Source organism: Meridianimarinicoccus roseus (assembly GCF_003172915.1).
Lineage (GTDB): Bacteria > Pseudomonadota > Alphaproteobacteria > Rhodobacterales > Rhodobacteraceae > Meridianimarinicoccus > Meridianimarinicoccus roseus.
This window is the reverse complement of the sequence record NZ_QGKU01000026.1, coordinates 53,498-165,905: the sequence shown is the minus strand read 5'-3', so window position 1 is coordinate 165,905 and position 112,408 is coordinate 53,498. Positions and strand designations below refer to the sequence as shown.

Annotated in this window: 111 protein-coding genes and 2 tRNA genes (2 of these 113 cut by a window edge); 39 read left to right on the top strand and 74 right to left on the bottom strand. The window is 65.9% G+C overall.

The genetic code is table 11. The features are described 5' to 3' along the window. From DKT77_RS06685 to DKT77_RS06675, 3 genes are all read left to right on the top strand, one after another. Positions 1 to 429 carry the 3' portion of a pyrimidine 5'-nucleotidase gene (locus DKT77_RS06685; protein ID WP_109810936.1) on the top strand. It extends 228 nt beyond the left edge of the window, so 429 of the gene's 657 nt are visible here — the last part of the coding sequence; its start codon lies off the left edge, out of view; it ends in the stop codon at positions 427 to 429. A gap of 56 nt (positions 430 to 485) precedes the next feature. Further along, positions 486 to 707 carry a hypothetical protein gene (locus DKT77_RS06680; protein ID WP_109810935.1) on the top strand — a complete coding sequence of 74 codons (222 nt, stop codon included), beginning with the start codon at positions 486 to 488 and terminating at the stop codon, positions 705 to 707. A gap of 78 nt (positions 708 to 785) precedes the next feature. Then, complete coding sequence (locus tag DKT77_RS06675) at positions 786 to 1,985, top strand: UbiH/UbiF family hydroxylase (RefSeq protein ID WP_109810934.1); 1,200 nt, start codon at positions 786 to 788, stop codon at positions 1,983 to 1,985. Positions 1,986 to 2,000: 15 nt separating this feature from the next. On the opposite strand, the gene DKT77_RS06670 is transcribed toward DKT77_RS06675, so the two are convergent. Next, entirely contained in the window at positions 2,001 to 2,459 is a 459-nt protein-coding gene (locus DKT77_RS06670; protein ID WP_109810933.1) for an Lrp/AsnC family transcriptional regulator, read from the bottom strand. Continuing rightward, entirely contained in the window at positions 2,456 to 2,914 is a 459-nt protein-coding gene (locus DKT77_RS06665; protein WP_109810966.1) for an Lrp/AsnC family transcriptional regulator, read from the bottom strand. Before DKT77_RS06665 ends, DKT77_RS06670 begins: the two co-directional genes overlap by 4 nt. 135 nt (positions 2,915 to 3,049) lie before the next feature. On the opposite strand from DKT77_RS06665, the gene ilvC reads away from it, so the two are divergent. Beyond that, positions 3,050 to 4,072 (top strand): ketol-acid reductoisomerase, encoded by a 1,023-nt coding sequence (gene ilvC / locus DKT77_RS06660; RefSeq protein ID WP_109810932.1) that lies wholly within the window; start codon positions 3,050 to 3,052, stop codon positions 4,070 to 4,072. A gap of 101 nt (positions 4,073 to 4,173) precedes the next feature. On the opposite strand, the gene glmM is transcribed toward ilvC, so the two are convergent. The 9 genes from glmM to DKT77_RS06615 all read right to left on the bottom strand — a co-directional run bounded on the left by glmM (position 4,174) and on the right by DKT77_RS06615 (position 16,406). Next, entirely contained in the window at positions 4,174 to 5,535 is a 1,362-nt protein-coding gene (glmM, locus tag DKT77_RS06655; RefSeq protein WP_109810931.1) for a phosphoglucosamine mutase, read from the bottom strand. Between the two features lie 91 nt (positions 5,536 to 5,626). Then, positions 5,627 to 6,664, bottom strand: a complete 1,038-nt coding sequence (gene folP / locus DKT77_RS06650; RefSeq protein ID WP_109810930.1) for a dihydropteroate synthase — start codon at positions 6,662 to 6,664, stop codon at positions 5,627 to 5,629. Then, on the bottom strand, positions 6,657 to 7,577 hold the full coding sequence (locus tag DKT77_RS06645; RefSeq protein WP_109810929.1) for a dihydroneopterin aldolase: 921 nt from the start codon (positions 7,575 to 7,577) through the stop codon (positions 6,657 to 6,659). Before DKT77_RS06645 ends, folP begins: the two co-directional genes overlap by 8 nt. A 57-nt stretch (positions 7,578 to 7,634) precedes the next feature. Then, a complete protein-coding gene (locus DKT77_RS06640; protein WP_109810928.1) occupies positions 7,635 to 8,312 on the bottom strand; it encodes a cell wall hydrolase in 678 nt (225 codons plus the stop codon). A 177-nt stretch (positions 8,313 to 8,489) separates the two neighbouring features. Next, positions 8,490 to 11,042, bottom strand: a complete 2,553-nt coding sequence (locus DKT77_RS06635) for a putative PEP-binding protein (RefSeq protein WP_109810927.1) — start codon at positions 11,040 to 11,042, stop codon at positions 8,490 to 8,492. A gap of 52 nt (positions 11,043 to 11,094) precedes the next feature. After that, positions 11,095 to 13,365: a glycine--tRNA ligase subunit beta gene (glyS, locus tag DKT77_RS06630; RefSeq protein WP_109810926.1), complete on the bottom strand. Its 2,271-nt coding sequence runs from the start codon at positions 13,363 to 13,365 to the stop codon at positions 11,095 to 11,097. 4 nt (positions 13,366 to 13,369) lie between these two features. Next, positions 13,370 to 13,891, bottom strand: coding sequence for a DUF6446 family protein (locus tag DKT77_RS06625; RefSeq protein WP_109810925.1), 522 nt, complete (start codon positions 13,889 to 13,891; stop codon positions 13,370 to 13,372). After that, complete coding sequence (locus tag DKT77_RS06620; RefSeq protein ID WP_109810924.1) at positions 13,891 to 14,817, bottom strand: glycine--tRNA ligase subunit alpha; 927 nt, start codon at positions 14,815 to 14,817, stop codon at positions 13,891 to 13,893. Before DKT77_RS06620 ends, DKT77_RS06625 begins: the two co-directional genes overlap by 1 nt. Before the next feature lie 143 nt (positions 14,818 to 14,960). Continuing rightward, positions 14,961 to 16,406: a TrkH family potassium uptake protein gene (locus DKT77_RS06615; RefSeq protein ID WP_109810923.1), complete on the bottom strand. Its 1,446-nt coding sequence runs from the start codon at positions 16,404 to 16,406 to the stop codon at positions 14,961 to 14,963. A 112-nt stretch (positions 16,407 to 16,518) separates the two neighbouring features. Between DKT77_RS06615 and DKT77_RS06610 the strand changes: the two genes are divergently transcribed. After that, the gene (locus DKT77_RS06610; protein ID WP_109810922.1) at positions 16,519 to 17,529 is read left to right on the top strand and encodes a zinc-binding metallopeptidase family protein; all 1,011 of its coding nucleotides are present in this window, start codon (positions 16,519 to 16,521) and stop codon (positions 17,527 to 17,529) included. 11 nt (positions 17,530 to 17,540) lie between these two features. Here the strand turns inward: DKT77_RS06610 and DKT77_RS06605 are convergent, their stop codons facing one another. The 3 genes from DKT77_RS06605 to metZ form a co-directional block, all read right to left on the bottom strand. Beyond that, positions 17,541 to 18,098: a putative quinol monooxygenase gene (locus DKT77_RS06605; RefSeq protein WP_338016071.1), complete on the bottom strand. Its 558-nt coding sequence runs from the start codon at positions 18,096 to 18,098 to the stop codon at positions 17,541 to 17,543. Between the two features lie 253 nt (positions 18,099 to 18,351). Then, on the bottom strand, positions 18,352 to 19,455 hold the full coding sequence (gene folE2 / locus DKT77_RS06600; RefSeq protein WP_109810920.1) for a GTP cyclohydrolase FolE2: 1,104 nt from the start codon (positions 19,453 to 19,455) through the stop codon (positions 18,352 to 18,354). 89 nt (positions 19,456 to 19,544) lie between these two features. Further along, entirely contained in the window at positions 19,545 to 20,753 is a 1,209-nt protein-coding gene (gene metZ, locus DKT77_RS06595; RefSeq protein WP_109810919.1) for an O-succinylhomoserine sulfhydrylase, read from the bottom strand. Positions 20,754 to 20,916: 163 nt separating this feature from the next. Between metZ and DKT77_RS06590 the strand changes: the two genes are divergently transcribed. Continuing rightward, entirely contained in the window at positions 20,917 to 21,618 is a 702-nt protein-coding gene (locus DKT77_RS06590; protein ID WP_109810918.1) for a glutathione S-transferase N-terminal domain-containing protein, read from the top strand. Between the two features lie 14 nt (positions 21,619 to 21,632). Here DKT77_RS06590 and DKT77_RS06585 read toward each other — a convergent pair whose 3' ends face one another. The 8 genes from DKT77_RS06585 to DKT77_RS06550 form a co-directional block, all read right to left on the bottom strand. Continuing rightward, the gene (locus tag DKT77_RS06585; protein ID WP_109810965.1) at positions 21,633 to 22,241 is read right to left on the bottom strand and encodes an inner membrane-spanning protein YciB; all 609 of its coding nucleotides are present in this window, start codon (positions 22,239 to 22,241) and stop codon (positions 21,633 to 21,635) included. A gap of 397 nt (positions 22,242 to 22,638) precedes the next feature. Further along, entirely contained in the window at positions 22,639 to 23,199 is a 561-nt protein-coding gene (locus tag DKT77_RS06580) for a peptidoglycan-binding domain-containing protein (protein ID WP_238547724.1), read from the bottom strand. Positions 23,200 to 23,303: 104 nt separating this feature from the next. Further along, positions 23,304 to 24,536, bottom strand: a complete 1,233-nt coding sequence (locus tag DKT77_RS06575; RefSeq protein ID WP_238547723.1) for a VPLPA-CTERM sorting domain-containing protein — start codon at positions 24,534 to 24,536, stop codon at positions 23,304 to 23,306. Positions 24,537 to 24,806: 270 nt separating this feature from the next. Then, positions 24,807 to 25,709: an EamA family transporter gene (locus tag DKT77_RS06570; RefSeq protein WP_109810915.1), complete on the bottom strand. Its 903-nt coding sequence runs from the start codon at positions 25,707 to 25,709 to the stop codon at positions 24,807 to 24,809. A gap of 278 nt (positions 25,710 to 25,987) precedes the next feature. Next, entirely contained in the window at positions 25,988 to 27,184 is a 1,197-nt protein-coding gene (gene ftsY / locus DKT77_RS06565) for a signal recognition particle-docking protein FtsY (protein ID WP_109810914.1), read from the bottom strand. Positions 27,185 to 27,378: 194 nt separating this feature from the next. Beyond that, positions 27,379 to 29,742: a Tex family protein gene (locus tag DKT77_RS06560; RefSeq protein ID WP_109810913.1), complete on the bottom strand. Its 2,364-nt coding sequence runs from the start codon at positions 29,740 to 29,742 to the stop codon at positions 27,379 to 27,381. Positions 29,743 to 29,805: 63 nt separating this feature from the next. Beyond that, positions 29,806 to 30,540, bottom strand: coding sequence for an FG-GAP repeat domain-containing protein (locus tag DKT77_RS06555; RefSeq protein ID WP_109810912.1), 735 nt, complete (start codon positions 30,538 to 30,540; stop codon positions 29,806 to 29,808). Positions 30,541 to 30,605: 65 nt separating this feature from the next. Next, positions 30,606 to 30,929 carry a 2Fe-2S iron-sulfur cluster-binding protein gene (locus DKT77_RS06550; RefSeq protein WP_109810911.1) on the bottom strand — a complete coding sequence of 108 codons (324 nt, stop codon included), beginning with the start codon at positions 30,927 to 30,929 and terminating at the stop codon, positions 30,606 to 30,608. Positions 30,930 to 31,054: 125 nt separating this feature from the next. Between DKT77_RS06550 and DKT77_RS06545 the strand changes: the two genes are divergently transcribed. Next, complete coding sequence (locus DKT77_RS06545) at positions 31,055 to 31,540, top strand: OB-fold nucleic acid binding domain-containing protein (protein WP_109810910.1); 486 nt, start codon at positions 31,055 to 31,057, stop codon at positions 31,538 to 31,540. Positions 31,541 to 31,679: 139 nt separating this feature from the next. Here DKT77_RS06545 and DKT77_RS06540 read toward each other — a convergent pair whose 3' ends face one another. The 13 genes from DKT77_RS06540 to DKT77_RS06480 form a co-directional block, all read right to left on the bottom strand. Further along, a complete protein-coding gene (locus DKT77_RS06540) occupies positions 31,680 to 33,152 on the bottom strand; it encodes a DegQ family serine endoprotease (RefSeq protein ID WP_420798297.1) in 1,473 nt (490 codons plus the stop codon). Positions 33,153 to 33,295: 143 nt separating this feature from the next. After that, positions 33,296 to 34,231 (bottom strand): hypothetical protein, encoded by a 936-nt coding sequence (locus tag DKT77_RS06535; RefSeq protein ID WP_109810909.1) that lies wholly within the window; start codon positions 34,229 to 34,231, stop codon positions 33,296 to 33,298. A gap of 10 nt (positions 34,232 to 34,241) precedes the next feature. Beyond that, entirely contained in the window at positions 34,242 to 34,436 is a 195-nt protein-coding gene (locus DKT77_RS06530) for a DUF2065 family protein (RefSeq protein WP_109810908.1), read from the bottom strand. Next, positions 34,433 to 35,311, bottom strand: coding sequence for a protease modulator HflC (gene hflC / locus DKT77_RS06525; protein ID WP_109810907.1), 879 nt, complete (start codon positions 35,309 to 35,311; stop codon positions 34,433 to 34,435). The genes DKT77_RS06530 and hflC overlap by 4 nt, the downstream gene beginning before the upstream one ends. Positions 35,312 to 35,314: 3 nt before the next feature. Further along, on the bottom strand, positions 35,315 to 36,475 hold the full coding sequence (gene hflK / locus DKT77_RS06520) for an FtsH protease activity modulator HflK (RefSeq protein WP_109810906.1): 1,161 nt from the start codon (positions 36,473 to 36,475) through the stop codon (positions 35,315 to 35,317). A 67-nt stretch (positions 36,476 to 36,542) separates the two neighbouring features. Then, positions 36,543 to 37,901 (bottom strand): glutathione-disulfide reductase, encoded by a 1,359-nt coding sequence (gene gor / locus DKT77_RS06515; protein ID WP_109810905.1) that lies wholly within the window; start codon positions 37,899 to 37,901, stop codon positions 36,543 to 36,545. A gap of 48 nt (positions 37,902 to 37,949) precedes the next feature. Then, entirely contained in the window at positions 37,950 to 38,723 is a 774-nt protein-coding gene (gene rpiA, locus DKT77_RS06510) for a ribose-5-phosphate isomerase RpiA (RefSeq protein WP_109810904.1), read from the bottom strand. A 137-nt stretch (positions 38,724 to 38,860) separates the two neighbouring features. Next, on the bottom strand, positions 38,861 to 39,532 hold the full coding sequence (locus tag DKT77_RS06505; protein WP_109810903.1) for a thiamine diphosphokinase: 672 nt from the start codon (positions 39,530 to 39,532) through the stop codon (positions 38,861 to 38,863). Then, positions 39,529 to 39,753, bottom strand: coding sequence for a DUF2842 domain-containing protein (locus DKT77_RS06500; RefSeq protein WP_109810902.1), 225 nt, complete (start codon positions 39,751 to 39,753; stop codon positions 39,529 to 39,531). Before DKT77_RS06500 ends, DKT77_RS06505 begins: the two co-directional genes overlap by 4 nt. An 82-nt stretch (positions 39,754 to 39,835) precedes the next feature. Beyond that, positions 39,836 to 41,128: an adenylosuccinate synthase gene (locus tag DKT77_RS06495; RefSeq protein ID WP_109810901.1), complete on the bottom strand. Its 1,293-nt coding sequence runs from the start codon at positions 41,126 to 41,128 to the stop codon at positions 39,836 to 39,838. Between the two features lie 173 nt (positions 41,129 to 41,301). Next, the gene (locus DKT77_RS06490; RefSeq protein WP_109810900.1) at positions 41,302 to 42,606 is read right to left on the bottom strand and encodes a methyl-accepting chemotaxis protein; all 1,305 of its coding nucleotides are present in this window, start codon (positions 42,604 to 42,606) and stop codon (positions 41,302 to 41,304) included. Next, entirely contained in the window at positions 42,603 to 42,908 is a 306-nt protein-coding gene (locus DKT77_RS06485; RefSeq protein ID WP_146204970.1) for a hypothetical protein, read from the bottom strand. The genes DKT77_RS06490 and DKT77_RS06485 overlap by 4 nt, the downstream gene beginning before the upstream one ends. Before the next feature lie 235 nt (positions 42,909 to 43,143). Next, positions 43,144 to 43,217: transfer RNA gene (locus DKT77_RS06480), tRNA-Gly, on the bottom strand. A 475-nt stretch (positions 43,218 to 43,692) separates the two neighbouring features. Here DKT77_RS06480 and DKT77_RS06475 point away from each other — a divergent pair. The 7 genes from DKT77_RS06475 (at position 43,693) to urtE (ending at position 52,117) form a co-directional block, all read left to right on the top strand. Next, the gene (locus DKT77_RS06475; RefSeq protein ID WP_109810898.1) at positions 43,693 to 44,106 is read left to right on the top strand and encodes a universal stress protein; all 414 of its coding nucleotides are present in this window, start codon (positions 43,693 to 43,695) and stop codon (positions 44,104 to 44,106) included. Positions 44,107 to 44,128: 22 nt separating this feature from the next. Next, entirely contained in the window at positions 44,129 to 45,778 is a 1,650-nt protein-coding gene (locus tag DKT77_RS06470) for a BCCT family transporter (protein WP_109810897.1), read from the top strand. A 456-nt stretch (positions 45,779 to 46,234) separates the two neighbouring features. Then, a complete protein-coding gene (gene urtA / locus DKT77_RS06465) occupies positions 46,235 to 47,524 on the top strand; it encodes an urea ABC transporter substrate-binding protein (protein WP_109810896.1) in 1,290 nt (429 codons plus the stop codon). A 71-nt stretch (positions 47,525 to 47,595) separates the two neighbouring features. Continuing rightward, positions 47,596 to 49,257 carry an urea ABC transporter permease subunit UrtB gene (urtB, locus tag DKT77_RS06460; protein WP_238547722.1) on the top strand — a complete coding sequence of 554 codons (1,662 nt, stop codon included), beginning with the start codon at positions 47,596 to 47,598 and terminating at the stop codon, positions 49,255 to 49,257. 258 nt (positions 49,258 to 49,515) lie between these two features. Further along, complete coding sequence (gene urtC / locus DKT77_RS06455; protein ID WP_109810895.1) at positions 49,516 to 50,625, top strand: urea ABC transporter permease subunit UrtC; 1,110 nt, start codon at positions 49,516 to 49,518, stop codon at positions 50,623 to 50,625. Next, the gene (gene urtD, locus DKT77_RS06450) at positions 50,622 to 51,359 is read left to right on the top strand and encodes an urea ABC transporter ATP-binding protein UrtD (protein WP_109810894.1); all 738 of its coding nucleotides are present in this window, start codon (positions 50,622 to 50,624) and stop codon (positions 51,357 to 51,359) included. Before urtC ends, urtD begins: the two co-directional genes overlap by 4 nt. Before the next feature lie 62 nt (positions 51,360 to 51,421). Beyond that, a complete protein-coding gene (urtE, locus tag DKT77_RS06445; RefSeq protein WP_109810893.1) occupies positions 51,422 to 52,117 on the top strand; it encodes an urea ABC transporter ATP-binding subunit UrtE in 696 nt (231 codons plus the stop codon). Between the two features lie 93 nt (positions 52,118 to 52,210). Here urtE and ppk2 read toward each other — a convergent pair whose 3' ends face one another. Both ppk2 and hemC read right to left on the bottom strand, forming a co-directional pair. Beyond that, a complete protein-coding gene (ppk2, locus tag DKT77_RS06440; protein ID WP_109810892.1) occupies positions 52,211 to 53,134 on the bottom strand; it encodes a polyphosphate kinase 2 in 924 nt (307 codons plus the stop codon). A 115-nt stretch (positions 53,135 to 53,249) separates the two neighbouring features. Then, positions 53,250 to 54,200 carry a hydroxymethylbilane synthase gene (gene hemC, locus DKT77_RS06435; RefSeq protein WP_109810891.1) on the bottom strand — a complete coding sequence of 317 codons (951 nt, stop codon included), beginning with the start codon at positions 54,198 to 54,200 and terminating at the stop codon, positions 53,250 to 53,252. Positions 54,201 to 54,310: 110 nt separating this feature from the next. Here hemC and hemE point away from each other — a divergent pair, with 110 nt between their 5' ends. Beyond that, positions 54,311 to 55,354 carry a uroporphyrinogen decarboxylase gene (gene hemE / locus DKT77_RS06430; protein WP_109810890.1) on the top strand — a complete coding sequence of 348 codons (1,044 nt, stop codon included), beginning with the start codon at positions 54,311 to 54,313 and terminating at the stop codon, positions 55,352 to 55,354. Positions 55,355 to 55,382: 28 nt separating this feature from the next. Beyond that, complete coding sequence (locus DKT77_RS06425) at positions 55,383 to 56,222, top strand: YdcF family protein (RefSeq protein ID WP_109810889.1); 840 nt, start codon at positions 55,383 to 55,385, stop codon at positions 56,220 to 56,222. A gap of 44 nt (positions 56,223 to 56,266) precedes the next feature. On the opposite strand, the gene DKT77_RS06420 is transcribed toward DKT77_RS06425, so the two are convergent. The 11 genes from DKT77_RS06420 to iscR all read right to left on the bottom strand — a co-directional run bounded on the left by DKT77_RS06420 (position 56,267) and on the right by iscR (position 64,570). After that, positions 56,267 to 56,343: transfer RNA gene (locus tag DKT77_RS06420), tRNA-Arg, on the bottom strand. Between the two features lie 108 nt (positions 56,344 to 56,451). Then, positions 56,452 to 57,672, bottom strand: a complete 1,221-nt coding sequence (locus DKT77_RS06415) for a cysteine desulfurase (RefSeq protein WP_109810888.1) — start codon at positions 57,670 to 57,672, stop codon at positions 56,452 to 56,454. Continuing rightward, positions 57,665 to 58,279 carry a Yip1 family protein gene (locus DKT77_RS06410; RefSeq protein ID WP_238547721.1) on the bottom strand — a complete coding sequence of 205 codons (615 nt, stop codon included), beginning with the start codon at positions 58,277 to 58,279 and terminating at the stop codon, positions 57,665 to 57,667. Before DKT77_RS06410 ends, DKT77_RS06415 begins: the two co-directional genes overlap by 8 nt. Before the next feature lie 8 nt (positions 58,280 to 58,287). Next, positions 58,288 to 58,800 (bottom strand): YIP1 family protein, encoded by a 513-nt coding sequence (locus DKT77_RS06405; protein WP_109810962.1) that lies wholly within the window; start codon positions 58,798 to 58,800, stop codon positions 58,288 to 58,290. Beyond that, positions 58,800 to 60,089 (bottom strand): SufB/SufD family protein, encoded by a 1,290-nt coding sequence (locus tag DKT77_RS06400; RefSeq protein ID WP_109810886.1) that lies wholly within the window; start codon positions 60,087 to 60,089, stop codon positions 58,800 to 58,802. Before DKT77_RS06400 ends, DKT77_RS06405 begins: the two co-directional genes overlap by 1 nt. Further along, positions 60,089 to 60,844 carry a Fe-S cluster assembly ATPase SufC gene (gene sufC, locus DKT77_RS06395; RefSeq protein WP_109810885.1) on the bottom strand — a complete coding sequence of 252 codons (756 nt, stop codon included), beginning with the start codon at positions 60,842 to 60,844 and terminating at the stop codon, positions 60,089 to 60,091. Before sufC ends, DKT77_RS06400 begins: the two co-directional genes overlap by 1 nt. Positions 60,845 to 60,886: 42 nt before the next feature. Next, a complete protein-coding gene (locus DKT77_RS06390) occupies positions 60,887 to 61,198 on the bottom strand; it encodes a heavy metal-binding domain-containing protein (protein ID WP_109810884.1) in 312 nt (103 codons plus the stop codon). Then, entirely contained in the window at positions 61,195 to 61,422 is a 228-nt protein-coding gene (locus tag DKT77_RS06385) for a hypothetical protein (RefSeq protein WP_109810883.1), read from the bottom strand. Before DKT77_RS06385 ends, DKT77_RS06390 begins: the two co-directional genes overlap by 4 nt. 7 nt (positions 61,423 to 61,429) lie before the next feature. After that, entirely contained in the window at positions 61,430 to 62,953 is a 1,524-nt protein-coding gene (gene sufB / locus DKT77_RS06380; RefSeq protein ID WP_109810882.1) for a Fe-S cluster assembly protein SufB, read from the bottom strand. A gap of 109 nt (positions 62,954 to 63,062) precedes the next feature. Beyond that, positions 63,063 to 64,112 carry a cysteine desulfurase family protein gene (locus tag DKT77_RS06375; RefSeq protein WP_109810881.1) on the bottom strand — a complete coding sequence of 350 codons (1,050 nt, stop codon included), beginning with the start codon at positions 64,110 to 64,112 and terminating at the stop codon, positions 63,063 to 63,065. Next, positions 64,112 to 64,570 carry a Fe-S cluster assembly transcriptional regulator IscR gene (gene iscR / locus DKT77_RS06370; RefSeq protein WP_109810880.1) on the bottom strand — a complete coding sequence of 153 codons (459 nt, stop codon included), beginning with the start codon at positions 64,568 to 64,570 and terminating at the stop codon, positions 64,112 to 64,114. The genes DKT77_RS06375 and iscR overlap by 1 nt, the downstream gene beginning before the upstream one ends. 159 nt (positions 64,571 to 64,729) lie before the next feature. On the opposite strand from iscR, the gene DKT77_RS06365 reads away from it, so the two are divergent. The 7 genes from DKT77_RS06365 (at position 64,730) to typA (ending at position 71,787) form a co-directional block, all read left to right on the top strand. Next, on the top strand, positions 64,730 to 65,383 hold the full coding sequence (locus DKT77_RS06365) for an alpha/beta hydrolase (RefSeq protein ID WP_109810879.1): 654 nt from the start codon (positions 64,730 to 64,732) through the stop codon (positions 65,381 to 65,383). Continuing rightward, a complete protein-coding gene (locus DKT77_RS06360; protein WP_109810878.1) occupies positions 65,383 to 65,973 on the top strand; it encodes an HD domain-containing protein in 591 nt (196 codons plus the stop codon). Before DKT77_RS06365 ends, DKT77_RS06360 begins: the two co-directional genes overlap by 1 nt. A 251-nt stretch (positions 65,974 to 66,224) precedes the next feature. Then, positions 66,225 to 66,926, top strand: a complete 702-nt coding sequence (locus DKT77_RS06355) for an outer membrane protein (protein WP_109810877.1) — start codon at positions 66,225 to 66,227, stop codon at positions 66,924 to 66,926. A 246-nt stretch (positions 66,927 to 67,172) separates the two neighbouring features. Further along, the gene (locus DKT77_RS06350; protein ID WP_109810876.1) at positions 67,173 to 68,387 is read left to right on the top strand and encodes an NADP-dependent isocitrate dehydrogenase; all 1,215 of its coding nucleotides are present in this window, start codon (positions 67,173 to 67,175) and stop codon (positions 68,385 to 68,387) included. A gap of 416 nt (positions 68,388 to 68,803) precedes the next feature. Further along, entirely contained in the window at positions 68,804 to 69,430 is a 627-nt protein-coding gene (locus DKT77_RS06345; protein ID WP_238547720.1) for a YitT family protein, read from the top strand. Between the two features lie 86 nt (positions 69,431 to 69,516). Next, complete coding sequence (locus DKT77_RS06340; protein WP_146204972.1) at positions 69,517 to 69,846, top strand: DMT family transporter; 330 nt, start codon at positions 69,517 to 69,519, stop codon at positions 69,844 to 69,846. A gap of 120 nt (positions 69,847 to 69,966) precedes the next feature. Continuing rightward, positions 69,967 to 71,787, top strand: coding sequence for a translational GTPase TypA (typA, locus tag DKT77_RS06335; RefSeq protein WP_109810874.1), 1,821 nt, complete (start codon positions 69,967 to 69,969; stop codon positions 71,785 to 71,787). Positions 71,788 to 71,964: 177 nt separating this feature from the next. On the opposite strand, the gene DKT77_RS06330 is transcribed toward typA, so the two are convergent. Then, positions 71,965 to 72,231, bottom strand: coding sequence for a DUF2312 domain-containing protein (locus DKT77_RS06330; RefSeq protein WP_109810873.1), 267 nt, complete (start codon positions 72,229 to 72,231; stop codon positions 71,965 to 71,967). Between the two features lie 119 nt (positions 72,232 to 72,350). On the opposite strand from DKT77_RS06330, the gene DKT77_RS06325 reads away from it, so the two are divergent. Beyond that, positions 72,351 to 72,566, top strand: coding sequence for a hypothetical protein (locus tag DKT77_RS06325; protein ID WP_109810872.1), 216 nt, complete (start codon positions 72,351 to 72,353; stop codon positions 72,564 to 72,566). A 55-nt stretch (positions 72,567 to 72,621) separates the two neighbouring features. On the opposite strand, the gene DKT77_RS06320 is transcribed toward DKT77_RS06325, so the two are convergent. Continuing rightward, positions 72,622 to 72,834 (bottom strand): hypothetical protein, encoded by a 213-nt coding sequence (locus DKT77_RS06320; RefSeq protein WP_146204969.1) that lies wholly within the window; start codon positions 72,832 to 72,834, stop codon positions 72,622 to 72,624. Between the two features lie 274 nt (positions 72,835 to 73,108). Between DKT77_RS06320 and DKT77_RS06315 the strand changes: the two genes are divergently transcribed. From DKT77_RS06315 to DKT77_RS06305, 3 genes are read left to right on the top strand one after another with little or no spacing between them, the layout of a single operon-like run. Next, positions 73,109 to 73,537 (top strand): YeeE/YedE family protein, encoded by a 429-nt coding sequence (locus DKT77_RS06315; RefSeq protein ID WP_109810870.1) that lies wholly within the window; start codon positions 73,109 to 73,111, stop codon positions 73,535 to 73,537. Continuing rightward, on the top strand, positions 73,537 to 73,968 hold the full coding sequence (locus DKT77_RS06310) for a DUF6691 family protein (protein ID WP_109810869.1): 432 nt from the start codon (positions 73,537 to 73,539) through the stop codon (positions 73,966 to 73,968). Before DKT77_RS06315 ends, DKT77_RS06310 begins: the two co-directional genes overlap by 1 nt. A gap of 10 nt (positions 73,969 to 73,978) precedes the next feature. Then, positions 73,979 to 74,404: a protein tyrosine phosphatase family protein gene (locus DKT77_RS06305; RefSeq protein ID WP_109810868.1), complete on the top strand. Its 426-nt coding sequence runs from the start codon at positions 73,979 to 73,981 to the stop codon at positions 74,402 to 74,404. Between the two features lie 405 nt (positions 74,405 to 74,809). Here the strand turns inward: DKT77_RS06305 and DKT77_RS06300 are convergent, their stop codons facing one another. From DKT77_RS06300 to DKT77_RS06280, 5 genes are all read right to left on the bottom strand, one after another. Then, a complete protein-coding gene (locus DKT77_RS06300; protein WP_109810867.1) occupies positions 74,810 to 75,820 on the bottom strand; it encodes a FliM/FliN family flagellar motor switch protein in 1,011 nt (336 codons plus the stop codon). Positions 75,821 to 75,914: 94 nt separating this feature from the next. Further along, complete coding sequence (locus DKT77_RS06295; protein WP_109810866.1) at positions 75,915 to 78,608, bottom strand: sensor histidine kinase; 2,694 nt, start codon at positions 78,606 to 78,608, stop codon at positions 75,915 to 75,917. Between the two features lie 2 nt (positions 78,609 to 78,610). After that, complete coding sequence (locus DKT77_RS21425; RefSeq protein WP_338016070.1) at positions 78,611 to 79,054, bottom strand: hypothetical protein; 444 nt, start codon at positions 79,052 to 79,054, stop codon at positions 78,611 to 78,613. A 13-nt stretch (positions 79,055 to 79,067) separates the two neighbouring features. After that, entirely contained in the window at positions 79,068 to 79,439 is a 372-nt protein-coding gene (locus DKT77_RS06285) for a response regulator transcription factor (protein ID WP_109810865.1), read from the bottom strand. A gap of 71 nt (positions 79,440 to 79,510) precedes the next feature. Then, the gene (locus DKT77_RS06280) at positions 79,511 to 80,842 is read right to left on the bottom strand and encodes a helix-turn-helix transcriptional regulator (protein WP_109810864.1); all 1,332 of its coding nucleotides are present in this window, start codon (positions 80,840 to 80,842) and stop codon (positions 79,511 to 79,513) included. A 434-nt stretch (positions 80,843 to 81,276) separates the two neighbouring features. On the opposite strand from DKT77_RS06280, the gene DKT77_RS06275 reads away from it, so the two are divergent. The 6 genes from DKT77_RS06275 to DKT77_RS06250 all read left to right on the top strand — a co-directional run bounded on the left by DKT77_RS06275 (position 81,277) and on the right by DKT77_RS06250 (position 86,943). Continuing rightward, positions 81,277 to 82,623, top strand: a complete 1,347-nt coding sequence (locus DKT77_RS06275) for a substrate-binding protein (RefSeq protein WP_109810863.1) — start codon at positions 81,277 to 81,279, stop codon at positions 82,621 to 82,623. A gap of 142 nt (positions 82,624 to 82,765) precedes the next feature. Next, positions 82,766 to 83,797, top strand: a complete 1,032-nt coding sequence (locus tag DKT77_RS06270) for a branched-chain amino acid ABC transporter permease (protein WP_109810862.1) — start codon at positions 82,766 to 82,768, stop codon at positions 83,795 to 83,797. Positions 83,798 to 83,800: 3 nt separating this feature from the next. After that, positions 83,801 to 85,003: a branched-chain amino acid ABC transporter permease gene (locus DKT77_RS06265; protein ID WP_109810861.1), complete on the top strand. Its 1,203-nt coding sequence runs from the start codon at positions 83,801 to 83,803 to the stop codon at positions 85,001 to 85,003. 14 nt (positions 85,004 to 85,017) lie between these two features. Beyond that, entirely contained in the window at positions 85,018 to 85,776 is a 759-nt protein-coding gene (locus tag DKT77_RS06260) for an ABC transporter ATP-binding protein (RefSeq protein ID WP_109810860.1), read from the top strand. Between the two features lie 121 nt (positions 85,777 to 85,897). Further along, positions 85,898 to 86,653: an ABC transporter ATP-binding protein gene (locus DKT77_RS06255; RefSeq protein ID WP_109810859.1), complete on the top strand. Its 756-nt coding sequence runs from the start codon at positions 85,898 to 85,900 to the stop codon at positions 86,651 to 86,653. 14 nt (positions 86,654 to 86,667) lie between these two features. Beyond that, a complete protein-coding gene (locus DKT77_RS06250; protein WP_109810858.1) occupies positions 86,668 to 86,943 on the top strand; it encodes a glucose-6-phosphate isomerase in 276 nt (91 codons plus the stop codon). Positions 86,944 to 87,153: 210 nt separating this feature from the next. Here DKT77_RS06250 and DKT77_RS06245 read toward each other — a convergent pair whose 3' ends face one another. From DKT77_RS06245 to DKT77_RS06210, 8 genes are all read right to left on the bottom strand, one after another. Then, positions 87,154 to 88,140: an ABC transporter substrate-binding protein gene (locus DKT77_RS06245; protein WP_109810857.1), complete on the bottom strand. Its 987-nt coding sequence runs from the start codon at positions 88,138 to 88,140 to the stop codon at positions 87,154 to 87,156. A 79-nt stretch (positions 88,141 to 88,219) separates the two neighbouring features. Next, positions 88,220 to 89,071, bottom strand: a complete 852-nt coding sequence (locus tag DKT77_RS06240) for an ABC transporter permease (protein ID WP_109810856.1) — start codon at positions 89,069 to 89,071, stop codon at positions 88,220 to 88,222. Then, positions 89,068 to 89,934, bottom strand: coding sequence for an ABC transporter permease (locus DKT77_RS06235; RefSeq protein ID WP_109810855.1), 867 nt, complete (start codon positions 89,932 to 89,934; stop codon positions 89,068 to 89,070). Before DKT77_RS06235 ends, DKT77_RS06240 begins: the two co-directional genes overlap by 4 nt. Next, entirely contained in the window at positions 89,931 to 90,152 is a 222-nt protein-coding gene (locus tag DKT77_RS06230; RefSeq protein ID WP_109810854.1) for a hypothetical protein, read from the bottom strand. The genes DKT77_RS06235 and DKT77_RS06230 overlap by 4 nt, the downstream gene beginning before the upstream one ends. Positions 90,153 to 90,220: 68 nt before the next feature. After that, on the bottom strand, positions 90,221 to 91,060 hold the full coding sequence (locus tag DKT77_RS06225; RefSeq protein ID WP_109810853.1) for an ABC transporter ATP-binding protein: 840 nt from the start codon (positions 91,058 to 91,060) through the stop codon (positions 90,221 to 90,223). Positions 91,061 to 91,115: 55 nt separating this feature from the next. After that, a complete protein-coding gene (gene hydA, locus DKT77_RS06220) occupies positions 91,116 to 92,576 on the bottom strand; it encodes a dihydropyrimidinase (protein WP_109810852.1) in 1,461 nt (486 codons plus the stop codon). Positions 92,577 to 92,677: 101 nt separating this feature from the next. Continuing rightward, positions 92,678 to 93,538, bottom strand: coding sequence for an endo alpha-1,4 polygalactosaminidase (locus tag DKT77_RS06215; protein ID WP_238547719.1), 861 nt, complete (start codon positions 93,536 to 93,538; stop codon positions 92,678 to 92,680). 305 nt (positions 93,539 to 93,843) lie between these two features. Then, entirely contained in the window at positions 93,844 to 95,094 is a 1,251-nt protein-coding gene (locus DKT77_RS06210) for a Zn-dependent hydrolase (protein WP_109810850.1), read from the bottom strand. 230 nt (positions 95,095 to 95,324) lie between these two features. On the opposite strand from DKT77_RS06210, the gene DKT77_RS20665 reads away from it, so the two are divergent. Beyond that, on the top strand, positions 95,325 to 96,287 hold the full coding sequence (locus DKT77_RS20665) for a hypothetical protein (RefSeq protein WP_146204968.1): 963 nt from the start codon (positions 95,325 to 95,327) through the stop codon (positions 96,285 to 96,287). A 90-nt stretch (positions 96,288 to 96,377) separates the two neighbouring features. Here the strand turns inward: DKT77_RS20665 and aptA are convergent, their stop codons facing one another. Continuing rightward, positions 96,378 to 97,703, bottom strand: coding sequence for an omega-aminotransferase AptA (gene aptA / locus DKT77_RS06200; protein ID WP_109810848.1), 1,326 nt, complete (start codon positions 97,701 to 97,703; stop codon positions 96,378 to 96,380). Between the two features lie 218 nt (positions 97,704 to 97,921). On the opposite strand from aptA, the gene DKT77_RS06195 reads away from it, so the two are divergent. Continuing rightward, positions 97,922 to 98,293 (top strand): hypothetical protein, encoded by a 372-nt coding sequence (locus tag DKT77_RS06195; RefSeq protein ID WP_109810847.1) that lies wholly within the window; start codon positions 97,922 to 97,924, stop codon positions 98,291 to 98,293. Positions 98,294 to 98,351: 58 nt separating this feature from the next. On the opposite strand, the gene preA is transcribed toward DKT77_RS06195, so the two are convergent. Continuing rightward, positions 98,352 to 99,656 carry an NAD-dependent dihydropyrimidine dehydrogenase subunit PreA gene (gene preA / locus DKT77_RS06190; RefSeq protein WP_109810846.1) on the bottom strand — a complete coding sequence of 435 codons (1,305 nt, stop codon included), beginning with the start codon at positions 99,654 to 99,656 and terminating at the stop codon, positions 98,352 to 98,354. 34 nt (positions 99,657 to 99,690) lie between these two features. Beyond that, positions 99,691 to 101,046 carry an NAD(P)-dependent oxidoreductase gene (locus tag DKT77_RS06185; RefSeq protein WP_109810845.1) on the bottom strand — a complete coding sequence of 452 codons (1,356 nt, stop codon included), beginning with the start codon at positions 101,044 to 101,046 and terminating at the stop codon, positions 99,691 to 99,693. A 240-nt stretch (positions 101,047 to 101,286) separates the two neighbouring features. On the opposite strand from DKT77_RS06185, the gene accB reads away from it, so the two are divergent. The 3 genes from accB to aat are packed head-to-tail and all read left to right on the top strand — an operon-like array spanning position 101,287 to position 103,804. Then, positions 101,287 to 101,793: an acetyl-CoA carboxylase biotin carboxyl carrier protein gene (accB, locus tag DKT77_RS06180; protein WP_109810844.1), complete on the top strand. Its 507-nt coding sequence runs from the start codon at positions 101,287 to 101,289 to the stop codon at positions 101,791 to 101,793. Between the two features lie 8 nt (positions 101,794 to 101,801). Next, complete coding sequence (gene accC, locus DKT77_RS06175) at positions 101,802 to 103,148, top strand: acetyl-CoA carboxylase biotin carboxylase subunit (protein WP_109810843.1); 1,347 nt, start codon at positions 101,802 to 101,804, stop codon at positions 103,146 to 103,148. A gap of 14 nt (positions 103,149 to 103,162) precedes the next feature. Next, positions 103,163 to 103,804, top strand: a complete 642-nt coding sequence (gene aat / locus DKT77_RS06170; protein WP_109810842.1) for a leucyl/phenylalanyl-tRNA--protein transferase — start codon at positions 103,163 to 103,165, stop codon at positions 103,802 to 103,804. On the opposite strand, the gene DKT77_RS06165 is transcribed toward aat, so the two are convergent. The 6 genes from DKT77_RS06165 to DKT77_RS06140 form a co-directional block, all read right to left on the bottom strand. After that, positions 103,768 to 104,151: a DUF2155 domain-containing protein gene (locus DKT77_RS06165; protein WP_238547718.1), complete on the bottom strand. Its 384-nt coding sequence runs from the start codon at positions 104,149 to 104,151 to the stop codon at positions 103,768 to 103,770. The genes aat and DKT77_RS06165 overlap by 37 nt on opposite strands. Then, positions 104,148 to 104,594 (bottom strand): outer membrane lipid asymmetry maintenance protein MlaD, encoded by a 447-nt coding sequence (gene mlaD, locus DKT77_RS06160; protein WP_109810841.1) that lies wholly within the window; start codon positions 104,592 to 104,594, stop codon positions 104,148 to 104,150. The genes DKT77_RS06165 and mlaD overlap by 4 nt, the downstream gene beginning before the upstream one ends. A 46-nt stretch (positions 104,595 to 104,640) precedes the next feature. Beyond that, positions 104,641 to 105,015, bottom strand: coding sequence for an NADH:ubiquinone oxidoreductase subunit NDUFA12 (locus DKT77_RS06155; protein ID WP_109810840.1), 375 nt, complete (start codon positions 105,013 to 105,015; stop codon positions 104,641 to 104,643). A 91-nt stretch (positions 105,016 to 105,106) separates the two neighbouring features. Further along, a complete protein-coding gene (locus tag DKT77_RS06150; RefSeq protein WP_109810839.1) occupies positions 105,107 to 105,703 on the bottom strand; it encodes a GNAT family N-acetyltransferase in 597 nt (198 codons plus the stop codon). Positions 105,704 to 105,776: 73 nt separating this feature from the next. Then, a complete protein-coding gene (clpX, locus tag DKT77_RS06145) occupies positions 105,777 to 107,039 on the bottom strand; it encodes an ATP-dependent Clp protease ATP-binding subunit ClpX (protein WP_109810838.1) in 1,263 nt (420 codons plus the stop codon). A gap of 133 nt (positions 107,040 to 107,172) precedes the next feature. Beyond that, positions 107,173 to 107,805, bottom strand: coding sequence for an ATP-dependent Clp protease proteolytic subunit (locus DKT77_RS06140; protein WP_109810837.1), 633 nt, complete (start codon positions 107,803 to 107,805; stop codon positions 107,173 to 107,175). A 195-nt stretch (positions 107,806 to 108,000) separates the two neighbouring features. Here DKT77_RS06140 and DKT77_RS06135 point away from each other — a divergent pair, with 195 nt between their 5' ends. Then, a complete protein-coding gene (locus tag DKT77_RS06135) occupies positions 108,001 to 109,248 on the top strand; it encodes an FAD-binding domain-containing protein (RefSeq protein ID WP_109810836.1) in 1,248 nt (415 codons plus the stop codon). A 248-nt stretch (positions 109,249 to 109,496) separates the two neighbouring features. On the opposite strand, the gene DKT77_RS06130 is transcribed toward DKT77_RS06135, so the two are convergent. Beyond that, complete coding sequence (locus DKT77_RS06130; RefSeq protein WP_109810835.1) at positions 109,497 to 111,128, bottom strand: alpha-D-glucose phosphate-specific phosphoglucomutase; 1,632 nt, start codon at positions 111,126 to 111,128, stop codon at positions 109,497 to 109,499. Positions 111,129 to 111,147: 19 nt separating this feature from the next. Then, positions 111,148 to 112,408 carry the 3' portion of an aspartate aminotransferase family protein gene (locus DKT77_RS06125; protein WP_109810834.1) on the bottom strand. Its footprint extends 110 nt past the window's final position, so the window shows 1,261 of its 1,371 coding nt (coding positions 111-1,371); the start codon falls outside the window, past its right edge; the stop codon is at positions 111,148 to 111,150.

Here is a 112,408-nt window from a genome sequence, read left to right as displayed (position 1 = left end):
CCGTACATGGTCGAGGTACATGACATCAGTTTCGACCGACTGGAGCCCGACCCGGCACTACGCGATGCCATCGCGTCGCTGCCCGGGCGCAAGATCGTCCATACGAACGGGTCCGCCCCCTATGCCGAGCGGGTGCTGGACGCGCGCGGGTTGAGCGGCGTGTTCGATGCCATCTACGGGGTCGAACACGCCGACTATCATCCCAAGCCACGCGCCGAAGCGTTTCACCGGATACTCGACCGGGATGGGACGCAGCCCGCTGGCGCGGTCATGTTCGAAGACGACACCCGCAACCTCGTCGTTCCGCATGAACTGGGGATGGGCACGGTGCATGTCGCGCCCGAACCCGATCCGCAGGACCATATCCATCACTACACCGACGATCTGCACGGGTTCCTGCGCACCGTTCTCGACGGCGACACCGACTGACCCGCCGCCCAGTCCCATATTTTCCGCACTCCAGAGCAACCCTGAAAGGAGCCCCGATGGCCCCCTCCGACCAGAACCATGACCATGAAGACCCCAGCGACGCCCCCGTTCTTTTCGGCTGGAATAGGTCCGAACTGTTGGCGCTCGCGCTCGCGCTCGGTGCGCTGGTGCTTTGGGGCCTGAGCATCGTGGTCTTTGGCTTCGCCGGGCTGATCGTGCCTGGTCTGATCCTGGTCCTGGGCGCCTTCGTGGCGCTGATATTCATCTCCCGCGGCTAGGCGGCGGGGCAGTTTGCCACCTCGCCCGGAGCGCGCCGCACGCTAGGTTGCTCGGCGTGAGACTGTTGAGGGAATGGTATGACTGACACGGATTACGACGTCGTCGTCGCCGGTGGTGGGCTGTCCGGCATGGCCGCCGCCGCTGCTTTCGGCCATGCCGGGATGCGCACGCTTTGCGTCGATCCGGTGCCGCCGGTAACTGATGACGCCGACCCGGATGCGGACCTGCGAACCACCGCGCTGCTACAACCCTCGCGCAGCTTTCTCGACAGGATCGGGCTGTGGGATCGCCTGGCGCCCCATGCCACCGGACTGGACACGATGCGCATTGTCGATGCGGGCGGGCCCACTCCCGCGCCGCGCCTGTCTCGCGATTTCAAATCCGACGACATTGGCACGCTGCCTTTCGGCTGGAACCTGCCTAACTGGCTTTTGCGCCGCGAATTCTCGGCCGACCTTGCTGGCCGGGAGCGGGTGACACACTCGGTCGGTGTGGGCATCGGCGACATGTTCACCCGCCAGTCCGAAGCCTGCCTGCGACTGACCGACGGCACCCGCATCCGCACGCGCCTTGTCGTGGCGGCGGACGGGCGCAATTCCACAGTGCGTCGGCTGGCACGCATCGGCGTGCGAACCACGCGCTATGCCCAGAAGGCGCTGGCCTTCGCGGTGACGCATGAAGCCCCGCACGGCAACATCTCGACCGAGATCCACCGCACCGGTGGCCCGTTCACGCTGGTTCCGCTGCCTGACAGGGACGGCCAGCCATGTTCCGCCGTCGTTTGGATGGAACGCGGACCCGAGGCGCAGCGCCTGATGAAGCTCGATCCGGCCGCCTTCAGCGCCGCCGCGACGGCGCGGTCGGGTGCGATCTATGGTCCTTTGACGCTGACCGGCCACCGCACGATCTGGCCGATCATCAGTCAGCTCGCTGACAGATTCCACGGTGAACGGGTGGCGCTGGTGGCGGAGGCCGCTCATGTCGTCCCGCCCATCGGGGCGCAGGGCCTGAACATGTCGCTGGCCGACATCGCGGCGCTGTCGCGGATGGCCGCCGATGCGGGCGATCCTGGCGACCGGGCGATGCTTGCGGCCTATGGCCGGGCACGGCGCCCGGATGTCGCGCTGCGCGTGGCCGGGATCGACCTGCTGAACCGCACCTCCATGCTTGTGCCGCGTCCTTTGCGCGACGCAAGACGGGGCGGGATCGCGGCGTTGCACGGGCTGGCCCCGCTGCGCCGCAGCCTGATGCAACTGGGTCTTGGCGCCGGGTCCTGAGCCCGCACCGGCGCGTCAGCCGATCGGGCCTGGCAGCCGTTCTTCGCTGAGAAGCACGTTCGCCTCCACCTCGCCGACAGCGGGCAGCGTCATGATCCGGCGCCGCAGCACCCGTTCGAAATCGGGCAGGTCGCGCGCCACAACGCGCAGCCGGTAGTCATAGCGCCCCAGCACGTGATGCACCTGCTGCACTTCGGGGATCGCGGTGATCGCGCGCTCGAAATCCTCAAGGCTGACGCGGCCACGCGCGGCCAGCTTGATCCCGAGGAACACGGTGACCCCGAAACCAAGCCGCGCCGCGTCCAGTTCCAGCTGCCGCCCGGCCAGCACGCCCGCGGCTTCGAGCCGCCTGATGCGCCGCCAGGCGGTCGGCTGGCTCAGGCCCAACCGTCGTGCCAGCGCACCGGCGCTTTGCCCGGCGTCCTGTGCCAGCGCCCGCAGCAGCGCACGGTCGGTGTCGTCGAGATCGATCAAAGCGGCAGGCTTTCGTCCTGCTTGATCGTGGCGACCTGCATCAGCGCCTCGATCTCGGCGATGTGCGGCAGAGTCAGGATCCGTGTCTTGTAGAGTTCCTGGTAGTGGTGCATGTCCCGCGCAATCACCGACAAACGCAGATCGACCCTGCCCAGAAACGTCTGAATCTCGATCACTTCGGGAATGTCGCGGGCCCGCGCGATCACCGTGTCGAAGGCGCTGGCCTGCGACTTGTCCAACGTAAGGCGCAGGGACACCTCCACACCGTAACCAAGCGCGCGCCAGTCGATCACTCCGCGCAGGCCCGTGATGATGCCCGCCGCCTGCATCCGCTCGAGCCTGCGCCATGCGCTTGCCCGCGTCATGCCTGCCCGTTCGGCCAGCGCCGCCGCCGACAGCGATGGATCAGCCTGATACTGTCGCAGCAGGCGCCTATCCTGATCGTCTACTTGCATGATTGTTCCTGATTTCAGCATCTACCGAATGATTATCTCATTTAATCGCAAGAAGACAGGCGTTTTCTTCACACATCCGCGCCGACCGCCCGTTATGCTGCGCCAACCATAACAATACCACCGGAAGGAAGACCGATGCGCGTTTATTACGACCGCGATTGCGACATCAACCTGATCAAGGACAAGAAAGTTGCCATCCTCGGCTACGGCAGCCAGGGTCATGCCCACGCGCTGAACCTGCGCGACAGCGGCGCCAAGAACCTTGTTGTCGCCCTGCGCGAAGGTTCCCCGTCAGCGAAAAAGGCCGAGGGCGAAGGTCTCAAGGTCATGGGAATCGCCGAAGCCGCTGCATGGTGCGACCTGATCATGTTCACGATGCCCGACGAACTTCAGGCCGAGACCTACCGCAAATACGTGCATGACAACCTGAAGGAAGGCTCCGCCATCGCCTTCGCCCACGGATTGAACGTGCATTTCGGCCTGATCGAGCCGAAGCCCGGCGTCGACGTGATCATGATGGCGCCGAAAGGCCCCGGCCACACCGTGCGCGGCGAATACACCAAGGGCGGCGGCGTGCCCTGCCTCGTCGCGGTAGAGAACGACGCGACCGGCAAGGCACTGGAGATCGGCCTGTCCTACTGCTCGGCCATCGGCGGTGGACGTTCGGGCATCATCGAAACAAACTTCCGCCAAGAATGCGAAACCGACCTCTTCGGCGAACAGGCCGTGCTGTGCGGCGGTCTGGTGGAGTTGATCCGCATGGGCTTCGAGACGCTGGTCGAGGCGGGCTACGAGCCCGAGATGGCCTATTTCGAATGTCTGCACGAAGTGAAGCTGATCGTGGACCTGATCTACGAGGGCGGCATCGCGAACATGAACTACTCGATCTCGAACACGGCAGAGTATGGCGAATACGTCAGCGGCCCGCGCATCCTGCCCTATGACGAGACCAAGAAGCGTATGAAAGACGTTCTGACCGACATCCAGACCGGCAAGTTCGTGCGTGACTTCATGCAGGAAAACGCCGTCGGTCAGCCGATGTTCAAGGCGACGCGTCGTCTGAATGACGAACACCAGATCGAACAGGTCGGCGAAAAGCTGCGCGGCATGATGCCATGGATTTCGGCCGGCAAGATGGTCGACAAGGCGAAGAACTGAGCAGAGGGTCGCCCTCATATACGTCGTGCCCCCGAAAAGCGGGGGCATAGAAACAGGAGGCCGGGTGCAGCGATGCGCCCGGCCTTGCCATTGCGGGACCGTTATTCGGCCGACTGAGGAACCGACGCCTCGACAGCGCGCACCACGTCCTGCACGACACGGTCCATCAGGCCCTCGTCCTCGGCTTCGGCCATCACACGGATCAGCGGTTCGGTGCCGGACTTGCGGATCAGAAGGCGCCCCTGCCCTTGCAACGCCGCTTCCGCTTCGGCGATGGCGGCCATGACGGCGGGCGCGGCAAGCGGGTTGGACCCGGCCGCATAGCGCACGTTGCGCAGAAGCTGCGGGCACGGATCAAAAACCTGAAGCAGGCTCGAGGCGGGCTGGTCCACCGTCACCATGGCAGCGAGGAACTGCAACGCCGCCATGATCCCGTCGCCGGTGGTGGCGTAGTCGGTCATCACGATGTGGCCGGACTGTTCGCCGCCAAGGTTGAACCCGCCCCGGCGCATGTCCTCCACCACGTAACGGTCACCCACCTTGCTGCGCAGAAGCACAAGCCCCTGTCCTTCAAGGAACCGCTCCAGCCCCAGATTGGACATGACCGTCGCAACCAGCGTGCCACCGACCAGACGGCCCTGTGCGGCCCATCGGGCGGCCAGAAGGCCCATCAGTTGGTCACCGTCGGTGATGCGCCCCTTTTCGTCGATCAGGATCACCCGGTCCGCATCGCCATCAAGGCAGATCCCCAGATCGGCGCCCTGCGCCACGACCGCCGCGGCAGCGGCCTGCGGTGCGGTCGATCCGACCCCGTCGTTGATGTTGCGCCCGTTCGGATCGACGCCCAGCGGGATGACCTCAGCCCCAAGTTCCCACAGGATCTCCGGCGCCGCCCGATAGGCCGCACCGTGGGCGCAGTCCACCACGATCTTAAGGCCCGACAGGCGAACGGATCGGGGAAAGGTCGTCTTGGCGTATTCGACATATCGCATCCGCCCCTCGTCCACGCGGCGGGCCCGACCGATATTCTCGGGACGAGTCGCTTCCACACCGCCAAGAGCGAGCGCTTCGATCTCTGTCTCGGCATCATCGGACAGCTTGAACCCGTCAGGGCCGAAGAACTTGATCCCGTTGTCGGTGCTTGGATTGTGGCTGGCCGAAATCATGATCCCCAGATCGGCACGCATGGAGGTCGTCAGGAAACCGACCGCCGGTGTCGGAACCGGCCCCAGAAGAAGCACGTTCATGCCGGTGCTGGTCAGCCCCGCGGTCAGCGCGTTCTCGATCATGTAGCCGGACTGGCGGGTGTCCTTGCCGATCACCACCCGGTGCCCGTTGGCCCCGTCACGCCGGAAATACCGCCCCGCCGCCGCACCGAGCTTCAGCGCCATCTCGGCGGTCATCGGGTAGCTGTTTGCCTGGCCGCGCACGCCGTCGGTGCCGAAAAGGGTTCGCTTGGTCATGTCATTTCGCCCCAATGCCTGTCTGTTCCGCCCACGCAGTTGCCCGTGCACCGGGCCCGACCACGCTTGCGGAGAAACGCGCCCGCGCCAATCACGGGGCCGCGCCTGGCGCGGCCAAAGCCATCTGCAGGCCAAGCGCCTGTCTTGTTTCGGCCACGTCATGCACACGCAGCACTTGTACCCCTTGTGCCACAGCATGCAGGCCCACGGCAATCGACCCCGGCATCCGCTCGGGCGGGGTTTCGCCGCCGCCGATCACGCCAATGAAACGTTTGCGCGACACGCCAAGCAGGATCTGGCAACCAAGCGCATGAAACACGGCAATGTCGCGCAACAACTGCAAGTTGTGGCCCACCGTCTTGCCGAAACCGATACCGGGGTCGAGGACGATCCTGTCGCGCGCGATGCCCTGCGCCTCGGCCGCCGCGACCCGCCCGGACAGCCAGTCAAACACGTCCAGCGTCACGTCGTCATAGCGCGGCGCGTCCTGCATGGTCTTGGGATCGCCCTGAGCATGCATCAAGCAGACCGGCGCGCCGGAGGCTGCCACCAGCAAGGCAAGCTGCGGATCGTACCCCAGCGCGGCCACGTCGTTGACCATCGCCGCCCCGGCGGCCAAAGCCGCTTGCGCCACATCCGCCTTGCGCGTGTCGATCGACACCGGGCCGATGCCCGCCGCATGCAAGGCCGCGATGACGGGAACGGTGCGATTGATTTCTTCCGCGGCGGGCACCGCGTCCGAACCGGGGCGCGTCGACTCGCCCCCTATGTCAAGAATGTCAGCCCCAGCCAGATGCAGCGCGCGGGCATGGGCGCAGGCTGTCGCCGGATCGAAAAACTGCCCGCCATCGGAAAAGCTGTCCGGCGTGACATTGACGATGCCCATCAAGGCGGGCCGGTCGCCGGGCAGACCCGGCAGCGGCGCGCGCGGCCGACACAACGCGTCCCGTTCCGCCGGGCTGAGCGAATCCGGCGATAGGGTTTCCGGAGCGGCACCGCGGCGCAGCAGATCGACTCTGCGGAACCATGCCCAGCCGCCCGCAAGCGGCAGGGCATCTGCCGGGCGCGGCCCGGTACGCACCTGCGGACGCAGCGGGCGCACCGGCGCGGCGATGCGATCCTCAGTCATGGGCGCGCAGGCTCAGATCGGTGCTGTCTGCGGGCGTGACGGCGCCCAGTGTGTCGATGCGCCTGATGCCAAGTCTGCGCGCCAGCCACGGCACCAGCGACGTCATGCAGACTGGTCCGGTCGGCGCTTCGTCGCGTGCATCGACGACCATCTTGCACGGCGCCCAGACTGACACCTGACCATTACGCAGCCCCCAATCCAGTTCGGTCCGGCTGTCCACCACCACGAAGCGCGGATCGCGCGCTGCAAGCCGCCACGCCGCCTGTTCGAAGGCAAGAAGGTCCACCCGGCGCTGCACCGGCGCGGGAAGATCCACCCCCGCCCGCGCACCCGGCGCATCGACGCACAGGATAAGCGGCCCGTCCGCAGCAAGCGCCAGCACCCAGTCCGCGAGATCGGACGCGGCAAGCCTGTCCCGTGCGATCAGTGCGATGCGCGCGGTGTCCGGAAGCGCGGCGGGCGCAGGATCGATCACCGCAGCGCGCGGGCGTTCGCGGGTGATGTCCACCCCCAGCGCTCCCGGCACCCGGTCAAGCTTCTCGATCACGATACGCAGCCGCGTCACGCCGACATGGGCCAACACCCGCGCGGCGATGCCTTCAGCCAAGGTTTCAAGCAGATTAATACGGCGATCCCCGATTTCCTCCCGAATCGAGTCGAGAAGGACGTCGTAGCTCAGGATCGTATCCACGTCGTCGCGCGGCCCGTGAGGCGACACTGGCTGGCGCTGTGCAGGCAACAGATCAGCCACAAGCGTGAAGGCAATGCGCTGCGTGATGCCGCGTTCGGCCTGGAAGGCGCCGATTTCAGCTTCGACCACGTGGTCGCGCAGAAAGATCCGGTCGGGGGTGACCTGCCGGTCGTCGGTGTCAGGCAGGGCGTGCTGCGCCGTCAGGGCGGTCGGTCTGGTCAAGGCAGGTCAGCTCCGGTGTCACGGGTCGGGACGTTTCGGGCAGACCTAAACCAGTTTTCAGCGCTGCACCACCTGCGTGGGCTGGCGATAGAACCGATGTACGCCGATCGTGGCCGTGCGCGGGAACTTGCGGGCCCAGGACGGACTGACATTGGTCGTATGATAATGCGTCGCACCATCGGTCAGCGGCTCCGCGACGCCCTGCAGGCTGACATAGGCCACCTTGCGAACCTGTTCGAACGCCGCTGCCTCGCGGATCGTTTCGGGATGCCCGTCGCAAGTATATGTGAACTGGCACTGGTACTTGCGCCCTGTTCCCTGGTTGATCACGTCGCAGACCGTGTCGGGATAGGACGACGACGCCACCCGGTTCAGAATCACTTCGGCCACGGCGAACTGGCCTTTCACGCTTTCACCGCGCGCTTCGAAATACAGAGCCTCGGCCAGGCACTGAAGGCTCTCGTCCTTGATCTTGCCGGGCAGGTTCAACCCGGCGAGCCACTGGCGCGAGAAGGTGACCTGGGCGATTTCGCCGGGTGCGACCGACGGCGCAACGAAGCTGCGAAGCTGGTCCCGGTCGATACCCGAGATCGCCGTCTTTTCCTGACCGAACAGCGCGCTCAACTGGCTGCCAAGCCCGGCGCTGGGGTCGTTCGAGGAGCTGACCGTCGCGCCCGCCGTCGCGGCTCCGGCAGACAGCGCGACCGCACATATGCAAAAGTATGCCACTCGCATGACAGAATGTAGGGACACGTCGTTCACCAAAGTAGCTCTTGTTCCGTTCGGGTCTTACCCGTGTGCAAAGCCACTTGGCAAATTCACGCCTGCCGCAGGGTCGCCTGAGCGTTAACCTGACGCGAAATCATGGTGAAGATTTGAACCAAATCCTTTTCGCAACAGGGGCTTGGTCGATCAAGTTGGATCGGCGGAATTCAGCGCAATCTGCGCCGCCGCAAGCCGCGCCAGTGGCACGCGGTAGGGCGAGCACGACACGTAGTCGAAGCCGGCATCGCGGCAGAAGGCGATGGATTCGCTGTTGCCGCCATGTTCACCGCAGATCGACAGCACCACGTCCGGCCGCACCTTGCGGCCACGCTCGGCGCCCAGCACCAGAAGTTCACCCACGCCCTCGCGGTCGAGCGTGTGGAACGGATCCTCGGGGAACACGCCCTGACGCACGTAGCTGGCCATGAACCGGCCCGCGTCGTCGCGCGACAGGCCATAGGTCATCTGCGTCAGATCATTGGTTCCGAAGCTCAGGAAGTGACAGAAACGCACGATGTCGGCGGCGCGCAGCGCGGCGCGCGGTGTTTCCACCATCACGCCGATCCGGTAGGTAAGCGTCTCGCCCCGCTCGGCCTGCACGGCATGGGCCACCGCCTCGATCCGGGTGGTCACGATCTCGACCTCGCGGCAGGCGGATACCAGCGGGATCATGATTTCCGGCACAACGGGCTTGTCGCCCCCGGCAGACGCATCCAGCGCCGCCTCGAAGATCGCGCGCGCCTGCATGTCGTAGATCTCGGGCACCGTCAGGCCAAGCCGGACCCCGCGCATGCCCAGCATCGGATTGTATTCGCGAAGGCTGTCGATGCGTCGCTGCACGTCGCTGAACGGCCGGTTCAGCGCCTCGGCAAGGTCGAGCGTGCCCTGCCTGTCATGGGGTAGGAACTCGTGCAGCGGCGGATCGAAAAGGCGGATGCAGACCGGCTTGCCGGCCATGATGCGGAAGATCTGCGTGAAATCTGCGCGCTGCATCGGAAGAAGCTGCGCCAGCGCATCGGCGCGATCCTCGGGCAGGTCAGCGAAGATCAGCTCGCGCATGGCGGTCAGACGGTCCTCGGCGAAGAACATGTGCTCTGTCCGGCAAAGGCCGATCCCCTCGGCGGCAAACCGGCTGGCAAGCTGCGCGTCCTCTGGCGTGTCAGCGTTGACGCGAATGCCGATGTCGCGCACCTCGTCCGCCCAGCCAAGGAACGTCTCGAACGCCTCGTCCAGCGCGGGTTCCAGCATCGGCACCACCCCCGCCAGGATCTCTCCAGACGTGCCGTCGATCGTCACGAGATCGCCCTCGCGCAGAACCTGGCCAGACGCCGTGCGCATCACGCGGGCTTTCTTGTCGATGGACAACTCGGAAGCACCGACCACGCAGGGCACGCCAAGACCGCGCGCGATCACCGCGGCATGGCTCGTGATCCCCCCGCGTTCGGTCAGCACTCCACGGGCGGCATGCATCCCGCGCACGTCCTCGGGGCTGGTTTCGCGTTTCACGAGGATGCAGGGTTCGTCCTGCGCGGCCATCGCCTGCGCCACGGTGGACGAAAATACCAGCTTGCCCGCCGCCGCACCGGGGCTGGCCGCGATGCCGCGTACAATGCGGGTGCGCGGGGTGGCCGGGTCGATCTGCGGGTGCAGCACCTCGTTCAGCGCACGCGGAGGCACACGCAACAGCGCTTCGGACCGGGTGATCACGTCGTCCTGTGCCAGCGCCACCACCACCTGAACCGACGCGCGCGCACTGCGCGGCACGATCACGGCATCAATGATGGCAAGGCGTCCCGCCGCAATGGTGAATTCCAGCTGCATCTCGTCGCGCAGACGGCTGCGGCACGCCTCGCCATGCGCGATCAACTCATCGAACAGGTCCGGGCACAACTCCTCCAGCGATGCGCCACGGCTGTCGCGCGTCAGAAAGAGCGCGCGCTCGCGCTGGGTGACCGCGTCGCGCCCCTGGCTCTGGCTCATGTAACGCCCGGTGATCTGCGGCTTGCCGCTCACCGGGTCGATGAACTGGATGATGCCCGCTCCACTTTCGACCGCGCCAACGCCAAGGGCCATTTCCTGCACCACAAGCCCAAGCCCCGCATCGGCGGGCGCGCCGCGGGCCTGGCGCAGAAGGCGAGTGGACGTGCTTTGCCAGGCGCGCGCCATCGACCGCAAAACGCCTGCAAGCTGCTCTTCCGGGTCTTGCGGAAAATGGCTCTCTGTCTCGGCCTCGTAGGCGCGCAGCGCGGCGGCGACGGCGGCATGGCCCTCCTCCTCACCGGGATCGAACAGCGCCGCATCAAGGTGAGCCGCGCGCACCGCGTAGGTCTGGATGAACCTGAGGTAAAGCGCGCTCGCCGCCGTCTCGCCGAGCGTCTCGCAGAACTCCGCATAGCGCGCATCGTTCATGCCGATGTTCAGTACCGCATTCGGCCCGCCCCAGGCCGGGTCCTGGCTGCTGGAACGCACCGAAACCAGCGGGGCGGCGCCGAAGCCAGCCAGAAGGCGCGCAACATCGGGCATCCGCCCGCCCGCGATCGCCTGCACCGTCTCGAAGGACAGTGCGACGGTGCGCGGCACCGGAAGGCCCATTCGGATCAGCCGTTGCAGGCACTTGGCCCGGAACCCGTGCTGGTTCCGGCTGATCGGCGCGGTGGGCGTGACCGCCGTGTATTCCTTGAAGGTGACGAGCTTCTGCATGGCGCGACGTTAACCGGCCAGGGGCAAGCTGAAAAGGGCGCTTCGCGTCCGTTCAGCCCGCTAGCCGGGTCAGGTCGGCGACCTGCAGACAGGTGGCGCGGATCAGGTGCAGCAGGTTCAGCCGGTTGCGCCGCACGATCTGGCTCTGCGCGTTGACCTGCACCGCCTCGAAGAACCCGTCTATGGGCTGGCGGAGGGAGGCCATGCCCCGCATGGCCGACGCGAAATCCTCGGCCTCGATGGCCGAGGAGATCGCGGCGCCCTCGCGCTCGAGCGCGGCGAAGAGCGCGCGTTCCTCGTCGGTTTCCGCAAGCTTGGCGTCGGGACCGAAGGAATACTCCACCCCGTCCGCCTCTTCGGCCTGCGTCAGGATGTTGTTGGCACGCTTGAACCCCTGGATCAGGTTTTCACCGGCCTCGGTCTTCAGGAATGCCGCCAGCGCCTCGGCCCGCTTGACCAGCAGCGTGAGGTCGTCGGCGCCCGGCATGGCAAGGCAGGCGTCAATCACGTCATGGGGAACGCCCTTGTCGCGCAAGAAAATCTTTAAACGGTCATGGAGAAACGAGATGAGTTCGACCGGAAGAGTCTTAAGGTTCTGAAGAGCGCTGGTTACTTCATTAACAGTATTGCGGGCGTCTATTTCTAGCTCTCTTACTGCGCTCTCGGCGGCCGAAATAGCAGTCATATTTCGGTTTGTGGTAGCGCGTGCCTTGGCAAGGTATTTTCGCGCCGCGTTCAAAGCATCAGCTTGCTCATCTGCTTTGTGCTTGTTCGAAACAATATCTAGGACAACGAAATCAGATTGCTTTCCTGTCACATCCTTGAGGCTAATTCGCACTCCATTATCCAGCACCAGCCGGATCACCCCCAGCGCGGCGCGGCGGAGGGCGAAGGGGTCCTTGCTCCCGGTCGGCTTCTCGTCGATCGCCCAGAACCCGGTCAGCATGTCGATCTTGTCGGCCAGCGCCACGGCGACCGACACAGGCGCGGTCGGCACCGCATCGGACGGGCCCAGCGGCGCGTAATGCTCCTGCGCCGCCGCCGCCACATCCTCGGCCGACGCGCCAGCCATCGCAGCGTAATACCGACCCATCACGCCCTGAAGTTCAGGGAACTCATAGACCATCTCGGACGCCAGATCAGCCTTGGCCAGCTTCGCCGCCTGCTCGGCCGCGTCCGCATCGGCACCGACCACCGGCGCAAGCTCCCGCGCCAATGCCGCGATGCGTGCGATCCGGTCCGCCTGCGATCCCAGCTTGGCGTGGAACGTCACGTTCTCGAGCGTCTCCAGCCACGCGCCCATCCCGGACTCCGCGATGCGGCGGTCGTTCTCCCAGAAGAACCGCGCATCCGACAGCCGCGCCGACAGGACCTTGCGGTTGCCCGCAAGGATCGTCGCGCCGTCATCCGCCGTCTCGCGGTTCGCGACGGTCACGAAATGCGTGATCTGCCCACCCTCGGCCGCATTGCGCACCGAGAAGAACTTCTGGTGCTCCTTCATGGAGGTCTTGAGCACTTCCGGGGGCAGCCCCCGGAACGCAGCGTCGATCTCTCCCATCAGCACCACGGGCCATTCCACCAGACCAGCGACCTCAGCCAGCAGGCCTTGGTCCTCGACCAGTTCCAGCCCCTGCGCAAAGGCCGCGTTGCCCGCATCGTGCCAGATCTGCCCGGCGCGCTCCTCCGGGTCGAGCAACACATTGGCACGCTTCAACTTCGCCGCGTAGTCCTCGAAAGAGGCGACGGAAAACGGCTCCGGCGCCATGAATCGATGGCCGCGGGTGACTGCTCCTGCGACGATTCCCCCGACCTCGAGCGGGACCACCTCGGCCCCGGCCTCGTCGCTTAGGATGCACAGGATCGAATGCAGCGGGCGCACCCAGCGCAGATCCCCCGCGCCCCAGCGCATGGATTTCGGCCAAGGGAAGTTGCGGATCGCGGCCTCCAGCACCTCGGCGACGATCTGCGCGGCGGGCCGTCCCTCGCGCGTCAGTATAGCGAAATAAACCTGCCCCTTCTTGTCGTCCCGCACCTCCAGGTCGCCGCGCGAAACGCCCACCGACTTGCAGAACCCCTCGATCGCCTTGTCCGGGGCATCGACCCGCGGCCCCTTGCGTTCCTCACGGGTGGTTGGGCTTTGCGCGGTCAGCCCCTGCACCGTCAGTGCTAGCCTGCGCGGCGTGGCGAAGGCGCGCGCGCCGGCATATGTCAGACCGGCCTCGACCACGCCGTCGGTCACCAGCCTTTGCAGGTCCGCCGCCGCCCGCGCCTGCATCCGCGCGGGAATTTCCTCGGAAAAGAGTTCGATCAGAAGGTCGGGCATGGGGTCAGTCGCTTTCGGGTGGTGGGGGACAGCCATCGGGGACGGGCTGGCCGTCGAAGACCACCTCGCCGCAGCTGTTGATCTGGTGCCAGGCAAAGCCGCGCCCATCCGGCAGCACGGCGATGACGCGGTCGATGCCATAGGTGATGTCGGACGTGCCGAGGAATGCAAGCGCGGCGCCGCTTTCCAGGGCGGTGCCGATCTCCTCGGCATCGAAGCAATCGAACCAGCCCGGCGCGGTCAGCGGTTCGGCGTCGGGATAGGCGCGGAAGTTTTCGGCCAGCACTTCGGGCGGGACATCGCTGCGAAAGCAGGCCCGGAAGCGGATCGGGCTGCTGTCCGCATCGATGGCGCTGATGTCGCGCGCGCCGATCGCTTCAGGCGCACCGGCCGCGCGCGGCGTCAGGCGGATCACTGCCTCGCGTGCGCTGACGTCCTCGTAGAACGCGTAGACCTGCAGGTAGTACATGCCCGCCCCGGCAACCAAAGCGGTCACAACGATGAAGGCCGCAAGGATCTTGCCCATCAGGCCGCGGCCCCGGCCGCGCCGGTCTGCACGAAGGCGTCGGCGCAGGCCTTGGCCAACGCGCGCACGCGCCCGATATAGGCCTGCCGTTCCGTGACCGAGATCACGCCCCGCGCGTCCAGAAGGTTGAACAGGTGCGACGCCTTGATGCACTGATCATAGGCGGGCTGCGCCATCACGATCCGCTTGCCGGTCTTGGGGTCGTCCTGCGGCTCTGCGAGGATGGAAAGGCATTGCTTCTCGGCGTCCTTGAACTGCGCCAGCAGCGTCTCGGTGCAAGCCACGTCGAAATTGTAGCGCGAGTATTCCTCTTCGGCCTGCCGGAACACGTCGCCATAGGTGAGCGGGATCGGCGCGGCGGGGCTGTTGAACGGCATGTCCATCACGTGATCGATGCCCAGCACGTACATCGCCAGCCGTTCGAGACCATAGGTCAGCTCGCCCGACACGGGACGACATTCATGCCCGCCGACCTGCTGGAAGTAGGTGAACTGCGAGACTTCCATGCCATCGCACCAGACCTCCCAGCCGAGCCCCCAGGCGCCCAGCGTCGGGCTTTCCCAGTCGTCCTCAACGAAGCGGATGTCATGCAGATCCATGTCGATGCCGATGGCTTCGAGACTGCCGAGATACAGGTCCTGAAGGTCGGGCGGACTGGGTTTGATAAGCACCTGGAACTGGTAGTAGTGCTGCAGCCGGTTCGGGTTCTCGCCATAGCGTCCGTCGGTGGGCCGCCGCGAGGGTTGTACGTAGGCGGCCGTCCAGGGTCGGCTTCCGAGGCTGCGCAGCGTGGTGCCGGGATGGAAGGTGCCCGCCCCCACTTCCATGTCATAGGGTTGCAGCACCGCGCAGCCCTTCGCCGCCCAGTAAGTCTGAAGCCGCAGGATGATGTCCTGGAAGCTGTCGGGGCGGGTCGGTGCGGGCATCGGGCTCTCCGGCTTGGTAGTCGCGGCTTGCATAGGCAAGCGCGCGGGCGGGGTCAATCGGCCCGGCCCGCTGCCGGGCACAACCGCCCCCGGCCTGACCGGGAGCAACGCCAAGTCCCGCCAGGGAGCGGCTGCAGAACAGGTCAGTCGCGCCAGAAATCCGGTGTCAGGATCACCAGTACCGCAAGCAATTCCAGCCGCCCCAGCAACATCGCGGCGCACAAAAGCCATTTCGCGGTATCGTTCAGGGTGGCAAAATTGCCGGTCGGCCCGATGATCGGCCCGAGGCCCGGCCCGATATTGGCGATCGCCGTCGCCGCCCCCGACACCGAGGTCAGCACGTCGAGCCCAGTCAGCCCCAACGCGACCGAGAACAGCCCCAGAAGCAGGATGAAGGTCACGAAGAACACCATCACGGACGACAGCACAGCGTCCGACACCGGCCGGCCGTCATAGCGCGGCACGAAGATCGCGTTGGGCGAATGGATGCGTCGGATCTGCGCCCGCAGCGATGCGAACAAAAGCTGATAGCGGAACACCTTGATCGAACAGGCCGTCGATCCTGCGCACCCGCCGATCAGGCCGGTGAAAAAGATCACCGCAACCGGGAAGGCGCCCCAGCCGCCGTAGTCGGCGCTGGCATAGCCCGTTCCCGTAATCACCGAAACCGAGTTGAACAACGCCTCTCGGAACGACAGCTCGCTCATGCCGTCGGCCTTCCACAGGTACAGCGTCAGCGCCAGCGTCACGATGCCGATGATCACAAGGAAGGTGCGGATCTGCCTGTCGCGCAGCAACGGCCCGGTATGGCCGCCGACGATCTGCACGTAACGCACGAACGGCAGTGCAGCGAGGACCATGAACAGCGTGCACACATAGTGCAGCGCAGCGTCGAACCGCCCGAAAGATGCATCGTAATTGGAAAAACCACCCGTGGACACGGTCGTCATCGCATGCACCAGCGCGTCGAACCCAGCCATCCCCAGCGCCGCGTAAAGCATCGCACAGCCCACTGTCAACGCAAGGTAGATCACAGATATCTGCGCCGCGATCGCCCGCGCACGTGGCAGGATCTTGCCGTCCGTCTCGAACCCTTCGGATTTGAAGATCTGCATGCCGCCGACGCCCAGTTCAGGCAGGAAAACCATCGCCACGACGATGATGCCGACCCCGCCGAACCATTGCAGCATCCCGCGCCACAGCAGCACGCCCTCCGACATTCCGTCGAGCCCGCTCAGAACGGTGGACCCGGTGGTGGTCAGCCCGGACATCGCCTCGAAAAAGGCATCGACGAAATCCGCATCCGTCTCGCCGATCCAGAAGGGCAGCGCGCCGAACACTGGCAACACCACCCACACACCCGAGGTCAGGAGGAAGATTTGCTGCAGCGAGAGCTTCTCGCGCGTGCTGTTGGCGCAGGAAATCGCCATCGCGCCGCCGATCCCGATGCTGATCGCCGCACTTTCCACGAACGCGACCCAGTTGCCGTTGCCCTGCCGCAGGTCGATGATCACCGGCACGATCATGGTCGTGCCCAGCACTGCGACGAGAAAACCGATCACATATCCCACGGGCCTGAAATCAATCATGGCAAAGCCATGGGCACGGCGCGGGGCGGTGTCAAGCGCGGCCTGCCCTTGCGTTCCCGCCCGTCTGTGCGATGCAGGAACAACCCGAGTCCTTTCCCGCGAAAGCTGTCCGATGAAACGTTTCTCCTGCCCCGTGTGCCGCAAGGAAGTCCATTTCGACAATTCCGTGTGCCTGTCCTGCGAGGCGGCGCTGGCCTTTGACAGCGATGCTATCCGCTTCGCCGCGCTTTCGCGCGATACGCAGTCGCCGCGCCCCTGTGCCAACCGGGACGTTGCGGGCTGTAACTGGCTGGCGCGGGACGGTACGAAGTTCTGCCCAGCCTGCATGCACAACCGGACCATTCCCGACACATCCGATCCCGGCAAAGTGGCGAACTGGCGGGCCATCGAACAGGCCAAGCGGTATCTCTTCTATTCCCTGCTGCGCTGGGGCCTGCCCCATCCGCTGCGCAGCGACGAGGTGCCGGACGGTCTCGCATTCGACTTCCTGGCAGACAGCGCTGCGCCCGACGCCCCTTCGGTGCTGACCGGCCATGCCGACGGGCTTGTGACGCTGAACATCGCCGAAGGCGACGATGCCGAACGCGAGGCGCGGCGGACCGCGATGGGTGAACCCTATCGTACGCTCATCGGTCACATGCGCCACGAGGTCGGCCATTATTACTGGCAGGTGCTCGTGCGCGATGCCGGGCGGCTGGACTCGTTCCGCGACCTGTTCGGGGATGACCGGCAGGATTATGGCGAAGCGCTCAAGCGGCACTACGCGCAGGGGCCGCGACCGGACTGGCGCGACAGCTTCATCAGCAGCTACGCCTCCGCCCACCCCTGGGAGGATTTTGCCGAGACCTGGGCGCACTACATCCACATCGTGGACAGTTCGGAAACCGCCCACGCCTTCGGGATGTCGCTCCGCGACCGCACCGGCGGCGATGTCGAGATGGATACCGACCCGTACCGACGGGGCACACTGGCCGAAACCTTGGAGGACTGGGTGCCGCTGACAGTCGCAATGAATGCGATCAACCGCTCCATGGGGCAGCCAGACCTATATCCGTTCGTGTTGTCCGATGCTGTGGAACGGAAGCTAGGATTCATCCATGACTTGATACACGCGGGCCGGTAGGCTGGCCCCGCTCAGTCTTCTGCAAAGGCGACCACGTCCAGCACATCGAGCGTCTGTGACACGAGCTTGCCCTTGAGAGGCTCGAAGAAATCGTTGATCTCGGGACTGTTCATATAGGCATCCAGCGCCTCCAGACTGTCCCACTCTCCGTAGCCGTGAAAGAAATCGGGGCCGGCGAAATTCTGACCATTTTCAATGAGCCGGTTTCCCGGCCATTTGAAAATCTGGCCGCGCGCGTTCTCAAGGAAAGCAGGCAGGCATTCCACCTTGTCCTTCTTCGCCACCATCGTCGTCGACACCATGACACGCGGGGGGGCACCGCGTGCCTCTGGAGGGCGTTCAAGATGCCCGAGCGGCCAAAGCAGGTCGCGCGTCTTGACCGTCGTCAAGTTCATAAGCGCTTCGCGTTGTCCCGTCATCAGCGGCTCGCGGCCCGCATCGAGGAACGCCTGTTCACTCGTCCACTTGCCGAACATCAAGAATGAGCCCGGCCTGGTACGCGACTCTCCAGCCGCGAAATGGCGCAAGGCGGGTAATTCGTCGTAGCTCGACGCAATACCTTTCAGCACCTCGATCAAGGGCTGCCGATTCATCTCATCGCACTGGAGATGATAAAGCGCGGTCAATGGCCGTGTGGATCTAGCTGTCATTTTTTTTAAACCCACAATCTACCTTCCACGAGGAACGGAGATGACGCGTTTTTGTTCCACGTTCTCAGTAAAGGGGTCTGACCGGCTTCTGGCAAGAATTTTTCCAGTTTGGAAAAGGGATCGAACGAAGCTCCGCCCGATCCCTTCAGGAACCAGATCCTTTCAAACCCGTCTAGCCGATGTGAAACAGCGTCCCGAACAGACGCGGATCAAGGCTTTCGGATGCGAAGGTCGCGCCTTCCGTCAGCACGCTGACCGCATCGTGACTGTGCAGGCTTTCCTGATGGCTTGCGACGATCCGAAAATCGCCGATGCGCGGGTCGCCGAGAAGCTGCGCGCAGAACAGGCGTGCCGCATCTTCCACGAAGATCGGGTTGGCCGCATTAAGTTCCGCAAAGGCCTGTTCGTCCTCGCGCTTCACCATTACCTGCGTCTCCGTCGGCACGGCGGCGCGGCACATCTCGATAAGGTCCTCGAACCAAAGCGTGCCCGCCGCTTCGTCCAGTTCCACCGATACCCGCGCGACCGACCGCTGCGAATGCGGCGTGGCCAGTTGTCCGCGCGTGCTGCGGGCATGTTCGGACAGTTCCAGCGAACAGGGGCAAGTCGAGGAATAGACGTAGTCAAGATGCACGATCCGCTTGCGCACTCCCGCGCTTTCCACCAACTCCAGCGCAATGTCGTAATACTGGTACCCTGCCAGCCCAGACCGCAAGCTTGGCACTTTCACCGGGAAGGAGAACCGCATCTGAATGCGGGCATCGAAGCTTTCGAGGTCAGTCTTGTAGTCGTCCAGCGCCGCCTCGATCACGCCGAAGCTGAAGGTCTTCTCGGCATGGCCATAAAATGTGCGCATGATGCGGGACATGTTGATGCCCTTTTTCTCGGCCTCCAGGCTCACGGTGCCGGTCACGCTCGTCTCGAGCGTCAGATCGCCGTTGTCGCGGGTGCGAAAGCGGATCGGCAGGCGGAAATTGGAAATCCCCACATGCTGAATCTGCTGACGGGCGCCCTTGATCAGGCTGGCAGGCCCGTTCTGAAGATCAGGCAGCGCCGCCTTGTAGTCGGGGGTGACAGCGAAATCCTCGGGGTAGAAGCGCGAAAGGTCCGGGTAACTGCCCGGCTCCGGCGCAGCGGCAAGCCGCTTGACAGCCGGATCCAGCGTTTCGACCTCGGCCTCGGTCGCCTGCCCAGCCCAGCGCCGGAGAACGGCAAGGGCTTGGGCTGCGTCCTCGCGCGTCAGGTCACGGTCCAGAACGGGCGAATGAATGTTCATCTTGCGGCTCTCCTCAACTGCGACAATCCATACATGGTCTGCGCGGTTTCTTTGTCCAGTTACCGAAGAGATACGCCAGACAGGCGCCGTCAGATCAGATCCAGCGCATCGCGCAGATCGGCCAGAAGATCGTTCGGATCCTCCAGCCCGCAGGAAATGCGGATCAGGCCCGGCGTGATGCCGAGAGCTGCCTTCGTTTCGTCAGGAAGGCGCTGGTGCGTGGTCGTGGCCGGATGGGTGACAATGCTTTTTGCATCGCCGAGGTTGTTCGAGATTGTAAAAATCTCCAGCGCGTTCAGAACGCGGAACGCGGCATCGCGCCCGCCCGCGACATCGATCGACAGCACGGTGCCGCCGCCTTCCATCTGCCGTGTCGCCAGCAGGTGCTGGGGATGGTCCGGCAGGCCGGGGAAGATGACACGCTCCAGCGCGGGATGACCTGCCAGCGCCGCCGCAAGCTGCTGCGCCGTGGCGGCCTGTGCACGCACCCGCAGGTCCATCGTTTCTAGCCCCTTGAGAAGCACCCAGGCATTGAACGGGCTCATGGAACCGCCGGTATGCTTCATGTAGGGTTCCACGGTCTTGCGGATGAACTCGACCGTGCCGAGGATCACGCCCCCCAGCACCCGCCCCTGCCCGTCAATATGCTTGGTCGCGGAATAGATCAGCGCATCAGCTCCCAGGTCGAGCGAGCGTTGCAGGATCGGCGTCGCGAATACATTGTCCACCAGTACCATCGCACCGTGCGCATGGGCGATTTCGGACACGGCGGCGATGTCGATCACCTCCAGCGTCGGGTTGGAAATCGCTTCGAGAAACACCGCCTTTGTGCCGGCGCGCACCGCAGCGCGCCACTGGTCCAGGTCGGTTCCGTCCACGAAGGTGACCTGCACCCCGTAGCGCGTCAGCACCTCTTCGAGGATGTAAAGGCACGAGCCGAACAGTGCCCGCGCCGATACGACGTGGTCGCCCGCCTGAAGCATGGAACACAGCGCGCCGTTGACAGCCGCCATGCCCGATGCGGTGGCGAAGGCATCTTCCGCCCCTTCCAGCGCCGCGATCCGATCTTCGAACATGCGCACGGTCGGGTTGCCGTAGCGGGCATAGATGAATTCGTCTTCCCCGGCCTTGAGAAACCGCGCCTCGGCCTGCTCGGCCGTGTCATACACAAAGCCCTGTGTCAGGAACATCGCCTCGGACACCTCGCCGTACTGGCTGCGGCGGATGCCGTCATGCACCAGTTTCGTGCGGGTCGCGCGGGCCGGGCGCGGGTCGGGCCGTTTCTGATCGTCGGGCATGGCGTGGGTTCTCCCGTCTTGCGGACAGCCTCGCGCTAGACCAGCCCCGGTGAACAGTCAAGCGAACGCGCCCGATCGCCGCGCAGCGCGGTCACAGTCACGTAGGTCCACTTGCGCCTGGTGGCAGGGCAGTGATGCTGGGCCCAATTGACAGGAGCCTGCCATGACCCCGCCGATCGAATTGTTCTACTGGCCGACGCCCAACGGATGGAAAGTCTCCATCGCGCTTGAGGAGATGGGCCTGCCCTACACCGTTCAGCCGATCGACATCGGCAAGGGTGACCAGTTCGACCCGGCATTCCTGAAGATCGCGCCGAACAACCGGATGCCGGCGATCATCGATCCGGACGGGCCGGACGGCGCGCCGGTGTCGGTGTTCGAAAGCGGCGCGATCCTGCTTTATCTTGCGCGCAAGACGGGGCGGTTCATGGGCGACACGGCGCGGGAACGGATCGCGGTGGAAGAATGGCTTATGTGGCAGATGGGCGGGCTGGGCCCGATGGCGGGACAGGCACACCATTTCCTGAAATACGCGCCTGCAATGGACCCCCCGCAAGACCTGCCCTACGCCAAGGACCGCTACCGCAACGAAACCGCGCGGCTATACCGGGTGCTTGAGCGGAGGTTGGCGGAACATCAATGGGTTGCGGGAAATTTCTTCAGCATCGCGGACATGGCCTGCTGGGGCTGGGCGTCGCTGTGGGAAGGCCAGCAGCAAACGCTGGACGACAAGCCGCACTTGGCGCGGTGGCTGGCAGCCTGCGCAGCGCGGCCGGGGGTACAGCGTGGGCGGGCGCTTTTGTCAGAGAAACGCAGCGGCGACGCGAAGGCGGCGGCGGGATCGGCGATGTTCCGTAAAAAATAAGCCGTCCCAGCGACTTAGGCTGTCTTGTCGTCGTCGTCCTGCCAATGACGGTTCATCAGGCCGGACTGGCTGATGAAAAACGCGAACATCGCGCCCATCTGTCCGAACGTGTCCCACGCGACATAGACATCTGTCGAAAAACTGCGCCAGATCAATTCGTTGGCGACGGCCATCGCGACAAGGAAGGCGGTCAGCCGCCGCGTCAGTGCCATCCATCCGGCGTGCGACATGGGGATCGCACCGTCCAGAACGAACTCCAGCCAGGACTGTCCGCGCGCCAGCCCGATGCCCAAAAGTGCCGCGAAGATACTGAAAACAATGGTGCTTTTCATCTTGAAGAAGCGTTCGTCGTTGAGCCAGACGGTCAGGCCGCCGAACACCACGACCATCACCAGCGTCAGGATCTGGATCCGGGAAACCTTGCCGGTCAGCTTCCACAGCGCGGCGTTGGAGGCGATGAGCAGCGGAATGAACAGCCCGGTGATGACGATGAAGCCGTCATAGTCGCGCCCGCCAATGCTAACCGTCTGTTCGCGAAGGTAAACATAGCCCGCAAGAAAGGCCAGCACCGGCCCGAGTTCAAGCACCTGCTTCAGCACTGCGTTGTCTGTCTTGCCCGTCATGGTCACCCCTCGCCGCCGTTACCGAGCACCTAGCCCATCCGGCGCTGCGCTGCCAGAGGGGCCGGAACCCCGGTGTAGGATTCGCATATGAATCGCATATGACTCCCATAGGACTCAGGCGGTCGGGCGCAAGCGCGAGAGGCGCGGGCCGCACGGAGCCGGCACGGGTTGTGGCAGCCGCGGATCGGGCGTGTCGGGATGAAATCGCGGTCGCCGCCGCAAAGTCGGCGGGGCGAGCAGCCTTCGCCGAGGTGGGCTTGGTGTTGATGGCGGTCGGACGGTATGGACCCGCCCAAGGCCAGTTACGACGCTGCCAAGGTCCGGCCCCTAGGGCATGTCAGCCGACCGGCTGCCTTGTGGAAGGCGGACCGCCGCGATGGTCGCGCGCAAGCAAGTTTCAGGGGAAAAGCCTGTTGAGGGTGGCCTGATCGGGCAGCCCGGTCCGTGGCAGGCCTTCTGCCGCCTGAAAGGACTTGAGACGTTCGGCAAAGGCATCGTCGAACCCATCGGGTGCCGTCGGCAACGCCCCCCCGTCCGTCACGGCTTCGAGGGCGCGACGCGCTTCATTCAGCACCCAGGTCGGCAAGGCCACGGCCTGCCCGTCATAGCGGACCTGAATGATCGGAGACGGTTCCGTCTGTCGGTTTGGCATCAGGACCGAAATCAGCCTCCCCAGCCCGTTGACATAGGGCACATCGGGATTCTCGCGGCAGAACGCAGCCATTTTCGACAGGATCAATTGCGGGGTTTGCCACGGTGTCACGTCGTAGGTTTCATCGCGAAACACGTTGACCCCTGTCACGAAACCCTCTGTCCAGGCGGAGAAAGCCGTCAGGCTTGCCGCATCGGCCTGGTCCACCGCCTCGACGAACAGGGAACAGTTTTGTGCGCCAGGGCCGTCCACGTTGAATTCGCCGCCGACCGACGCTGCGTGCCCGACACCGGGCGCCAGAAACAAACACAAGACCACCGTCACACTGCGCATACCGTTCCCCAGAAAGATCGAAACCCGGATACTATCCGGGTTCCGGTGTAACAAGGCTTGCGAGACCTGCCAGATTGTCAGGCGGACCGCAGCTTGCGCAGGATCGGCAACGCTCCGATGCCGCCGAGCATCAGGAAAACCGACGCGGGCAGCGGGATCGGCGGCGTGCTTGTTTCGACCGTTATGGGTGTCTGGGTCACGGTCGCCGTGCCGAGCGTGGCGAAGATCACGCCCGTCGGAAAGGCCAGAGGGTCAAGCGGATCAATGTCGAGGCCGATATCGATACCGGTCAAGGTGAAGGATGTGACCGGGGTTGCGAAGAAATATGTCTCGCCCGCCAGGATATCGACGGTCATCCCGTCAAAGGAGATGGTATAGGTCCCGTCGCTATCCGGAATGGTTGCCAAGCTTGGCGCGATCACGGCGGCGAAGGCATTGCCCGTCACCGTATAGGTGTAGCCAACGGCGACGATCGGGTCGATCCAGACGGGTTCGGTCACACTGACCACCGGGATCTCGAATGTCCAGACGGGGATATTTCCAACCATCGTCGTGTTGTCCGGCAGAAGCGGAAGGTTTTCCGACGACCCCGGTGTCGGCACTTCGCCGCTGCCCCAGATGGTTGTTGTCGTGTAGGTTTGGGTCGCATTCACCGGCACCACGAACGTGTTGCGCAGGGCGAGCGTGACATCATAAGCTTGGTCGATGACACCATCGTTGTCGAAATCGTTCTCGACCATGTCGTCGAGCGGCAGATCGAGTCCGCAGCAATCATTCACGCTGAACCGTCCAGAGGTGACGGGGTTTCCACCGGTTGCCGTGATCCCCAGAAAGGTGTTCTCGGCTGTCTGGCCGTCGAGAAGATCGGTCTGATACGGCAGCACCTGACCGCCCGCCTGGATCACACCGCCGCCGTCGTCGAGCGTCTGGTCCGTCAGATAGAGGTCGCCATCCATGTAGCGAAACATGTCGAAGGAAACCGGCACATTGGTCAGGTTGCGAATGGCAAATTCCTGAGTGAGCACGGACCCGGTCACGACGCTGCTACTCGACAAGGCGTTGGACAGTGTTTGCGTCAGCGTGAACTCGAGCTGATTGACGGAGAAACGCGTACGCAGCTGCGTGTCGCTTTGCGATAGGATGGATGCGGACGTCCCGGCGTCGTTCACGAGCGATTCAAGGTCACTGACAAGGGAGCCCAGACTGGAAGAGACGTACGAGTCGTAGACGGTCGACCCGGAGCCAACCGGCCCGATGGGGTCGAACGAGGCCGAGAAGATCTGGCCGTACTCGGATACCTCGGCGATCACGCTGCCGTCGCCGCTTCCATTGCTCAGGGTGATCGCGGAGGCAGCATTTGCTGCGAGAAGAGCCGCGCATAGGGCTGCGGCCGATGTGGAACTGCGAATCATGAAATTTCCTTCACTGGCAAAACTGGTTTCTTCTGTTAACTGAGAATTTCTACCGATGTTAACGTTTGGTCAAGGTTTTTCAGGGGCTGGTGCACGAAATTGGGGGCCGCGCTGGCGGCCCGAGACGGCTTATCGTTTGGCAGCGACGCCCGGCGATTGTACGCGCCCCTAGCGCCCCAGTTCCACCACCACCGCGCCTGCCGCGATGAGTGTCATCAGGGCGATGCGGCGGGGGCCGACCGTTTCTTTCAGCGCCAGCCAGCCGATCAGCGCGGCGAAGACGGTGGAGGTCTCGCGCAGGACCGCAGCCTCGCCCACCGATCCCACGCGCGTGGCCAGCATGATCGACCCGAAGGAGAAGACCGCGACCACCGCGCCGATCCCTCCGCGCAGGGCGAGCGGGCCGAGGGCCGGGCGGGCCTCCATCCGACGCCAGCGGCGCAGCGCGATGACCGGCATCAACAGCCCGTCCAGCAGGAAGAACCACGCGAGGAACGTGAACGGGTCCGCCGTCTGCCTAATGCCCCACGCGTCATAGGTCGTGTAGGCGGCGACGAAGCCCCCGGTCGCCACGGCCAGCCCCAGCGCCGCGACCAGCGTGTCGCGGTCGAGCGTGACATGGCGCAGGTTGTAGGCGGCAAGCCCGAAGATCCCCGCCAGCAGCACGGCCAGACCGGCCCATTGCAGGGGGGTGAAGACCTCTCCGAAGATCAGCCATGCGCCGATCACGGTGAAGACCGGCCCGGTGCCGCGCACCACCGGGTAGACCACGGTGAAGGCCCCGCGCGAATAGGCTTGCGCCTGCAGCAGTTTGTAGCCCGCGTGGATCGCCACCATGCCCGCGAAGACGGGCCACATGTGCGGCTCGGGCCAGGGGGTGACCAGCAGTGCGACGGGGGCCGCCATCAGCCCATAGCTGGCATCGATCGCGCCGCGGGACAGCCAGGGATCGTGGCGGCCCTTCTGGATCGCGCCGAACACGGCATGAAGGAAAGCTGCCAGCAGCGCCAGCGCCGCGGCCACGCCCTCCGCCTCCGGAGTGCCTTCGAGGGAGAGGAAGAAGTCCGACATGGCCCGCCTTTCGCGGCGCAGTCATAGCCGCGCCGCAGACGGGTGCAAGGCCCGCGTCGCCCCCCCTTCGGGTCAGTTGCGGCGGCGGTGCAGGACCGCGAGCCCGACGCCCGAGAGCGGCAGCAGCGCCGGCCCCGGTCCGTCGCGTGCGGTTGCCTTGGCGGACGGCGCAGCGCGGCAGGCTGCCGAAACCACGCGCCACGGCCCGAGCGATCCTTTGCCCGCCAGACCGTGGTGGCCGGACGCGCCGGGGCCGGAAGGGGCGGGCTGAGCTTGCTTCAGTCGCCGGTGTCGAGCCCGGTGAGCGCGGCGGCGAAATCCTCGGGGTCGAAGGGTTGCAGATCGTCGATCTGTTCGCCAACGCCGATGGCATGGATCGGAAGGCCGAACTTGTCGGCGAGCGCGACCAGCACGCCGCCCTTGGCGGTACCATCGAGCTTGGTCATCACGAGGCCGGAGACGTCGGCGATGTTCTGGAAGATCTCGACCTGGCGCAGGGCGTTCTGGCCGGTGGTGGCGTCGAGCACGAGGAGCGTGTTGTGGGGCGCCTCAGGGTCCTTCTTGCGAATGACGCGGACGATCTTGGACAGTTCCTCCATCAGGTCGGCGCGGTTCTGGAGCCGTCCCGCGGTGTCGATCATCAGCAGGTCCGCACCCTCGGCCTCGGCCTTGGTCATGGCGTCGAAGGCAAGGCTGGCGGGGTCGGAGCCTTCCGGCGCGGTGAGCACGGGAACGCCGGCGCGATCGCCCCAGACCTGAAGCTGTTCGACGGCGGCGGCGCGGAAGGTGTCGCCCGCGGCGATGACGACGGACTTGCCCGCCGCCTTGAACTGGCTGGCGAGCTTGCCGATGGTGGTGGTCTTGCCGGAACCGTTGACACCGACGACCAGCACGACCTGCGGGCGCTTGTTGTAGATCGGCAGGGGTTTGGCGACATTTTCCATGATCGCCGCGATTTCGCGGGCCATCAGGGCGCGCAATTCCTGCGCCGAGACGCGCGTGCCCATGCGGCCCTGCGCCATCGCGGCGGTCACGCGCATGGCGGTGTCGACGCCCATGTCGGCGGCGATCAGAAGTTCCTCGATCTGTTCGAGCATCTCGTCGTCGAGCGCGCGGCGCGGGGCGGCGGGGCCCGGTGCGGCGCGCCCCGTAAGGCGTGCGAGAAGGCCGCGACGCGGGGCGGGATCGTCGGCTGCGGTCGGCGCAGCCCCGGCGGCGGCGGGATCGGCAGAGGGTGCCGGCGCGGGCGCGGCGGGACGCGGGGCGGGCGCGGCGGGCGGCGGCATCGGGCTGGTCGGTTCGGGCAGCGCTTCGGGCGGCGCGGTGGGCCGCGGTTCGGGCTGCGGAGCAGGCGCGGGCGGCGCTTCGGGCGCCTCGGCCACGTCCTCGCCTGCGTCGATGATCGCGTCCATGCCTTCCTCGATCCGCGAGGAGGATTTGAACATCTTCGACTTGAGCTTCTTGAAGAAGGACATCGCCTGTTCCCCTGACCTGGGCCCGCGCCGGGCATGTTGCTGCCTGCCTACTCCGCAGCGGCGCGGGATGGAAGGCCCCGGCCGGATCGATGCGGACCGGGCGGGCGCGGGCCAACGGCGCGGAATGCCTTGCGCCCCGCACAGCAGCCCCCTGTGTCACCCGGCTTGCCGCACGCAGCGCGCGCGGGAAAGACCTAGCGGGGCTTCAGCGCATCGAGCAGGGCCGCGCCCAGTGCGCCGGGGCTGTCCTGCTTCGGGCCGGGCTTGCCACCCGGTTTGCCACCGGGCTTGCCGCCGCCATTGCCGCGTCGGCTGCCATCGCCGCGGTCCGGACGGCCGCCACCGGGGCCGGCCGCCCTGCCCGCCCCGCCCTCGGACTGCTCGCGCTTCATGCTCAGACCGATGCGCTTGCGTGGGACATCCACCTCGGTCACGCGGACGGACACCACGTCACCGGGTTTGACGATCTCGTGCGGGTCCTTCACGAAGCGATCGGCCAACTGGCTGACATGGACAAGTCCGTCCTGGTGCACACCGATATCGACGAAGGCGCCGAAGGCGGCCACGTTCGTGACCGTGCCCTCCAGCCGCATTCCCGGCTTGAGGTCGGTGATGCTTTCCACACCGTCAGCGAATTTCGCCGTCACGAAGGCGGGGCGCGGGTCGCGGCCCGGCTTGGCCAGTTCGGCGAGGATGTCGCGCACGGTGGGCAGCCCGAAATCCTCGGTCACGAAATCTTCCGGGTCGAGCGCGGACAGCGCCGCCGCATCGCCCATAACGCTGCGTAAATCGCGCCCGCAGGCCTTCACGATGCGCCGCGCGAGGCCATACGCTTCGGGGTGCACGGCGGAAGCGTCGAGCGGTTCGGCCCCGCCCGCGATGCGCAGGAACCCCGCGCATTGTTCATAGGCGCGCGGCCCGAGGCGCGGCACGTCCTTCAGCGCGCGGCGGCTGGCGAACGCCCCATGCGTGTCGCGATGCGCCACCACCGCTTCGGCCAGCGCGGGGCCAAGCCCGGAGACATGCGCCAGCAGCGGCGCCGAGGCGGTATTCAGGTCCACGCCAACCGCATTCACCGCGTCCTCCACCACGCCGTCGAGCGCGCGGGACAAGCGATGCTGGTCCACGTCATGCTGATACTGGCCGACACCGATCGCCTTGGGATCGATCTTGACCAGTTCGGCAAGCGGATCCTGCAGCCGTCGCGCGATGGACACGGCGCCGCGCAGCGACACGTCGAGGTCGGGAAATTCGCGCGCCGCCGCTTCGGAGGCGGAATAGACCGACGCCCCGGCTTCGGACACCACGACCTTGGCGGGGCGGGTCGCGGCCGGCAGACCGGCCAGCAGGTCGGCGGTCAGCTTTTCCGTCTCGCGGCTGGCGGTGCCGTTGCCTATGGCGATGAGCGCGACGCCGTGTTTCGCGATGAGATGCGAGAGAGCTGCCATCGTGCCCTGCACGTCCTTGCGCGGCTGGAACGGATAAACTGTGGCGGTGTCCAGCAGCTTGCCGGTCGGGTCCACGACCGCGACCTTGACGCCTGTGCGGATGCCGGGATCGAGCCCCATCGTGGCTTTGGCCCCGGCGGGCGCGGCGAGCAGCAGCGCCTTCAGATTGCGCGCGAAAACTTCGATCGCCTCGTCCTGAGCGCGGGCCCGCAGATCGCCCAGCAGGTCCATCGTCATCGTGGTCGAGAGCTTAACCCGCCACGTCCAGTCGGCGGCGGCGGCCAGCCAGCGATCACCCGGCGCGTTGTCGCCCTGCACCGGCACGGCGGCGCGCACCATAGCCTGAACGCGCGGCAGGCCCGCCTCCGGCTCCGGGCCGATGTCGAGGCTCAGGATCTTCTCGCGTGCGCCGCGCAGCATCGCCAACGCCCGGTGGCCGGGGGTCTTTGCGTAAGGTTCGGTATGGGCGAAATAGTCGGAGTATTTCGCGCCGGCCTCTTCCTGGCCCTTGGCGACGGTGGCGGTCAGTACCGCCTCGCGGTTGAGGTAATCGCGCAGCCGCCCCAGCAGGCCCGCGTCCTCGGCCAGCGTCTCGGCAAGGATGTCGCGCGCGCCGACAAGGGCGGCGTCTGCGTCGGGGACGGCCTCGGTCACGAAGGCCCTGGCCAGCGCCGCAGGCTCGGCGCGCCGATCGTCGCGGATCGCCTGCAACAGAGGCTCCAGCCCGTTTTCGCGCGCGATCATGGCGCGGGTGCGCCGCTTGGGGCGGAACGGCAGGTAGAGGTCTTCCAGCACCGCCTTGCTGTCCGCGGCCTTCAGCTTGGCTTCGAGATCGGGGGTCAGCTTGCCCTGCTCGGCTATGCCGGACAGGATCGCGGCGCGGCGCGCTTCAAGATCGCGCAGGTAGTCGAGCCTGTCGGCGAGCCGCCGCAGCTGGGTGTCGTCGAGCCCACCCGTCGCCTCCTTGCGATAGCGCGCCACGAAGGGCACGGTCGCGCCGCCATCGAGCAGGTCCACCGCGGCGGCGACCTGTTGCGGCGTGGCGGCGATGTCCTCGGCGATGCGGCGGGCGACGCGGTTTGCAGTTGCGGGGTCTGTCGTCTGGGCCATGTCTCACCGATGCTGGAAACGGACCGCCACCCTAGCCAGCGGCGCGCCCCGCGCCAAGGGGGATCAGCGGGCGCAGGCCAGCGCGGCGTCGAAATCGGCAGTGTCTGTCAGGGGGCCAAGCCCGCGGGCGGTGAGCGTGCTGCCCTCGAGGCGCACGGCCATCAGACGGGTCCATCCCGCGTCGGCCAGCACCATTTCGGGGCCGGTCCCGCAGTCGCGCAAGCCGCCGAAGATCGCCTCGTCGCCGATGCGGTGATTGGTCAGTCCGTCCAGCGCGGCGATCTCGGTCAGCCCGCCGGGCGCGTAGGTCCAGACGCGCAGGCGCTTGCCGATATGCGGGGTTTCCACATAGGCGAGATCGGTGATCCCGTCGCTGTTCAGGTCGGCGATGGCGACGGGCGCGAGCCAGCGGAAGCGCGTGCCGATATGCGGGGTGGCCGCCGACTTGACCAGCGCGCCGCGGCGCAGGGCATAGACGGCCAGTTGCGCGCCGAGTTGCGTGTCGGCCTCAACCACAACGATGTCGGGCGCGCCGTCGCCGTCGGCATCGGCGACGCGCGGGGCGATATCCTCGAACACCGCGGGTCCGCCGGGCATGTCGCGCAGGTCCATGCGGTGCACGCCGCCCGACGCGTCGCGCGCAGCCAGCACGAAGGCCGGGCGCAGATCGCCGAGCACGTTATGGGGGTATATGTCGGTCGGCGCCTCGAACCAGGCGGCGACCAGCGGCGCGGCGGGCGGCCCGTCGGCGCAGGCCGCCGTCGCGGCCAGCGCCAGCACAAGACCGAGCCGACGCATCCCGCCCGCAGGCCGGACCGTCCGCGGGCCGGATGCATCCGGACGGCGGCGCCCGGTCACGCCGGTCAGATCTGCTTTTCGGGCATCTGCACCTTCAGCCCGTCCAGCGCCTCGGTCACCTTGAGCTGGCAGGTCAGGCGCGAGCGCTTCGGGTCGGGCTGGAAGGCGAAATCCAGCATGTCCTCTTCCATCGGATCGACGGGGGGCAGCTTCTCGACCCAGGCGGGGTCCACGTAGACATGACAGGTCGAACAGGCGCAGGCGCCGCCGCAATCGGCCTCGATCCCCGGAATGCCGTTGTCGCGCGCGCCTTCCATCACGGTCAGGCCCAGCGGCACGTCCACCACATGCTCGGTTCCGTTATGCTCGATATAGGTGATCTTCGGCATGTCTGCCCTTTCTGTGGTGCGCTGCGGCAAGAGGTTGTCCCGACCCGAGATAGGCCAGCGCGCCGGTTTTTTCCAGAGACGGATCGCCGCTTGCGTCGCGCGTTATATGTTCTATTTTTGTTCTCATGTATCAGCGCCTGCCCCGCACCTTCGACATTCCGCCCGCGCAGCCGCCGGGGCGACCCTGGCCGCGCCCGCCCGCCGCACTGCCCGCCGCCTGGCTGGATCGCCCGCCCAGCGGCGCACGGATCGCGGTGGCCGGGCTGGTGCTGCTGCGACAGCGGCCCGGCACGGCGAAGGGCATCGTCTTCGTCACGCTGGAGGACGAGACCGGCACGGTGAACGTGATCGTCTGGAAGCAGGTCTATGAGGCGTTCCGCCGCGCCGTGATCGCAGCGCGGCTGATGCGCGTGACCGGGCGGCTGCAATGCGAGGGGCCGGTGACCCATGTCATCGCCGAGCAGGTGGAGGACATCTCGTACATGCTGGACCGGCTGGTCGCGCAGGACGGAGCGAGCGCCGCGCTGCGCCCCGAGCAGGCCCGCGCGGGCGACCAGCCGGGGCGCACCTATCCGGATCGCCGCGCGCCGCCGCCCGATTTCGCCGACTGACCGCGCGCCCTGCTCCTGCCCGATCAGACGTCGGGTGGGCGGCGCGGCACAAGGAAAGGGCGGCACCCGCAGGCGCCGCCCCAACCATCATGTCATCACGTCCGGGCCCGGCCCGCCCAAGGCGGGCACGGATACGCGGTCATTCGTCGATCGGCAGCGCCACGAAGCGCGGCTCGCCCGCCCGTTCGATCAGCAGCAGCAACGACTTGCGCCCCCCTTCGCGCGCGGCGTCCACCGCGCCCGACAGATCGGCCGCCGAAGCCACCTTTTCCTGCCCGGCTTCGGTGATCAGGTCACCGCGGCGCAGGCCCTTGTCGAAGGCGGCGCTTTCCTCGTCGATATCGGTCACGACGAGGCCCGAAGCGGCTTCCGGCAGGTCAAGCTGCGCGCGAAGTTCATCCGACAGGCCCGTGACCTCCATGCCCAGCAGTTCGCTCTGGACCGGCTCGTTCGCGGGAGCGGAGGCCGGCACGGCTTCGGCCGTCTCGCGGCGGCCCAGCGTCACGTCCAGCGTTTCGATCGAGCCGTCGCGGAACACCGTCACCGGGACCGTCTTGCCGACCGAGGTGTTGCCGACATTGCGTACCAGTTCGCGGGTATCGGCGACCTCGTTGCCGTCGAAGCTGAGGATCACGTCGCCCGAGCGCATTCCGGCGGCGGCGGCCGGCCCTTCGGGCACGTCGGTCACCAGCGCGCCCTCGGCGGCATCAAGCCCGAGCGCGTCCGCCAACTCGTCCGTGACGTTCTGGATGCGCACACCCAGCCAGCCGCGGCGCGTCTCGCCATACTCCTGAAGCTGTTCGACCACCGGCACGACCACGGCCGAAGACATCGCGAAGCCGATCCCGATGGACCCGCCATTGGGCGACAGGATAGCCGTGTTCACGCCGATCACGGCGCCATCCATGTTGAACAGCGGCCCGCCCGAGTTGCCCCGGTTGATCGCCGCATCGGTCTGGATGTAGTCGTCATAGCTGCCCGACAGCGCGCGACCGCGGGCAGACACGATCCCGGCCGAGACCGAAAAGCCCTGCCCCAGCGGGTTGCCCATCGCCATCACCCAGTCGCCAACGCGCGCGGCGTTGCTGTCGCCGAAGGGCACGAAGGGAAGCGGTTCGTCGCTATCCACTTTCAGCAGGGCGATGTCGGTGTTGGGGTCGGTACCGATCACCTCCGCCGCCAGTTCGCGGCCCGAGAAGAATTCGATCGTGATTTCGTCCGCGCCCTCGATGACGTGGTTGTTGGTCACGATGTAGCCGTCTTCCGAGATCACGAAACCCGACCCGAGCGCGGCACCACGCCGCTGGCGCTGCTGTGGCCCCTGCCCGGGACCGTTACGGTCCATGAAGTCGCGGAAGAAGTCCTCGAACGGGGACCCTTCGGGCACCATCGGCAACGAGCGGTCGGCGGCAGCCGCGACCGATGTCTGTGTGGTGATGTTCACCACCGCGTCGCTGACCTGCTCGGCAAGATCGGCGAAGCTTTCGGGGGCGCCGCGCGCGAACACCGGCGCGGCCTGGCCGAGCGTCATCGCAACGCCAAGCCCAAGCGCCACGACAGCCGCGCGCATCCGTCCCAACTCGGTTCGGTCACTCAAACGCATTGCAGTCATCCTTTCGATTGTCAGGGTCCGGCGCGGCGATGCGCGGACCATTGCCGGAGATATGGGCAGAGCCGCCCGTGAAATCCAAGGCGCGGGGGCCGACTGTCACACCATCGTGACGCCGCGCGCGTGCCCCGCGATCGGCGTCACGGTCAGAACCGCAGCGACACCTGTCCACCGAACACCGGCGCGGAGTCGTAGTCGCGGCGCGACACAAGCCCGCCCTGCGCATCGCGCACCGTCAGCTCGCCGCCGTATTCCATGCCCGCGAAGGCGCTGGCGCTGAGCCCGGGATTGGGCTGCCAGCCGATCGTGGCAACCAGCGGGAAGGCGTCATGCGCGCCCACCCCGCCCGGCGCGGTTCCGGTATCGTTCAGCCGGAACTCGGCGCTTTCGATCCGGCCCGCGACCCCGACGCGCAGCGCATCCGTCACCGCGTAGCTGAGCGACAGGCCCGGCCCCTGCGTTGCACCCACGCCCTGCCCGGTGGACAAGTTGATCCGGTCGGTGATGTCCCAGTCGATGGCGAGGAAGGGAAAGATCTGCCGGTCCCGTTCCAGCCGGCTGAATACACCGATGCCGGGGCCGATTGTGAAGCTGTCGGACAGCCGCCAGAAGACTGCCGCGAAGCCGCCATAGGTGCGCCCGTCCGACAGCTCCGCCCCGTTCTCGGCGCTTTCGCGCAGGCTGGGCACGACGATCACGCTGCCGCGCTGGCCCAGCGGTGCGCGCAGGCTGAACGACACGCGCCGGTCGCGGATGTCGCCCCAGGGCGCGGCAACGGCGCCGCCGAAGCTGTAATCGGCGCCGCCCGCACCGATGCTGGCGCCGACCGACCCGCCCGATGCGCCAAGCCGCGTGACGGACAGGCCGCCGAAATAGCGGGTCACCGCAACGTCGCCGCCGCCGTCGATGGATGCGGATTGCTGGCGCGCGGCCAGCCCGTTCACACCCGTCACCCAGCGCGGCGCCTCACCGCCGCCGGGGGCCTGCGCCGCCGCCACGCCTGCCAGTGTGCAAAGGGCAATGGTGCATCGGGCAAGCGCGCCAATGGCCACGCCGGTTCCAAGGGCTGGCCTGCAAATCATGCCACGTCACTCATCCGCTGATTCCCCGTGCGATCCAGATCAGTATAACCCCGCAGGCCAGCGCGGCGAGCCCGATCACCCGGCGCTGGTCCGCCGGTATGGCCGCAAGCAGGCGCAGGATATCATCAAGACGCGAAGGGGCCAGTGCAAGCACCAGCCCCTCGAATACCAGCACGCCCGCGAGCGCGACCAGCAACAGCGTCATTGCCGCCCCGAACTGCCGTTCAAGTAGTTGAAGAACTCGCTGTCGGGCGACATCACGATGGACGAATTTCTGCCCTGCAATGCGCGTTCATAGGCCGTAAGCGAGCGGTAGAACTCGAAGAATTCCGCATCCGCACCGTAGGCTTCGGCATAGATCCCGTTGGCTTCGGCGTCAGCTTCGCCTCGGGTGATCTCGGATTCGCGGCGCGCTTCGGAGGTCAACTCGACCACGGTCCGGTCGGCCTGTGCGCGGACCCGCTGCGCGGCCTCGTTACCGCGGGCGATCTCGTCCGCCGCTTCGCGTTCGCGCTCTGCGCGCATCCGGGCGAAGGTCGCCTCAAGGTTCTGGTCCGGCAGGTTGGTCTGCTTCAGTCGCACGTCCACCACCTGCAGCCCGAGCGCGTCTGCCCGCTGCTGCGCCTGGTCACGGATCCGGACCATGAGGTTCGCCCGCTCCGGCGACAGGATGGTGTTGGATGTCACCCCGTCCGAGCCCAGAACCTCACGGGTCTGGGTCGTCAGAATGTCAGCCAGCCGGTCCTCGGCGACGCGCAGCCCGCCCACACCTACGGCCTGACGGAACCGGACCACGTCGGCGATACGGTAGCGCGCGAAGGCGTCTACGATCAGGCGCCGGTCATCCGACGGCGTCACTTCGAGCGGCGAGGTGTCAAGTGACAGGATACGGTCGTCATAGCGCACGACTTCCTGGATCAGCGGAACCTTGAAGGCGAGGCCCGGTTCTTCTCGAACCTGCTTGATCTGGCCGAACTGCAGCACGAGTGCCTTTTCGCGTTCATCAACAATGAAGATCGACGACAGGAACACGGCCACGAGGACGACAACGACAGGTATCAGATAGGTTAGCTTTTTCATGCCTCAGTTCCCCTGTGCCTGCTGGTTGCGGCGCAATTCGTTCAGCGGCAGATAGGGCACGACCCCTTGCCCGCCATTGCCCCCCGACGTGTCGTCAAGAATCACCTTGTCGATGTCGCCCAGCACCGTTTCCATGGTCTGAAGGTAGAGACGCTTTCGCGTGACTTCGGGCGCGAGGCGATATTCGCCCAGAACCGCGGTGAAGCGCGAGGCCTCACCCTGCGCGGCGTTGATCGTCTCCGCCCGGTAGGCTTCGGCCTCCTCGAGGATCTGCGCCGCTTCACCGCGCGCGCCGGCGAGGACGCGGTTGGCATAGGCATCGGCCTGGCGCTGCAGGCGGTCGCGTTCCTGTTCGGCGGCCTGCACCTCGCGGAATGCATCGATCACCTCTTCGGGCGGATCGGCCTGGTCGAGGTTGACACGGATGATGTTGATGCCGCTGTCGTAGCTTTGCAGCGTGGACTGGATCAGGTCCTGGGCGTTCGCCTCGATCAGGCCACGATCACGGTTGAGGATCGGCGACAGGTTCGATTGGGCGATGATCTCGCGCATCGCCGATTCAGCCACGGACCGCACGGTCGCCTGCGGATCGGCAAGGTTGAACAGGAAGGCCGCCGGATCATTGATGTTCCAGACGACCTGGAATTCGATGTCTACGATGTTCGCGTCGGTCGTCAGCATCAGACCGCTGTCGAGCGCGCCGCGCCCGTCGCCGATGGTTTCCGACTGTTCGCGCGTCACAGGGATCACCTCGGCCTTGACCAGCGGCCAGGGCGCGAAGTTCAGGCCCGGCTGGCCGGTCGCCGAATACTTGCCGAGAAACAGTTCGACCGACTGTTCTTCCGGACGCACAGTGTAGAGAGACGAGAACACCCAGAGCCCGAACAGCGCCAGCACCCCGACGCCGATAGTGCCGCGGTTCAGCTTGGGGCCACCCCCGCCGCCGCCGGTGCCGCGCCCGCCGCCAAAGCCACCGCGCCCGCCCATGAGCACCTTCAGCTGCTCCTGCCCCTTGCGCACGAGATCGTCGATCTCGGGGATCTGGGGCGACTCGCCATTGCCGGGCCGACGCCCGCCGCCACGGTTGTCACCCCCGCCCCCGTTTCCGCCGGTCGGGCGGTTTCCGCCACCGCCGCCCCAGGGGCCTCCGTTGTTTCCTGCCATGTCAGCTTTCTTCCTGTTTTCCGACTTCGTCGTATATGTCTTCTAGATGATTGCCCGGCGCGCAATATCAACCCGTGCGCAGGGGCGACTTCATGGTTACCAGTTCCTCGGCCATGGTGGGGTGCACGGCGACGGTCCGGTCGAAATCCTCTTTCGTCGCGCCCATCTTCACCGCGATGCCCGCCAGCTGGATCATCTCGCCTGCTTGCGGCGCGACGATGTGGCATCCCAGAACGCGCCGGGTGGCCTGGCTGACGATCAGTTTCATCAGCACACGGTCGTCGCGACCGGCAAAGGCCTGCTGCATTGCCTTGAACGAGGTGCAGTAGACTTCGATCGGTTCAAGGTCACGCGCGGCCTCCTCGGTCAGCCCGATGGTGCCCAGTTCGGGCTGGGTAAAGACCGCAGATGGGATCAGGTCGTGGTCCGGCGCGGTCGGGTTCCCCTTGAACACAGTCTCGACGAAGGCCATGCCCTCGCGGATCGCAACCGGCGTCAGGTTCACCCGGTCGGTGACGTCACCGATCGCGTAGATCGACGGCACCGCCGTCTGGCTATAGGCATCCACCTTGACTTCGCCGTTGCGGCCAAGCTCCACCCCCAGCGCCTCCAGTCCCAGACCTTCGGTATTGGGCTTGCGGCCGGTCGCGTACATCACACGGTCGTACGTGTCGTGCGAACCGTCGGTCGCCTTGACCCATGTCCCATCCGCGCCCCGGTCGGCCATTTCGATCACGTTGGTGCCGGTGCGCAGGTGGATGCCGTTCTCCTGCATCTTTTCGGCCACCAGCCCGCGCGCTTCGTCGTCGAAACCGCGCAGGATCTGCGCACCGCGGTAGAACTGCGTGACCTTGACGCCAAGCCCGTTCAGGATGCAGGCGAATTCGCTGGCGATATAGCCGCCGCCGACGATCAGCATCGTGTCGGGCAACTGGTCCAGGTGGAATATATCGTTCGAGGTGATCACGGACTCGCAGCCCGGCATGTCCGGGACGAAGGGCCAACCGCCCGTGGCCACGAGGATGTGCTTGGCGCTGATCCGCGTGCCGTCGGCCAGTTCGACCTCATGCGGGTCGCTCAGCGTGGCGCGCTGGCCGAACCATGTTACGCCCGAGCCCTCCAACAGCTTTTGATAGACGCCCTCCAGCCTGTCGAGTTCCGACTCCAGCTTGGTGCGGAAGGCAGGCCAGTCCAGTTCCCCGTTTTTGACATCCCAGCCGTAGCCGCGCGCGTCGTTGAAAATCTCGCGGTAGCCAGAGGCGAACACCATCAGTTTCTTGGGCACGCAGCCGCGGATCACGCAGGTGCCGCCCATACGGCTTTCCTCGGCCAGCGCGACCTTTGCGCCCGTCGCGGCGGCAACGCGCGCCGCGCGCACACCGCCTGATCCGCCGCCGATCACGAAAAGATCATAGTCGAAGCTCATCAGGTCGTCCTTTCGTCAGGGTCGTGTTCGGTGCGTGCGCACCGGCTGTCAGTCGGGCAGTCCGGCGGCGGCGGCCATGTCCACTGCGGCAATCTCGGGCGCGGCGCCCCTGCGCAGGGTTTCGGCGCGCCCGTCCGGGTGGCCGATGATCACGGTGTCGCACAAGCCGAGGAACAGCCCTGTCTCGACCACGCCGGGCAGGCAGGTCAGATCGCGCATCAGCCCCTCTGGATCGCCGATGCGGCGCAGGTGCAGATCGTAGACGAGGTTGCCTTCGTCGGTCATCAGCGGCACGGCCTCGTGCTGGCGCAGCGTGATCTCGCGCCCGTCCACATCGGCCCCTTCCAGTGCCCGGCGCAGCAGGCGCAGCGTTGCACGGTGGCCAAACGGCGTGACCTCGACCGGCAGCGGGAAGGCCCCGAGATGCGCCACCTGCTTGCTGGGATCTGAGATGACGACCAGCCTGCGTGAGGCGGCGGCGACGATCTTTTCCTGCAGATGGGCCGCGCCGCCACCCTTGATCAGGCGGAAATCCGGGTCGAATTCGTCTGCGCCGTCGATGGTCAGGTCCAAGCCGTCCACCTCGTCCAGCGAAACCACGTTCAGCCCGAGCCGCGCGGCCAGTGCCCCGGTGCGGGTCGAGGTCGGAACGCAGGTCAGCGAAAGGTCTTCGGCGGCGGCACGGGCGGCCAGTGCGCGCACCATCCAGGCCGCGGTGGACCCGGTGCCCAACCCGACGGCCATGCCGTCTTCGACAAGCTCGACTGCGCGCATCGCGGCTGCGAATTTTCCGGCTTCCGCGCCGGTCGGTGCGTCGGACATGGGTGCGCCTCCTTCGTCGATCCGCGCTCCTTATAGGGGGGCGCGGCGCGGGCCGCGAGGGCAAAGCGGCACAAATCCGTCTGTCGCGCGTTCACGGGGTGGTGCGCGGCGTGTGTGCGCGCCCGCCGCGCCGCGTCTCAGGGCCAGTGCGGCGCCTCGTCCAGCCCGGCTAGCAGCTCCGGCAGGCAGCGCCGGGGCAGGATCAGGAGCATCCCCGGCGCATCAAAGCCCAATGTGACCGTCCCGGTCGCCCGGTTCGACGTGCCGATCGTGCCCGCAGGCGCGAAGTCGATGCCGTCCAGCGGCCAGTCCAACCCGCGGCTGCGCCCGCTCACCGCGCATAACGGAAACAGCGAAACCCGTGTGCCCGCAAGCAGCGGCAGCGACAACGCGGGCGGCGCCAGTAAAATGACCTCGCGGTCCGACACCACGACGCAGCGCCGCGCCCGGTGCCGCACCAGCGCGTTGAACACCGCAAGCGCGTGGTCGATCCGCGCACCGGTGAAGCCCACCGCCAGTACCAGCGGCGCAGCGATACGGATCAGGCACTTTTCGAAATCGGTGCTGTCCTGCTCGGACACAGGGTGAAGTCGCCCGGCAAGGTCACGACGGCCTTCCGGGCTGAGCGAATCCATGTCGCCGATCACCACGTCCGGCCGGGCCCCCAGCGCCAGCAGCGTGTCGGCGCCGCCATCAGCCGCAACCAGCCCGGCCGACAGCGTCAGGCAGGCTTCGAGGTCCTCTGGCCGGATCGGCCCTCCTCCGGCCAACGTGACCGGCGCGCCTTTCTGCAGGACCGGCGCCGTCACTTCGCCTCTTGGTCGAGATCGGGCTTGCCGATCCCCCGGAACACGAAGCGGAACGGCAGCGCCCAAAGCACCCCCAGAAGCACGTAGACGAAGAATTCCACCACCAGTGGCGGACGACCGAGCGCGTTCAGGATGCTCACCGACGCGACGATGTAGACCGGCAGGCCGATCAGCAGGATCACGAGCGACCAGCGCCGCCGGGCCTTGTAGGACAGTGTCATGGACGCCTCCTTGTCATGCCGCCTTTCACCTAACCGTCGCCCGCGCGCTTTCAATGCGGCGCGGGCGCGGCGGGCTGAGCAGTCAGTCGGCGAAAGGATCGGTCACGAGGATGGTGTCCTCGCGTTCGGGCGACGTGGACAGCAGCGCGACCGGGCACTCGATCAGTTCCTCGATGCGGCGAACATATTTCACCGCGGCCCCGGGCAGGTCGGCCCAGCTGCGCGCGCCCGCCGTGCTGTCCTTCCAGCCCTCCATCGTCTCGTAGACCGGGGTGACGCGGGCCTGTTCCTCGGCGGCGGTGGGCAGATAATCCAGCACCTTGCCGTCCAGCGCGTAGCCGGTGCAGATCTTCAGTTCGTCCAGCCCGTCGAGCACGTCGAGCTTGGTCAGCGCGATGCCCTTCACCCCGGAAGTCGTGCAGGTCTGCCGCACCAGCACGGCGTCGAACCAGCCGCAGCGGCGATCCCGCCCGGTTACGGTGCCCTTCTCGCGGCCGACATCGGCAAGGTGCCGCCCGACGGCGTCGCCAAGCTCGGTCGGGAACGGCCCTTCACCGACGCGCGTGGTGTAGGCCTTCACGATGCCCAGCACGAAGTCGATGGAGCCTGGCCCCATACCGGTGCCGGTCGCCGCCATGCCCGACATGGTGTTGGACGAGGTGACATAAGGGTAGGTGCCGAAATCGATGTCCAGCAAGGCGCCCTGCGCGCCTTCGAACAGGATCCGCTTGCCCGACTTGCGCTTCTCGGACAGCAGCTTCCAGACCGGAGCGGCATAGGGCAGGATCTTCGGCGCGATGTCCAGCAGGCGCGCGCGCAGATCGTCCCGGTCGATAGTCGGCACGCCGAGGCCGCGGCGCAGCGGGTCGTGATGGGCGAGCAGCCGGTCGAGACGGCGTTCCAGCGTCTCGGCGTCGGCGAGATCGGCCAGACGCACGGCGCGGCGGCCAACCTTGTCCTCGTAGGCCGGGCCGATGCCGCGCCCGGTGGTGCCGATCTTGGCCTTGCCCGCCGCCTCTTCGCGGATCTTGTCGAGATCCTGGTGAACCGGAAGGATCAGCGGCGTGTTCTCTGCGATCACAAGGTTCTCGGTGGACACGGATACGCCCTGCCCCTCGATTTTCGCAATCTCGGACACCAGCGCCCAAGGATCGAGCACGACGCCGTTGCCGATCACGCTGAGCTTGCCTTTGCGCAAAATACCCGACGGCAACAGTGACAGTTTGTAGACTTTGCCGTCGATCACCAGCGTGTGCCCGGCATTGTGCCCGCCCTGGAACCGGGCGATCACGTCCGCGCGCTCGCTCAGCCAGTCGACGATCTTGCCTTTTCCCTCGTCGCCCCACTGGGCGCCCACAACCACGACATTGGCCATCCGGTTCTCCGTATCCTGATCCGGCGTCCCCTATAACTGCGCGGGCGAGGCCGTGAAACCGGATTCTCCAGTTCAGGTCACCGCCGCCAAAAAAGACAACGGGCCGCGATGCGGCCCGTTTTCGTTGATCTTCGCTTGGCCCGACTGGGGCGCTATCCCGCTTTCGGCTGGCGTTACGCCGCTGCGGGCACCGCGAGGGTATCGGTCATGAAGGCGCGATTGCGCGATGTGCCTGTCCTGTCCGAGGCCTCGGCGATGAAGTCGGCATCGTCCGCGGTCTCTTCCTCGTCGGTGATGCTGTCGATCCGCGCTATGGCACAGGTCACGTCGTTCAGCCCCTCGGACTGCTCCTCGGCCGAGGTCGCGATACCCCGCATCAGGGTGTCGATCTCGGTCACGGCGGTCACGATGCGCTTCAGGACTTCGCCGGTCTCGCCGACAAGGTCCACGCCTTCCACCACCTGACCAGAGGAGGTCGTCACAAGCGACCGGATCTGCTGCGCCGCGTCCGCCGACCGTTTGGCAAGTTCGCGCACCTCGGTCGCGACCACCGCGAAGCCCCGACCGGCCTCGCCCGCCCGGGCCGCTTCGACCGCGGCGTTGAGCGCCAGAAGGTCGGTCTGACGAGCGATCTCGTCGATCATGGTGATGATCTGGCGGATCTGTTCGGAAGATTTCTCGATCTCCGTCATCGCCCCGATTGCACGCTTGACCACGTCGCTGGAACGGGTGGCCTCGCCTTGCGTTTCAGCGACAGTGGCCTGCACGTTGCGGGCGTTCTCGGCCGTCGCACGGGCGGACGTCGCGATCTGCTCGACCGCAGACGCGGCGCGGCGACCTTCGATGCGGGTGTTTGAGGCTGCCGCCACGGCTTTCTCGCGCGCCTTTTCGGCACTGGCACGGGCCTCGGCAGCTTCTGCGGCGGTTTCCTCGAGACGGGCGCGTCCGGCCTCGATCTCGGCCTTGGCCCTCGCGCTGTGCACCATCGACCACAGCAGGACAGCGGCCTCGAGGATCACGATCACCGCATGAAACAGCACGCGCTCGACTGCATCGAGCATCCCGGCCACCGGAAACACCAACGCAGGCAGCAAGAGGCCAAGCGAAAGGTGATGCACGGCGGTCAACGCAACCGCCGCCAGCAGCGCGGGAATGCTCGACAGCGTCGCGATGATCGCGAGCATTCCGAAGAACAGCATGTGCGAATCGATCTGCCACGGATGGTTGGCGAGCGAAGCGGTGAAGGCGATGCATTGCCCTATCAGGACAAGCGACAGCACCAACGGCTGCGACGCGGGTTCGAGGCGCCGGGACAGCAGGGCGACGGCGACAAAGACAATTCCGGATGCCAGAAAGGGCAAGACCGCATTGCCGGCGATCAGCGCGGCAACCGGTGGCACGGGCAACAAGATCATCGTGACGATGCGCGCCACGTATGGGCCGTCGATGCGGGACAGTGTATCGTTCACGGTGGTCATGTGTCAGCTCCAGTGCCGCAGAAAAAGTTTAGTGCCGATGACCCGAGCACGAACCACGCGCCCGCCTCACGCAGCGCCTCGGCGCTCGCACCGTCCGCAAGAACCGAAAGCGGCGCCTGGTCCAGGCCGACGATCCGCCCTCCGGCGGCCGCCACGATTGCGGCTGGCCCACCGTGCCAGGGAGGCGCGACCACGACCAGCGGTCCGCGTCCGAGATCGGACGCCGACTGAAAAAGCCCGACCGACATCAGACCGATGCAGGTGACAAGAAGCAGAGAGATCAGTGGGAAGGCGGAGGTCATCTTCATACCTCCTAATCGACCCGCATGCCGTTTCGCGCAACCTGCAGGAAGTCGGGGGTGCGGGGCGCATTCGTCAAGTATTCATACGCATGCCTGATGCTACCACCAAGGAAAGTCGCATCGCCTAACGTATGGATACCCTATCCCTACGGACGAATTAACCCAGAGTGCCACAACGTCGACAGACGCTCGCGGCGACGACGGCATAGGCGACAGTTCGATCCTGATCAGAAATTGGAGCGGGTAGCGGGAATCGAACCCGCACGACTAGCTTGGAAGGCTAGGGCGCTACCATTACACCATACCCGCGCTGGCAATCGGGTTAGTCAAGGATCGCGTCGCGGTCAAGACCGACCCGCCACATGCGCCTTGCCCAACGCTGTACCCTACCCTTTCCGCTGATCCCTCGCGCGCGGCGCTTCGCTGGCCCGCATTGCGACTGCGCGCAGCCTTGGCCCGTCTTGGCGACGGCCGACCCGGGCGCACCGCCGCGCACACACCCTGTGCGCAAACCTCAACAGACCCCGTCGAGGGCCCCGGCCACCCCGCCACGATCCTGCCGCAAGGTCGCGGACCGGCGGCAGAAAACGACGTCCGCCGCGCCGCGCCGACCTCGGCGAAGATGGCCGGTTTGCGACACCCGTGTCGCGGTCAGACCAGAAAACTTCGTGAATCGCCTGTCAATTCATGTGTTTTGGACATAGTGTTTGAGAGGTGCTGGGTCAGAAAGCGACATCATGCGCCCTCTGGCCCCAATGAAAAAACATGCGACCAGAGAGGTAAAATGTACACACACATCATGGTCCCGGTCGACCTTGCCCATGCGGACCGGCTGCCTCGCGCGCTGGAAACCGCCGCGCTGCTGGGACGGGCGGCACAGGCCAAGGTCACCTATGTCGGGGTCACCGCCGAAACTCCTACTGGGCTTGGCCACAATCCGGACGAATACGCAGACCGGCTGGCGCAGTTCGCGCAGGAGCAGGGCGAACAGCATGGCATCACCACGGCCGCGCGCGCCTATGCAAGCCACGATCCGGCGATCGACCTGAACGACACGCTGCTGAAGGCGGCCGACGATCTGGAGGCGGACTGCATCGTCATCGCCTCTCACATCCCGAACGTCGCGGACCACCTGTGGCCCTCCCATGGCGGCGCGGTCGCACGGCGCGCGAAGGCGTCGGTCTTCGTCGTCCGCTGAGCCAAACCGAAAAGGATATTGCATGACTGATCTACCAGACGACACGGGCGTACCAGCACCGGAAGGGCCGTCCGATCTGATCGATACCGACTACTCCATCGGTCAGGACAACATCGAAGGGTCCGTGGGCCCATTCGGTTTCGACATCCACAACCCGGTTTTCGCCATCTCCGGCCTTTCGGTGGTGGCCTTCGTATTCTACGCGCTGGCATTGCCAGAACAGGCCGAGGAAATCTTCGGCGCGCTGCGCCCGTGGCTGACCAGCACATTCGACTGGTTCTTCCTCAGCGCGGCGAACGTGTTCGTCCTGTTCTGCCTGGCGCTGATCGTTCTTCCCGTCGGCAAGGTTCGCCTTGGCGGCACGGATGCGACACCAGATTACAGCTACATTGGCTGGTTCGCGATGCTGTTCGCGGCCGGCATGGGCATCGGGCTGATGTTCTTCGGGGTTCTCGAACCGGCATACTATTTCGGCACCCCCTGGGGCGACGAGCCGCTTGGTCTTGTGCGGCCGTTCGATGAAAACGGCAACCTGATCGCCGCCAACGTGGACGAGGCACGCCGGATGGCGCTGGCCGCAACGTCGTTCCACTGGGCGCTGCACCCCTGGGCGATCTACGCCGTGGTGGCGCTGGCGCTGGCGCTGTTCAGCTACAACAAGGGTCTGCCGCTTTCGATCCGCTCGGCCTTCTACCCTCTGCTGGGTGAACGCGTGTGGGGCTGGTGGGGTCACGTGATCGACGTGATCGCGGTTTTCGCCACTCTCTTCGGCCTTGCCACATCGCTGGGCTTCGGCGCGACGCAGGCCAACGCCGGTCTTGAACACATCTATGGCCTACCGAACAACGTCACGGTCCAGGTGCTGCTGATTACCGGCATCACGGCCATCGCTCTCGTCTCGGTGCTGCGCGGCCTCGACGGAGGCGTCAAGGTCCTGTCCGAAATCAACATGGGGCTGGCCTTCGCACTGCTTCTGTTCGTGCTGTTCGCGGCGGGCGCCATGACCATCCTGAGCGAATTCGGCCGCGGGCTTGTCGCTTACGTTCAGGAAGTCGTGCCGCTGTCGATGCCCTTCGGGCGCGAAGACGACGGCTACCGCCAAGGCTGGACGGCGTTCTACTGGGCGTGGTGGATCAGCTGGTCGCCCTTCGTCGGCATGTTCATCGCGCGGGTCAGCCGCGGCCGCACCGTGCGCGAATTCGTTACCTGCGTTCTGCTGATCCCCAGCCTTGTCTGCATCTTCTGGATGGCCGTCTTCGGCGGCGCCGCGATCAACGACATGGTCGCAAACGGTGCGGACTCGATGGTGAAGGCGAACGTGATCGACAACTACGTTCCCGAACTGTCGCTTTTCGCGATGCTGGAAGGGCTACCCCTGTCGGGCATCACTTCCACCCTCGGGATCGTACTGGTGATCGTGTTCTTCGTGACCTCGTCTGACAGCGGGTCGCTGGTGATCGACACGATCACGGCGGGCGGCAAGATCGACGCGCCGGTGCCCCAGCGGGTGTTCTGGTGCATCTTCGAGGGCGCGGTGGCCATCGCGCTGCTGATCGGCGGCGGCCTTGGATCGTTGCAGGCGATGGTCATTTCGACGGGCCTGCCTTTCACGATCGTGCTGCTGATCATGTGCTGGGCGATCTACAAGGGGCTGAGCGCTGAACCACGCTGACACCCCCTCGCGATAAAATGATCGAAACTACGCCGTCCGCCCCGCGCGGGCGGCGTTTTTCGTACGACTGCGCCGCCCCGCCTGCGAAGTCGCTTCTGCTACAGAGTCGCCCCCGGACCGGCCGCGTCACCGATCTTTCGACTATAGCAGCAGCCTGATTTTGGCCGTTCGCACAATATATAATCATTTGCGACATTTTTGCGCCCATTTTTGCGGACAGATCTGCTCGGGCGCGTTTCGATGCCCGCTTTTCCATCAAATCCTGTTCCGCGCGGCGACCCCACCGCGCAGTTTGCCCTAGGCGGCGGGCCATCACCCGGCGTCACGTAACACCCGCGACGACGGGGCGCGTGCGCCCTGCCCCGTGGGAGGGATTTTGGGACACCGCAGCGGGCGACATGCCCGAACCGCACCGAACGGGGCGCGGAAAATGCGGCAGCGATCTGGGGAACGCATATGACTTCATTCAAGAAAATTCTCGCAGGAGCCGGTCTGGCCACTGCTCTTCTGTCCAGCACTGCGCTTGCGCAATCGGGCGACCCGATCAAGGTCGGCATCCTGCATTCGCTGTCCGGCACGATGGCGATCTCCGAGACGACGCTGAAGGACGCGATGCTGATGCTCATCGAGGAGCAGAACAAGAAAGGCGGCCTGCTGGGTCGTCCGCTGGAAGCCGTCGTGGTCGATCCGGCCTCCGACTGGCCGCTGTTCGCCGAAAAGGCGCGCGAGTTGATCGAAGGCGAAGGCGTGGACGCTGTGTTCGGCTGCTGGACTTCGGTGTCGCGCAAGTCGGTCCTGCCGGTATTCGAGGAACTGAACTCCATCCTGTTCTACCCGGTGCAGTACGAGGGCGAGGAAAGCCAGCGCAACGTGTTCTACACCGGCGCGGCACCGAACCAGCAGGCGATCCCGGCGGTCGATTACCTGATGGAACAGGAAGGCGTTGAGCGCTGGGTTCTGGCCGGCACCGACTATGTCTATCCCCGCACCACCAACAAGATCCTCGAAGCCTACCTGCAGTCCAAGGGCGTCGCACCCGAAGACATCATGATCAACTACACGCCGTTCGGGCATTCCGACTGGCAGACCATCGTGTCGGACATCAAGACCTTCGGGTCGGCCGGCAAGAAGACGGCCGTGGTCAGCACGATCAACGGCGACGCCAACGTGCCGTTCTACAAGGAACTGGGCAACCAGGGCATCGCCGCGACGGACATTCCCGTCGTCGCCTTCTCGGTCGGCGAAGAGGAACTCGCCGGGCTCGACACCGCGCCGCTGGTCGGCCACCTGGCCGCATGGAACTACTTCATGTCGGTGGACACGCCCGAGAACGACGCTTTCATCAACACATGGCTCGATTTCATCGGCGACGACAATCGCGTGACCAACGATCCCATGGAAGCCCATTACATCGGCTTCAACATGTGGGTGGAAGCCGTTGAAAAGGCTGGCACCACCGATGCGGATGCCGTCATTGACAGCATCGTGGGCGTAACCGTGCCGAACCTGACCGGCGGCATGTCGGAAATGCTGCCGAACCACCACATCACCAAGCCTGTGCTGGTGGGCGAGATCCAGGACGACGGTCAGTTCTCGGTCGTCTGGGAAACCGAAGGCCTGGTTCCGGGCGATGCGTGGTCCGACTTCCTGCCGGAAAGCGCACCGCTAATGGCCGACTGGACGGACCCGATCAACTGCGGGAACTACAACACCGAAACCGAAAGCTGCGGCGGCGTGACCAACTGATCGCTCCCACCAGCCACCGGGGGCGGCCGCATCGGGCGGCCGCCCTCTCCTTCCTGACGATCGGATATGACATGACGCGCCAAAGCCTCTGGCTTGCCGCCCTCCTGATGACTTGCCTCGGCACTCTTGCAGCCGCCCAGTCGCCCCAGACCGCTCCGGCGACGGACGCGGAGGGACCGACCGCCGCGGCGCCGGGGTTCGAAGGTCTGGTGCGCGCCCTGCCCGATGGAAACTTCGACGAGGTCGAGGCACTGGTCTCCGCCATCGCCGAAACCGGCGATGAGAGGGCCACGGGCGTGTTGGAGGCGCTGGCGTCAGGCGACCTGCATCGGCTGAAATCCAACGAAGCTGTCGTGATCGTGCGCGAAATCGGTGGGGACGACCATGCCTTCGACGCGCTGAGCGGCGAAAGCTACGGCGAAATCCCGCGCCGGGGATCGTCCGCGATCCGGGTGAACAACTCCCTGCGGCGGGTGGTGGCTGCAGCGGTCGGCACTCTGACCCTGCGCCACCCCGATCCGGCCCGCAGGCTGGAGGCGGCGCAGGCCGCCTTCCGCGCGCCCGACGCGGCCCAGACCGATGCGCTGTCCGCCGCGCTGGACGCCGAAACCGACCCGGATGTGCGCACGGCGCTGGCTGAAGCAGTGGCCGTGGCGACATTGACGGCGGGCACGGCGCCGGTTCCGACCCAGCTGGACGCGATCGCGACGATCGCGGCGCGGGGCGACGGCGTGGCGCTGTCGGTGCTGACCCCGCTGACGGGGTCGGACGCACCCGAGATTGCCTCCGCCGCATCCGAGGCGGTGGACCGGATCGAACGGGTGCGCCAGATGTGGTCGGCGGCGCAGAACGTTTGGTTCGGCCTCTCGCTTGGATCCGTGTTGTTGCTGGCCGCGATCGGGCTGGCGATTACCTTCGGCGTGATGGGCGTGATCAACATGGCCCACGGCGAACTGGTGATGCTGGGCGCCTACACGACCTTCTTCGTGCAGGAAATCATCCGCAACGCGGCACCGGCCCTGTTCGACTGGTCGCTGCTGATCGCCGCGCCGCTGGCCTTTCTGGTGGCCGGTGCGATGGGCGTGGCGATCGAACGGGGCTGTGTGCGGTTCCTCTACGGCCGCCCGCTGGAAACGCTGCTCGCGACATGGGGCGTCAGCCTGATCCTGCAGCAAACCGTCCGCTCGATCTTCGGGCCGAACAACCGCGAGGTCGGCAACCCTTCGTGGATGTCGGGCGCCTTCGAGATCGGGCAAATGACGATTACCTACAACCGGCTGTGGATCCTGGTCTTCGCGCTCGCGGTATTCGCGATCCTGCTGTTCGTCATGAAGCGCACCCCGGTGGGCCTGCAGATGCGCGCCGTGACGCAGAACCGCGCGATGGCCGCGAATATGGGCATCCGCACCGGCTGGGTGGATGCGATGACCTTCGGGCTGGGCGCGGGCATCGCCGGACTTGCCGGGGTCGCGCTGAGCCAGATCGACAACGTATCGCCCAATCTGGGACAAAGCTACATCGTGGACAGCTTCATGGTGGTCGTGTTCGGCGGTGCCGGCAACATCTGGGGCACACTTGCAGGGGCGTTCAGCATCGGGATCGCGAACAAGTTCCTGGAGCCGTGGTCAGGCGCCGTTCTGGCCAAGATCCTCGTGCTGGTGTTCATCATCCTGTTCATCCAGAAGCGGCCGCGCGGGCTGTTCGCCGTGCGAGGGCGCGCAGTCGATGGCTGAGCGTCGGCACACCCGGCACGGGAGGCTCCCGCCCGTCGTTGCAGCGCTTGCGCGCAGCGCCTCCGGTTGGGCCCGGCCGCGCTGCCGCGCGGCTGTGGCAGACTGCGGTCAGTCCTCCCGCGCAATAGCCGCGAAGCGGCCCGGCCCAACGGGAAGAAGCGGGGCGCGTAGCGCCCCGATGATGACGGGCGGGAGCCCCCCGTCCTGGCCCGGCGCGCTCCGGATCCGATCCTGCCTTAGCCTCGCGAAAGTCCTGCCATGACCTCCCTCATCGACCGCCGCATGGGCATCTTCCTTGCGGGTCTCTTCATCCTCACAGTCGCCGTGCCGGTCGGAAATCTCGGCCTAGAAGACCGCCTCGTGCCATCCTACGTCGTTTCACTGCTGGGCAAATACCTGTGCTATGCCCTGCTCGCCGTCGCGCTCGACCTTGTCTGGGGCTATTGCGGCATCCTCAGCCTCGGCCACGGGGCCTTCTTCGCGCTAGGCGGCTACGCGATGGGGATGCACTTGATGCGCGAGATCGGCGACCGGGGGGTCTATGCCAACCCGGACCTGCCGGACTTCATGGTCTTCCTGAACTACGACGCCCTGCCGTGGTACTGGCTCGGCTTCGACATGTTCTGGTTCGCCTGCATCATGGTCCTGCTCGCGCCCGGAATCCTCGCCTTCGTGTTCGGCTGGTTCGCCTTTCGCAGCCGCGTGACCGGCGTGTACCTCTCGATCATCACGCAGGCGATGACCTATGCCCTCATGCTCGCGTTTTTCCGCAACGAAATGGGCTTCGGCGGGAACAACGGGCTGACCGACTTCAAGGATGTGCTGGGCTTCGATCTGCAATCGGACGCCACGCGCGCCGGGCTCTTCGTACTGTCGGCGCTGGCCCTCGCCGCAGGCCTGCTGATCGCCAAGGCGATCACAAATTCCAAGTTAGGCAAGGTGCTGATCGCCGTGCGCGACGCCGAAAGCCGCACGCGGTTCATCGGCTACCGGGTCGAGCACTACAAGCTGTTCGTCTTCACCGTCTCGGCGATGATGGCGGGCGTCGCGGGCGCGCTTTACACGCCGCAGGTCGGCATCATCAATCCGGGCGAATTCAGCCCCGCCAACTCGATCGAGATCGTCATCTGGGTGGCGCTCGGCGGGCGCGGGACGCTGGTGGGCGCCGCGCTTGGCGCGATCCTCGTCGCTGCGGCGCAGACCCTTTTGACCGGCTGGTTCCCCGAACTGTGGATTTTCGCACTGGGCGCGTTGTTCATCTTCGTGACGATCTTCATGCCGCAGGGCGTGCTGGGCGTGATCGAAGGCACGTTCCGCCGGCGCCCGCCGACGCGCGATCTGACAGCCGCACGGGAGGCACGACCATGAGCATCCAGCTTGCGCTTGACGGAGTGACCCGCAGCTTCGACGGGTTCAAGGCGATCAACAACCTGTCGCTCACGGTCGAAAAAGGGGAACTGCGCGCCGTGATCGGCCCGAATGGGGCGGGCAAGACCACGATGATGGACATCATCACCGGCAAGACCCGGCCCGACAGTGGCGAGGTACTTTGGAACCAGACCGTCGATCTGACCCGCATCGACGAGGCGGGCTCGGCGCGCCTCGGGATCGGACGCAAGTTCCAGAAACCCACCGTGTTCGAAACCCAGACGGTCGAGGACAATATCGCGCTCGCGCTCAAGGACGACCGTTCGGTCTGGGCCACGCTCTTTCATCGCCGCAGTACCGAAGACACGGCCCGGATCACCGATCTGCTGGAACTCGTGAAGCTGACCGACCATCGCACCGACATGGCGGGCGATCTCAGCCACGGCCAGAAACAGTGGCTGGAAATCGGTATGCTGCTCGCGCAGGATCCGGAACTGCTGCTTGTCGATGAACCCGCGGCCGGCATGACCGACGCCGAAACAATGCGCACGGCCGAACTGCTGCGCGGCATCGCGGGCAAGCACACGGTCGTCGTGGTCGAACATGACATGGATTTCGTGCGCGCCCTGAACTGCCGGGTCACTGTCCTGCATCAGGGGCATGTGCTGGCCGAAGGCTCGCTCGACCACGTGTCGGCCAATGACGAGGTGATCGAGGTGTATCTTGGCCGCTGAACGGACTTGCGCCGCGCGCGCCGCGCACCACGGACATTCGTTGAGGAACGAAAGGGGCAAGCATGCTCAGGGTTGATCAGGTCGATGTGCATTACGGGGCCGCGCAAGCGCTGCGCGGGGTGTCGCTGGAGGCCGAGATCGGCAAGGTGACGACCGTGCTGGGTCGCAACGGCGTCGGCAAGACGACGCTGCTGCGCGCGATTGTCGGGCGCAACCCGGTCTCGGGCGGAAGGATCGAATGGGAAGGACGGGACCTCGCGCGCATCCGCTCCGACGGGCGGGCGCGCGGAGGCATCGCTTCGGTGCCGCAGGGGCGCGAGATTTTCCCGCTGCTGACCGTGCGCGAGAACCTGGAAACCGGCTTTGCCGTTCTGCCCCGCGCGCAGCGTAGCGTGCCCGACGAGGTGTTCGAGTTGTTCCCGGTGCTGCGCGACATGCTGGGACGGCGTGGCGGCGATCTGTCGGGCGGGCAACAGCAACAACTGGCGATCGGCCGTGCGATGGTGATGCGCCCGCGCCTGCTGGTGCTGGACGAGCCGACCGAAGGGATCCAGCCCTCGATCATCCAGGATATTGGCCGGGCGATCACCTACCTGCGGGACAAGGGCGAAATGGCCATCGTTCTGGTGGAACAGTACTACGATTTCGCCCGCGATCTGTGCGACAGCTTCCACGTGATGGACCGCGGCCAGATCGTCAAATCGGGCACGCGCGCCGAAATGGTCGATGACGAAGTGCGCGGTCTGCTCACGGTGTGACCGGGCCGGGCCAGGCGGCGGGACCCGCCCCCGCGCAGGCGGGGGTGGGGACATGGCGTCACGCCGCAGGCGTGTCCGTCGGACCGGACCGGATCAGTATTTCTGCGGCACGTAGAGTTCGGGCGGCAGAACAGCGCGTTCGTATTCCTTGTTATAGACGCGCTCCGGCAGATGCACCTCTTCGTGCGGAACCGGCTCGTAGGGGATCTGCGTCAGCAGGTGATCGATGCAATTCAGCCGGGCGCGCTTCTTGTCGTTGCCTTCCACGATGTACCACGGCGCTTCGGGAATATTGGTGCGCGCGAAGGTCTCTTCCTTGGCCTTGGTGTACTGCTCCCAGCGCACGCGGCTCTGCAGGTCCATCGGTGACAGTTTCCACTGCTTGAGGGGATCGTGAATCCGCATCAGGAAACGCAGCTGCTGTTCTTCGTCGGTGATCGAAAACCAGTACTTTATGACGCGTATGCCCGACCGCACCAGCATCCGCTCGAACTCGGGCACGTCGTGGAAGAATTGCTCCACCTCGTCCTCTGTGGCAAAGCCCATCACCCGCTCCACCCCGGAACGGTTGTACCAGGACCGGTCGAACAACACCATTTCCCCCGCCGCGGGCAGATGCGGCACGTAGCGCTGGAAGTACCATTGCGACTTTTCCCGCTCGCTCGGTGCGGGCAGTGCGACCACGCGGGCCACGCGCGGGTTCAGCCGCTGGGTGATCCGCTTGATCACCCCTCCCTTGCCTGCACTGTCACGCCCCTCGAAGATCACCACGACCTTCTCGCCGCTGTATTGCAGCCAGTCCTGCAGCTTGATCAGTTCTGACTGAAGCTCCAGAAGCTTGCGGAAATAGTCGCGCCGTTCAAGGCTTGGCGGGTGCGCCTTGCGATAGATCTTGCGGATCTCGAGCGACAGCGCCGGCTCGGACATCTCCAACTCGTAGTCCTCGTCCAGCGTGTCGGCCAGTTCCGCTTCCAGCCAATCGCGCGCGTGCGCGTCGTCGCCTTGATCCTGTTCCATCTGCCGTGTCCCTGCCAGTCGGTTGTCCGGGCTTCAGGTCTAACCCGGCCAGGTGACGTTTTTGCGATGACGCATCGCCACGTGGCCGCGCGCCCGGCGTCGGCGCAAGACCGTATCAGGCGGTGCGCCAGTCGAAGAAGCCTTCCGGCGCGCGGTCCAGCAGCGTCGCCGCAAGCGCGCGGCCCATCTCGGGTCCATCCTCGACCGGGCCGCTCACGCTGTCGGACAGCGCATCCGACCCGTCGGTACGCAGGATCTCGCCGCGCAGGCGCAGCGTCCCTCCGTCAAGCTCGGCCAGCCCGGCAATCGGCGTCTCGCACGACCCATCAAGCCGAGCAAGATAAGCCCGCTCCGCCGCGAGGCGCTGACCGGTCGGCCCGTCGTGGATCGCCTCCAGCATGGCACCGGCGCGCGTGTCCTCCGCCCGCCGCTCGATCCCGATAGCGCCCTGCGCGACGGCGGGCAGCATGTCTTCCGGTGCGATCGCGCCGCGCGCGACGTCGGTCATGCCCAGCCGCCGCAGACCGGCCATCGCAAGGAACGTCGCCACCGCAACTCCGTCAGCCAGCTTCTGCATCCGCGTCTGCACGTTGCCGCGAAATTCCACCAGCGTCAGATCGGGGCGGCGATGCGCCAGTTGGGCGCGCCGCCGCAGGCTGGACGAGCCGACCACCGCGCCCTGCGGCAGGTCCGCAAGCCCAGCCACGTCATGCGACACGAACGCGTCGCGCACATCCTCGCGCGGAAGGTAGCAGTCCAGCACCAGCCCGGTCGGCTGCAAGGTCGGCATATCCTTCATGGAGTGCACCGCGATGTCGATGCGCCCTTCCAGCATCGCGTCTTCGATCTCGCGGGTGAACAGGCCCTTGCCGCCGATTTCCTTAAGAGGCCGGTCGAGCACCCGGTCCCCCGTGGTCTTGATCACCTCGATCACGAACGCCTCGGCGGGCAGATCGAAGGCGGCGGCCAGGCGGTCGCGGGTCTCGTGCGCCTGGGCCAGCGCGAGCGGCGATCCGCGCGTGCCAATACGAAGCGGTTGGGCGGGTGTGGGCAAAGCGAGTTTCATGGCAATTGCGTAGCCTTGTCATTTTTGATTGACAACATGAAACCGTGCGCCGCGTTGACATTGCGCGCCCGTTGCGGGACGACCCTGTGGAAAACAGCGCGAGGAGCATCATGGCGGACCCCAAGACCCAGAAGACCCTGCTGCGGGCATTGGCCGGCGAAACACTCGACGTGCCGCCGATCTGGATGATGCGGCAGGCCGGACGCTACCTGCCCGAATACCGCGCGACGCGGGCGCAGGCCGGGGATTTCCTGTCGCTGTGCTACAATTCCGAGCTTGCGGCCGAGGTCACGCTCCAGCCGATCCGGCGCTACGATTTCGATGCGGCGATCCTGTTCGCCGACATCCTGCTGATCCCTGACGCGCTTGGAGCGGACCTTTGGTTCGTCACCGGCGAGGGGCCGCGCCTGTCCACGGTCACCAGCGACAGCGATTTCGGCAAGCTCAAGCATGCGGCCGACGTGCACGACCACCTCGCCCCGGTCTACGAAACGCTGCGCATCCTGCGCCGCGAGTTGCCCGAGCGGACTACGCTGATCGGCTTCGCAGGCGCGCCCTGGACCGTGGCCACCTACATGATAGCCGGGCAAGGCACGCCGGACCAGGGGCCCGCGCACGCGCTGAAGGCGGAAAACCGGCCGCTGTTCAACGCGCTGATCGGGCGGCTGACGAATGCCACGATCGAATATCTGTCCGCGCAGATCGACGCGGGCGCGGAGGTGGTGAAAATCTTCGACAGCTGGGCCGGATCGCTCAAGGGCGACGATTTCCGCGACTACGCGCTGGAACCCGCGCGCCAGATCATCGCGGCACTGAAGGAACGGCATCCGGGCATCCCGGTCATCGCCTTCCCCCGCGAGGCGGGCGAAAACTACATCGGCTTCGCAAAGGCGACCGGCGCGGATTGCGTCGCGCTGGACAATTCGGTCGCGCCGGAATGGGCGGCCGAACATGTCCAGAAGGACGGCTGCGTGCAGGGCAACATGGCGCCGGGCCATATGGTCACCGGGGGCGACGCGCTGGTCGACGAAGTACGCCGCATCCGCACGGCGTTCAGCGGCGGCCCGCACATCTTCAATCTCGGGCATGGGATCACGCCCGACGCGGACCCCGAGAACGTCGCGCTGATGGTCAACACGCTGCGCGAAGCCTGACCCCACCCAGACAGCCGGAGCACGCGCCGTGGCCGACCTGTTCCTGATCCTCTCCAAGACGGTCTGGACGATCGTCAAACCCGAGACGTGGATCGTGCTGGGGCTGCTGGCCGCGATGGCGGCGGTCTGGCGGGGCTGGCGCCGGGTCGGGCTAGGTCTGCTGGGCCTGCTGGTCGCGGCGCTCTGCGCGCTGGCGATCTGGCCGCTGGGCGACGTGGTTCTGCGCCCGCTTGAGGAGCGCTTCCCCCCCGCCCCAGACCTTCCCGACCCGCCCGCAGCGATCCTGGTGCTGGGCGGTGCCGAACAGGCGGCACAGACCGCGCGGCACGGGCTGCCCGCCACCGGCGAGGGGGCCGAACGGTTCCTCGCAGCGATCGCCCTTGCCCTGCGATATCCGCAGGCGGCACTGGTGTTCACGGGCGGCACCGGCTGGTTCGTCGCGGGCGAGATATCGGGAGCGGAAGTTGCGCGGCGTATCTTCACCGAAGCCGGGATCGACCCGGACCGCCTGATCCTCGAAGACAAGTCGCGGACCACCTGGCAGAACGCGGTGATGACCCGCGATCTGGTGCGGGACCTGCCCGATGGTCCTGTGCTTCTGGTGACTTCGGCCTTCCACATGCCACGATCGGCGGGCGTATTCTGCGCAGCGGGATGGGCCGACCTGATCGGCTGGCCCGTGGATCACCGCACCGCGGGCTTCGACGGAAACTGGGGCTGGAACCTTGCCGTCAACCTTGAAGATCTCAATCGCGGCGTGAAGGAATGGATTGGCCTTGCCGCCTATCGCGCCACGGGGCGCGCCGTCCCGTACGATCTGCGCGGCGGCGAGATACTGTGCCGCACGGATGCGGTAAGGGCGGGTTGATCCGCGCGGCCCGATGCGGGATCTTCGGTCCGGTCTTCGGAAAATGGCGGTCGCAGAAGGATTCGAACCTTCGACCTTCGCCTTCGGAGGGCGACACTCTATCCAGCTGAGCTATGCGACCGTATGGATGCGGCGTGCAAGTCACGCCTTTCCATGCGGTGCGGTATAGTCAAGCGGACCGCGCCCCGCAATGGCGAATTGGCGCCCCGGCCCCAATTCGCCGCCCGGATCAGGCGAAGAACTCGTGACAGAGCTCCAGCGCATCGACCAGTGTGTCGACCTCCGCCGTTGTGTTGTAAAGCCCGAAGGAGGCGCGGCAGGTCGCGGCCACGCCCATATGCTCCATCAGCGGCTGGGCGCAATGGTGCCCCGCTCGCACCGCGACGCCCTTCTTGTCGAGCACGGTGGAAATGTCATGCGCATGGGCCGCGCCCTCCAGGGTGAACGAGAAGATCGCGGCCTTGTCCGCGGACTGGCCCTGCACGTTCAGCCAGTTCAAACCGTCGAGCCGCGTGCGGGCATAGTCGCGCAGGCTGGCCTCGTGGGCGGCGATGTTGTCCATCCCCAGCGCCATCATGTATTCGAGAGCGGCGCCAAGGCCGATCATCTGCACGATCCCCGGCGTGCCGGCCTCGAACTTCATCGGCGGGTCGTTGTATGTCACGACATCGCGCCCGACCTCGCGGATCATGTCGCCGCCCCCCATGAATGGGCGCATCTCGGCCATCCGTTCGGGCCGCAAATAGATTGCGCCGGAACCGGACGGACCATAGAGCTTGTGGCCGGTGATCGCGTAGAAATCGCAGCCCAGCGCCTGCAGGTCCACCGGCATGTGGACGGCGGCCTGACTGCCATCGACCAGAACCGGCACGCCCTTGGCATGGGCGCCCTCAACGATGGTCTTGATGTCCACGACCGTGCCAAGCACGTTGGACAGATGCGTGCAGGCCACCAGTTTCGTGCGCGCGCCGATGGCGTCGATCACCTTCTGCGGGTCGAGATCGCCGTTGGCATCCACGTCCACCCATTTCAGCACCACGCCCATGCGTTCGCGCAGGAAATGCCAGGGCACGATATTGGCGTGGTGTTCCATGATCGACAGCACGATCTCGTCGCCCGCTTCCATACGGGGCATGGCCCAGCCATAGGCCACCATGTTGATCCCCTCGGTCGTGCCCGAGTTCATCACGATGCTTTTCTCGTCGCCCGCGTTCAGGAAGCGCGCGATAGTGCCACGCACGGCCTCGTAGCGTTCGGTGGAAAGGTTCGACAGGAAATGCAGTCCGCGATGGACGTTGGAATATTCCTCCGCATAGGCGCGCGTCACCGTGTCGATCACGACCTGCGGTTTCTGCGCCGAAGCGCCGTTGTCGAGGTAGACCAACGGTTTACCGTTCACCTCGCGCGCGAGGATGGGAAAATCGCGGCGGACAGCCTGCACGTCAAACATTGAAATCTCCGGGGGAGGCGATGCCGAAAAGGGCCAGCACGAGGCTCATCACGAAAGTGATGCCGAAGGCCGACACGAGGATCATCACGAAGACCATCCCGAGCGACCGGAAGCCGTGCGCGGCGGCGATGAAATGGGTCAGGAGCCAAAGGAAAAGCACCAAGCCGACAAGCCCGATAACGTCCGCCACGGGCGGCAGCACGAACAGGGCGGCGGTCTGCACCACCTGAAGGCATGCCATCACGAATTGCAGCCAGACGACCAGCGCGAGGCTGTCCTCGAATGCGCCCTGCCCGCCCATCCATCCACCGATGGTGTGGATCGCATAGACCATCACCACCAGCAGACCAAGCTGGATGGCGCACATCACAAGCGGGTTCGCGAGATACGGGTTGGCCAGCGCGCCGCCCTGCGTGGTGACGATCAGAGTGCCCTGCCCCATCACGACGGATGCCGACACCACGGCGGCCAGCATCGTCCAGAGGACCGGTACCGGCAAGCCGGTGCGGATCACGCGCACTGCGCCCTCGCGCGGGTTTCGAATTGTCTGAACGGCCGCGGCGACAAGGGCGCGCGGCGTGAACTCCAGCGGTGCGTCATCGGTCATGCGGTGCGTCATGCCCCCTGCGGTCGTGTCTCGCGATGTTGCGGCCATTCGGCCTCTCGCAGACCGAAAGACCAGAGCCACAGGAAAATGCCAAGCGCAAACGCCGTGACAAGGTCAAGCGTGGTGCCCGGCCCGACGAACCCGGCGGTCAAACCGCGCAGCAACCACAGCGGCGCGGCTGCCAGCAGTGCCCAGAACAGTGCCATGCGCGCATCGAACCACGACCCACGCGCGCGGAAAGGCTTTGCCAGAAGATGGCTGAGCGCAGCGAGCCCGTAGAAGGCCAGCGGCATCACGAAAAGCCACACGAACAGATCGCCCGTCGCCCGTTCGGCCAGCCCCGCCGCCGGATCGAGCGCGGCCTCACGCGCCAGCCTTGGCAGTTGCGCCACGAAGATCAGCAGACAGGCGATCATGACGAAGGCGATGGCCCGGTCCTCACGCACGCCGCCCGCCAGTTGCCGCCGCAGCACGCGCCCGGGCGCGCGATAGCTGGCCACGATATCGGTTGTGACCGGCATCAGTCCCGCCGGCGCCGCGCCATCCACGCCTGAAGCCGTTCAAGGATGTCGTCGGCCAGCGCCTGATCCTCGATTTCCTCGATCGCCTCGGCGAGGAAGGCCAGCGTCATCAGGTCGGTCGCTTCGGATTCGGGCACCCCGCGCGAGCGCAGATAGAACAGCCCCTCCTCGTCGATCGCGCCAGACGTGGACCCGTGCGAGCAGGCCACGTCGTCGGCGTAGATCTCAAGCTCCGGCTTGGCGAGAAACTGGCTGTCGTCGTCCAGCAGCAGCGACTGGCTGATCTGGTAACCGTCGGTCTTCTGCGCGCCCTGTTTCACAAGGATCTTGCCCTGGAAAACCCCAGTGGCGCCGTTGCGCAGCACCTTCTTGAACACTTGTCGGCTTTCACAGGCCACGGCATCGTGGGTGATGAAAACCGTGTCGTCGTGATGGAAATCACCATCCCCGACGCAGGCACCCGCGACATGCGCCACGGCATTGTCGCCGGTCAGTTCAACGACGCAGTCGTTGCGCGTCAGAACGCCGTTCATAGTCAGGGTAAAAGTCTTGAACACCGACCCCTCGCCAAGCCGCGCGAAAATATGGGTGGCCGCACGCCGTTCGTGGTCGCGCCCCTGCGCGCGGACATGGTGGAACGTTCCGCCCGAGGCGACATCGACTTCCATCACCTTGTTGAAGCGCGCGGCTGCCGGGCCGTCTTCCAGCACAGTGACGTCGGCGCCACTGTCCACCTTTATGACATGGTGCAGGTGCGCGTCCGACGTTTCGTTACGGTGCAGGTATTCGAAGGCCACGGGACGCGCCGCCTTGCCAGTCGCGTGGATCACCAGGCCGTCGGTCGCGAAGGCGGTGTTCAATGCAGCCAGCGGACGCGAGACGGGCGTCTGCCCGCGCGTTTCCAGCACGCCGTAGAGATCCTTGGCCCAGTGAATGTCGCGCGCGTCGACATCGGCCAGCCGTTCGATGGTCACGCCCGCAAGCGTCAGATCATCCGACGCTTCGGCGTCAAACACGCCGTCCACGAAGACGACCCTTACCCGGTCGATGTCGTCGAAGACCGGCGTGTCGCGGTCCGACAGAAGCGCGGCAGGCACGACCTCGGGCGCTGTCAGCGTTTCGGGGCGCGTGTATTTCCAGTACTCGTCGCGCCGCGCCGGAAGGCCTGTCGCTTGGAGCCGCGCCAGCGCATCCTCGCGCGCCACCTTCAGGCAGCCAGAGTCGCCCGGCAAGTCCAGCCCGGAAAGCCGCGCCGCCAGCGTGTCGGTCTTGGGTTGCGGCAGCGCCATTACGCCACCTCCGCCTTCAGGCCGGCATAGCCGTTGTTCTCGACCTCGAGGGCCAGTTCCGGGCCACCTGTCTTGATGATGCGCCCGTCCGAAAGAATGTGCACCACGTCCGGCTTGATATGATCCAGAAGCCGCTGGTAGTGCGTGATGACGAGGAACCCGCGGCCTTCGTCGCGCAGCGCGTTCACGCCGTCAGCCACCAGTTTCATCGCGTCCACGTCAAGTCCGCTGTCGGTCTCGTCGAGGATGCACATCTTCGGTTCCAGCATCGCCATCTGAAGGATCTCGTTGCGCTTCTTCTCGCCGCCCGAAAAGCCCACATTGACCGGCCGCTTGAGCATGTTGGCGTCGATCTCCAGCGCCTTGGCCTTCTCGCGGACGACCTTCAGAAAATCCGCCGCGGACAGTTCTTCCTCGCCGCGGGCCTTGCGCTGCGCATTCACCGCGGTGCGCAGGAAGGTCATGTTGCCGACGCCGGGAATTTCGACCGGATACTGGAATGCAAGGAACAGCCCCGCTGCCGCGCGCTCTTCGGGTTCCATATCGAGGATATCCTCACCGCCCAGCGTGGCCGAGCCTTCGGTCACCTCGTACCCGTCACGGCCCGACAAAACGTAGGACAGGGTCGACTTGCCCGACCCGTTCGGGCCCATGATGGCATGGACCTTGCCGGCCTCGACCGTCAGGTCGACCCCTTTCAGGATCACTTTGTCTTCTTCTTCCAGCTTCACGTGCAGGTTCTTGATTTCCAGCATTTTCTTTCCCGTTCAATGTATTCGCACACCCTCAGGCGGCGTTCAGTCCAGCGTGACGGCGGTGCCCGAGGCAGACACCATCAGCATGTTGTTGATAACCTCGTAGTCCAGATCGACCCCGACAACGGCATTGCCGCCAAGCTCGCGCGCATGCTGTTCCATTTCGCGCAGGGCGGTGGCACGGGCTTCGCCCAAGCTTTCTTCGTAGGCACCCGACCGGCCGCCCAGAATGTCCGTGATCCCGGCGAAAACGTCGCGGAATACGTTGGCACCAAGGATCGCCTCGCCCACGACGATGCCGTGATAGACAGTGATCCGGCGCCCTTCGACCGACGGTGTGGTGGTCACGATCATGACTTGCGTCTCCCGATTTCGCCGCTGTCCTGCGCCCCCCTTTCGGCCGGGCGACGACGCAGCACGTAGCTTGCAAACAGGCTTCCCAGAAAGCCTGACACGAAGCTGAATGCCACCACCGGCAAGGCCGGAAGAAGCGGCCCCACGAAACGCGCCACCAGGACGAAGGCCGCGCAAAACAGGCCCGTCAGCGATGCGGCAGCAAGGGCAGCGCGCAGCGACACGGCGGCGTCAGCCCACCGAGCCTTCCAAAGAAATCGCCACAAGCTGCTGCGCTTCCATGGCGAACTCCATCGGCAGGGCCTGCAGCACGTCGCGGCAGAAGCCATTCACCACGAGCGCCACCGCCTCTTCCTCGTCCATGCCGCGCTGGCGGCAATAGAAGAGCTGATCATCATCCACCTTCGACGTGGTCGCCTCGTGTTCGACGCGGGACGAATTGTTGCGCACCTCGATATAGGGAACCGTATGCGCGCCGCATTCGGACCCGATCAGCAGGCTGTCGCACTGCGTGTAGTTGCGGCTGTTCTTCGCCTTGGGATGCATCGAGACCAGCCCGCGATAGGTGTTCTGCGCCTTGCCCGCACTGATCCCCTTGGACACGATGCGCGACTTGGTGTTCTTGCCCAGATGCACCATCTTCGTGCCGGTATCGGCTTGCTGGTAGTTGTTGGTGATGGCGATGGAATAGAACTCGCCCTGGCTTTCCTCCCCGCGCAGGATGCAGGACGGGTACTTCCACGTCACGGCGGAGCCGGTTTCCACCTGCGTCCACATCACCTTGGACCGGTCGCCGCGGCAATCGGCGCGCTTGGTCACGAAGTTGAAGATGCCGCCCTTGCCGTTCTCATCGCCGGGGAACCAGTTCTGCACGGTCGAATACTTCACCTCGGCATCTTCCAGTGCCACGATCTCGACCACGGCCGCATGAAGCTGTGTGGTGTCGCGGCTGGGCGCCGTGCAGCCTTCGAGGTAGCTCACGTAGCTGCCCTTGTCGGCGATGATGAGCGTCCGCTCGAACTGGCCTGTATTCTCGGCGTTGATCCGGAAATAGGTCGACAGCTCCATCGGGCAGCGCACGCCGGGCGGCACGTAAACGAACGAACCGTCCGAGAACACGGCAGAGTTGAGCGTCGCGAAATAGTTGTCCGACACCGGCACGACCGACCCGAGGTACTTCTTCACAAGCTCCGGATGCTCGCGGATCGCCTCCGAGATGGAACAGAATATGACGCCCGCCTTCTTCAGTTCGGCCTGGAAGGTCGTGCCGACCGACACGCTGTCGAACACGGCATCCACCGCGACCTTGCGGCCTTCCGCGGGTGCATCCTCGGCGCCCTCGACGCCGGCGAGGATCATCTGCTCCTTCAGCGGTATGCCCAGCTTCTCGTAGGTCGCCAGCAGCTTGGGATCGACCTCGTCCAGTGACTTGGGCTTGACGTCCATGCTTTTGGGCCGGGCGTAATAGTACTGATCCTGGTAGTCGATCGGCGGGTAATGCACCATCGCCCAGGTCGGCTCGTCGAGTTGCGCCCACCGTTCATAGGCCGCCAGACGCCATTCGGTCATCCACTCGGGTTCTTCGTTCTTGCTTGAAATAAGCTTGACGATATCGGGGTTCACGCCTTTGGGGGCGTAATCCATTTCGATCTCGGTTTCCCATCCGTACTTGTACTTGCCGCCCATGGCCTGGACGGTTTCCACGGTTTCCCGGTCCACCCCGTCGCGGACTTCGGTGTTGTCCAAAGCAGCCATTGCACTTCCCTCTCTGCCGCGCCGTGTCGGGCGCTATTCCTGTTGCACGCCCTCGAACGTGTCGTTGTCGGCCCGCCCCTGCGCGCCGCTTGTTCCATTCCGCCCGGCCTTAGGCCGCCCGAGCCCGCGCCTTGGCGTATGCCTTGCCCCAGGCCTCGGCGAAGCGCAGAACGTCCTCGCGCCCGGTGTCCGGGCCGATCGAAACACGCAGCGCCGACGCCGACAGCGCCGGATCGAACCCCATCGCCCGCAGCACGCGACTTTCGCGCAGCTTGCCGGACGAACAAGCCGACCCGGCCGACACCGCGAACCCCGCAAGGTCCATCGACATGACCTGTGTTTCGCCCTTCCAGCCGGGCGCGATCACGCAAACGGTGTTGGGCAAACGCGGCCCGGTGTTCCCGACAAAAATAGTCTCGTTTGACGCAGCTTCCAACGCCAAACTTAGAATATTTCTAATCTCGGCCACTTTTTCCCAGACACCATCGGCAAGCTCGCGCGCGGCGGCTTCGGCGGCAGCCCCGAAACCCGCGATCCCGACCAGGTTCTCTGTCCCCGACCGGCGACCCATCTCCTGCCCGCCTCCGGTGATCCGCGCCGTCACGTCCAGCCCGCGCCGCAGCACGAGCGCGCCGATGCCCTTGGGCCCGCCCAGTTTATGCGCCGAAACGAGGCCCATCTGTGCGCCCGACCAGTCGAAGGCGACCGGCAGCTTGCCGAAGCTCTGCGTGAAATCCACCAGCGCCAGCCCCTCGGGCAGATCCTGCACCACGCCGGTTTCGCTGTTGGCCGACTGCAGCACGCTTTGCGCGGGGTCCTGCACCACGACACGCCCCGCTTCATCAACGGGCAGATCAGCGTCGATCCAGCCCAGCACAGCGTCATGTTCCACCGCCGCCCCGTGCAGCCCGCGCCCCGCCAGCCCCAAAGCAGCGGCCTCGGTCGCACCCGAGGTGAACACGATATCCGCCGCCTGCGCGCCGAACGCCTCGGCCACTTGCGCGCGGGCGCGTTCCTTCAGCGCCGTGGCGGCCCGCCCCTCGGCGTGGACGCTGGACGGGTTGCCGACCACGTCCATCGCCGCGATCATCGCTGCGCGGGCTTCAGGCCGCAGAGGCGCGGTCGCATTCCAGTCCAGGTAGACCCGCGACCGCGCCATCATTCATCCACGAAGTTCAGCAGCGACGGGACCGCAGGGCACGGCGCCAGCGCGTTGCCCGTCACGTCCGACAGCCGGGTCTGGTGCAGGAACACGTAGACATGCGCGCTGAACCCCTCCCAAAGCCGGTTGGTCAGGCTTTGCGCCTTGCTGCCGGAAAGCCCGCCCGACACCGCCGCGCCCTTGTGCATGGCACTGACCGTCTCGTCCACCGCACCCAGGATGTCCGACACCCGGATGTCGGACGCAGGCCGTGCCAGACGGTAGCCGCCGCCCGGCCCACGCACCGATTCCACCAGCCCGGCACGCCGCAACTTGACGAAAAGCTGTTCCAGATAGGCCAGCGAAATCGACTGCCGACGCGAAATCTCGTTCAGGGTGACCAGCGCGTCGGCAGGCTGCAAAGCCAGATCCGTCAACGCGACCATCGCATAGCGGCCCTTCGTGCTGAGTTTCATCGTCCCGTCCTCGCAGGTGCCATTGACCAATTCACGGCAGATGGTTAGGTCGATATCCTCGCCAAATCGAGTCCGACGAAAAAGATTAGAACAGTTCTAAAGTGCCCCCACGCCCCCGTCAACCGTGGTCGGCACCCCGCCAAGGAAGTCCGCGCACCCATGCCCGAGGTTATCTTTCCCGGCCCCGAGGGCCGACTTGAAGGCCGATACCATCCGCAGAAAACCAAGGACGCGCCGATCGCGATCGTGCTGCATCCACACCCGCAATTCGGCGGCACGATGAACAATCGCGTCGTGTACAACTTGCACTATGCCTTTTTCAACATGGGTTTCACGGTGATGCGGTTCAATTTCCGCGGCGTGGGGCGCAGCCAGGGCGAATACGACCAGGGCATCGGAGAGTTGTCCGACGCGGCCTCGGCTCTGGATTACCTGCAATCGATGAACCAGAATTCCAAGCATTGCTGGGTCGCGGGCTTCTCCTTCGGCGCTTGGATCGGGATGCAGCTTCTAATGCGGCGCCCGGAGATCACCGGATTCATCTCCGTCGCGCCGCCCGCCAACATGTACGACTTCTCGTTCCTCGCTCCGTGCCCGTCCTCTGGGCTGATCATCAACGGCACCTCCGACCGGGTCGCGCCGCCTGCGGACACTCGTACGCTGGTCGGCAAGCTGCACGAACAGCGCGGCATCACGATCACGCATCAGGAAATTGACGGCGCGGGACATTTCTTCGAAGAACCGCACATGGACACGATGATCGACAGCGTATCGGGATATGTGAAGCAACGGCTCACCGAATCGACACGCTGATGACCGGGCTCCCCGACCGTCTCGACCGGCAACTCGATTTCCTTGTGGAGATCGACAAGCTCAAGACGATCACCCGCGCTTCGCCCATCGCCGACGGGACGCGCAAGGAGAACTCGGGCGAACATTCCTGGCACCTTGCGATGTTCGCGCTTGTGCTGGCCGACCAGGCCGAACCGGGCGTGTCCATCGACCGGGTCATCCGGATGCTGCTGATCCACGACATCGTGGAAATCGACGCGGGCGACACACCGATCCATGGGGCGGGCGCGGGCAGCACCGATCAGGCCGAGGCGGAGGCGCGCGCCGCCGACCGTCTGTTCGGCCTTCTGCCGGACGACCAGGCAGCGCACCTGCGGGCGCTTTGGGAAGAGTTCGAAGCCGCGGAAACCGCCGATGCCCGCTTCGCCAAGGCGCTGGACCGGTGCCAGCCGCCCTTGCTGAACATGGCCTCCGGCGGGGGCAGCTGGACCGACTATGCCGTCACTCTGGACCATATCGACGCGCGGGTCGGCAAACCCGCCGCGCGCGGCGCGCCGGTGCTTTGGCAACGTGTGCGTGCGCGCATCCTGCCCTTTTTCACCGCCGACTGACCGCCGCGCAGCCCGTTGGGCGCACGGCCGGTCAAGTAGGAACCCCAAATGCCGCCCGTTATCGGCCAAGATGCGCCAGATCCCGCCGGTTTGCGCGAAGAACCGCTGATAACCTCACGTAAGAAAAAGAAAATTCCGACTCGATCGCTCACAGTCGCGTGTCCGGCCTTTTTCGCCACCACGTCGCACTTAGTTGCCCCCTCGTGGACGGGCCGATCCGGTCCGCCTCGCAGAACACAGGAGACTAAGAAATGAGCAGCCAACAGCTTCGCCTCGCTTCCCTCGCCTTCGGCACCGCCCTCGTGGCAGCTGGCGGCACCACTGCAGCGTTCGCAGGCAGCCTTGACCAACCGCAACCCGAAGTGGCCCCGGCCCCGGTCGTCACCACGGCGCCGCTCAGCCGCTGGAGTGGCGGGTATGCCGGTGCACAGATCGGCTACGGTTATGCTGACACCGACACGACGCAGGACGGCGACGTGAACAACAACGGCATTCTCGACACGGCCGAGAACCTGCCCAGCAACACGCTCAACACGCTGCGCAACATCGGCGAAGACGGCGACGGCGCCACCGGCGGTGTGCACGCGGGCTACCTTCTGAACTCGGGCAACTTCGTCTATGGCGGTGAAGCCGACTACGACTTCTCGGACATCCAGTTCGACCGCAATGCCGGGGAGGTCAACGGCATCGGCCGTCTCAAGCTGAAAGGCGGCTACGACCTTGGCAACACTCTGGTCTACGCGACCGCAGGCGCGGCCTATGCCGACGCGGACATCGCCGGGTCAGGGTACAACGATTGGGGCTGGGTCGGCGGCATTGGCGCCGAATACCTGCTGACCGACAACGTGTCGGTGGGTGCCGAGGCGCTTTACAATGACTTCGGCGAGTTCGACAACTCCGATACCGATGTGTCGCTGACCACCGTATCGGCGCGCGTGTCCTACCGGTTCTGATCCCGCCTGATAACAGCCACCCCGTGTGCATCCCGTCCCTCGGGGATGCGCCAAGGCCCGCCTTCACGGCGGGCCTTTTTGCTGCCGGGTCTGTTTTCCGGGCATTGCGCTACCCGCCCGGGCAGTGCGCGGACAACAACGCAATTTTTTGTATACTACGGCATACCAAGCTTTGCAGGCGCAGCATCTTCCGCTATCAGGCAGGGGACCGCGCTGACCGCGAGTCGTGCACATGGAGACGCGCCCGTGACCAAGATCAAGGTGGACAACCCCGTCGTCGAACTGGATGGCGATGAAATGACCCGGATCATCTGGCAGTTCATCAAGGACAAGCTGATCCTACCCTATCTGGATATCGACCTGAAATATTATGACCTCGGCATCATGGCGCGGGACGAGACCGACGACCAGATCACGGTCGATGCCGCCGAGGCGATCAAGCGCTACGGCGTGGGTGTCAAATGCGCGACCATCACGCCGGACGAGGACCGGGTGAAGGAATTCGGCCTCAAGCGAATGTACCGTTCGCCCAACGGCACGATCCGGAACATCCTTGGCGGCGTGATCTTCCGCCAGCCGATCATCTGCCGCAACGTGCCGCGCCTCGTGCCCGGCTGGACCCGCCCCGTCGTGGTCGGTCGACATGCCTTCGGGGACCAGTATCGCGCGACCGATTTCCGCTTTCCCGGGCCCGGCAAGCTGACGATGAAATTCGTGGGCGAAGACGGCGAGGTGATCGAACGCGAGGTGTTCGACGCGCCCGCCGCCGGCGTCGCGATGGGCATGTACAACCTTGACGAGTCGATCCGGGACTTCGCCCGCGCCTCCATGAACTATGGGCTCAGCCTTGGCTGGCCGGTCTACCTGTCGACCAAGAACACCATCCTGAAAGCCTATGACGGGCGCTTCAAGGATCTCTTTGCCGAGGTCTTTGCCGCTGAATTCGAGGACAAGTTCAAGGCCGCGGGTATCACCTACGAACACCGGCTGATCGACGACATGGTGGCCTGCGCGATGAAGTGGTCGGGCGGATATGTCTGGGCTTGCAAGAACTATGACGGAGACGTGCAGTCGGACACGGTGGCGCAGGGCTTCGGCAGCCTCGGGCTGATGACCTCGGTGCTGATGACGCCCGACGGGCAGGTTGTGGAGGCAGAGGCGGCGCATGGCACCGTCACACGTCACTACCGTCAGCACCAGGCGGGCAAGGAAACCTCCACCAACTCCATCGCGTCCATCTATGCCTGGACCGGCGCGCTGAAGCACCGCGCCAAGCTGGACGGCAACGGCGCCCTTCAAACCTTTGCCACCACGCTGGAAAAGGTGATCGTGGACACGGTGGAAAGCGGCTTCATGACCAAGGACCTCGCGCTGCTAGTCGGGCCCGAGCAGAAATGGCTGACCACGATGGGGTTCCTCGAAAAGGTGGACGAGAACCTCAACCGCGCCTTGGCGGGCTGAGCCGTTGCGGCATCGCGGAGGCTCGTTTCCCGCGTGCCGTCCAACCCATGCCCGCATCGCCCGCGCCCCGGAAGTGCCGCCAATCTCTATGCGGGTCTGTAGGAGTCTTTCAGGGGTCCTGTCGGTCCCGCGGCACTGCCCCCCGGCGCTTGAACGGGCACCTCCTAAGCTGCCCGTTTCCGGGTCACGCAGACGGGCACGGCGGCGGTGGCGATACGGGCGCGGCGGGCAGTCTGACCCGCCGCAGCGCGCGGACCGCTTTGATCTTGACGCCGCGCGCAAGCTGCCCAAGCGCTTGGCAGGTGCCAAAACCTGCGGCACATCGCACCGCTGCGCGCGCCGCGCGCAGCGTCAGGGATCGCTTTCGCCGGTCCGCCGGTGCATGGACAGACCTGACCCCAAGACGGAACAGACCCATGCCCGGACATATGCCCCCCCAAGACCCGCAGGCCGTTGCGCATAGCCCGCTGGAGGATGCGCAGGGGCTCGGCATGGGCGTGCTGCTGTGCGGACTTGGGATCACGCTGCTGAGCTATCTGGGGTTCATGACCGGGCAGACTGCCGGGATCGCCCTGATCCTGTCCTACGTTACGGGGATCTCGTTCGGCTGGGTATTCTTCGCGATCAACATCCCGTTCTACTGGCTGGCGCAGAAGCGGCTGGGCTGGGAGTTCACCCTGAAATCTCTGGGCTGCGTGACGGGGCTGTCGGTGGCCACGGAACTGATGCCGCGAGGGCTGCGGCTCGAAGCGCTCGATCCGCTGCTCGGGGTGGTGCTGTTCGGGGCGGTGACGGGGCTGGGTCTGCTGGCGATCTTCCGGCACAAGGGCAGCCTTGGCGGGATCGGAGTGGTGGCGCTGATGGTGCAGGACCGGACCGGGTTCCGCGCTGGATACGTGCAACTGGCGGTGGACGCGTGCATCTTCGCGGTGGCCTTCGCGCTGTTCCCGCCACGGGTGGTGATCTTTTCGCTGATCGGCGCGGTGGTGTTGAACGGGGTGATCGCGTTCAACCACCGGCGCGACCGCTACATCGCACCCTGACCCGGCCTATCACGCGCGACTGGACAGCACGGCCGGGATCGGCCACATCGCACAGGGGAGCAGCGCGGAGGGCCGACCCAATGCCGATGCATTACATCTACCTCGTGATCGCGATTCTGGCCGAAGTCGCGGCAACGACGGCGCTTCCGGCGTCGCGCCAGTTCACGCAGCTCTGGCCCAGCATTCTGGTGGTCGTCGGCTACGCGACCGCCTTCTTCTTCCTGTCGCTGACGGTAAAGGTGATGCCGGTGGGCATCGTCTATGCGATCTGGGCCGGCCTAGGCATCGTCGCCGTCGCGGTCCTCGGCGTAGTGATTTATGGGCAACGCCTGGATCTGGCGGCGATTGCCGGAATGGGCTTGATCATCGCCGGCGTTCTGGTGATTAATCTGCTGTCATCGACGACCGGCCACTGACCCGCTGCCGCAGTGCGGCGCAAATCGGCCACGGTTGCGGGATGCGACGCGATTTCCCCTAGCCAAGTCGGCTGAGGGGCATTAGGTCGCGTCCAACTCTCCCTTTCAAGGCAGCACGACATGGACCTGCGAAATATCGCAATCATTGCGCACGTTGACCACGGCAAGACCACGCTGGTGGACGAACTTCTCAAGCAGTCGGGTGCGTTCCGCGAGAATCAGGCCGTGGCCGAACGCGCGATGGACAGCAACGATCTCGAACGCGAACGCGGCATTACCATTCTCGCGAAGGCCACGAGCCTCGAATGGAACGGCACGCGCATCAACATCGTGGATACGCCCGGCCACGCCGATTTCGGCGGCGAGGTGGAGCGCATCCTGAGCATGGTGGACGGTGTCGTCCTGCTGGTGGATGCCGCCGAAGGGCCGATGCCGCAGACCAAGTTCGTCACCTCCAAGGCGCTGAAGCTGGGCCTGCGGCCCATCGTCGTGCTGAACAAGGTGGACAAGCCCGATGCGGAGCCCGACCGCGCGCTGGACGAGGTGTTCGACCTGTTTGCCTCGCTCGACGCGGACGACGACCAGCTGGATTTCCCGGTGCTCTATGCCTCGGGCCGGTCTGGCTGGGCCGATGCGGAACTCGACGGCCCGCGCGCGGACCTCAAGGCGCTCTACAGCCTGATCGTCGAACATGTGCCCGCGCCGAAAGTGCAGGCGAATCGCGAAAAGCCGTTTCAGATGCTTGCCACGACGCTGAGCGCGGATCCGTTCCTCGGGCGCATCCTGACCGGCCGGGTGGAAAGCGGCACGTTGAAGGCCGGCACTACGGTCAACGCGCTGGCGCGCGACGGCAAGCGGATCGAACAGTTCCGCGTGAGCAAGATCCTTGCCTTCCGGGGCCTGAGTCAGCAGCCGATCGACCTGGCCGAGGCAGGTGACATCGTCAGCATCGCCGGAATGGCGAAGGCCACCGTGGCCGACACGCTGGTGGACCCCGCGATCGACACGCCGCTGCCCGCGCAACCGATCGACCCACCCACCATCACCGTGACCTTCGGGATCAACGACAGCCCGCTGGCAGGCCGCGACGGCAAGAAGGTGCAGTCCCGCGTGATCCGCGACCGGCTGATGAAGGAGGCCGAAAGCAACGTGGCGATCAAGGTCACCGACACGCCGGGTGGCGAGGCCTTCGAGGTCGCCGGCCGGGGCGAGCTGCAGATGGGCGTTCTGATCGAGAACATGCGCCGCGAGGGGTTCGAGCTGAGCATCTCGCGCCCGCAGGTTCTGTTCCGCGAGGAGAACGGCCAGCAAGTCGAACCTGTCGAGGAAGTGACCATTGACGTGGATGACGAATATTCCGGCGCGGTAATCGAGAAACTGACCGGCACCCGCAAGGGCGAGTTGGTGGAGATGAAGCAGTCCGGCGCGGGCAAGACGCGGATCATCGCGCATGTCCCGTCGCGCGGCCTTATCGGCTATCACGGCGAGTTCCTGACCGACACGCGCGGCACCGGCGTGCTGAACCGGGTGTTCCATGAATGGAAGCCGCATTGCGGGCCGATTCCGGGCCGCCGCGCGGGGGTCCTGATCTCAATGGAGAACGGAACGGCAGTGCCCTACGCGCTGTTCAACCTGGAGGACCGGGGCAAGATGTTCATCGGGGCGCAGGCGCCGGTCTACGAGGGCATGATCATCGGCGAGCACAGCCGCGAGAACGACCTCGAGGTGAACCCGCTGAAGGGCAAGAAGCTGACAAACGTGCGCGCCAGCGGCACGGACGAGGCGGTGCGACTGACCCCTCATATCGAGATGACGCTGGAGCAGGCGATCGCCTATATCGACGACGACGAGTTGGTCGAAGTGACGCCAAACGCGATCCGGCTGCGCAAGCGGTTCCTCGACCCGCACGAGCGCAAGCGTCAGTCCCGCGCCGCGGGCTGACACGCCGCAACAACACTGCTTGAGCCATGAAGAAAAGCGCGCAGGGCGGTGCCCTTGCGCGCTTTTTCATGTCTGCCGCAAGGATGGCGCGGAAGCGGCTAGATCATCGGGCGAAGCACGGCGGGGCTGGAGCCGTCACCCTGCCTGCGCACGCTGCCTGCGCGCCCCGGGCCGAAGTCACGCCATGCCAAGCGCTTCCTTGTACATTTCCAGAACCGCCTCTTCCTCGGCGATGTCGTCCTTGTCTCGCTTGCGCAGCGCGATGACCTTGCGCATCACCTTGGTATCGTAGCCGCGGCCCTTCGCCTCGGCCATGACTTCCTTCTGCTGGTCGGCGATTTCCTGCTTTTCCGCCTCGAGCCGCTCGAAGCGTTCGATGAAGCTGCGCAGCTCGTCGGCGGTGACGTTGTAGGCGCTGGTCGCGTCGGTTTCGGTCATGCTCATGAAGAACCCCCTGACTTCGGTCCGCGCGGTCTAGCCCCGCCCGCACGCCCCCGCAAGGGGACAGCGGGCTTGCGCCCCGCCGCGCCCCGGTCTACCTGCCCCGCAAAGGGGAAATGCGCATGGACATACTCATCTGGATCGGGGCCGCGATCTCGCTCGCGGGACTGGCGGGCATCATCGCCTGCATCGTCATGACGGCCCGCGCGCGCGGCGCCGGGCTTGACGACGCGGCGCTGCGCGCGCGGCTCAAGCAGATGGTCACCTACAATCTTGCCGCACTGATGGTGTCGGCCATCGGGCTGATGTGCGTCGTGGTCGGGATCATGCTGGGCTGACCCGTAGCGCGGCGCGGACCGGTCCGGACCGCGCCGGACAGGTCCGCACGCGCGGTCAGACCGGCAAGTTGTCGTGGAACGCTTCGAGGACTTCCGCCTCAAGATCGTCCACCGCCCTGCGCAGATCGGCAGGCACCACGTCGCGATGGCGGTGCAGGTCGTCGATCAGGTCCTGAACGCTGTCATGCAGGTCTTCGACGTCGCCATGCGGCTGGGCAAGGCGGGCGCGAATATCGTCCATCCGGGCTGTCAGTTCACGGGTCGGCATGGCATTCTCTCCCAAGTTAGGGCCTCGCGCCGCGTGACATGGGCACCCCTGACGGGCGTCTTTTTGCCGACGAAGCGGACGGCCGTGCGGCGACCATCGCAGCATCGTCTACAACCTTAGCACACAGGGTTAAGGAAACCTTGATGCCGATCAATTCTTCGCGTGTCTGGCGCAGCCCGCCCTTGCATAACATCTTATTTATTGCATATGAGAAAAGCAGGAGGCCACCTTTTTGGGCAGGCCATGAAAGCGGTACGAAGAACGGGGACGCGACATGCCGATGGACTGGATTTACGGACTGGCGGGAGGGCTGCTGATCGGCCTCGCCGCGGCAGTCTTTCTGCTGGCCAATGGCCGCATCATGGGGGCAAGCGGCATCATCGGCGGACTGGTGGACGGCACCGGACGCAGCAACGCCGCCGAACGGCTGGCCTTTCTCGGTGGGCTGGTCGGTGTGCCGATGGTGATCGCCCTGTTGATGGGCTTCGTGCCGGACGGCGCGGTGACAGCGAACCCGCTGCTGCTGGGCGCGGCCGGACTGCTCGTCGGCGTCGGCACGCGGCTTGCCAATGGCTGCACCTCCGGCCACGGCGTTTGCGGTATTTCGCGCCTGTCCCTGCGCGGCATCGTGGCCACCTGTTTCTATATCGCGGCAGGCGGGTTGACCGTCGTTCTGTTCCGCCATGTCTTGGGAGTGATCTGATGCGCACGCTGTTCGCCGCGATTTCGGGGGGCCTGTTCGGAACCGGCCTGATGCTGTCGGGCATGACCGACACCCGCAAGGTGCAGGGCTGGCTGGACGTGTTCGGCAACTGGGACCCGACGCTGGCCTTCGTTATGGGCGGTGCGATCCTCCCGATGGCGGTCGCCTGGGCGCTGACGCGCGACCGCAGCCCACTTCTGGGCGGCAGCTTTCCCGCCGCGCCGGACCCGCGGCTCGGCCACAACCTGGTGGTCGGCTCCGTCCTTTTCGGCATGGGCTGGGGGCTGGTCGGGCTGTGCCCGGGCCCGGCGATGGCCTCGCTCAGCTATGGCGGGCCGTCGGTTTGGATCTTCACGCTTGCGATGCTGGGCGGGATGCTGCTGGCACCGGGCGTGCGGACACGTCTGGACGTGATGGCCAGCGCGGCGTAAACAGCCGGACATGGACATTCGACCGCTTTCCCCCGCCTACGCCGTCTCGCCGCAGATAGACCCCGCTGACGCGGACGAGATCGCGGCAGCGGGCTTCACCACGGTGATCTGCAACCGCCCGGACGGCGAGATCCCGCCGCAACTGCACGCGGAGGCGATGCGCGCCGCGATCGAAGCGGCGGGTCTGACCTTCGTGGTCAATCCGGTGGTGCCCGGCGGCATGGGCCCGGACACCCTGAACGCGCAGGCAGAGGCGATGACGGCGGCGACCGGCCCGGTGCTGGCCTATTGCGCTTCGGGCAACCGGTCGGCGATCGTGTGGTCGCTGATCAAGGCGCCCGAGATCGGCGTCGACGGTGTGTTGTCGGCGACCCGCGCGGCGGGATACGATCACAGCCCCTTCCGCCCGCAGTTCGAGGCGATGGCGAAGGGCTGAGCCCGCCCGCCACGAGGTCGGAACCGGCCCGCGCACCTGTCTGGAGCAGCGTTCTTCGCGGCATGGAGAATGTCTGCGCCCAATAGGCGCCTTGCGGCGGCTGCGCTCGCCCGGCAACTCTCGCCCGCGTGGTGCGCTGTAACCTCCGCTCCAGCGACCAAATGTCAGCCCGCTTTTGCGACCCGACTTTCTTTGCGGCAGTGCGCAACACTTGGTTCCGTCCACCGGAAAACCCGCAGTGCGACCGCGCACCACCCGCCTGTCATCGGCGCGCTGCAAGTGCTGCATGCCGCTTCGCGCGGTATACGCGCGGCGTGTCAGCACGCGATCAGGACGCGCCGTGCGCCGCTGTGGGCCCAATCCGCCTGAAAGCGGCCTGTCGTCCGGGTATGATGCCGAGGCGTGTCAGCCCGCGCCGCCCGCGCCAGCGACCCGCGCCACCGGCACAGGGACCGGCGTGGGCTGCGGCGCACGTGCCGCCGACTCCGCCGCGGCCGCGGCGCCCTGGCCCGGCGCATCGGTCGCGCCCGCGCGAGGCGGATCCGACGCCCCCTCCAGCAGCCGAACCGCGCGAAAGCCGCGCGACTGGCCCAGCCGCGCGCGGGCCAGCGGCGTGCCGTCCAGCCCTTGCAGCGTAACCTCGTTCAACGCGCGGCGCGGGATCGTCAGTAGCGCGCCCGGTTGCAGCGCGCCGATTTCGGCCAGCGGCATCCGCAGGCGGCACAGGACAGCCTCCATCTCCGTCGGGGCGGCGAGCAGCGAGCGCGCGGCGGAACGCCCTTCCGACTCCCGCCGCGCGCTGTCGGACAGCGCCGCCTCTGAAGCGTTTTCCGTTTGCGGCAGGATCAACAGGAGTTGCCCTGCGCGCAACCCGTCACCGATATCGACTTCCATCGACAGGCCGCGATAGACCACATCTTGCAGCAGGTGCGGCAGCCGGGCAGGATCGGTGACCCTGTCGCGCGGCTGGTAACCGCGGGCCCAGTCCTCGGCGGGATGGCCGCCAAGCCGCAGCGCGAGGGTTTCCAGCACGCAGGTCAGCACACGGCGAACCAGCAGCGCGTCGGTCTGGGTCGGGCGGCGTTCCGCGACCTCGGCGCCGCTGATACGCCCGGTGGTCAGTGCCTGCACCAGCGCCGCCAGCAGGCTGGCATCGGCGCAGATCAGCCCGCGCGCGCGGCCGCGGCCCTGCAGCAGCACCCAAAGCCCATCGACGGGCAGCATGTCGCCCATCGTGCGCAGCGTGATCCGCAGGTCAGTGACATGCCCACCCACCAGCGGCGCGCGCACCACGTCCTGCGCGGCGCGCGACAACGCCAGCCGCATCGCGCCATAGGGCGAGACGACACCGTGGTCGGGCGGCTGCCGGCCGGCGCCGGCCATCCGCTTGAGGATGGAGGGAACGGGGTCTGACATAAAACGGGGCACTCTTGCGGCTTGCCCGGACACCCTGCCCCGTCAGCGGTTACCAAATGCTGAAAATGCGCGGCACCGCCGCACGGTTCCGTGGTCAGGCCGCCTGCGCCGCCGCCGTCGCGGGCAGCAGCACCCGGAAACCGGCCCCGCCCTGCCCCGGCAGGTAGGCCACCGACCCGCCCAGCTTGGCCATGATCTCGCGGCAGATCGCAAGACCGAGGCCGGCGCCCCCCGCGGCGGACTGGTCCGACAGGCGCGAGAACTTCTCAAAGATCAGGGACTGGCTTTCGGCCGGAATGCCCCGCCCGTTGTCCAGGAAATCCACTGCAAGCTGACCGTTCACCCGCGACACGCGGATGCGCAGGCGCGGGCGATCGCTGTCACAATACTTGCGAGCGTTGGCGATCAAGTTGATGAACACCTGCGCGAGCCGGTCGAGATCGGTGAAGATCGTCACCTCCTCGGCCGATTCGATGCGGTCGATGGTAAAGCGCCCGCCGTCGCTGAGCGCGCTTGTCGCCAGGATCGATCGGTCGATCACGTCGCGCAGCACCGCGCGTTCCGGCGCGATAGTGACCTTGCCATGTTCGAGCACGTTCAGATCCAGCAGCGCATCCAGAAGCCGTGTCAGGCGGATCGCCTCGTCATGGATGATCCGCGAATAGCGCGCCTTTTCGTCCGGACCCAGATCCTCTGCCGACATCAGGATCTCGCTGAATGCGCGGATCGAGGTCATCGGCGTGCGCAGCTCATGGCTGATCTGAGACAGGAATGCGTCCTTCTGCACCGACAGCGCGGTCAGCTTCTCGTTCGCGTCGCGCAACTGTCGGGCGGTGCGCGCCAGTTCGCGCGACTGCTGTTCGAGCTGGCTGGAATACTCCATGATCTGCGCCGTCTCGTCCGCCACCGCCATCAGGTCCTGTACCGAAACGGACGTGCCCGAGATCATCTGCCCGATCATCGCGTGCGCCGTGGCCGCGCCCACGGACCCGGCAAGCCGCCGTTCGAAATGGTCGATGAAATCGGGCGTGATCTCGGGAAGGTAGCCTTCCTTGCCCTGGGCGAGCGCCTCGGTCTGGAACAGCGCCTGCGCCTCGCCCGAGCCGACGATGCGCTGCGCCATGATCAGCAGATCCTCAGCCTCAACGCTGCCCTGGCTCCAGCCGCGGCGGCTGGCGCTGTAGTCGAACACGTTGACGATCTGCGCGCCCTGCAGCCGTTCCAGCGGACGCGGAAAGCTCAGCAGCGAGCCTATGACGAAGGCGGCGGTGTTCAGTACCATGCTCCAGAGCACGGCATGGACAACCGGATCGAGCGCGCCCAGCCCGAACAGCCCCTCGGGACGCAGCCATGACAGCCCCCAGGGGCCGTAGTCCAGCGTGGCGGTGGACAGCACCACACCAGGCCCGAAACTGGGCAGGAACAGCGTATAGAGCCACAGCACGAAGCCCACCGTCACCCCGGCGGCCGCACCGACCCGCGTCGCGCCGCGCCAGAAGATGCCGCCCAGCATGGCCGGCAGAACCTGCACCACGCCGACGAAGCTGATCAGCCCGATCGCCGCAAGAGCCTCACCGCCGCCGGAAAAGCGGTAGTACATCAGCCCCAGCCCCAGCACCGCGGCGATGGACAGCCGCCGCGACAACAGCACCACCTCGCGCACGTCGCCCGACACGGTCGCCCCGCCCGAGCGCAGGTGAAGCCAGACCGGCATCACCACGTGGTTCGACACCATCGTGGACAGCGCGATGGCCGCCACGATCACCATCGACGTGGCCGACGAGAAGCCCCCGAGGAAGGCCAGCAGCGCCAGCCAGTTCTGGTCCAGCGCCAGCGGCAGGGTCAGAACGAACAGATCCGGGTTCGACCCTTCGGGCATCACCTCCAGCCCCATGACGGCGATCGGCACAACAAAAAGGCTCATCAGCGCGAGATAGAGTGGGAAGGCCCAGGACGCGGTGGCGAGGTGGCGTTCATCGTCGTTCTCGACCACCAGCACCTGGAACATGCGCGGCAGGCACAGCAGCGCCGCGCCCGACAGGAAGGTCAGCGCCAGCCAGCGGCTGCCGTCGGTGCGCACCTCGGCGATGGGCGAGGCGTTGATGCGTGCGACCATGTCGGGCAGGCCGCCCGCCACCGACCAGACGACGAAGGACCCCACCGCGAGCAGCGCGGCCAGCTTCACCAGTGCCTCCAGCGCGATGGCGGTGACGACACCGTGATGCCGTTCGTTGGCATCGAGGTTGCGGGTACCGAACAGGATCGTGAAGGCCGCCAGCCCGACCGCCAGCCAGATCGCGGTCGGGCCCTGGTTCGGCGCGGTCCAGTCGGTATCGCCCGGCGGGCTGAAGACGCCGAAGGACAGCGTGACCGATTGCAACTGAAGCGCGATGTAGGGCGTGGTGCCGACCACCGCGAGCAGCGTCACCAGTCCCCCCAGCGTCGCCGACTTGCCGTAGCGGGACGAGATCAGGTCGGCGACCGAGGTTATGCGCTGGGTGCGCGCGATGCGCACGAGCTTGCGCAGGATCAGCCACCAGCCGGTCATAACGAGCGTCGGGCCAAGGTAGATGCACAGGTATTCCAGCCCGGACCGCGCCGCGTAGCCGACCGCGCCGTAGAAGGTCCAGCCGGTGCAGTAGACCGACAGTGACAGCGTGTAGACGAGCGGAGAGCGCAGCCATCCGACCCGGCCGGACTTCGCCCGCCGTTCGGCCCAGAACGCTACGGCGAACAGCACGACGACATAGGCGATGCAGGCTTCCAGCAGGATGTTGAAGGCGAACATGCTCAGCCCCCCGCAGGGCCGCCGGGGGTGGCAGGTGCGGCGCGCGGCACGGTGTCGGGCGCTGCGTCTTGCCCGGCCTCAAGCGGCCTTGCGCCGATGTCCGCTCCGTCCCGCGCCCGGCCCGGACGCGGCAACGCGGGCGCCTGCACGGCCGGACCCGCGCGCTGCGGCAGGTCTGCGGGCGGTGCGCTTTCGGGCTTCAACCGGCGCGCAAGGATCGCCGCGCCCAGCACCAGCGCGCCCCAGACCGCGAACAGATACAGCCCGCGTTCCGCCAGTCGCGGCGGCGCGGCGGGGTCCACCGCCTGCGGGCCCGCCAGATCCCAAAGGATCGGCACCAGGAACAGCACCGTGCCGAACACCGGCAGCAGCCGCGCGGCATCGATCACGCGACGGCGGCGATAGGACTGCCGCGCAAGGAACAGGGGCTTGTCGCGCTCGGGCACGGGCACCCGCCGGTCAGGCCGGGCCGACCAGCGCGCGCAGCTTGTCGCGCACCTCGGCATTGGAGAATGGCTTGGTCATAAAATCGCTCGCACCCAGATCCTCGGCGCGGCTGCGGTCCTTGGCCTGCCCCTTGGCGGTCAGCATCAGAACAGGCACCGCCCCGAGACCCGGATCAGAGCGCAACTCGCGCAGCACGTCGAAGCCGCTGCGGTTCGGCAACATCACGTCCAGCACGACGACATCCGGTGTCACGCGCGCGATTTCTGCCATGGCGGTCGCGCCGTCGGAATGGCACGACACCTTCCAGCCATCACGCGACAGAAAGAAGCGGATCGCTTCCATGATGTTCGGTTCGTCTTCGATCAGCAACACATGGTGCCCCATCCGTCCGGTCTCCCCCCCGCGCAGATCGGCGCCGGTTCTGCCACCGCGCCATTTTTCCAGCGACTATGCGGTCAAGCCCGCCCGGCTGTCAAAGCGCCATCTGTCCCATCGCCAAGGATCGAGGGGTCGCGCCGCGCGGCGCAGTCCGGCAGCGGGCAGACGCGGCAGGTGGTGCCGATCCGGCTGACCGGGCCGGGCGCGGGCCCGAGATCCACAAGATCGGGCGGCACGAGGATCATGCTCGCCTCGTAGACCGCCGGGGCGGCGAAACCGTCGGGGTAATGGGCATGGGCCATCGCGTAGCACAGGAACCGCTCTGCGGGGCGGGCCGAGTGTTCCAGAACCGCGCGCACAGGCGCCATCGGTCGGGTCAGCGCGCGATAGACCGGCCACAGCGCGCAGGCGGACCCGAAGCGCGGCAGTGGCAGCAGGTCGGTCGTCTTGCGCAGGGTCAGCGCGCCTGCGCCGTCGCAGACCACAAGCCCGATCCGCGCCCCAGGCAACGAGGCCAGCCGCCGGAACACCGCCGGGATCGGCACTCCGAAGCGGTCCGACAGGCGCGCAGGGTCGAACCCGGTTTCACGCGCGGCGGCCTCGAACGGCGCAAGCGGCATCGCCAACGCCTCGGCACGGTAACGATCGAGGAAGGCATGGGCCAGTGCGCGCCCGGCATCTGATTGCAACCCCGGCCCATGCGCGATCATCGGCGCGATCAGGTCAGGCACAGGCGTTTCCAGTCCGGCGACATGGAACCCGGTCCGGTTCAGGAAGGTTTCAAGTTCCTCCTGCGGGGTCACGACACCCAGTTCGGTTTCGCCCTCGGCATCGAGATAGGCGACCAGTGCCGCCGCGCCCTCGGCCAGCTTGCCGCTGTCCGCATGCAGATTGCGCTGGAAGCGCTTGCGCCAGTTCTCGTCCAGATCCTCGGTCTCCACCAGGATAGATGCGGTGGACTGGATCGACGACACCTTGGAAAGCAGATCGTGCAGCGCGGCGGACAGGAACGGGTCATGCGCCAGCCGATCCACCAGCCCGGCGACCCGGTTCTCCAGCGCGACGATGCGGCGCTGCTGGGCGGTCAGCAGCGCTGCCCAGCCGGGAAAGCGGCCGACAAGTTCATCGACCTTGTCCAGTTCGGCGGCAGTGCCGGGATGGGCCGCCGCGGCCTCGCCCAGTTGGTCGAGCTGCTCGGTCTCAGCCCCTTGGGTCAGAGACGCGACATCCGCCCCGAGCGCACGCGCGATCCGGGTCAGCAGCTTGCCGCCGATGCGGCGGCGGTTGTGTTCGATCAGGTTCAGGTAGCTGGGCGAGATTTCCACCCGCGCCGCAAGCTCCGACTGGCGCAGGCCCAGCATCGTGCGGCGTTCGCGGATGCGCGTTCCGGTCAGCGCGCTGCGTGGCATGTCGGCCCCTCCTCCCCCTGTCGGTCCGGCGCTGCACCCGGTGACCGCTTGTCAGCCACGGTGCCACCCCCACTTGCATACCAAAGCATGCGACAGTATGCGACAGCATGCGACAGTATGCGACAGCATGCACGACATCCGGTCCCGCCCCTCGCAACCGGGCCGCGCATTTTCCGCGGACCCGCGCCGCGGCAAGCGCCGAACCCTTCTCGATGGGATGGCGATTTTGTGACCGCGATCAAGGGCTTTCTGCGCCTGCGGGAAAAAAATTTTACAGATCCACTTCGGTGATGTCGAATTCTTCACAGAAAAAATCTTTCGATACTGAATATTTGTTGCGCGCTTTTACACCTGCCCCGGATACTGGACCGGTCTTTACAAGGCATCCGGCGCGCAGAGGAGGCGGGCCGAAACTCATATCTGGGAGGATATCCATGTCCAAGACGGATCTCACACGCCGCGGCGTGATGAAAACCGGTGCAGTCGCAGGTGCGGGCCTCGCGGTCCCTACCATCTTCACCGCCCGTTCGGCATCGGCGTTCGTGAACGAACCCACCGGCGGCAGCGTGACGCTGGGCTTCAACGTGCCGCAGACCGGCCCCTATGCCGACGAAGGCGCGGACGAACTGCGCGCCTATGAGCTGGCGGTGGAGCATCTTAACGGCGGCGGCGACGGCGGCATGCTGTCCACTTTCAGTTCCAAGACGCTCGACGGCACCGGCATCCTGGGCAAGAAGGTCGAATACGTCACCGGCGACACGCAGACGAAGTCGGATGCGGCCCGCGCCTCGGCGAAGTCGATGATCGAGAAGGACGGCGCCATCATGATCACCGGCGGCTCGTCCTCGGGCGTCGCCGTGGCCGTGCAGGCCCTGTGCCAGGAAGCCGGCATCATCTTCATGGCGGGCCTGACCCATTCGAACGACACGACCGGGAAGGACCGCAAGGCGAACGGCTTCCGCCACTTCTTCAACAGCTACATGTCGGGCGCCGCGCTCGCGCCGGTGCTGGCCAATGCCTATGGCACCGACCGCAAGGCGTATCACCTGACGGCCGACTACAACTGGGGCTACACCACCGAAGAAGCGATCACTTCGGCGACCGAGGCGATGGGCTGGGAAACCGTCGAAACGGTCAAGACCCCGCTCGCCGCAACCGACTTCTCGGCCTATATCACGCCCGTTCTGCAGTCCGACGCCGACGTGCTGGTGCTGAACCATTACGGCGGCAACATGGTCAACTCGCTGACCAACGCCGTGCAGTTCGGTCTGCGCGACCGGATCGTGAACGGCAAGCAGTTCGAGATCGTCGTGCCGCTCTACTCGCGCCTGATGGCGCGCGGCGCGGGCGAGAACGTGAAGGGCATCTTCGGGTCCACCAACTGGCACTGGTCGTTGCAGGACGAGGGCTCCAAGGCGTTCACCCGCTCCTTCGGCACCAAGTACGGCTTCCCGCCCAGCCAGGCCGCGCATACCTGCTACGTGCAGACCCTGCTCTATGCCGATGCCGTGCAGCGCGCGGGTTCGTTCAACCCCTGCGCCGTGGTCGAGGCCCTGGAAGGCTTCGAATTCGACGGGCTGGGCAATGGCCCGACGCTCTATCGTGCCGAGGATCACCAGTGCTTCAAGGACGTGCTCGTGGTGCGCGGCAAGGAGAACCCGACCTCGGAATTCGACCTGCTCGAAATCGTCGAGATCACGCCCGTCGCGCAGGTGACGTACCCGCACGATCACCCGCAATTCGCGGGCGGCGCGCTTGGGTCCTGCAACCCCGGCGTCTGATCCCAGGCACTCGATCCACGACAACCGCACCGGTGCCCCTGCGCACCGGTGCCACCCGGTCCGGCCCGCCGCGCGGCGCCCGGCCGCGGGGCCCGCACCCCGCGACCGGGGCGCGGCCCCGTTTTCGCAAAGGTGATCCCCGATGGATGCTCTGCTGCTCCAGGTTCTCAACGGTCTCGACAAGGGATCGGCCTATGCGCTGATCGCGCTTGGTCTGACCCTAATCTTCGGCACGCTCGGCGTGGTGAATTTCGCCCACGGCGCGCTGTTCATGCTGGGGGCGTTCTGCGCCGTCACGATGCAGCGCATCCTCACGCTCAGCTACGAAGTGGTGGACGAGACACGCACCGACTTCCTCGGCAACCCGCTTAAGGTGGACGTGCCCTATGTGCAAAGCTGGTTCGGCGACAGCGTGGGCGGGGGCATCATCGACTGGGCGGTCCCGATCTCGCTGCTGATGGCCGTCCCGGTGATGATCTTCGTCGGCTTCGCCATGGAACGCGGCCTGATCAAGCATTTCTACAAGCGGCCCCATGCCGACCAGATCCTCGTGACCTTCGGCCTCGCCATCGTGCTGCAGGAGATCATCAAGTATTTCTACGGCGCGAACCCGATCCCCACCCCCGCGCCCGACGCTTTCGCCGGCTCGTTCGACTTCGGCGCGATGCTGGGCATGCAGGCGGGCTCGATCATCTATCCCTACTGGCGGCTCGTCTATTTCTTCTTCGCGCTGGCGATCATTGGCGGCGTCTTCGCCTTCCTGCAGTTCACCACATTCGGCATGGTCGTGCGCGCAGGCATGGCGGACCGGGAGACGGTCGGGCTTCTGGGCATCGACATCGACCGCCGCTTCACCATCATGTTCGCAATCGCCGCCGTGGTCGCGGGACTGGCAGGCGTGATGTATGCGCCGATCAACTCGCCGAACTACCACATGGGCATGGATTTCCTCGTGCTCAGCTTCGTCGTGGTGGTGGTCGGCGGCATGGGCTCGCTGCCCGGCGCCGTCGCGGCCGGCTTCGTGCTGGGCATCCTGGAAAGCTTCGCCTCCATGGCCGAGGTCGTCGCCTTCCTGCCCGGCATCAACCAGATCATCATCTACCTGGTGGCGATCATCATTCTGTTGACCCGCCCGCGCGGCCTGATGGGCCGCAAGGGCGTGATGGAGGACTGATCCATGCTCGGACTCAACCGCAAGGACAGCCTGCTGTTCGTCGTCGTCATCTGCCTGACGATGTTCGCCCCCTTCCTGCTCAACCCGTTCCCGGAAGGCTCGGAACTGGCGCAGTTCAACGCCGGCTATCCCGACCTGATGCAACGCTTCGTGATCTTCGGGATCTTCGCCATCGGCTTCAACATCCTCTTCGGGCTCACCGGCTACCTGTCCTTCGGACATGCCGCGTTCCTAGGGGTCGGCTCCTATGCCGGGGTCTGGATGATGAAGCTGCTGACCATGAACGTGATCCCCGCGATCCTGATCTCGGTCGTGGTGGCGGGGCTGTTCTCGGTGCTGGTGGGCTACATCTCGCTGCGCCGCTCGGGGATCTACTTCTCGATCCTCACGCTCGCTTTCGCGCAGATGTCGTTCTCGCTCGCCTACTCGGTGCTCACGCCGATCACGAACGGCGAAACCGGGCTGCAACTGTCGCTGAACGATCCGCGCATCCTCGGGGTCAGCGAAGTGGACGGCTCGATCCCGCCCGCCAACCTCTTCGGCCTGTCGATGCGCGACAGCACCGAACTCGCTATGGGCAACTGGCTGTTCACCTTCAACGTCGGCTACTACCTCAGCGCCGTGGTGATGCTGATCGCTTTCTATGTCGCGATCCGCATCTTCCGCTCGCCCTTCGGGATGATGCTGCGCGCGGTGAAATCCAACCAGCAGCGGCTCAACTACACCGGGCTGAACACCAAACCCTACACGCTGGCCGCCTTCGTGATCTCAGGCATGTATGCGGGATTGGCCGGGGGGTTGATGGTAGCGATGGACCCGCTGGCAGGCGCCGAACGGATGCAGTGGACCGCATCGGGCGAGGTGGTGCTGATGACAATCCTCGGCGGCGCGGGCACGCTGATCGGCCCGATCCTCGGCGCGGGCTTCATCAAGTACTTCGAGAACATCTTCTCCAAGATCAACGAAAGCATCCTGCATCAGTGGTTCGCATTCCTGCCCGACGGGCTGGAGGACGCACTGGTGTTCATGGTCTACCCGTTCATCGGCAAGGGCTGGCACCTGACGCTGGGAATCATGTTCATGCTGGTGGTGATCTTCCTGCCCGGCGGCCTCGTGGAAGGCGGCCAGCGCCTGGGGCGGCTGTTCCGCCGCCGCCGCAAGACCGACACCAAGCCCGGCGCCGGCGCCACCGAACCGGCCGAATGAGAGGGGGGCAGACAATGGGACTGCTTGAAGTCAAGAACGTGAACAAGCGCTTCGGCGGCCTTCAGGCGCTGGGGGACGTGAACCTCTCGGTGGCCGAGAACACGGTCCACGCGATCATCGGGCCGAACGGGGCGGGCAAGTCCACGCTGCTCAACTGCCTCGTCGGCAAGCTGATCCCCGACACCGGGTCGGTGATGTTCGACGGCCAGTCGGTGCTGGGCCGCAAGCCGCACGAGATCAACCAGATGGGCATCAGCCGCGTGTTCCAGACGCCCGAGATCTTCGGCGACCTGACGGTGCTCGAAAACGTGATGATCCCCTGCTTCGCCAGGCGCGACGGGGCGTTCAAGCTGCACGCCTTCGAGACGGTGATGAACGAGGCCGAAATCGTGGACATGGCCGAAGCGATGCTGACCGACGTGCGGATGATCGAAAAGCGTGACGTGCACGCGGGCTCGCTCTCGCGCGGCGACAAGCGGCGACTGGAAATGGCGATGTGCCTCGTGCAGCAGCCCAAGCTGCTGCTGCTGGACGAACCGACCGCCGGGATGGCGCGGGCCGACACCAACAACACGATCGACCTTCTCAAGGAAATCAAGGCCTCCCGGCCGATCACCATGGCGATCATCGAACACGACATGCACGTCGTGTTCTCGCTCGCCGAACGGATCACCGTGCTGGCGCAGGGCACACCACTGGTCGAGGACACGCCCGAAAACATCAAGGGGCATCCCAAGGTGCAGGAAGCCTATCTCGGCCAGAGCCACGAATGACACCGCCCGCCCCCATTGTCCCGACGCCGCCACGCGCGGCGGGCCCCGCCCCGGCGCAGGCAGGGGTGGGGGGACAGGGACTTCGCGCGCGCCGCGCGCGGCCGCTTGACAGGAGCCAGCCATGAACGACCGCCCCGATTTTTCCAAGCACGCCAACCACGCAGCCACAGCGCCCGCGTATTTCTCGGTATGGGACCTGCACGCCTATTACGGCGAAAGCTACATCGTGCAGGGCGTCAGCTTCACCGTCCACGAGGGCGAGATCCTCGCGCTGCTGGGCCGCAACGGCGCGGGCAAGACCTCCACCCTGCGCTCCATCGCGCGGCTCGCCAGTCCGCAGGTCACCCACGGTGAGATCTGGCTCGACCACCAGCACCTGCACACCATGGCATCGCACGAAGCCGCCATCGCCGGTTGCGCGCTGGTGCCCGAGGACCGGCGCATCATCCCCGGCCTCACGGTGGAGGAGAACCTGAAACTCGCGCAGATCGTCGAACCCGTGGGCTGGTCACTCGACCGGCTGTACGAGCTGTTCCCGCGCCTCGGCGAACGGCGCGCACAGGAAGGCACGACCCTTTCCGGCGGCGAACAGCAGATGCTCGCCATCGCCCGCGCGCTCGCGCGCGACATCAAGGTGCTGCTGCTAGACGAACCCTACGAAGGGCTTGCCCCGGTCATCGTCCGCGAGATCGAAAAGACCCTGATGCTGATCAAGGAACAGGGCATCACGACGATCATCGTGGAACAGAACGCCGTCGCCGCGCTGAAGATCTCGGACCGCGCCGTGATTCTCGAAGGTGGCCAGGTCGTCTTCGACGGCTCGGCGAAGGAAGTTCTCGACAATGCGGCCCTGCGGGCCGAGTATTTGGCCATCTGACACAAGGGACAGCCATGACCAGAACGCACCTTACCGCCGCCACGCTCGCCGCCGCCCTCGCCCTGACTGCCTGCGCGGACGAACGCACCACGAACCAGGTCGGCACCGGGGTCGCGGGCGGCGCCATCGCGGCCATCGCAGCCACCGCGCTCGGCGCCAACAATGGCTGGACCGCCGTCGCGGCCGGCGCGGGCGCGATCGCGGGCTCCCTCTATGCCCGCAACCGGCAGACCGGCGAATGTGCCTACCATACCGGCGACGGCGAAACCGTCCGCGTCACCGACTGCTGATCCCGAACGGCCCGCGCCCGGCCTGCTTCAGCGGACGCGCTCATCATCGCTTCGGCAGAGAGCCGGTGCTCCAGCCCTGGTCTGGGACATGGCCTGCGCGACCGGGGCCATATCGCCCCTGACAAAGAAGGCGGTCCCATCAGGGACCGCCTCTTGCTCCTCCACACCCGCGGCGCAGACGCAGCGCGCCCTGCCCCGCGGACCGCGTGCTCAGTTCAGCGCGGCATCCGTGATCGCATGGGTCCAGGCCGCGTCGCCCGGATGCGCAGTGATCACCGGGTCCGACCCGCCCGACAGCAACGAAGCCACCGTCGTCTCGAAGGCCGCCGGGTCCAGTACGCCGTCCTCGCCCAGAAGCTTGCCGACCTCCTCCATCATCCGCACCTGATGCTCAAAGGTCTGCGCGCCGGTCGCGTCGTTTTCCAGCACGATCTCGGCCGCCTCCTCGGGGTTCTCCGCCGCATAGGCCCACCCCCGCATCGACGCCGCCACGAACCGCTCCAGCGCGTCCACCATCGCCGGATCCTCGAGCGTCTCGTCCAGAACGTAAAGCCCGTCCTCAAGCGTGGCGACACCCCTGTCGGTGTAGTTGAACGTTACCAACTGCTCGGGCGTGATACCCGCGTCGATCACCTGCCAGTACTCGTTGTAGGTCATGGTCGAAATGCAGTCGGCCTGCTTCTGCAGCAGCGGGTCCACGTTGAACCCCTGCTTGAGCACGGTCACACCGTCCTCCCCGCCCTCTGTCGGGATGCCAAGCTGGCTCATCCAGCTCAGGAACGGATACTCGTTGCCGAAAAACCACACGCCCAACGTCCGCCCCGGAAAATCCTCGGGGCCGGTCACGCCGCTTTCGGCAAGGCAGGTCAGCATCATCCCCGACCGCGCGAAGGGCTGGGCGATGTTCACCAGCGGCAGACCCCGTTCCCGCGCGGCCAATGCGGCGGGCATCCACTCCACGACCACGTCGGCCCCGCCACCCGCGATCACCTGTGTCGGCGCGATGTCCGGCCCGCCCGGTTTGATCGTGACGTCGAGATCGGCCTCCTCGTAGAAACCTTTGTCCTGTGCCACATAGTAGCCCGCGAACTGCGCTTGTGTGACCCATTTCAGTTGCAAGGTCAGCTCATCCGCAGCGTGCGCGCCGCCAAAGGCCAGCGCCCCCAGAACTGCCGTGCCTGCCAGTAGTCGTGTCATGATCGTCTCCCGTTGGTTAACCCTGTTTTTTCACTCGGACCCAGCTCCGGGCCCCCTGCTCCGGCGCAGATGCGGCGCCTCACCGGCCCCCGCGTTGCGACGGGTGCCAGAACGTCACCGCCCGTTCGGTCAGCGCCACCGCGCCATAGAACAACGACCCTGCCAGCGCGGCCACGGTGATCTCGGCCCAGACCATGTCCAGCGCAAGCTGCCCGACCGAGGTCGAGATGCGGAACCCCATCCCCACAGTGGGCGAGCCGAAGAATTCCGCCACGATCGCCCCGATCAGCGCCAGCGTTGTCGAAATCTTCAGCCCGTTGAAGATGAACGGCATCGCGGCAGGCAGGCGCAGCTTGCGCAGGCTCTGACCCGGCGTGGCGGCATAGGTGCGCATCAGATCACGGCTCATGGCGTCGGCGGCAGCGAGGCCCTGCACCGTGTTCACAAGCACCGGGAAGAACACCATCACGACGACCACCGCGGCTTTGCTCTGCCAGTCGAAGCCGAACCACATCACAAGAATGGGCGCCGTTCCGATGATCGGGAGCGCGGCAATGAAACTGCCCACCGGCAGAAGGCCACGGCGCAGGAAATCGAACCGATCCGCAGCCAGCGCGGTCAGGAAAGCCGCCGTGCAGCCGATGACATAGCCGCTCAGCGCGCCCTTCACGAAGGTCTGCACGAAATCCGCCCACAGGATCGGCCCCGAAACGGCGATGCGCGCCGCGATGGCGCTGGGCGGCGGCAGGATAACGCCGGGCACCGCCAGACCCCGCACCAGCCCCTCCCAAAGGACCAGCAGGGTCAGCCCGAAGATCACCGGCACCGCCAGCCGCGCCGCGCGCGTGTCCGCATGGCGGCTGGCGGCGATGCGCAGGTTGGCCCACCAGGCCACTGCCCAGACCCCCAGCGCGCCCGCAACCCAGCTCATCGCGCCAGCCCCATGCGGCGCAGCGTAACACGCTGCACCAACCCGATCAGACCGACCAGCAGGCCGGCCAGCACGGCGGCGCCGATCAGCGCCGACCAGATCTGCACCGTCTGCCCGTAATAGCTGCCCGCCAGCAGGCGCGCGCCCAAGCCGGCCACCGCACCGGTTGGCAACTCGCCCACGATGGCGCCGACAAGGCTCGCCGCGATACCAACCTTGAGCGAGGTGAACAGGTACGGAAGCGACGCGGGCAGCCGCAGTCGCCAGAACATCTGTGCCCGGCTCGCATTGTAGGTCCGCAGCAGGTCAAGCTGCGCCACGTCCGGGCTGCGCAGGCCCTTGACCATGCCCACGACCACCGGGAAGAAACTCAGGTAGGCGCTGATGATCGCCTTGGGCAGCAGACCCGACACGCCGACGGAATTCAGCACCACGATGATCATCGGCGCGATGGCGAGGATCGGGATGGTCTGGCTGGCAATCGCCCAAGGCATCACGCTCATGTCCATGGCGCGGCTGTGCACGATGCCCACCGCCAGCAGCATCCCCAGCCCGGTGCCGATGGCAAACCCCAGAAGTGTCGCCGACAGGGTGATCCAGCCGTGATAGACAAGGCTGCGCTTCGACGTGACCTTCTTCTCCGCCGTCGTCTCCCACAACTCGACTGCCACCTGATGCGGCGCGGGAAGGCGCGGGCGGTCCTGCTGCATCGTGTCAGCCAAGATCTCGCTCAGGCTGACGGTCGTTCCTGCCCGCGCGGCCTGCTGCTGCGTCCAGGCCGCGTTCATCCAAACCGCCGCGCCGTACCAGACCGCAAGGATCGCGGCGATCACGGTCAGCACAGGCCCGACGTGATCCCTCATACCTCGTCCCGCTCCGACCGCGCCTGTGCTGCGCGCAAACGCTTCAGGTAGCTCGCGAACAGAAGGCCCCACAGCGGCACGACGATGTCGATCATGCGCAGGCCGCCGACCGTCGCCATGTGGATCACGGCGGACAGAAGGAAGAACAGGCCCGCCGCACCCAACAACCAGACGCTGCGTTTCAGGCGGGTGATCTCGCGCTGTGCCGCATCAGACATGGAGAAAGACTCCTACAATACTCCTATTAAACTCCCACAGGACTCCTGCACGTGGTTCTGCGTCGTTGTCAGTCATAGGCGTGTCCCGCGCGCAGCCCCTCGCGCACCCGGTGCGCCACCGCAAGAAACTCCGGCGTGTCGCGGATATCGAGCGGCCTTTCGCGCGGCAGCGGGCTGTCGATGACGTCGGTGATCCGCCCCGGACGCGGGCTCATCACCACGATCCGCGTGGACAGATAGACCGCCTCAGGAATCGAATGGGTCACGAAGGCGATGGTTTTTTCTGTCCGTTCCCAAAGCTTTAGAAGCTGCTCGTTGAGGTGGTCGCGCACGATTTCGTCCAGCGCGCCGAACGGTTCGTCCATCAGCAGGATATCCGCGTCAAAGGCCAGCGCCCGCGCGATGGAGGCGCGCTGCTGCATGCCGCCGGACAATTGCCAGGGGTACTTCCGCTCGAACCCCTCCAGATCGACCAGCCGCAGCACGTCCGCCGCGCGCCGCTCCTGCTCCGCCTTGTCGAAGCCCATGATTTCCAGCGGTAATTTTACATTGGCCGCGATCGTCCGCCACGGGTAAAGTCCTGCCGCCTGGAACACGTAGCCATAGGCGCGCGACCGCCGCGCGGCGTCCGGCGTCATCCCGTTCACCATCAGTTGTCCGTCTGTCGGCGTTTCCAATGCCGCGATGGCCCGCAGCAACGTGGTCTTGCCGCAGCCGGACGGGCCGATGAAACTGACGAAATCTCCCTTCGATATCTGCAGGTTGACATCGTTCAGGGCGTGCACCGGCCCGTCATTGGTCTGGAAGACAAGCTCCAGACCGCGCGCATCGATGACCGGCCCGTCCGGGGGCGTGACAGGGCTAGCCCCTTCGTCGCGAAACCCATCGATTTCTTCCGCGCTCAGCATCGTGCACCTGCGCCATGCGCCGCATGCTGTAGAAACCGCTGCTTCACTGCCGTCATCAGATCCCCGAGGGAATGTTCATCGGGTCGCGCTCCACCTTCCGAGGCGTGTTCAGCGCTTTCCACTTGCTCAGCGCCTTGGCCGCCGACGGGAAGGCCGGGCGCGCCACGAAGCGCCCGCGACCGGGCTGCGGGCTGGAGTTCTTCCCCCAAGACCAGATCACATCCCCCCGGCTGAGCGTGTGACGCGCCTGCGCGGTTACCTCGAAGCCTTCGAAGACGTTGTAATCGATGATGGATTTCTGGCTGTTCGCGCTGATCGTTTTGCTGATCTTGGGATCCCAAACGACGATATCGGCATCCGCGCCGGGCACCAGCGCGCCCTTGGTGGGATAGATGTTCAGGATCTTTGCGATGTTGGTCGATGTCACGGCGACGAATTCTTCCGGCGTGATCCGCCCGGTTTCCACCCCGGTCGTCCAGAGAACCGCCAGACGATCCTCCAGCCCTCCGGTTCCATTCGGGATTTTCGTGAAATCGTCGATCCCCATCTTCTTCTTCTCGGTGCCGAAGGCGCAGTGGTCCGTCGCCACGACCTGAAGCGATCCGGCCGAAAGCCCGTTCCATAGCCCGTCTTGGTGCGCCTTGCTACGGAATGGCGGCGACATCACCCGCCGCGCGGCATGCTCCCAAGACTTGTTGAAATACTCGCTCTCGTCCAGCGTCAGGAACTGGATCAGCGGCTCGCCATAGACTCGGTGGCCCTTCTGCCGCGCGCGCCGGATCGCTTCATGCGCCTGCTCGCAGGAGACATGCACGATGTAGAGCGGCGTGCCCACCGCGTCGGCGATCATGATGGCGCGGTTGGCGGCCTCGCCCTCAAGCTCGGGTGGACGCGAGAAGGCGTGCCCTTCCGGCCCGGTGATCCCCTCGGCCAAGTATTTCTGCTGCAATTCCTGAATGATATCGCCATTCTCGGCATGTACCATCGGCAGCGCGCCCAGTTCCTTGCAGCGCGAGAAGGACGCGAACATCTCGTCGTCCTCGACCATCAGCGCGCCCTTGTAGGCCATGAAATGCTTGAAGGAATTGACGCCCATCTCCACGGCGGTCTTCATTTCGTCGAAGATCTGTTCGTTCCAGCCGGTGATCGCCATGTGATAGCCGATGTCGGAACAGATCTGCGGTGCGGACTTGCGGTGCCAATCGTTGATCGCGTTCGTGATGCTGCCGTCGGGGCCGGGCAGGCAGAAATCGATCAGCATGGTGGTGCCACCCGTCGCCGCTGCCCAGGTACCGCTCTCGAAGGTCTCGTCGGCAGTGGTGCCCATGAAAGGCATTTCCAGGTGGGTGTGCGGGTCGATCCCGCCGGGGATGACATAGGCGCCGTCGGCGTCGATCACCTCGTCCGCGGTCAGGTCGTAGCCGATGGCCGCGATCTTGCCGTCCTCGATCAGAATGTCCCCGGCGAACTGCCGGTCTGCGGTGACGATCGTGCCGCCCTTGATGACCTTGCTCATGACTACCCCCTGTGGAATTTCCTGTTTCCGCCATAGCATACCGCGCGGACGGGGCTGTCAATCGGGTCCGCCGTCCGGGGTGTGGATTGGCCGGGATACGGTCATTGGCATGCCCGCCCGCCGGCCGTGACCTCGTAGGATTTCAGCAGAAGATGAAAACCGTAGGCCTTGGCCTGCGCGCAATATGCGTCCCAGTCGCCGCCGTTCTCGGTGAACTCGACGGCAAGGACCGGCTTGCCCGCGCGGACATAGGGCAGCACCTCCTCGCAGAAATCGTAGTGGAAGCACTCCTCCACCAGCATCCCGTCGAACGTGTCCACAAGCTGAGGGACCAGCTCGTCCGCGTTCTTCTGCAGGATCTTCAGACCCAGCCCGTGGGTGTGCGCGGCGATCTCGCGGAAATAGACGACGGCATCCGCGCTGGTGAAAGGAAAGCCTGTGTCGTTGTCATGGGCGCCCATGTTGTCAGGCTCCACGCCGACAAAACCCATCGCGGCGCAGACGTCGATGCGCGCCTTCATCAGCGGCCAGACATGAGCGCGGTCGGCCATGTCGACATACTTTTCGTCCGGCCAGTCGCCGACCGTGGCGCCAATCACGCTGGCGGGAAAGCTTTCGGCATCGTCGCGCCAAGGCTCCCAGGTGCCGATCGAGACATAGCAGAACGGCTGCACCCCCCGCGCCTTGAGCGCGGCGACATCGGCCGCGGTGACGCCGGTAGGCTCGATGACGAGCATCTCGACGCGCACGGACAGATCGTAAGGATTGGTCAGCTGCCAGTCCCAATATGCGCCGTCGCGCCGGTTCTCCGACGCCGTAGCCGACTGGCCAAGGGCGGCAATCGCCCCGGCCACGATCAGCAGGCAGCGTATACCCGGAAGCAGTAGCCGCGCGCCCCGCCGCTCCAGCAGGGTATGACACCATTGCTGACGGCGTATCCCTGCCCTCGCGCCTGTCGCCAATAGGACCAGGCGCGATCCTGTGTCGCAAACGGCCCGACCTGATGCCAGCATTGCGCGTACTGAACCGGCTGCACGTGCGTCGGCATCGTTGTCGAGATAACTTTTGCGGTCGGCGCATCGCTGCCGACCGCCGGACCGGCCGCGGCAAGCGCCGCCGCGATTGCAAATACCATGTGTCTCATCTTCGACCCCCTCATGGTTGTGGGGGCAGAATACCATATCCGACTGCAAAATTAGGGCGGCACGCACCATTGCAACCGCCCGGCGCGCCTTACTTGACAGCCGACAAAGGCCCGCGCGAAGCGTCACTCCACGATCTCCGCCGTCTCGACGACGGCGTGAAACAGCACGTTCGCCCCGGCGGTGGCCCATTCAGGGCTGATCTCTTCGGCCTCGTTGTGGCTCAGCCCGTCCACGCAGGGGCACATCACCATCGCCGTGGGGGCAACCCGGTTGATCCAGCAGGCATCGTGCCCTGCCCCCGAAATGATGTCCATGTGCGAATATCCCAGACGTTCGGCCGCCGCACGCACCGCGGCGACGCAGCCGGGATCGAAGGTCACCGGATCGAAATGGCCCACCGGCTCGATCTCGATGCCAAGCCCGAGATCCGCCGCGATTTTGGGCACCTCGGTCTCCAGCCGCGCCTTCATGGCATCGAGCTTGGCCTGCTCGGGCGATCGGATATCGATGGTGAACACCGCCTTGCCCGGGATCACGTTGCGCGAGTTGGGATAGACATTCGCCTGCCCGATCGCTCCCACCGCGCCGGGCTGGTTTTCCATCGCGACGGTGTGCACCAATTCGGTGATCCGCGCCATCCCAAGCCCCGCGTTCACCCGCATGTCCATCGGCGTGGAGCCGGTGTGGCTTTCCTTCCCGGTCAGCGTCACCTGCAGCCACCACAGGCCCTGCCCATGCGTGACCACGCCGATCTGCCGGTCCTCCGCCTCGAGGATCGGGCCCTGTTCGATGTGCAACTCGAAGAACGCGTGCATCTTGCGCGCGCCCACCTTCTCGTCGCCCTTCCAGCCGATCCGCTCCAGTTCATCGCCGAAGCGCTTGCCGTCCGCGTCGACGCGGTCATAGGCCCAGTCCTGCGCGTGCACGCCCGCGAACACCCCCGATGCAAGCATCGCCGGCGCGTAGCGCGTGCCCTCCTCATTGGTCCAATTGGTCACCACGATGGGGTGCCGCGTGCGGATGCCCAGATCGTTCAGGCTGCGGACGATCTCCAGCCCGCCGAGCACACCGAGCACACCGTCGTACTTTCCGCCCGTGGGCTGCGTGTCGAGATGGCTTCCCACATAGACCGGCAGCGCATCCGCGTCGGTACCCTCGCGCCGGGCGAACATCGTGCCCATCTCGTCCACGCCCATCGTCATGCCCGCCGCCTCGCACCAGGACTGGAACAGCGCGCGCCCGCGGGCATCGTCGTCGGTCAGGGTCTGGCGGTTGTTGCCTCCCGCTATGCCGGGGCCGATCTTCGCCATCTCCATCAGGCTGTCCCACAGCCGCGCTGCATCGATTTTCAGGTTTTCGCCCGGGGCTGCCATGATCCGATCTTCCTTGCAAAAATCCGTCTCAGCCTGCGAGGATGGGACCGCGCAGGCATCGCCCGGCCACTGTTGCGCCGCATCGGTTCAAGTTCAAGAGAGGCGTGGCGGACGGGCCGAGAAAAAGCATGACAGCCCTGCCGCAGGGGGTAAGGTTCCGGCGCGGATACAATACAACATTCACCGATGCCGCAAACGGCGGCACGGATCATTTCAGGGAGGACCGGAATATGGATGGAAAGACGGTGGTGACAGGGGGGCTCGCGCTGGTCGTCGGGTTGCTGGTCGGGGTCGCTGTGGCCCCGAAGGGCGGCGACGTGGACCGTTTGGGCTCTGCGCTGGAAAGCCGGATGGACGACGCTTCGGGCCGCATGGGCGAGGCGATGTCCGGCCTTACGGACACGCTGGGCGCGCTCGATGCGAAGCTGGCGGACCTGTCGGACCGGGTCGCCGGACTGGAGGCCAGCGTCAGCGACGCGGCCAGCGCGGGGGCCGAGGCAACGGCGGAGCGGCTTGAACGGCTGGAGGCCCGCATCGACGAGACGGCGCAGGCGATGCAGTCGGCGATCAGCGACACGGCCGAGAACCAGATCGCCGCACTGAGCGCAGCGCTGGCGGATCTTGGCGCACCGACCGGTTCAGCCCCCGAGGCCGCCGCCCCCGAGGCCGAGACCGCCGCAGCCCCCGCCGCTGAAGAAGCGCCCGCAGCGGAAACGGCCGCCGCTGACGCAACCCCGCCGGAAGGGCTGACACCGGGCGAGACCGCGCTGCTGGCGGATGGCGCGATCCGCGTCTTCGTCTCGCGCGTGGAGACGGACGCGGCACGCCTTGCAATCAACGGATCGATGGCGCTTCTGGGCGCGGGCAATTCGCTCGCGGTGCGCGACGCGGACAGCTATTGCCGGGTGACGCTGGATGGGGTGGATCGCGGCCATGCCAGCGTAAGTGCGGCCTGCGGTGACGACCTTCCCGCGCCCGAGGGTGTGACGGCGGGTAGCGTGGCGATGCTGGGTGACGGCGCTGCCCGCGTGTTCGTCTCGCGCGTGGCCGAGGACGACAGCACCGCGCGCATCGCGGTCAATGGGCTGGACATGCAGACTGTCTCGGCGGGCGGCACCGTGTCTGCGGGCGACTGCGCCGTCCGTGTGGAGCAGATCGACCGCGGTCATGTCCGCTTCGGCTACGACTGCTGAGATACCTGCGCATGGCGGGGGCCCGCCCCTCGCCATGCCGCAACTTGCGCAGCGCCGACAGGCCCGTGCCCTGCCCGGCGCCCGTCCCGGTCAGGCCAGCTTGCGAAGGACGTCAGCGAGCGTGCCGAACAGCTGATCGATATGGGATCTTTCGATGATCAGCGGGGGCGACATGGCGATGATGTCGCCGGTGGTGCGGATCATCACGCCCTTCTCGTAGCAATCCAGGAACGCCTGGAACGCCCGCGCCGTAGGCTGCCCCTCGATCGGTTGCAACTCCACCGCGCCGATCAGTCCGAGATTGCGGATGTCGATCACATGTGGCAACCCGCGCAGGCTGTGCAGCCCCTCTTCCCAGTAGGGGGCGATCTCGGCCGCGCGTTCGAACAGCCCCTCTTCCCGGTAGGTTTCCAGCGTGGCCAGGCCCGTCGCGGCAGCGATCGGGTTGCCCGAATAGGTGTAGCCGTGGAACAGCTCGATCAGGTGTTCGGGGCCGTGCATGAACGCATCGTGCACCTCGGAAGACGTCAGCACCGCGCCCATCGGGATCGTGCCGTTGGTCAGGCCCTTCGCGGTGCACATCAGGTCGGGCTGCACGCCGAAGAAATCCGCACCGAACGCCGCGCCGAGCCGCCCGAAGCCGGTGATCACCTCGTCGAAGATCAGAAGAATACCGTGCTTGCGCGTGATCTCGCGCAGCTTCTGCAAATAGCCCTTGGGCGGCAACAGCACGCCGGTCGAGCCCGCGACCGGTTCCACGATCACGGCGGCAATGGTTTCCGGCCCGTGCAGCGCCACGATGCGTTCCAGATCGTCGGCAAGATGCGCGCCGTGTTCGGGCTGTCCGCGCGTGTAGGCATTCTCGGGCAGGTGGGTGTGCGGTAGATGATCGACACCAGCCAGCAGCGCGCCGAAATGACGGCGATTGTTGACGATTCCGCCGACCGAGATGCCGCCGAAATTCACGCCATGATAGCCCCGCTCGCGCCCGATCAGGCGGGTGCGGGTGCCCTGCCCCTTCGCCCGCTGGTAAGCGATGGCGATCTTAAGGGCGGTTTCCACCGATTCCGACCCGGAATTGGTGAAGAAAACGTGCTCCATCCCGTCGGGCGCCATGTCACGCAGGCGCGCGGCCAGTTCGAATGCCTTGGGATGGCCCATCTGGAAGGCCGGCGCATAGTCCATCTCGTCGGCCTGCGCCTTGATCGCCTCGACGATGCGGGGGCGCTTATGCCCGGCGTTGCAGCACCACAGCCCGGCCGTGCCGTCCAGCACCTGCCGCCCATCGGCGGTGGTGTAGTACATCCCGTCCGCGGCCACGAGCATGCGCGGCGTATCCTTGAACTGGCGGTTGGCGGTGAAGGGCATCCAGAACGCGGAAAGATCGTTCGGGGTGGAAGGATGGTCAAGGGACATGGGGCACCGCGGTTTTCCTGAGGGTCAGCGCGATGCTATCAGCGCCCGAAGGGCAGTCAAGCAGGACCGAGCGACGGGGATGCCGCGCATGGCGGCGCCCGACCCGAACGATGACAAGTCCCCTTCAATTTTAACCTTCCTTTCCGGAATTCCACACAAGCGGCCCGGCCTGCGCTATTCTCCTAAAAGTTGATACAAGACTGAGTGGAGTTTTTCCGATGCACATCGCCGCCAACGCCCCCGCCGCAACCGCCAGCGCCTTTGCCGCGGTCGCTCGCGCCCGCGTGGCGTATGGCGCCCAGCCGGTTCAAGCGGCCCAGCCGGTGCCTTCCGTGCCCGCGCGGGCCGAGGCCGCCGAAGCCCCGCAGGCGTTTGTCGCGCCCGGCTCCATCCAGACCCAGGTTATCGTGCAGGCGAACGCCACCGCACGCGTGCAGGCCGCGACCTATGACAGCCGCGTCGTCGGCGCGTCCGAAAACGTGCGGTCGTTCGACCGGATCGCGTTGGTGGAAAAGGGCTTCGACCACATGCGCCAGATGTTCGAGATGGCCAACGCCAAGGACCACGGCGCGCTGAACAAGACCGTCTGACCCCGCAGGCACGCAGTAGCGCGCGCGGCCCGACGGACCGCGCTGATTGATCTTGAGCCTATTCCGCGGCCTTTACGGCGCCCGGGTTGTTCGGGTGTGTCGTCCAGTTGGCATAGTTCGGATCGACGGGCCGACCCGTCCGCTTGTCGATCTCGCCCGCCGCAAGCGGTTCCATCGTGATGCAGCCCTCGACCGGGCAGACGTTCACGCACAAGTTGCAGGCTACGCACTCTTCGTCGATCACCTCGAACACGCGGTCGGGCGACATGGAAATAGCCTGATGGCTGGTGTCCTCGCAGGCCGCGAAGCAGCGTCCGCACTTTATGCAGCTGTCCTGATCGATCCGCGCCTTGGCGACGTAGTTCAGGTTCAGATACTGCCAGTCGGTCACGTTTGGCACCGCGCGGCCCGACACTTCGGCGACCGAGGTATAGCCCTTTTCGTCCATCCATTCCGACAGGCCGCTGATCATCTCCTGCACGACCTTGAAACCGTATGTCATGGCCGCAGTGCAGACCTGCACGTTTCCCGCACCCAGCGCCAGGAACTCGGCCGCGTCGCGCCATGTGGTCACGCCGCCGATGCCGCTGATCGGCAGACCCGCCGTTTCGGCGTCACGTGCGATCTCCGCCACCATGTTCAGTGCGATGGGTTTCACCGCCGGCCCGCAATAGCCGCCGTGGCTGCCCTTGCCGTCGATCATCGGCTCCGGGCTCATGGTGTCGAGGTTGACGCTGGTGATGGACGAAACGGTGTTGATCAGGCTGACCGCATCGGCCCCGCCCGCCTTGGCCGCCCGTGCGGGATAGCGGATGTCGGTGATGTTCGGCGTCAGCTTTACGATCACGGGCATCCTTGTGTGCTGCTTGCACCAGCGCGCGACCATCTCGATGTATTCAGGCACCTGCCCGACGGCGCTGCCCATGCCGCGCTCGCTCATGCCGTGGGGGCAGCCGAAATTCAGCTCGATCCCGTCGGCGCCGGTGTCCTCCACCAGCGGCAGGATCGTCTTCCAGGCATCCTCCTCGCAAGGGACCATAAGCGACACGACCATCGCCCGGTCGGGGTAGTCGCGTTTGACCGCCTTGATCTCGCGCAGGTTCACGTCCAGCGGTCGGTCGGTGATCAACTCGATGTTGTTCAGGCCCAGCAACCGCCGGTCCGCGCCCCAGACCGCGCCATACCGCGGCCCGTTCACGTTGACGATGTGCGGATCCAGTCCCAGCGTCTTCCAGACCACGCCGCCCCACCCCGCTTCGAAGGCCCGGCGCACGTTGTATTCCTTGTCGGTCGGCGGCGCGGACGCCAGCCAGAACGGGTTGGGCGATTTGATCCCGACGAAATCGGTTGCCAGGTTTGCCATGTCAGTACTCCCTGTCGCGGCGATGCGCGCTATTCTATTGCGCAGCGACGGTGGCCGCGCCCATCAGCGTGGCGTGAATGTCCTCGGCCGCGTCGCGGCCCTCCTTGACGGCGGTCACGGTCAGATCGTCCCCGCCGATGGCGCAGTCCCCACCGGCCCAGACACCGGCAAGGCTGGTGCGCCCCGGCCCGGTCACGGCGATTTTGGCCCCGTCCAGATCCAGCCCGCCGGGCGCGGCTTCAAGCTTCTGGCCGATCGCCTTGAAGACCTGATCGGCGGGCACGACGAAACTCTCGCCCGCTGTGGTCAGACCCTGTTTGCCCTCGGCGGTATATGCGAATTCGACGCCGGTCACCGCCCCGTCGCCAAGGATGCGCACTGGGGCGGCCCCGGTGATGATCTGCACGCCCTTGGATACCGCGTGAAGCTGTTCATGCGCCGAGGCGCCCATGCGCTCGCGGGTGCGCCGGTAGACCATCGTCACATGCTCGGCTCCGAGCAGCTTGGCCTGCACCGCCGCGTCGACCGCGGTCATGCCGCCGCCGATCACGACAACGCGCCGCCCGACGGCGATCCTGCGCTTGTCGGTGGCCTGACGCAGGTCGGCGATGAAATCCACAGCGTCGTGCACGTGGTCATGCGCCTCGCCTTCGGCGCGCAGGGCGTTCACGCCGGCCAGCCCGATCCCGAGAAACACCGCGTCATGATCCTCGCGCAGTTCGGCCAGTGCCAGCTCGCGCCCCAGCCGGACACCCGTCTTGACCGTTATGCCGCCGATGCGCAGAAGCCATTCGACTTCGGCCTGGGCGAAGCCGCCCGGCGTCTTGTAGGTGGCGATGCCGTATTCGTTCAGCCCGCCCGGTTTGTCGCGCCCGTCCATCACCACGACATCGTGGCCGTGCATCGCCAGTCGGTGCGCGCAGGCCAGACCGGCCGGCCCCGCCCCGACCACGGCGATCACCCGCCCAGTCGCGGGCGCCCTGCGGAACGGATGCGCGTCCTTTGCCATCACGGTGTCGGTCGCAAAGCGCTGAAGCTGGCCGATCTTGACCGGCTTGCCTTCGGCGGCTTCGCGCACACAGGCCCCTTCGCACAGCGTTTCGGTGGGACAGACCCGCGCGCACATCCCGCCCAGGATGTTCTGGTCGAAGATCGTGCGCCCGGCGGCCTGCGGCATCCCGGTCTGGATCTGGCGGATGAAAAGCGGAATGTCGATTTCCGTCGGACAGGCAGCGATGCAGGGTGCGTCGTGGCAGAAATAGCAGCGGTCTGCCGCCACAAGCGCTTCGTGCTCGTCGAGCGGCGGATAAGCATCGCCGAAATTGCGGTCGTATTCCTCGGGGCTCAGCCGCCCGGCAACGACGCCCGGTGTCAAAGGTGTGTTCGACATGTCTTTACTCCCGGTCGTGGACGCCGCCCTGTTTCCGCGTGTTTTTTTCGCACCCGGCGCCCGAAAGGTCAGCGTTGCCAGCAATCGGCCAAAAATCAAGCGTGAAGATGCGCGTTTGTGATCGCCCGTCGCGGCAGTTTCTTGGCCTGCATCGCTTTTCACCGTTTTGCAAAGGGTGTAAGAGCCTGCAATGGTGCTGCGGCAGACCGGCACGGACCCTTGAGGCTGAGCGAGGACACGATGACACAGACTTCCCACGGCGATGATGTCGCATTCATTCGCGCTTTGGCGGAGCTGCTGCGGGACAACGACCTGACGGAGCTTGAGGTCAAGCGCGACTACGGCGAGGACAGCAAGCTGAACGTGCGCGTGACGCGGACGCCTCCGGCGGTGGTTCAGGCGCCCGCGGTCTCCGCCCCCGTTCCTGCGGTGGCCCCTGCCGCTGCGCCGCAGGCGGCCTCTGCGTCCGGTGGCGGCGATGCCGCGCCTGCCGCCGAAGATCCGTCCAGCCACCCCGGCGTCGTCCCCTCGCCGATGGTCGGCACCGTATATCTTCAGCCCGAGCCCGGCACCGACCCTTTCGTGCGCGTGGGCAGCAAGGTGTCCAAGGGCCAGACCATCCTGATCGTCGAGGCGATGAAGACCATGAACCAGATTGCGGCGCCCCATGACGGAACCGTGACCCGCGTTCTGGTCGAGGACGGCAGCCCGGTGGAATACGGCGCCCCCCTTGTGATCATCGAGTGACGGACGCCATGTTCAACAAGATCCTGATCGCCAATCGCGGCGAGATCGCGTTGCGGGTGATCCGCGCCTGCCGCGAGATGGGCATTTCCACCGTCGCTGTCCATTCCACCGCCGATGCCGACGCAATGCATGTGCGCATGGCAGACGAGGCCGTGTGCATCGGGCCGCCGCCCGCCTCGCAAAGCTACCTGCTGGTGCCCGCCATCATTTCGGCCTGTGAGATCACTGGAGCCGAGGCGGTACATCCGGGCTATGGCTTTTTGTCCGAGAACGCGAATTTTGTGCAGGTGGTCGCCGATCACGGCATCACCTTCATCGGCCCCACGGCCGAACATATCCGCATCATGGGCGACAAAATTACCGCCAAGGACACGATGAAGGCGCTCGGCGTTCCATGCGTGCCGGGGTCCGACGGCGGCGTTCCGGATCTGGCCGACGCGCGCCGCATTGCGGGCGAGATCGGTTACCCGGTCATCGTGAAGGCCACGGCGGGCGGGGGCGGGCGCGGCATGAAGCTGGCCCGCACGGCCGAGCAGTTGGACGAGGCGTTCCAGACCGCGCGGTCCGAAGCCAAGGCCGCCTTCGGGAACGACGAAGTCTATATCGAGAAGTATCTCGACACGCCGCGCCACATCGAGGTTCAGGTTTTCGGTGACGGCAAGGGAAATGCCGTACACCTTGGGGAGCGGGACTGTTCGCTCCAGCGACGCCACCAGAAGGTGTTCGAGGAAGCCCCCGGACCCGCCATCACGCCCGAGATGCGGGCGCAGATCGGCAAGACTTGTGCCGAGGCGGTCGCAAACATCAACTACGCCGGCGCGGGCACGATCGAGTTTCTCTACGAGAACGGCGAATTCTTCTTCATCGAGATGAACACCCGACTGCAGGTTGAACACCCGGTGACTGAAGCCATCTATGGCGTGGACCTGGTGCGCGAACAGATCCGCGTCGCGGCAGGCCAGCCGCTGTCCTTCGGGCAAGACGATCTGCGGATCAACGGGCACGCGATCGAGGTGCGCATCAATGCCGAACGGCTGCCGAACTTCAACCCCTGCCCCGGCACGATCACGGCCTACCACGCCCCCGGCGGGCTGGGTGTGCGGATGGACAGCGCGCTGTACAACGGTTACCGGATCCCGCCCTACTACGACAGCCTGATCGGCAAGCTGATCGTGCATGGCCGCGACCGGCCGGAGGCGCTGGCGCGCCTGAACCGCGCACTCGGCGAACTGATCGTGGACGGCATCGACACAACGGTGCCGCTGTTCCGCGAACTGCTGTCCGAACCGGACATCCAGCGCGGCGATTACACGATCCACTGGCTGGAGCAGTGGCTGGAAAAGGCGCTCGGCTGACAGCGGCCCGCGGGATGGAGCGTGGCGATCTGACCCCTGATCTGCTGCTGCAGGCCTATGCCATGGGGGTTTTTCCCATGGCCGAATCCCGCGGTGATCCGAACGTATTCTGGGTGGACCCGCGCCGCCGGGGCATCCTGCCGCTGGACGGATTCCGGATTTCCCGTTCGCTTGCGCGGCGCATTCGCAAGGGCGGGCTCGAGGTCGGCATCGACCGCGACTTTGCCGCCACGGTTGAAGGCTGCGCCGACCGACCAGAAACCTGGATCAACGACACGATTTTCGGCCTGTATCTCGATCTGCACACGCGGGGCATTGCCCATTCGGTAGAACTGTGGCGCGACGGGCGGTTGGTGGGAGGGGTCTACGGCGTGACGCTGGGCGCGGCCTTCTTCGGCGAAAGCATGTTCTCACGCGAGACGGACGCCTCGAAGATCGCGCTGGCCTTCCTGGTTGACCGGCTACGTCAGGGCGGGTTCACTCTGTTCGACACGCAGTTCATCACGCCGCACCTTCGCAGCCTCGGCGGGCAGGAGGTTCAGCGCGCCGCCTATCACCGTCTGCTTGCCGACGCCCTGCCCCGCACGGCGGATTTCACCGCGCCGGACACGCCCGACGTTCAGGCCCTGTTGCAGCGCAATACCCACACATCGTAGCGGGTGTGGTCCAGCGCATTCAGCGCGGGTGAGGACGCGACCATCCAACCCTCGAACACGTCTGTTCCGGCGACGATGTCGCGGATTATTAGATAGGCGAACGCGTCCCCCGTGGGGTTGTCCACTGGGTAGCGGCATTCCACGACTCTGATCGAAAGGCGGCTGGCATAGTCCGCCGTCCCGCCTACGGGAACGTCCAGATCGGTCAGGTAGCCCGACAGCCGGTCAAGCGCGCGCAGCTTGGCGCCATTGCCCTGTGCGACCGCTTCCTGCGCACCGGGCGCAGCTGCGCAGAGCACGGCACCGAACCACGCCGCAGCGGCCAGCACCGTTGCCCGTTTGGTCAATCGCTTCCGCTCCCGACGAATTTCGACAGTAGCTCGATCAGGCTGACCGATCCCTGGGTGTTGCTGACGGTGTCACCGGGTTCGAAGTTGAAGGGCGAGCCACCGGGCTGCACCTCAACGAAGTTGCCACCCAGCAGCCCCTCGGACGCGATGACGATGGAGCTGTCATCCGGAAGATCGACACCGTCGCGAATCGTCAGAACGGCATCGGCGCGGAAGGTTTCCGAATTCAGGTTCATCGCCGTGACCGTGCCGACCTTCACGCCGGCCAGTTGCACGTCGGTGCCCACGCCGATCCCCTGCGCCGAGCGGAAGCTGGCGGTCAGGGTGTACCCCGCGTTTGACTGCATCGCCCCGACGCTCGACGTGGCATAGATCAGAAATCCTACGGCGACCGCCAGCACGGCGGCCCCCACGACAAGCTCTGCACGGTTTTCGGCCATGACGGCTCCTTGCGTGTTGACGACGGCAGGCGGTCCCGACGCGCGGTTATTCGGGCGTCCACGCCTCGTAGTCCGTCCGTGTGTCCGGCACCGGGCGCCGGATCGATCCCGGCGGTGCATAGGCGAGCGGTGTGCCGGTCAGGTTTTCCTGGTGCGGCTTTTCCCAGGACTTGTGCTTGATCGGTTGCTTGCTCGGCGGCTCGTCCCAGGTGTGGTGCAGCCAGCCATGCCAGTCTGGGCTGACCCGGCTCGCTTCGGATTCGCCGTTGAAGATCACCCAGCGGCGCTTGGCGTCACGGGTTTCGTAAAACACGTTGCCCTGATCGTCTTCGCCCACCTTCACACCGTTCTTGCGGGTGAACCACTGGGTCCCGAGGGTTTGACCATTCCACCAGGTCACGGCGCGGACAAGCATATTCATCGCAGGCTCCCGATCATTGCTGCCTCCCGTATCCCGCATTCGCGCCCAAAGGTCCAGCGGTCCGGCTTCGCCAAATGCCGCAGGCGGCGCGTCAGACGATCACGGGCACGTGCGGCGCTGCGGTGCGAGGCAGAACGCCCGTCAGGCGAGGGTCCGGCGCGATCTCGACCTCACGGCGGGTGACGGAAAACCCGCTGCGGCGGTAAAAATCCAGCGCTGCAGGATGGTCGAACGTGCAAGTGTGCACGCGCAGCGCCGTGATGGGGCGCGCCCATGCTGCCGCAAGCGCCGTGTTCATCATCAGACGTCCCGCGCCAGTGCCAAGCGCGCCTGGGGCAACACCGAGGAAGGCAAGTTCGCACAGGCCGGGCTGGCGAAAATCCAGTTCGAAGAAACCGTCCTCACGGCCCTTGCGGCGCAGCACATGAACCGCGACGCCGGGATCGGTCAGGATCGCGGACAGCTTGGCTTCGTCCATCGCAAGGCGGGAGAACCACAGCCAGTCCTGCCCGCCCACCCGGTCAAAAAGTGCGCGATACCAGCCCGTTTCAGGGTTGGCTACAGGAACGACTTCTGCCCCGACCAACGGGGGCGCCGGGCGCGGGGCGGGCCGTGCCGTCATTTCCAGATGGGTCACTACGGCCGCAACCATACCGGCCGGAACGTCGTGAAAACCGGGGGCAAGCATCGGGACACCTGTGAACTGAGCAAGCCTGGATCAGCGCGCGGTATTCACGCCGCCCCTGCCCGCGCGGGACCGGTCAGCTTGCGCTGACAGGCTCCCCCTTGCGATCGGCGTAGATCAGAAGCGGTTGCGCGTCCGAAGTCACGGCCTCTTCGTTGACGACAACCTCCTCGACGCCTTCCGAAGTCGGCAGGTCGAACATCGTATCGAGCAGGATGTCCTCCATGATCGACCGCAGGCCGCGTGCGCCGGTCTTGCGCGCAATGGCCCGCTTGGCGATGGCCAGCAGTGCGTCATCCGTGAAGGACAGTTGCGTGTCCTCAAGGTCGAACAGGCGCTGGTACTGCTTCACTAGCGCGTTCTTCGGCTGCGTAAGAATCGTGACGAGCGCGTCTTCGTCCAGATCCTCAAGCGTGGCGATCACGGGCAAACGGCCGACGAATTCCGGGATCAGGCCGAATTTCAGCAGATCCTCGGGTTCGAGTTCGGTCAGCAATTCACCAATGCCGCGCGTGCTGTCGTCCTTGACCTCGGCACCGAAGCCGATGGCCGACCCCTTGCCGCGCCGCGCGATGATCTTGTCCAGCCCCGCGAAGGCGCCGCCGCAGATGAACAGGATGTTCGTCGTGTCGACCTGAAGGAATTCCTGCTGCGGATGCTTGCGGCCACCCTGCGGCGGCACCGATGCGACGGTGCCTTCCATGATCTTCAACAGCGCCTGCTGGACCCCTTCGCCGGACACGTCGCGCGTGATGGACGGGTTGTCCGACTTGCGCGTGATCTTGTCGACCTCGTCGATATATACGATGCCGCGTTGCGCGCGCTCCACGTTGTACTCGCTCGCCTGCAGCAGTTTGAGGATGATATTCTCCACATCCTCGCCAACATAACCCGCTTCGGTCAGCGTGGTCGCGTCCGCCATCGTGAACGGAACGTCGAGAATACGCGCCAGCGTTTGCGCCAGCAGCGTCTTGCCGCAGCCTGTCGGGCCGATCAGCAGGATGTTCGACTTCGCCAGTTCCACCTCGGTCTTGCCGGCGTGGTTCAGCCGCTTGTAGTGATTGTGCACCGCAACCGAAAGTACCCGCTTGGCGTGCGCCTGCCCGATCACATAGTCGTCCAGCACGTTGCAGATTTCCTTGGGCGTCGGCACGCCTTCGGACGATTTCAGCCCGGTCGACTTCGTCTCCTCGCGGATGATGTCCATGCATAGCTCGACGCATTCGTCGCAGATGAACACCGTCGGCCCGGCGATGAGTTTGCGCACTTCGTGCTGGCTCTTGCCGCAGAAGCTGCAGTAAAGCGTATTCTTGCCGTCACCGCTCGTGTTGTTTGCCATCCGTACCTCCGGGGCCGACCGACCGTCCTGACCGTCTTTCATGTATCACATGAACCTAGGTCAGCACGGGAACGGCCACAATGTCAAATATCCGCCCCGCGACCAGTGGTCAGGGGGCGCGGCCCGACCGCGGTCAGGCGCCTTTCTGCTCCTCCGGGGCGCGGTTCGCGACGATCTCGTCGATCAGGCCCCAGTCCTTCGCATCCTCGGGCGACATGAAGCGGTCCCGCTCCAGAGCCGCTTCCACCGCGTCCAGCGTCTGGCCGGTGTGGTGGACGTAGATCTCGTTCAGGCGACGCTTCAGTTTCAGCGTCTCCTCGGCGTGGATCATGATATCCGTCGCCTGCCCTTGGAAGCCGCCCGAGGGCTGGTGCACCATGACGCGGCTGTTGGGCAGGGAGTACCGCATCCCCGGCGCGCCGGCGGCCAGCAGCAGCGAGCCCATCGACGCCGCCTGGCCGATCACCAGTGTCGACACTTTGGGGCGGATATACTGCATGGTGTCGTAGATCGACAGCCCGCTCGTCACCACGCCGCCGGGGCTGTTAATGTACATGGAGATTTCCTTGGAAGGATTCTCCGCCTCGAGGTGCAGAAGCTGCGCCACGATGAGCGAGGACATCCCATCATGCACCGGGCCGGACACGAAGATGATCCGCTCCTTCAGCAGCCGCGAGAAGATGTCGTAGGCACGTTCCCCGCGCGAGGTCTGCTCCACCACCATGGGGACCAGCGTGTTCATGTAGGTCTCGATCGGGTCGGTCATGTCCTGCTGCCTTTTGCTCTCGGGTGCCCTGCACCGCTGTCTGACCCCAGAGTCTTAGTCGCGGCCTTGGGGGGCTGCAAGGGCGGCTTTGTGAAGGAAGGATAACCGGCCGGGGTGCCGCCGCGTGACGCCGGACTTGATGCGGCCCGGCGGCGGATTAGCTCGCTGCCAACCCTAGATGGAAAGTCGCCAGCAATGACCGATGCCCTACCCCTCACCTTCCCGCCCGACCGGCGTGCCGCGCTAGACCGGCTGGCCGAGTTCGTGCCGCGTGCGGGGCGCGATTATGCCGCGCGGCGCAACTACGACCTGCCGCAACAGGGACATGCCGGAGTGTCTCGCCTGTCGCCCTACATACGCCACCGGATGTTAAGCGAGACCGAGGTGCTTCAGGCAGTGCTGGGACGGTTCTCGCCCGCGACGGCCGAGAAGTTCGTGCAGGAGGTGTACTGGCGCAGCTACTGGAAGGGTTGGCTGGAACTGCGCCCCGGTGTGTGGGACCAGTACCGGCAGGGTGTGCGCTCGGGACAGGACCGGCTGGCGACCGAGGCCGGACTACGCGCGGACTGGGAAGCGGCTTGTCGCGGCGAGACCGGGATCGACTGCTTCGATGCCTGGGCGCGGGAACTGACGGCGACGGGCTACCTGCACAATCACGCGCGGATGTGGTTCGCTTCGATCTGGATCTTCACGCTGCGCCTGCCGTGGGAGCTTGGCGCGGACCTGTTCCTGCGCCAGTTGCTGGACGGCGATCCGGCATCCAACACGCTGGGCTGGCGATGGGTGGCTGGGATCCAGACGCCAGGCAAGACCTACGTTGCGCGGGCCGACAACATCGCCCGTTACACCGAGGGGCGGTTCGACCCGCGCGGGCAACTGGCAGGCCGGGCAGATCCAGTGGACAGCCCGCCCGTGCCCGCGCGCGGGCCTGCACCGACGGGCGACACGCCGGATCCCGAGCGGCGGACGGGCTGGCTGCTGACCGAGGAAGATCAGCTTGCGGGCTTCCCGTTTCTGCCGGGCGCAGAGCCGCCCGCGCCGGTATGCGTTCTGAACTGCACTGGTCGGCGCAGCCCTCTGGAGACGTCACCACCCGTCACAGCCTTCGCGGCTGGGGCGTTGGAGGACACACTTGATCGGCACGCGGCGCGCTTAGGCCCGGCGCAGCACGTCGCGGCGCGGACCGGGTGGGTCGAACAGGTGGTCGACTGGGCGCGCGATGGCGGCGTAGGGCAATTGGTGACGCCCTATGCGCCCGTGGGCCCGGCAGCGGACGCGATGAAGGAACTGGCCCCGGCGCTTGATGCCGCGGGCGTGCCGTTTGTGCGCGTCTTGCGGCCCCATGACGCCGCATGCTGGCCGCACGCGACACACGGGTTCTTCCGGTTCAAGGAAAAGATCCCAGGTTTTCTTGCGGCACTGAAGGGCCTGCGCGCCGCCTGACCCGTGCCCGGCCGCGAAAGGGGTCGGGACTGCCGTCCGTTTTCGTTCCGGCTGCGCCCCAGCTTCATCCCGTTGGGTCCGGTCCGGCCGTCAGCGCGGTCGGGCGGCTTCACAGGGCCAGCCCGACGCTCACTTGCCCTCTCGGCAAACAGCCCATGGCTGGCCTCATGCGGCCGGCACCGCACAGTACGCGGTGCCGATGGTGATGTCGCGCCGCAGGCGCGGCCGCTGGGTCGCTTTGCGGAGGCTCAGGTCATTACATCCGGCGCGGTGCGCCCGGTGTGTTGCCCGATCCCGGCGACGGCATCCGCCGCGGCAATCACTCCGGCAAGAGCCTCCTGCGCATCCCGGCCCTGCCGCGCGGGGTCCGTCTCAAGGTCTTCCATGTAAACCCGCAGGGTCGCGCCGACGGTGCCGGTCCCCGACAGGCGAAACACCACCCGCGCCCCGCCCTCGAACCAGACGCGGATGCCCTGGCCCTCGGCGCGGCTGCCGTCCACCGGATCGTCATATGCGAACTCGTCCGCCGCCGTCACCGCCAGCCCGGCGAAAGCCTGACCTGGCAGCGTCGCCAACCGGTCGCGCAGCCCCTGCATGAGCGCCTCTGCCGCCGCTGCATCCACGCCTTCGTAGTCATGCCGCGAATAGTAGTTGCGCCCGAACTCCGCCCAGTGCGCGGTAAGAAGGTCGGCAACCGACTTGTCGCTCGCCGCCAGGATGTTCAGCCACAGAAGCACTGCCCAAAGCCCGTCCTTCTCGCGCACATGGTCCGACCCGGTTCCAGCGCTTTCCTCGCCGCACAGCGTCGCGCGCCCCGCGTCCAGAAGGTTTCCGAAGAACTTCCATCCCGTCGGCGTCTCGTAGCAGTCCAGCCCGCGCGCCGCCGCCACCCGGTCGAGCGCGCCGGAGGTCGGCATCGACCGCGCCACCCCCGCAAGCCCACGGGCATAGCCCGGCGCGAGATGCGCGTTAGCCGCCAGCACAGCAAGGCTGTCCGAGGGCGTTACGTAGAGCCCGCGCCCGACGATCATGTTCCGGTCCCCGTCCCCGTCCGACGCCGCGCCAAAATCGGGCGCATCCGGGCCCATCATCAGATCCATCAGCGGCTTGGCCCAGATCGGGTTCGGGTCTGGGTGCCCGCCGCCGAAATCGGGGCTGGGCACCGCGTTCACCACGCTGCCCTGCGCCGCACCAAGCGTACCTTCCAGGATCGCCGTCGCATAGGGGCCGGTCACCGCGTGCATCGCATCGAAGCGCAGCGTGAAGCCCCGCGCGAACAGGTCGCGGATTGCGTCGAAGTCGAACAGCCCTTCCATCAGCGCGGCATAGTCCGCCACCGGGTCCACGACCTCCACCACCATATCGCCCAGGCGTGATTCGCCCACAACACCGAGATCGACATCCTGCGCTTCAAGGATCTCGTAGCTTTCGATGCTACGGGTCGCGGCGAAAATCCGGTCAGTCACCTCGGCCGGGGCCGGCCCGCCATTGGCGGTGTTGTACTTGATGCCGAAATCCTCGTCGATGCCGCCGGGATTGTGGCTGGCCGACATGATCAGCCCGCCATCCGCGCCCCGCTGGCGGATCAGGTTGGACGCCGCCGGGGTGGACAGCAGCGCGCCCTGCCCGACGATGACGCGCGCGGCGCCTCCCGCCGCAGCCATGCGCAGGATCACCTGCGCCGCCCGGTCGTTGAAATAGCGCCCGTCGCCGCCCAGCACGAGCGTCTTGCCCGCAACGCCGCCGATCGCCGACCAGACGGACTGAACGAAGTTTTCGAGGTAATGCGGTTCCATGAAGACACGGGTCTTCTTGCGCAGCCCCGACGTGCCGGGTTTCTGCCCCTCGATGGGGCGGGTGGTGACGGTGAGACGGTCCATGTCGCTCTCCTTGGGGCTGTCAGGCGAAAACCTTGGCAAGGGCGGCCGCGGTTTTTGCAACGATCACGTCAGCTTCTTCGCGGGTCAGGCACAGCGGCGGTGCAAAGCCAAGGATGTCGCCCTGTGGCATCGCCCGGCCGATCACGCCTGCGGCCATCAGCGCGCCCGCCACAGCCGGGCCGATCTTGGCCGAGGGATCGAAGAAGGTCCGTGTCGCCTTGTCCGCGACGAATTCAACCGCCGACAGCATCCCGATGCCGCGCACCTCGCCGACATTTGGATGATCAGCCAGCGCAAGGCGAAGCTGTTCGGTCAGGTACGGCCCGACACTGCCTGCATTCTCGACGAGGTTCAGTTTGTCCAGCACCTGCAGGTTTGCCACTCCCGCCGCCGCGCCGATGGGATGCGCGGAATAGGTCCAGCCGTGGCCGAGCGGCCCGTTCTCGTCCGTGCCCTGTTCCAGCACGCGCCAGACCTTGTCGGACACGATCGTCCCCGACAGCGGCGCATACGCGCTGGTCAGTCCCTTGGCGATGGTGATCAGATCCGCTTCCAGCCCGAAATGATCGGACCCGAACATCGAACCGAGCCGTCCGAAGCCGGTGACGACCTCGTCGGCGATCAGCAGGATGTCGTTGGCCTTCAGGATAGGCATGATCGCGTCCCAGTAGCCTGCGGGCGGCGGCACCAGCCCTCCGGTTCCCAGCACCGGTTCGGCTATGAAGGCGGCGATGGTGTCCGCGCCCTCGCGGTCGATCATCGCCTGCAACTCTGACGCGCAATGGGCGGTGAAGGCCTCTTCGTCCATCGCCTCGTGTTCGCGGCGGAAGAAGTACGGCGCGGTGGTATGCAGGATGCGGTCCAGCGGCAGGTCGAACTTCTGGTGAAACAGGTGCAGGCCCGTCATCGAGCCGGAGACAAGGCCCGATCCGTGATAGCCGCGCCAGCGCGAGATGATCTTCTTCTTCGCGGGCAGGCCGCGGATGTTGTTGTAGTACCAGACCAGCTTGATGTTCGTTTCGTTCGCGTCCGACCCGCCCAGCCCGAAATAGACCTTCGACATGTTCGCCGGCGCTCGGTCCAGGACCATCTTCGACAAGGTGATGGAGGCTTCTGTGCCGTGGCCGACATAAGCATGGTAATAGGCCAGTTCGCGCGCCTGCGCCGCGATCGCCTCGGACACTTCCTGTCGGCCATAGCCGATGTTCACGCAGTAGAGCCCCGCGAACCCGTCAAGAAAGCGGTTCCCGTCGCGGTCGGTGATGTGGCAGCCTTCGGCG

Excerpts from the sequence above, each read along its gene's own strand:
- DKT77_RS06680 (WP_109810935.1), top strand. The coding sequence starts at position 486 with ATGGCCCCCTCCGACCAGAACCATGACCATGAAGACCCCAGCGACGCC.
- DKT77_RS06675 (WP_109810934.1), top strand. The coding sequence starts at position 786 with ATGACTGACACGGATTACGACGTCGTCGTCGCCGGTGGTGGGCTGTCC.
- DKT77_RS06665 (WP_109810966.1), bottom strand. The coding sequence starts at position 2,914 with ATGCAAGTAGACGATCAGGATAGGCGCCTGCTGCGACAGTATCAGGCT.
- ilvC (WP_109810932.1), top strand. The coding sequence starts at position 3,050 with ATGCGCGTTTATTACGACCGCGATTGCGACATCAACCTGATCAAGGAC.
- glmM (WP_109810931.1), bottom strand. The coding sequence starts at position 5,535 with ATGACCAAGCGAACCCTTTTCGGCACCGACGGCGTGCGCGGCCAGGCA.
- folP (WP_109810930.1), bottom strand. The coding sequence starts at position 6,664 with ATGACTGAGGATCGCATCGCCGCGCCGGTGCGCCCGCTGCGTCCGCAG.
- DKT77_RS06640 (WP_109810928.1), bottom strand. The coding sequence starts at position 8,312 with ATGCGAGTGGCATACTTTTGCATATGTGCGGTCGCGCTGTCTGCCGGA.
- DKT77_RS06635 (WP_109810927.1), bottom strand. The coding sequence starts at position 11,042 with ATGCAGAAGCTCGTCACCTTCAAGGAATACACGGCGGTCACGCCCACC.
- glyS (WP_109810926.1), bottom strand. The coding sequence starts at position 13,365 with ATGCCCGACCTTCTGATCGAACTCTTTTCCGAGGAAATTCCCGCGCGG.
- DKT77_RS06625 (WP_109810925.1), bottom strand. The coding sequence starts at position 13,891 with ATGGGCAAGATCCTTGCGGCCTTCATCGTTGTGACCGCTTTGGTTGCC.
- DKT77_RS06620 (WP_109810924.1), bottom strand. The coding sequence starts at position 14,817 with ATGCCCGCACCGACCCGCCCCGACAGCTTCCAGGACATCATCCTGCGG.
- DKT77_RS06615 (WP_109810923.1), bottom strand. The coding sequence starts at position 16,406 with ATGATTGATTTCAGGCCCGTGGGATATGTGATCGGTTTTCTCGTCGCA.
- DKT77_RS06610 (WP_109810922.1), top strand. The coding sequence starts at position 16,519 with ATGAAACGTTTCTCCTGCCCCGTGTGCCGCAAGGAAGTCCATTTCGAC.
- folE2 (WP_109810920.1), bottom strand. The coding sequence starts at position 19,455 with ATGAACATTCATTCGCCCGTTCTGGACCGTGACCTGACGCGCGAGGAC.
- metZ (WP_109810919.1), bottom strand. The coding sequence starts at position 20,753 with ATGCCCGACGATCAGAAACGGCCCGACCCGCGCCCGGCCCGCGCGACC.
- DKT77_RS06590 (WP_109810918.1), top strand. The coding sequence starts at position 20,917 with ATGACCCCGCCGATCGAATTGTTCTACTGGCCGACGCCCAACGGATGG.
- DKT77_RS06585 (WP_109810965.1), bottom strand. The coding sequence starts at position 22,241 with ATGACGGGCAAGACAGACAACGCAGTGCTGAAGCAGGTGCTTGAACTC.
- DKT77_RS06570 (WP_109810915.1), bottom strand. The coding sequence starts at position 25,709 with ATGTCGGACTTCTTCCTCTCCCTCGAAGGCACTCCGGAGGCGGAGGGC.
- ftsY (WP_109810914.1), bottom strand. The coding sequence starts at position 27,184 with ATGTCCTTCTTCAAGAAGCTCAAGTCGAAGATGTTCAAATCCTCCTCG.
- DKT77_RS06560 (WP_109810913.1), bottom strand. The coding sequence starts at position 29,742 with ATGGCCCAGACGACAGACCCCGCAACTGCAAACCGCGTCGCCCGCCGC.
- DKT77_RS06555 (WP_109810912.1), bottom strand. The coding sequence starts at position 30,540 with ATGCGTCGGCTCGGTCTTGTGCTGGCGCTGGCCGCGACGGCGGCCTGC.
- DKT77_RS06550 (WP_109810911.1), bottom strand. The coding sequence starts at position 30,929 with ATGCCGAAGATCACCTATATCGAGCATAACGGAACCGAGCATGTGGTG.
- DKT77_RS06545 (WP_109810910.1), top strand. The coding sequence starts at position 31,055 with ATGTATCAGCGCCTGCCCCGCACCTTCGACATTCCGCCCGCGCAGCCG.
- DKT77_RS06540 (WP_420798297.1), bottom strand. The coding sequence starts at position 33,152 with ATGACTGCAATGCGTTTGAGTGACCGAACCGAGTTGGGACGGATGCGC.
- DKT77_RS06535 (WP_109810909.1), bottom strand. The coding sequence starts at position 34,231 with ATGATTTGCAGGCCAGCCCTTGGAACCGGCGTGGCCATTGGCGCGCTT.
- DKT77_RS06530 (WP_109810908.1), bottom strand. The coding sequence starts at position 34,436 with ATGACGCTGTTGCTGGTCGCGCTCGCGGGCGTGCTGGTATTCGAGGGG.
- hflC (WP_109810907.1), bottom strand. The coding sequence starts at position 35,311 with ATGAAAAAGCTAACCTATCTGATACCTGTCGTTGTCGTCCTCGTGGCC.
- hflK (WP_109810906.1), bottom strand. The coding sequence starts at position 36,475 with ATGGCAGGAAACAACGGAGGCCCCTGGGGCGGCGGTGGCGGAAACCGC.
- gor (WP_109810905.1), bottom strand. The coding sequence starts at position 37,901 with ATGAGCTTCGACTATGATCTTTTCGTGATCGGCGGCGGATCAGGCGGT.
- rpiA (WP_109810904.1), bottom strand. The coding sequence starts at position 38,723 with ATGTCCGACGCACCGACCGGCGCGGAAGCCGGAAAATTCGCAGCCGCG.
- DKT77_RS06500 (WP_109810902.1), bottom strand. The coding sequence starts at position 39,753 with ATGACACTGTCCTACAAGGCCCGGCGGCGCTGGTCGCTCGTGATCCTG.
- DKT77_RS06495 (WP_109810901.1), bottom strand. The coding sequence starts at position 41,128 with ATGGCCAATGTCGTGGTTGTGGGCGCCCAGTGGGGCGACGAGGGAAAA.
- DKT77_RS06490 (WP_109810900.1), bottom strand. The coding sequence starts at position 42,606 with ATGACCACCGTGAACGATACACTGTCCCGCATCGACGGCCCATACGTG.
- DKT77_RS06485 (WP_146204970.1), bottom strand. The coding sequence starts at position 42,908 with ATGACCTCCGCCTTCCCACTGATCTCTCTGCTTCTTGTCACCTGCATC.
- DKT77_RS06475 (WP_109810898.1), top strand. The coding sequence starts at position 43,693 with ATGTACACACACATCATGGTCCCGGTCGACCTTGCCCATGCGGACCGG.
- DKT77_RS06470 (WP_109810897.1), top strand. The coding sequence starts at position 44,129 with ATGACTGATCTACCAGACGACACGGGCGTACCAGCACCGGAAGGGCCG.
- urtA (WP_109810896.1), top strand. The coding sequence starts at position 46,235 with ATGACTTCATTCAAGAAAATTCTCGCAGGAGCCGGTCTGGCCACTGCT.
- urtB (WP_238547722.1), top strand. The coding sequence starts at position 47,596 with ATGACGCGCCAAAGCCTCTGGCTTGCCGCCCTCCTGATGACTTGCCTC.
- urtC (WP_109810895.1), top strand. The coding sequence starts at position 49,516 with ATGACCTCCCTCATCGACCGCCGCATGGGCATCTTCCTTGCGGGTCTC.
- urtD (WP_109810894.1), top strand. The coding sequence starts at position 50,622 with ATGAGCATCCAGCTTGCGCTTGACGGAGTGACCCGCAGCTTCGACGGG.
- urtE (WP_109810893.1), top strand. The coding sequence starts at position 51,422 with ATGCTCAGGGTTGATCAGGTCGATGTGCATTACGGGGCCGCGCAAGCG.
- ppk2 (WP_109810892.1), bottom strand. The coding sequence starts at position 53,134 with ATGGAACAGGATCAAGGCGACGACGCGCACGCGCGCGATTGGCTGGAA.
- hemC (WP_109810891.1), bottom strand. The coding sequence starts at position 54,200 with ATGAAACTCGCTTTGCCCACACCCGCCCAACCGCTTCGTATTGGCACG.
- hemE (WP_109810890.1), top strand. The coding sequence starts at position 54,311 with ATGGCGGACCCCAAGACCCAGAAGACCCTGCTGCGGGCATTGGCCGGC.
- DKT77_RS06415 (WP_109810888.1), bottom strand. The coding sequence starts at position 57,672 with ATGTTTGACGTGCAGGCTGTCCGCCGCGATTTTCCCATCCTCGCGCGC.
- DKT77_RS06410 (WP_238547721.1), bottom strand. The coding sequence starts at position 58,279 with ATGACCGATGACGCACCGCTGGAGTTCACGCCGCGCGCCCTTGTCGCC.
- DKT77_RS06405 (WP_109810962.1), bottom strand. The coding sequence starts at position 58,800 with ATGCCGGTCACAACCGATATCGTGGCCAGCTATCGCGCGCCCGGGCGC.
- DKT77_RS06400 (WP_109810886.1), bottom strand. The coding sequence starts at position 60,089 with ATGGCGCTGCCGCAACCCAAGACCGACACGCTGGCGGCGCGGCTTTCC.
- sufC (WP_109810885.1), bottom strand. The coding sequence starts at position 60,844 with ATGCTGGAAATCAAGAACCTGCACGTGAAGCTGGAAGAAGAAGACAAA.
- DKT77_RS06390 (WP_109810884.1), bottom strand. The coding sequence starts at position 61,198 with ATGATCGTGACCACCACACCGTCGGTCGAAGGGCGCCGGATCACTGTC.
- sufB (WP_109810882.1), bottom strand. The coding sequence starts at position 62,953 with ATGGCTGCTTTGGACAACACCGAAGTCCGCGACGGGGTGGACCGGGAA.
- DKT77_RS06375 (WP_109810881.1), bottom strand. The coding sequence starts at position 64,112 with ATGGCGCGGTCGCGGGTCTACCTGGACTGGAATGCGACCGCGCCTCTG.
- iscR (WP_109810880.1), bottom strand. The coding sequence starts at position 64,570 with ATGAAACTCAGCACGAAGGGCCGCTATGCGATGGTCGCGTTGACGGAT.
- DKT77_RS06365 (WP_109810879.1), top strand. The coding sequence starts at position 64,730 with ATGCCCGAGGTTATCTTTCCCGGCCCCGAGGGCCGACTTGAAGGCCGA.
- DKT77_RS06360 (WP_109810878.1), top strand. The coding sequence starts at position 65,383 with ATGACCGGGCTCCCCGACCGTCTCGACCGGCAACTCGATTTCCTTGTG.
- DKT77_RS06355 (WP_109810877.1), top strand. The coding sequence starts at position 66,225 with ATGAGCAGCCAACAGCTTCGCCTCGCTTCCCTCGCCTTCGGCACCGCC.
- DKT77_RS06345 (WP_238547720.1), top strand. The coding sequence starts at position 68,804 with ATGCCCGGACATATGCCCCCCCAAGACCCGCAGGCCGTTGCGCATAGC.
- DKT77_RS06340 (WP_146204972.1), top strand. The coding sequence starts at position 69,517 with ATGCATTACATCTACCTCGTGATCGCGATTCTGGCCGAAGTCGCGGCA.
- typA (WP_109810874.1), top strand. The coding sequence starts at position 69,967 with ATGGACCTGCGAAATATCGCAATCATTGCGCACGTTGACCACGGCAAG.
- DKT77_RS06330 (WP_109810873.1), bottom strand. The coding sequence starts at position 72,231 with ATGAGCATGACCGAAACCGACGCGACCAGCGCCTACAACGTCACCGCC.
- DKT77_RS06325 (WP_109810872.1), top strand. The coding sequence starts at position 72,351 with ATGGACATACTCATCTGGATCGGGGCCGCGATCTCGCTCGCGGGACTG.
- DKT77_RS06320 (WP_146204969.1), bottom strand. The coding sequence starts at position 72,834 with ATGCCGACCCGTGAACTGACAGCCCGGATGGACGATATTCGCGCCCGC.
- DKT77_RS06315 (WP_109810870.1), top strand. The coding sequence starts at position 73,109 with ATGCCGATGGACTGGATTTACGGACTGGCGGGAGGGCTGCTGATCGGC.
- DKT77_RS06310 (WP_109810869.1), top strand. The coding sequence starts at position 73,537 with ATGCGCACGCTGTTCGCCGCGATTTCGGGGGGCCTGTTCGGAACCGGC.
- DKT77_RS06305 (WP_109810868.1), top strand. The coding sequence starts at position 73,979 with ATGGACATTCGACCGCTTTCCCCCGCCTACGCCGTCTCGCCGCAGATA.
- DKT77_RS06300 (WP_109810867.1), bottom strand. The coding sequence starts at position 75,820 with ATGTCAGACCCCGTTCCCTCCATCCTCAAGCGGATGGCCGGCGCCGGC.
- DKT77_RS06295 (WP_109810866.1), bottom strand. The coding sequence starts at position 78,608 with ATGTTCGCCTTCAACATCCTGCTGGAAGCCTGCATCGCCTATGTCGTC.
- DKT77_RS06285 (WP_109810865.1), bottom strand. The coding sequence starts at position 79,439 with ATGGGGCACCATGTGTTGCTGATCGAAGACGAACCGAACATCATGGAA.
- DKT77_RS06280 (WP_109810864.1), bottom strand. The coding sequence starts at position 80,842 with ATGCCACGCAGCGCGCTGACCGGAACGCGCATCCGCGAACGCCGCACG.
- DKT77_RS06275 (WP_109810863.1), top strand. The coding sequence starts at position 81,277 with ATGTCCAAGACGGATCTCACACGCCGCGGCGTGATGAAAACCGGTGCA.
- DKT77_RS06270 (WP_109810862.1), top strand. The coding sequence starts at position 82,766 with ATGGATGCTCTGCTGCTCCAGGTTCTCAACGGTCTCGACAAGGGATCG.
- DKT77_RS06265 (WP_109810861.1), top strand. The coding sequence starts at position 83,801 with ATGCTCGGACTCAACCGCAAGGACAGCCTGCTGTTCGTCGTCGTCATC.
- DKT77_RS06260 (WP_109810860.1), top strand. The coding sequence starts at position 85,018 with ATGGGACTGCTTGAAGTCAAGAACGTGAACAAGCGCTTCGGCGGCCTT.
- DKT77_RS06255 (WP_109810859.1), top strand. The coding sequence starts at position 85,898 with ATGAACGACCGCCCCGATTTTTCCAAGCACGCCAACCACGCAGCCACA.
- DKT77_RS06250 (WP_109810858.1), top strand. The coding sequence starts at position 86,668 with ATGACCAGAACGCACCTTACCGCCGCCACGCTCGCCGCCGCCCTCGCC.
- DKT77_RS06245 (WP_109810857.1), bottom strand. The coding sequence starts at position 88,140 with ATGACACGACTACTGGCAGGCACGGCAGTTCTGGGGGCGCTGGCCTTT.
- DKT77_RS06240 (WP_109810856.1), bottom strand. The coding sequence starts at position 89,071 with ATGAGCTGGGTTGCGGGCGCGCTGGGGGTCTGGGCAGTGGCCTGGTGG.
- DKT77_RS06235 (WP_109810855.1), bottom strand. The coding sequence starts at position 89,934 with ATGAGGGATCACGTCGGGCCTGTGCTGACCGTGATCGCCGCGATCCTT.
- DKT77_RS06230 (WP_109810854.1), bottom strand. The coding sequence starts at position 90,152 with ATGTCTGATGCGGCACAGCGCGAGATCACCCGCCTGAAACGCAGCGTC.
- DKT77_RS06225 (WP_109810853.1), bottom strand. The coding sequence starts at position 91,060 with ATGCTGAGCGCGGAAGAAATCGATGGGTTTCGCGACGAAGGGGCTAGC.
- hydA (WP_109810852.1), bottom strand. The coding sequence starts at position 92,576 with ATGAGCAAGGTCATCAAGGGCGGCACGATCGTCACCGCAGACCGGCAG.
- DKT77_RS06210 (WP_109810850.1), bottom strand. The coding sequence starts at position 95,094 with ATGGCAGCCCCGGGCGAAAACCTGAAAATCGATGCAGCGCGGCTGTGG.
- DKT77_RS20665 (WP_146204968.1), top strand. The coding sequence starts at position 95,325 with ATGGATGGAAAGACGGTGGTGACAGGGGGGCTCGCGCTGGTCGTCGGG.
- aptA (WP_109810848.1), bottom strand. The coding sequence starts at position 97,703 with ATGTCCCTTGACCATCCTTCCACCCCGAACGATCTTTCCGCGTTCTGG.
- DKT77_RS06195 (WP_109810847.1), top strand. The coding sequence starts at position 97,922 with ATGCACATCGCCGCCAACGCCCCCGCCGCAACCGCCAGCGCCTTTGCC.
- preA (WP_109810846.1), bottom strand. The coding sequence starts at position 99,656 with ATGGCAAACCTGGCAACCGATTTCGTCGGGATCAAATCGCCCAACCCG.
- DKT77_RS06185 (WP_109810845.1), bottom strand. The coding sequence starts at position 101,046 with ATGTCGAACACACCTTTGACACCGGGCGTCGTTGCCGGGCGGCTGAGC.
- accB (WP_109810844.1), top strand. The coding sequence starts at position 101,287 with ATGACACAGACTTCCCACGGCGATGATGTCGCATTCATTCGCGCTTTG.
- accC (WP_109810843.1), top strand. The coding sequence starts at position 101,802 with ATGTTCAACAAGATCCTGATCGCCAATCGCGGCGAGATCGCGTTGCGG.
- aat (WP_109810842.1), top strand. The coding sequence starts at position 103,163 with ATGGAGCGTGGCGATCTGACCCCTGATCTGCTGCTGCAGGCCTATGCC.
- mlaD (WP_109810841.1), bottom strand. The coding sequence starts at position 104,594 with ATGGCCGAAAACCGTGCAGAGCTTGTCGTGGGGGCCGCCGTGCTGGCG.
- DKT77_RS06155 (WP_109810840.1), bottom strand. The coding sequence starts at position 105,015 with ATGAATATGCTTGTCCGCGCCGTGACCTGGTGGAATGGTCAAACCCTC.
- DKT77_RS06150 (WP_109810839.1), bottom strand. The coding sequence starts at position 105,703 with ATGCTTGCCCCCGGTTTTCACGACGTTCCGGCCGGTATGGTTGCGGCC.
- clpX (WP_109810838.1), bottom strand. The coding sequence starts at position 107,039 with ATGGCAAACAACACGAGCGGTGACGGCAAGAATACGCTTTACTGCAGC.
- DKT77_RS06140 (WP_109810837.1), bottom strand. The coding sequence starts at position 107,805 with ATGACCGACCCGATCGAGACCTACATGAACACGCTGGTCCCCATGGTG.
- DKT77_RS06135 (WP_109810836.1), top strand. The coding sequence starts at position 108,001 with ATGACCGATGCCCTACCCCTCACCTTCCCGCCCGACCGGCGTGCCGCG.
- DKT77_RS06130 (WP_109810835.1), bottom strand. The coding sequence starts at position 111,128 with ATGGACCGTCTCACCGTCACCACCCGCCCCATCGAGGGGCAGAAACCC.